Origin of the sequence: Arthrobacter sp. RT-1 (assembly GCF_003367205.1) — a bacterium.
Classification (GTDB): domain Bacteria; phylum Actinomycetota; class Actinomycetes; order Actinomycetales; family Micrococcaceae; genus Arthrobacter.
On the sequence record NZ_QRGQ01000012.1, the window covers coordinates 56,302 to 171,644 of the forward strand.

Consider the following 115,343-nt stretch of genomic DNA (forward strand, 5'->3'; position numbering starts at 1 on the left):
TAATCGCCGCCGCAACTAACGCCGGGTACGTGCGCACGTTTGAAAAAGCTCTTTCCGAAGCGAGCGGCGAGTACGTTTTCCTCTCGGACCAGGATGATATCTGGATTCCAGGCCGCGCCGAGCAGATGATTGCAGGCCTCCAGGACGCGGCCATGGTCGTCAGCAATTGCAAACATTTCGACGGCCCCCTCGGGCGGTTCCACCGAATCAGGCTTCGGCCCCAAGACTCCACGCACACTTTGCGTAACCTCATCGGCATCGTCGTGGGCTATCGGCTGCATTGGGGCTGCGCGATGGCATTCCGCCAGGAGATGCTGAGAAAAATCCTGCCCTTTCCCCCGCACATGAGGGAGTCCCACGACCAGTGGATTGCGATGGTGGGCATCGTCAACCGTTCGATCCGTTACTTGGAAGAGGACACCATCCTTCACCGGCTTCATGGGCAAAATCTGACCCCGCAAGGAATCCGCAGTGCGGGGAAGATCTTCGCCGCACGATGGGACTTTCTTCGAAACCTCGTCATCGCCCTGCGCAGGACCGTCTTCAACTAAGCCCATGTACAACTTTTTGGGGGCATTGGAATTAATCACTGCACCCAACCCGAGCAAAGGGACGGCATCGAAATTGCTCCTGACTCCTAACGGGCGGGATGTGGCGGCAGTTGTCTCCGCATACTCCCCCACCAAAGAACTTGTAGAGAACGTGGCTTCGCTCAAGAGGTATGTCGAACGCGTTATTGTTGTCGACGACGGGTCACCCACCGATGTGTCGGGAATTCTTTCGGATGTAGAGGCCACAGGCGCGAGAGTCCTCCGGCTGCCGGAAAATTGCGGTATCGCTGCCGCGCTTAATGCCGGAATGAAGCGCGCACGCGAACTATGGGAACCCGAGTGGTTAATCACCATGGATCAGGATTCCCGATTTACCGGAAACTACGTTGAGGACGCTCTCGAGGTTGCCAGGTCGTCGAGTAGCCCGCAGACGGTTGGGCTCGTTGCCCCCCAGTTCCACAACAACATCAGGATGCCGCTGCTTGGTACGGCAGACGAGCCGGAGGTCTTCGACCCAATGCAGTCAGGCACTCTCATCAAGACATCCGTGCTTGACAGGGTGGGGTATCTCGACGAGGACTTCTTTATCGACTGCGTGGATTCAGAATTCAATGCCCGCGTCAGGGAAGCCGGTTTCCGGGCTCTCGCCAGTGCAGGCAGCAACCTTGCGCATTCGTTGGGGGACGCCAGGCCGCTGAAGATCCTGGGCTGGCATGCACGCATCGGCGAGAAGAAACTGAGTGTGCATTACCACTCGCCATTCCGCGTGTACTACATCACCCGGAACTCTTTCGTATTGATGCGGCGGTATGCGCTTAGCCAACCGAAATGGATCCTCCGCCGCCTTTATATGGAGCTCCAAAGCCACGCGGTGCGATTCGTTTATGGTCCCAACCGAAGGAAGCACCTTATCGGTTTCCTTTACGGTTTGAGGGACGGACTTATAAACCGCATGGGAAAAATCGATCCGCGGCTGGCCGAACGGCTTAGGTAGCCTTCAACGGGGTGCGGGGTTCATCCCGGTCACCCATCCGGTACTTTTCAAGGTTGTTCAGCCTCCGAAGACCCGGCAAAACCAGTGCGACAAAGAGCAGCGCCTCGCTGCATGCCATGCCTAGGGCTATGCCCTCCGCCCAGTTGCCTGTCCCTGCTGCCACCATGGTTCCCACCCCAAGAACAGCAGAGACGGCTGTCCACACCAAAATCAGTCTTTCGCCACCGAATGGTATGAGCAGATTCCGTGTGAAGGGCGAGGCGGCGGAGATGAAGAAGAAGGCGAGTCCATAGAAAAGACAGGTCAATTGGGTGGCCCTTACAGGGGCGCCAAAAAGGATCTCGGTTGCCCACGGTCCCAGCAGCGCCAGCAACCCGCCACCAACAGTGCCCAGGGCAGCATGGGACCAGATCGCGAGCAGATGTCTCCGGCGTTCCGAAGAGTCTCCTAGTTCAAGGACCCAGCCCTGGAAGGTGTTTCCCAACGCCATTACCGAGAAGAGGCCAAAGCGGTAAACAGTATCAGCCGAGCCGAACTGTCCTGCGGTGGCCGGATCCACGGAAGCCTGCGCGATGGGGAGCGGCGTCGCGGCGTAGGTGTTTCCGGAAGCGCCGATGCCGGCGGAAGCCATCTGCGACTTCAGTATGCCGGTCGTCGCCCGCCAGTGTGTGAAAGTATTCCGGCCACGCGGAACGGCCCACCGCTGGAACACGAACATGCTTATTGCCACGGCCAGAACCAAAAGGACTCCGTAAAGCCAGATGAACCCGGTGGCCAGCACAACGGGTATGGCGATAAGCGTGGCAACAACCCGCGGGACCGTGTCGAACTTCGCCAGCAGGGACGGCTGACCCACCCCAATGCAGTACCAGGCTACGGACAGTCCCCCTAATGCAGTGGTCCATGACATCGCGACCGCTTCGAGTCTCAGCTCAGGGACAGCGAGGAATGCGGCGAGAAACGACACCACTGGTAAGACCACGAGGGTCAGCACCAAGCGAGTCCTGATGCTCTCGCGATAGAGCTCCGCGCGGAATGCCGGTGACGGGTTTTGCGCAATTTGAACGGGACCCTGGATGTTCCATCCCCAGCTGATCACTGTCGCTCCGAAAGTGCCGATGGTTTGGCCGGCCAGCAGGCTGGACCAGCCCACCTCACCGACCAGGCGCGCAAGAATGGGAAGCAACAAAAAGGGTGTCACTAGAGACAGCAGAGGCAGCCCTGTGAAGCCCAGCAGCCGGATAATCACGGTTTTCATAGTGGATGGACCTCAATGTTCATGAATTCGCCCCAAGGACTGCTGCAAACTCCGCTGTTCAGTTTCTTCTCCCCGCTTGTCCAAGAGCATGGCAAAATCAAATCCCGCAAGCCGTGATGCGGTAGAGTGTCGCTCCGTCCTGTGAATCCACAACCTCCGCAACACCGCTTTCTTTCAAATTATCGAGCCCTTGGTAGTCAATGGTTCGTCCTTCACCGTTGTTAACTTGGCGGTCGCCAAAATCCAAAACATATTCCGCCTCAAGATCACGAACGGCTGCACACACGGCTGTATCAACGGCAGCCATGTTGAGGTGCGCAAAGACGTACAGGGCCTCGTCCGAAACGGCGCCAAGAATGTGCGGCTGGAGGGTTTGGCGCTGGGAAAGGGCGTATGCCAGCGAACTGCCGGTCCAGGGATTACCGACCACCACAGCGTCCGGCGGCACTTCTTCCCGGACGCGCTCCAATATGGCCATCTCCCCTGAGTCCAAAAGGGGTGCATCCGAACCCATCGCATAGTTGCGCGCAGCTGACGTTTGAGCAGCGTCCAGGTTCTCCTGCTGCGTCACTGCTATAAGTGTCGAGACCGCCACGACTGCAGCAACAGAAGTCACCCCGATGGTCAGCGCGGGACTACCGTAGTCCTTGATCCGGATTCTTTTCCGGCGTGTTTTCACGAGCAGGCGCTTCAGGCCATCCCAACAGAACGCGGCACCCAGAACGGCTATGGGCAGAAGAACGATGGGGACTATCGCGGCAAGGCGTTGCGGGTCGTTGTACCAGACCCCGGTAAGGAACGTTCGGATCCGGCCAGGCCGGCCTGCTACGGCCATGAAAAACAGGATCGCGACAGCAGCATACGCGCCCAGAAGCCAATAGCGCTTGCTCCTGGCAGCCACGCCGAGCCCCACCATTGCCAGTGCCATAACTGCCCATGATTCCGGCCGGTCGATGCCTGAACTGCTGACGAAGTCCCAAATCGCGTCCGTCCATGTGGCGACCGGCGGCCATGTTGCCGCCGCTTCAGGTGGCCTGACGACCTTCCACAGCGCAACGCAAACCGCTCCCGCTGCAACGAGCAGCACCACCCTCGCGGCACCCCAGCGCCAAATTCCACTTCGGGGCGTGCAGCGGAAATTCCACTGCCACCAGCAGATGACCGCGGCAGCGGCAAGCAACGGCAAAAGTGTCAAGACGCCGCTGGGATGCGAAAGTGCCAGCCCCGGCAGCGTCGCCAGGAAGAGAAACCACATTGCGGAGGGCTGCGCGGGACCATCTGCCGAAAACCGGAACGCCTGGATGCCGAGGGCCCACACGAAGGGAAGCAGAGCCAGGGCGAGAAAGTTGGGGTAAAGGACTCCAAAGTCCACCATGAGAAGCGGATAGGCGCCGAACGCTGCGGAAAGCACGCCGGCAGCAATGACCGCAGCGGGACGGCTCCCCACAGTCACCTGCGCCAAGTAGACGCAACCGGCCGGCCAGACAACAGCCCCTACACAGACGTTAATGACATTCGCGGCCACAGGGATGCTTGCCCCAGTGAGCTGGCTCAGGAGCGAGACAAGATCGTGCCAAGCGGCGGGGTAAAAGCCTCCCCCCGTCATGTCGCCAACCGAAAAGGACGATCCCGAGCGGTGATCGAGGATGAATTGAACTGCATTCATGTGAAACACGTTGTCGAATGTCTGGGACAAGGCGTCCGGCTGGGCTATCGCGCCCATCATCCGGACGGCCACCAGTACCGCGGCGATAATCAAACCCAGGCTGACTGCCCTGCGGTAACCCACACCGGCCTTTTCCGACAGTGCGGGGATCTTCCACAACAAGGTCTTGCGTGCCGTCAGCACCACAACAAGCGCCGCTGCCGTTGCAGCCGCAAGAGCGAGAGCGGACCAATCAAGTCCGACAACTGGAGCGACTATTGCGGCGGAAGCCACAAGCGAGAGGCTCAGCGTGGGCGCTGACGCATACAAAAGGAAACCGCGGACTCCAGCCACCCAGGCCACAACAGCGCCGGGGACGAACAGCAGCGTCAAAGCAGCAAAGAACGCTGGCGCCTCCGACCACCAGGACATACAAAACCTTACTGTTGACGGCGGCTGTAGTAGGCTGCCTCGCAACTTGCCGCGGCAAGGAGGCTCCCTGACCTCAGCGATTCTACTTGACGAGCAAGGCTGAGGCCCAAAATAGCCGCAGTGCAGTGACTGGACCCGCCCGCCGTGTGGCTCTGCCGGAATAACGCCGTGCCCTCCTGGCCGCGTAGGCTAGGCACGTGAAACGTCGAGACAAGAAGATAACACAGCCAAGAATCACATCCCCGCTGGGCCTCTGCGGCATCGCCGTTTTGGCAACTGTCTTGACCACAACAGCATGCACGGCACCACCGCCCGCCGTCAGCGATGATGCGCTAAGGGGCAGCCTGGTGGGCGTCGGGAACGGCTCAATGAGTGCGCTCGTCGCTGCATGGCAGGAAGGCTGGAGGGGGCCGAACCCAGCAGTATCCGTGGCTTTCTCCCCCGACGGGGGCACAACCGGGATAGACGCCTTGGCACGGGAACAGACGCACTTCGCTACGTCGACGATGCCAGGATCTGTGGAGCTGCCAGCTTCCAGCGGACAACTCTGCGGCCCGTCCGGACCACTCATCCTTCCGGCGGCCGTGCTCCCGGTCGGCGTAGCTTACAACCTCCCCGGAATCCGGAACGTAAAACTCAACGCGGGCATCCTGTCCGGCATCCTGCTTAGGGAGATCACGCGTTGGAATGACCCGCGGATCGCCCAGGAGAATCCGGGGCTGGATCTGCCCGACATCGAAATTACACCTTTGCTGTCTGACGATGACCAGGACGTCACGGAGGCCGTGACCGAGTACCTGTCAAAAGAGGCAGGCAGCGAATGGGGCTTCGGGGTTTCTGCCGAGTGGCCTGAATCAGTGGATGTAAAAGTGGACACGAAGCCGATCGCAATCGCGTCAGACCTCGACGATACAGTCGGCGGGCTGGCAGTCTTTGAACGTGGCATCATCGGGTCGCGCTTTTCGACCGCCTCGTTGCAATTCGATGGAACGTACCAGTCATTCTCGCCGGACTCAGTCCTCGCCGCCATCGAAGCAGGAAATACGGCCAGTACGGCACCTGGCGCCCTCGAGCAGGAACTCGACGGCAAGGCTGGATACGCATTGGCTGTGAAGGAATACGTGGTGTTGTGCCGGGAGTACCCGCACGCGGAGATCGCGAAGCTTGTCAGCTCCTGGGGGGAAGCAATCTTCAGTGAGACTGGTCAGCGAAACGCCAACATTTTCGCCAGCGCTTTGCCACCAAACAGTAAAACGTCGGATCAAGCCAAAAAGCTGATTGCCGCAATCGTGGAGGGAACTGAGTGAGCGGATTGACGCACCCCTCGGGCAGTGCACAACGAACAAGTGAGACCACCACCCACCTTCATCAAATGGAAGTCGCCGGTTCGAAGGCACAACCTGCATTGAAAAGCGGCCGAAAGCTGTTCTTCCAGCTTTTCGGACTCTTTGCGCTCCTTATTTCCCTGTGGGCTTTGGCCACACCACTTATGGCATTCCCGGACGAGCCGGCCCACACGATAAAGGCCGCTGCAGTAGTAAGGGGTCAGATAACTGTCCAGGAGGGATCGTCCTTCGGACACGGGGTCCATGTGAAGGTGCCGGCGTACATCGCCAATCTCGATGCCCAGAGATGCTACAAATTCCGGCCGGACACGTCAGCGGGATGCGCACCGCCCATCCCCGCAAGCGATACGTACGAGACTATCGGCGTCACGACAGCTGGAACTTACAATCCCATGTACTACTGGATTGTTGGGCTGCCAAGCCTGTGGCTCAGTGGAGCTCCCGCCCTCTACACGATGCGCATCGTCAGCTCAGTCCTTACAGCAGTTTTCCTGGCGGCCGGGTTCACTGCCCTGTCAAGATTCCTCCGGCCACAGATACCCGTCGTCCTGGCCAGCGTCAGCATGACGCCCATGGTCCTGTTCCTGGGGTCTGGAATCAATCCGAACTCCCTCGAAGTTGCAGCCACAATGGCAGCCTTCTGTGGCTTCATTGTCCTTTTGGACAATGCCCACAGGCCACAGGCCATTAAGCCTGCGGTCATGACGGTTGTGGCAGCGTCAGCGATCCTCGCCAATACCCGTCAGGTGTCGCTGGTATGGCTGTTGTGCGCTCTCATTGTCGGACTGTCCTTCTACCAGCGCCGGTCGATCATCACGGCCTTCCAAAACAAGTACGTTCTCCTTGCGGTTGCGGCGACGGTTCCGGGGGTCCTGCTCGGCATCACATGGATTCTGCTGATGCTTAACGCCCCTGCTTCGGCTGGCGTTGCGCCTATTGGGATCATCAACCCACTTCCCGGCGTACGTGCCGACCAGGGCTTCGTTACGATGCTGGACAGATTCTTCGGCTTCTTCCCCCAATACGTTGGTGTTATGGGTTGGCTGGACAGCCGCCTGCCTGATGCTGTCCAGATGTTCTGGAGCTTCCTGATTGTGGTCGCGCTCCTGTTGCCGCTGGCCGTCCGTCCATGGCGCCGCACCGCAGGATATTGGATCGCCCTTGCACTCCTGCTGATCGTCCCCGCAGTCCTCCAGGCTCAAGTAGTGGAAACCATGGGATTCATTTGGCAGGGCCGCTACAACCTTCCCCTTTTCCTGGTGCTCCTGATCGCCGCCGGGATCGCTGTCAGGCATTTGCGGATCAGCCAAACGGAGCCGGCGAAGTCAGTCGGTCGCGTAGTTCTGTTGGCCGGGGTCTTCGCCCATGGGCTGGCATTTGCATATATTCTGCGGCGCTATGTAGTGGGTATTCGCGAGCTGGCCAACTGGCAGATCATGATTACCAATCCCGGGTGGCAGCCGCCCCTCGGGTGGCTGGCGCTGTGCGTGGCTTACGTCGCCTTGGTGGCATTTGCAGCGCACTGCCTCTACGGTTACGTCTTCCCGGGCTGCGCACTCTTGAAATGGCCGTCTCGCACGTCCTCCACGAAGCGCCGGCCGGTTGCCGTGCCTGCTGAACCATTGCCAGCCAAAACCGGAGCGGAGTCCCGCTCCAGGTCGTAAAAGTTTCCCGCTGGACCCAACTGCACGTCTCGCAGGAGGCGCTGCAGTTGGGGCATTAGGCCGTCGCGGTGCGCGCCCTGAGTTCCGAGACGACTTCGTGGACCTCGCCGTCCATAATGACTTCGCCGTGTTCAAGGAGGATTCCCCGCTCACAGACGGTGGAAACCAGGTCAAGGTCGTGGCTGACTACAAAGAGGGTCTTACCCTTGTCGGACAATTCCTTGATCTTGGCGATGCATTTCCGCTGGAATGGCTCATCGCCCACAGCCAGGATCTCATCTATGAGGAACACTTCCGGGTCAGTGTGTACCGCGATGGAGAATGCGAGCCGGAGATACATACCGGACGAGTAAAACTTGACTTCAGTGTCGATGAATTCACCAATCTCCGAGAATTCAACGATGGAATCGAACATCTCGTCGATCTGGCTCTCGCTCATGCCCAGGATCGCGCCATTGAGGTACACGTTGTCCCGGCCACTGAGGTCATGGTGGAAGCCCGCTCCCACCTCAATAAGTCCGGCGACTCGCCCGCGCGTGTGAACTGTCCCGCCGTCGGGCTGGAGAACGCCCGAGATGAGCTTGAGGAGCGTCGACTTTCCGCTGCCGTTGAGCCCTAGCAGAGCAACTGTTTCACCCTGCTGAACATCGAGGGACACGTCAGTCAGTGCCATGAATTTCTTGGACAGGTCACCCTTCCGTCCCTTGACCAGCCAGACGACAGCCTCTTTCATTGACCGGGTGTGCCGCAGGACGAACTGCTTCCGCAGTTTTTTGCAGCTGATGGCGACATCGCCTCGTGCAGTCACGTTAAAGCTCCTGTGCAAAATGGACGGCCGAGCGGCGGAAGGCCAGCTGGCCCACGAACAACACAGCGATGGAAATAAGGTAGGCGACCGGAAGCCATACGGTCATGAGGTCTGGCGGCATCGATGCAAGTCCCACCTGGTCCTCCTTCAAGGTGGGGAACCAGAATGCCCAGTGGAAAATTTCGACGGCCACAGTCATGGGGTTGAGCTGGTAAACCCAGTACCACGAGCCCATGACGTCCTGCACCATCGTCCAGACGTAGAGCACCGGGGACGCCCACGTAACCACCATGAGGATCATATCGACGATATTTTCCGAGTCCCGGAAGTACACATTGGCGGCGCTGAACAGAAGGCCAAGCCCTGTAGCAAGGACGGAAACCAATATGAAGGCCAGGATGGCGGCGGCGAGCTGGAGGAGGGACGGGGTCCATCCCGCAATGAGGCAAGCACCCATCAGCACTACCAGCTGAGGCAGGAAATGCGCCGCCGAAACCCACACTGTCGCAACCGGGAAGAGTTCGCGGGGCAAGTAAATTTTCCGGATAAGGTCGCGGTTGTCGACGATGGATCTTGTGGCGTTACCCAACGATTCCGTGAAAAAGTTCACCAGGACGATGCCCGCAAACAGATAGATAGCGTAGTTGGGAGTCCCCCGCTGAAGGTTTAGGAAGATCCCCAAGGCCACGAAATATATCAGGAACTGCATCAGTGGCTTGACGTAAGACCAGAGCAGTCCCAAGACCGAGCCGCGGTACCGCACCTTGATCTCTTTACGCACCAACAGCTTGAGCAGGAAGCGGTGGTCGTAAACGTCAAGCAGGCCGCGCCCCTGCCCAGGGCGGATCATATCGTTGGTGGTGCCGGCCATCTACTTCGGGTCCTCTGCGGCGTCAAAGGTCTTTTTCCACGACTCCATCGAGCTGACTTCGGACACCGCGTTGCGGTACTCTTCGGCGAGCCTGTCCCACTCCCGGAACAGCCGCACGTGCAGGCGGGTTGCCTCGGTCAGCATTGACTTGAGCTTTTTCGGGTCGCGCTGATACCAGGACGCACCTGTTCCTTCAGCATTGGACACTACTACGCTGTCGTAGTGGGCCACCCTGAACCAGCGGTTGTCCCGGTGGGCGAGATACCCTTGGGGCCGCTCAGCACTTTCCGGTCCGGGCGACTTGATGAGCTGCCGCGCAACTGTCTTGATGCCCCATGGTATGAGCTCCTTCTTGCTGGGCATACCTACGACGGTTCCTCCCATGGGCCCCCGTCCCAGCTTGGGAGCGGGAAAGTCGTCAACGTCGTCTTTCAACTGGGCGTCGGGATACGACGCCTTAAGCGCGTTGATTTCAGGCAGCTTTGAGCCAAGCACTTCATGGAGGACGTGGGGCCCCTTAAAGAGATCCTTTAACGCCTCGATACGACCGTGTTCCGTGAAGTACTGCATCGACACCAGGTGCTTAACGTCCGACTGGACGGATTCGCGCAAGACCCGCCCGCCCTTGGGATAGGGGCTGTGGATCAGGGTAGTGATCAGCCTGTTGCGTTCGTGAAAGTACGCCTGCCACCCGACGAGGTCGTCCTTGTCGAGCCAGGAGACGTGCCAAACGGCGGCGCCGGGAAGAGACACCGTTGCGAACCCGGCTTCCCGCGCGCGCAACCCGTATTCGGCATCGTCCCATTTGATAAACAGCGGCAGTGACAGGCCGATCTCGCGGATTACTTCTGTGGGGATGAGGCACATCCACCACCCGTTGTAATCCACGTCTACACGCCGGTGCAGCCAAGCCGTCTGGCGGAGGTTGGCGATACTGAAGTCGTGCCGCACATCCATGTCTGCGTGCGGCAGCGCCGGCACAATCCGGAAGGGGTCAACTACCTCGCCGAACGTATGGAGCACGCTGCGGTTGTAGAGGTCAAACATGTGGCCACCGACGATGGTCGGCTTTCGGCAGTGGTCGGCGAACGTCACCAGCCGGACGATGCTTTCCGGTTCCACCACAATGTCGTCATCCAACAGCAGGACATAGTCGCTGCCGTTCTCCACGGCTTCGTACATTCCCCTCGCGAAGCCACCTGATCCGCCAAGATTTGCCTGGTTGATGATCCTGAGCTTGTCGCCCAGCGCTTCCTTTACGGCTGCAAAACCATCTTCTGCTTCGACCTTTTGTGTTCCCTGGTCGACTATTAGGATCTCCTTGACGTTCTTGAGAACGTCTGGATTCTCCGCGAGGATTCGGGCGTTGTTGAGGCAAAAATCAGGTTTGTTCATTGTGGTGATCTGAAGGGTCACCTGGCCCTTGGCACTCTCGCCACCCTCAGCCTGCCATTCACCGTTTTCCAGCAGAAGTTCACCGGAACTTGCCGCCAGGTCGAACCAGTACCATCCGCCGTCGCCGAATGGCTTGAGGGTGAGGTCAAAGACCGACGTAGCGGCACCGTCGACGTGTTGTCCGGCGACGCGCTGTACTGACCCGCGTGCATTGGACTTGTAAACGGTGACCGTTCCCGTTCCTTTGGTGCTGACGACCAGGCGGATATCCCTGACGGACGTCCACCGGCGCCAATAGCTCGCCGGGAACGCGTTGAAGTATGTGCCGAAGGAAATTTGCTCCCCTGACCGGACCCGCATGGAGTGTCTGGAGAGCAGATCCTCAAAGTGGGCTTCACGGCCGCCCGAGCTGAACATCTGCAGCTTCTCTTCCGGCAGCTTCGGCGTACGGGCCAACTCATCGTTTTCCCTCAACCGGATGCCGCTGGCGGTGCCCGCGTCCGCGTACAAAGGAACAGTGTCCGGCTGGTCCGGCGAAGGGAGAATCACCCGCTGAAGGGTCGACCAGCCCTGCGCTTCGTTCATGCGTCCACGCCTCCGCTTTCCAGCTTTGCGCCGCTTACATAATGCGGCCGGATCTTGTTGTCGAACATGCTCAGTGCTGCGCCGATGGCCATGTGCATGTCCAGGTACTTGTACGTCCCCAGCCTGCCGCCGAACAGAACGTCCCTCTCAGCAGCCGCCAAATCGCGGTACTTGAGCAAGCGCTCCCTGTCCGCGGAAGTATTGACGGGGTAGTACGGCTCGTCGCCCTTCTCCGCAAAGCGTGAGAACTCGCGCATGATGACGGTCTTCTCCGTCTGGTAATCACGCTCGGGGTGGAAGTGGCGCGGTTCGATGACCCGGGTGTAGGGAACGTCGTCGTCGTTGTAGTTCACAACTGACGTGCCCTGGAAGTCCTCGATGTCGAGCACTTCTTCCTCGAAGTCAATAGTGCGCCAGGAGAGGTCGCCCTCGGCGTAATCGAAGTAGCGGTCAACGGGTCCGGTGTACACCACCGGGATGTTGCCTACAACCTTGTTCTTGCTGTACTCGTGCGACTCATCGAAGAAGTCCGTGTTGAGCCGTACTTCGATGTTCGGGTGTTCTGCCATCTTTTCGATCCACGCGGTGTAGCCGTTGGTGGGCAGGCCCTCGTACTTGTCATTGAAGTACCGGTTGTCGTAGTTGTAGCGGACGGGCAGCCGCGAGATGATTCCGGCGGGCAGGTCCTTGGGGTCCGTCTGCCACTGCTTGCCGGTGTAATGCTTGATGAAGGCTTCATAAAGCGGGCGGCCGATCAGCTGGATGCCCTTGTCATTCAGGTTCTGCGGATCGGTGCCAGCAAGCTCGCCCGCTTGCTCCTGGATAAGCTCCCGTGCCTGGCCCGGTGTCAGGTTGGCACGGAAAAACTGGTTAATAGTGGCCAGGTTGATGGGCAGGGAATAGACCTCACCCTTGTGCACGCCGTATACCTTGTGGACGTAGTTCGTGAACGTCGTGAACCGGTTCACGTACTCCCACACGCGTTCGTTGGACGTATGGAACAGGTGTGCTCCGTAGCGGTGCACCTCGATACCGGTCTGCTCTTCTTTTTCGCTGTAGGCATTGCCGCCAATGTGGTGGCGGCGGTCGATGACAACGACCTTCAAGCCCAGCTCGGTAGCGGCCTGTTCGGCGATTGTCAGGCCAAAAAAGCCAGACCCTACGATGACAAGGTCAGCGGTCACAAATTCTCCTGGTTTGAATGCGGGCAGCGCAATGACGCGCAATGTCTGCTGCTCTAGCCTACCCGAGGCACTGCAGCGCCCGTCGAATCAGGGTTTCGGGCTACAACCCCTGGAGCAAGGCCTGAGCCTCCTGGAGTGACCGGCCCCTCCGACGGCAGGAGAAGGCGGATCTACTTCTGGAAGTTGTCCACATAGCAGATGGCGCACCGGCCGGGACCCGCTACCGCTGTCTAGCGTGGGTTCAAAGGCACAAAGGATCTGCACCCATGACATTGCACTGCACCCTGCTCGGCGGTCCCGAGTCGCGCCTGGCCGGGCAGCGTCTTGAGTTGTCCATCGACGCCGCCGACGGTACGGCGGGCGCCCACATCCGCGACCAGCTGGCGCGGATGTTTGGCACAGGGACCGTAACGGTCGACGGCGACGACCTGCGATCCGTACGCGTCGGCACTTTGCCTCTGGTTAACGGCGCCGTCCTCATCGACGGCGGCGGAGCACCAGTCAGCAGGAAGGAACGGCGCCGGCCCGCCGGCGAGCCGGCTCCGCTCGCCCTTGCCGTTCACAGCGGCGCGGGCGCGGGAACAGTGGTACCCCTGCGGCGCGGGACCTACACCATCGGCAGGAGCAACACCCGGATAGTCATCGCGGACGCAGAGTTGTCCCGACAGCACGCCCGCCTTGTAGTCACCGAAACGGACATCATCCTCGAAGACCTGGACAGTGCGAATGGTACCTACGTGGATGGCGAAAGAACCCGGGCCGCCGCCCTCTCCACCGGTTCAACCGTCCGGTGTGGAAGCTCAACCATGTCCATCGTGTTTGCCGACATGCCGGACAAGGCGCTGAGCGACGCCGGGGCCTCCGTGCAGGAGCCTATTCCCGTCAGGGGCCGGGCGGAGTCCGGCAGCCGGGCGGTCCTCATTGCCACCGCAATTCTTCCACTGGTCGTCGGTGCAGGACTTGCGGTCTTCACGGGTATGTGGATGTTCCTGGCTTTTGCTGCCGCCTCCACCCTGGCCCTTGTGGTTCCTGTTGTATCCGGCAGGCGCCAGCGGCGGGAGCTGGGCGCTGCAATTAGAGCGGCTGTTGCCAAGGACACGGAACGGCGCCGGGCGGCCGGGCCCTCGCTCGCTACGTTGGTGCTGGCCACAGGTGGGATGCACAGCAACGCTTCAACCACTGGCGCAAGGGAAGCCGCAGCGTGGTTGCGCCTTGGCCAGGCGAAGCAGCCCGCCAATGTAAAGGTGGAGCCGGTCGCTTCCACCCGGGAGATTCGCTCCGCTGAAACCGTACCGGTGGTCTTTGACCTTTCACGCCCCAAATCGGTATTTCAGGGATCCAGGAGCCTGCTGGACGGGATGATCAGGGCTATCGTCATGCAGCTGGCCGGTTATCCGAGGTGCCGTACCACACGCGTCGTCATTCACGGGCAGGCAGAGGGCTTCCTGTTGCCCGCACGTTTCCTTCCGTCCGTAACCCTCACAGCATCGGCGGCCGCTTGCCGGCGCGTGCTGGCGGAGGGCTTCAACGCCACCGCCCCGCAGGGAGTCCTCCTGATTACTGACGCAGCAGACGGAGGCGTTTCAAGCAGCGCCCTCGCGGATGAAGCGCTGGCGCGCGGGTGGCATATCCTTGAATTCCTTCCCGACGGGACCAGGACACAAGGCATTGACGTGGAACTCCGCGAGCGCACATCGATCCTGCGGCAACCGGCCGGCGACGTCGTCTTTGTACCCGATCTCGCCCCCGAGGAGGTTTTCAGCAACTTCTGCCGCCGTCTGGCAACCTTGCCTCGGGTGAGGGACACCGGGGAACACGCTCTGCCATCCACCTGCACGCTGGATGACATACTGCCGCTCACGGCCGCCCATACGGCTGCCCGTTGGGCATTGAGCAAGAAGAACGCCGCGCTGTCGGCTCCCCTTGGACTCGGTGCGGGCGGGGCCAAAGTTGTGGATCTTCACACCGACGGCCCCCATTTGCTGATAGCAGGCACCACCGGCTCCGGAAAGTCGGAGTTGCTCCGCAGCCTTACCCTGGCGCTGGCTCTGAGCCATCCGCCCGACCGGATAAATTTCCTTTTCGTTGACTTCAAAGGCGGCTCGGGGCTTGGTCCCCTGGCCGGGCTGGTCCACTGCGTGGGGCTGCTGACCGACCTGGCCCGCTACGAACTGGAGCGAACACTCATCTCGCTCCGCGCTGAAATCAGGCGTCGTGAAGAAGCCTTGGCAGCGGCAGGAGTGCCTGACATCGGCGCGTATCGGTCCAATCCTGCCTCGGAGCCCGTCGCCATCCCCCACCTGATTATCGTCATCGACGAATTCCGGATGCTGGTTGATGACGCACCGGAAGTACTCCGTGAATTGATGCGCATTGCCTCCATCGGCCGCTCCCTTGGGATCCACCTCGTCATGGCTACCCAGCGGCCGCAGGGCGCATTGACTGCGGACATCAGGGCCAATGTCACCTCCAGCATTGCCCTGCGGGTGCAGTCCGACATGGAGTCTGTTGACATCATCAGGTCCAAGGACGCCTCAGCGATCCGCGTTGACACTCCTGGACGGGCTTACCTCGCCAAAGGCACGGAACCAGTCCAGGAATTCCAGGCAGCAACCACGGGACCGCTGCATGCCCGCACCAGGCAGGATAACTCCGTCACCGTGCGGCTTGCCACGGATTACCTTCTGTCCGACCCTCCTGCCGACGCGGTGGCAGAAGCCCCGACGCCCGCGCAAGCGGCAGCACCGTTGGTCAATTTGGTGCGTGAACTTTGGGACGGCATGGGAGGAGCACCGCCGCGGGTGCCCGTTGCGGCTCCCCTGCCAGAAGACATAGAGGAACCCGCGTGGAACAGCGCCAATGCTGCCGCGTCCATGACCTCTGGCGGGACCTGGTCGATCAGGCTTGGGCTGGTGGACCTTCCGGACAGCCAAAGGCTGCAGTCGCTTGCATGGGAACCGGCCAAGAGCAGCCACTTGGCCCTGATCGGCGCACCCGAGTGTGGCGCCAACGAAGCCTTGGACGCAGCCGTTCGCGGTCTGCTTCGCCATCCACAGGAGGCGCACTTGTACTTCCTGGACGGTGCTGGAAGTTTCCATTACCTGTCCTCCCACGCCAGAATCGGTGCCCACACCGGTGTGCAGGAGCTTCGGCGTGCGGTGCGGGTACTGGAACGCTTAACCGGTGAAGTTACCCGGCGGCTTAACCAGCCGGGCGGGCGCTCTGTGCCGCTGATTGTGGTGATCTCCGGGTGGGGCTCCTGGCTGTCGGCGTTCCGGTCGGGTCCATTGGCATGGGGCGAAGACCTCGTCCAGGACCTTGTCCGGGACGGCGCCCGGGCCGGGACAACACTCATCATTTCCGGAGACCGGGAGCTTGTCACCGCCAGGTTCAGCGGGGCGATCCCAAACCGGCTCTACTTCCCTGCCGGCTCCAACCCCGACAGCCGGGCAGCCTGGCCGCGGATGCCTTCCACAGCAGCTGTCAAAGGAAGGGCCGTGGCGTTCGGTCCCGTTGCCGAAGACGGTGCTGCAGTATGCCAGCTGTACAGCACAGCACCCGACAGTTCCTGGCACAGTGACCTTGCCGGCAGCCCGCAGCTGGTTACGCTTCCTCCCTTTCGGGTGGAAGCGCTGCCGTCGGTGGTGACGGCTGGCGAAATCCTTTCCATGCTGGCGGACCCGACTGTTTCCCATGGGCCCGGCTCCGTTCCTTCGGGGCCCCGGCTTCCGGGCATCCTCATCGGAGTTGGCGGTGACGAGTTGTCCCCCGCTTCTTTCCGGATTCCACCAAGCGGCGTGGTGGCCGTCCTTGGAGGTCCGGGCAGTGGCAAGACCAACGTCCTGAAGGCGTTGCAGGTTTTGAATCCGGCCCACCGCTGGCTTTACCCCGACGCCGGGGCCGACGCCCTTGCATATTGGAAGGGCCTGCTGCTGCAGGTGCAGGGCAGTCAGCTGCCCAGGGACACAGTGCTCCTGGCCGACGACGCGGACCTTATGTCCCCCGGCGCGATGCAATGCCTGTCCGAACTGCAGGCCCTGGGCCAGCCGATGGTCCTGACGGCGAACTACAGTCCGCTGATCCTTCAGCGCGTTCCGCTGATCATGCAGTCCCGCGCTGCCGGAACGGGTCTGCTGTTGTCCCCGCGGTCCATATCCGACGGGGACGTCTTCGGCGTCCGCTTCGAGGTCGAACCGAATCCATCCCCGGGCAGGGGCGTGCTCATTTCCGGCGGACGTGCCTGCCCAATCCAAGTGGGATGGGCTGCTGCAGACGACTACAGGGCGGGCGGTGCACTTCCCGTGCGCGAGGCATAACTGATCACCTTGCTGTGGAACAGGAGCACGATGGCGGCTACCGCGGGCAGCAGCATCGCCAACCCGGCCACCACCAGGCCACCGCTAAGTGTAGGAAATCCGATGGTCAGAACGAACAACTGCGCCACGAGGGCGGCGGCCCGGGTCCAGCGGTATCCCCGGTATAAGAAAACAGCCACCGCATACAGCCACGCAGCGAAGGCGAGCAGCAGCCCCAGCGTAAATACCGCTCCCCAGAACGACAGTACGGGGCTTCCGTTCAGCAGTTGGTAGCCGTACCAGCCGGCGGCCACAAGGAGCGCTGTAGCCTCCGCGGCGACGATCAGCGCTGTGACTACTGCTGCAGGCGGCGGTGCAACTGGCGCTGCCCCTGCGTTGCGGTCCGGCCCCGGACGCGGCTCTTCCGACGGTGAAGGGGACGCTGGGGGGTTTACCGGGGGTCTTGACACACTGGCACCCTACCGGACATAGTCGGACAGTGGTGAGGGCCAGTGCCGCCAGTGTGATGTATCGCTCAGCGTTACGGGGATATCAAGCGTTATTACCCCTTGTTTACACAGCGTTAACATGACAGGCTTGATTCAGATGACCAACGGGGCCCTGCCGGGCCCTTTTCCTTTGTAGCTCCTAGTGAATAATTTCACAAAGAGCACTTCCCAGAAATGGAGCAACTGATCAGCATGGATTGGCGTAACCGCGCAGCGTGCCTCGAGAAGGACCCGGAACTGTTCTTCCCCGTCGGGAATACAGGGCCCGCCCTCCTCCAGATCGAGGAAGCCAAAAGTGTATGCCGCCGGTGCCCGGTAGTGGACACCTGCCTGCAGTGGGCTCTCGAGTCGGGCCAGGATGCCGGCGTCTGGGGCGGCATGAGCGAAGATGAGCGCCGCGCCCTGAAGCGCCGGGCAGCCCGCGCCCGCCGCGCTTCCTGATCGCCCAAAACGCAGAAAGCTCCGGCCGCAACCTGAGAGGTTGCGACCGGGGCTTTTCCCTTTAACCCTTGGGCTCAGCCAGAAGTGTGGCAATGGCCGGGGAGCCGCCCGCTACTTGCCCGCCAGGCTGAGCCGGATCTGTACCGCCGTGCCGCCGCCGTCGCGGGGCTTCCACTGGATTGTCCCCCCAAGTTCACTCGTGACCAGGGTCCGCACGATCTGCAGGCCAAGCCCTTCAACGTGGGGGGTGTCGGGCAGCCCCACGCCGTCGTCGGCAATGGTCACTGTCAGTTCTTCACCCTCGTCTGCCTCCGACCGGTCAGCGATAAGCGACACGGTTCCGGCCCTGCCCTCAAGCCCGTGCTCCACGGCATTGGTGACCAGTTCATTGATGACGAGTGCCAGCGGCGTGGCCAGGTCACTGGGCAGCTCTCCAAAGGTCCCGGACCTTTCAGTCCTTACCTGCTGGGAGGGCGAGGCAACCTCGGCGGACAGCCTGAACTGGCGTCCGATCAGCTCGTCGAAATCAACGCTCTGCGTCAAGCCCTGCGACAGGGTCTCATGGACGAGGGCGATGGTGGCAACGCGTCGCATCGCCTGTTCCAGTCCCTGCTTGGCTTCTTCGCTCACCATGCGGCGGGACTGCATCCGGAGCAGCGCCGCAACGGTCTGGAGGTTGTTCTTCACCCGGTGGTGGATTTCCCGGATGGTGGCATCCTTGGTGACCAGCTCCATTTCACGCCGCCGCAGTTCAGAGACGTCGCGGCAAAGGACCAGCGCGCCAAAGCGCTGCTGCTCGTCACGAAGCGGGATAGCGCGCAGCGACAGGCTGACGCCCCTGGACTCAATTTCACTGCGCCACGGCATGCGGCCAGTAACCACTAAAGGCAGCGTCTCGTCCACCATGCGCCGGTCCTTCAGCAGGCTGGCAGTCACCTCAGCGAGCGACCGGCCCTCCAGTGACTCCCCATCCCCCAGGCGCCGGAATGCCGAGACACCGTTGGGGCTCGCGTATTGCACTATGCCTTCGGCATCGAGCCGTATCAGGCCGTCTCCCACACGCGGCGCACCCCGCCGCGACCCGGTGGGCGAGGCAAAGTCCGGCCACAGCCCAAGCGTCCCCATGCGCAGGAGGTCATAGGCACACTGGCGGTAGGTCAGCTCAAGGCGGGACGGCATGCGGGAACTGGACAGGTCCATATGCGTGGTGACCACGGCAAGCGTCCGGCCATTACGGACCATGGGTACGGCCTCAACACGGAGGGCCATGTCGCTGCTCCAGTTGGTTTCGCTGGAACGCTCAATGGAGCGGCTGTTCCATGCCTTGTCCACGAGCGGCTGCAGGTCCGACCGGATTCCCTCGCCCACGAAGTCGCCGTGGAAGACCGTGTGCGTGGTGGACGGCCTGACGTGTGCCAACGCAACGTACCCATGGTCCGGGTGGGGGAACCACAGCGCCAGGTCGGCGAACGCCAGGTCCGCAACCATCTGCCAGTCCCCCACCAAAAGGTGCAGCCATTCGGCATCACCAGGCCCGAAATCAGCGTGTTCCCTGATGGGGTCCGTAAAGATTGCCACTGCACCTCCAATTACGACGCCGTACTTGCTAGCGCCGGACGATTGACCTCAAGAGCCTCAATGCTACCGACAGGGATGCCATATCGTCGGTTTCAAGCGAATTGACCTCATCGAACATGCTCTTCGCCCGGCCCAGCTGCTCCGCATTCTGGGCCTCCCAATCCTTCAGCCGGGCTTCCGGCGAATCAGCCGCCGTGGTGGCGTCAAGCACCGCCGTCGTTATATCCGAAACCGTGGAGTACAGGTCATCGCGGAGGGCTGCCCGGGCCAAAGCCTGCCACCGGTCCTGCCGCGGCAGGCTGCTGATCCGCTCAAGGAGGGAATCGGCGTGGAAGCGGTTGAAGACCGTGTAGTAAACGGCCGCAATCTCCTCCACAGGGTCCTTCCGGACCCGGGCGATCTTGGCAATGTCCAACAGGACGAAACTCTCGAAAAGTTCTGCCCAGCGCAGGGCGAGTCCTTCCGGAAGTTCCCACTCACGCGCCGTTTCCAGCCAGCCTGCCACGCGAGCCCGGTCGTCGCCGCGCAGGTAGTCCAGAAGCCGTGCGCGCATCGGGTCCATCAGGGGCTTGAACTCGGACACCACATCCGCAATGGGCCGCGAAACAGTGCCCTGAGTCAGGAGCCACCGGACCGCGCGGTCAAGCAGCCTGCGGACATCGAGGTGCACAGTGCTCCAGTGCTCGGTCGGGAACGACGCCGGCAGGCTGTTGAGCTCCCCCACCATGGTGTCCAGCTCGTAAATCTCCCGCAGGGCCACGAATGCCTTGGCCACAGCCACCTCACTCGCCGACGTTTCCTCCATGACACGGAACGCGAAGGTGATACCGCCGAGGTTGATCATGTCGTTGGCCACCACGGTGGCGATGATCTCGCGGCGCAGCGGGTGGGTATCCAGTTCCGCGTCGAAGCGCTCGCGCAGCTGCTGGGGGAAGTAGTCCCGCAGGGTCTTCCTGAACCAGGGGTCATCAGCTAGGTCGCTGTCGCGCAGCGCGGACGTCAGTTCGATCTTGGCGTAGGCGGCCAGCACCGACAGCTCGGGCGAGGTCAAACCCTGCCCCTGCTGCAGCCGCTCCCGCAGCACTTCGGTTGAGGGCAGCGCTTCGAGCTCCCGGTTCAGGTCGGCTGACTTCTCCAGCCAGTCCATCAGCCGCTCATAGCTGGGGCTCCACTCGGCTACCTTGGTCCGGTCGTTGAGCAGCAGGATGTTCTGGTCGATGTTGTCTTCGAGCACCAGACGGCCCACCTCATCGGTCATCGATGCGAGGAAGCCGGCCCGTTCTTCCGCCGAAAGCTTTCCGGCGGCCACCATCCGGTCGACGAAGATCTTGATGTTGACCTCATGGTCGGAGCAGTCGACGCCGGCTGAGTTGTCAATGGCGTCGGTGTTCAGGATGACACCCTGAAGCGCCGCTTCAATACGGCCGCGTTGAGTCATGCCGAGGTTTCCGCCTTCACCCACCACCTTCACGCGCAGATCCCGGCCGTCAACGCGGATGGCGTCGTTGGCCTTATCCCCCACAGAGGCGTTCGATTCGGTGCTGGCCTTGACGTAGGTTCCGATGCCGCCGTTGTACAGGAGGTCGGCTGGGGCGAGGAGGATCGCCCGCAGCAGCTCAGGCGGGCTGAGTTCCGTCGTTTCTGCAGGAAGCCCCAGGGCGGTCCGCACCTGCGGTGAGACCGGGATTGACTTGGCCTGCCGGGCAAAGACCCCGCCGCCCTCGCTGATCAGGGACTTGTCGTAGTCATCCCAGGAAGACCTTGGCAGCTCAAACAACCGCTGCCGCTCCACGAACGAGGCCTCCTCATCGGGGTTGGGGTCGAGGAAGACGTGCCGGTGGTCGAAGGCCGCGACGAGGCGGATATGCCTGGAGAGGAGCATGCCGTTGCCGAATACATCGCCTGACATATCTCCGACGCCCACCACCGTGAACGGCTGGGTCTGCGTATCGAGGTCGAGTTCGCTGAAGTGCCGCTTTACTGATTCCCAGGCGCCCCGGGCCGTGATGCCCATCGCCTTGTGGTCATAACCTACGGATCCGCCGGAAGCGAAGGCGTCGCCCAGCCAGAAGCCGTATTCGGCGGACAGTCCGTTGGCGATGTCGGAGAAGGTCGCGGTTCCCTTGTCCGCGGCCACTACCAGGTAGGAATCGTCGTCGTCGTGCCTGACAAGGTTCGACGGCGGGACCAGCCGTTCGCTGTCGCCTTCCGTCACGAGGTTGTCGGTCAGGTCAAGCAGGCCGCGGATAAACGTCTTGTAGCTTTCGACGCCCTCAGCCATCCAGGCGGAGCGGTCGGCAGCGGGGTCCGGAAGGCGCTTGGCGAAGAAACCACCCTTCGCTCCGGTTGGCACGATGACCGCGTTCTTGACGGTCTGCGCCTTGACGAGGCCAAGGACTTCGGTGCGGAAGTCCTCCCGGCGGTCCGACCATCGCAGCCCGCCGCGGGCCACCTTGCCGAACCGAAGGTGGACACCTTCGACCCGGGGAGAGTAAACCCAGATCTCGAACATCGGACGAGGGAAGGGCAGGCCCTCGATCCTGGCCGGGTCGAGTTTGAAACTCAGGTGTGGCTTGTTCTGGTAGTAGTTGGTCCGGAGCGTCGCTTCGATCAGGTTAACGAACGTGCGCAGGACCCTGTCGGCGTCGAGCGTGGCGACCTTCTCAATCGAAGCCGCCAAGTCCTGCCGCACGGACTCCTGCGCGGCCAGCCGCTCGTCGTCGCTCAGGGCAGGATCAAAACGGGCCGCGAAGAGGGCGCTCAGGCCCCTGGTGACGTCCGCATTCGCAAGTAGGGTGTCGGCCATAAAACCGAAGGAGTTGCTGTTTCCCATCTGGCGCATGTAGCGCGCGTAGGCCCGGAGCACGGTAATTTGCCGCCACTGCAGGCCTTCCCGGAGGACGAGCCGGTCGAACGCGTCCGATTCAGCTGCGCCTGTCACCGCCGCACCGAATGAATCGGCAAGCAGCTCGCCGGTGGAAACCGGATCCACACCCGCGGGGTATTTCAGCCCGAGATCGTACAGGAAGAAGTCACGGCGGTCCGCTGTCTCAATTTCGAAAGGCCGCTCGTCCAGTACCTCCAGCCCCAGGTTATGGAAGAAGGGCAGAATCTGGCTGAGGCTTTTCGGCTCCAGCATGTACAGCTTCACGCGCGCATCTTCCTCGAGCGTTGCGCCTGCACCCTCCGGGAGGTAAACGTGGACGCCGGGCCGCTCCTGGCGTGCGCCTACCGCCCGTTCCGCCGCCGCCCCGTACTTCTCGAAGCGCGCAATGTCCTCCAGGGCGTCTTCCACCTCGTAGTCCACGCGGTAGCCCGCGGGGAATGCTTCGGCCCAGATAGCGGCCAGTTCCTTGGCTTCCACCGGGTCCCTGCCCTCGCGCAGGACCTCGGCGATGCCTTCGCTCCAGGAACGGGCGGCACGGACAAGCCGCTTCTCCAGTTCCTCGGTGTTGACATGGCTGAAGTCGGCATTCTTCGGCAGGCGGATGCGGAAGAACAGCCGGGCCAATGCCGACTCCGTCATGCGTGCCTCATAGTCGATGGACACCGCCTGGAACGTCTCGCGAAGTTCCTGCTCGATACGAAGCCGCACGTTGGTGGTGTAGCGGTCCCTGGGAAGGTAGACGACGGCTGACATAAAACGGCCGTAGATGTCCGGCCGGAGGAAGAGCCTGGTACGGCGCCGCTCCTGCAGTTTCTGGATGCCAAGGGCGGTGGCGGCCAGATCGGGGACTTCGATCTGGAACAACTCATCACGGGGGTATGTTTCCAAAATTCCCAGCAGGTCCTTGCCGGAGTGGGAATCCGGCGGGAAACCAGCGCTTCGGAGTACGGCGTCCACTTTTTCCCGGACAATCGGGATGTTTCGAACCGATCCGGTATAGGCGCTCGTGGCGAAGAGTCCGATGAAGCGGCGCTCACCGTTGACGTTGCCGGCAGCGTCAAAGCTCTTGACCCCGATGTAGTCGAGGTAGGCCGAGCGGTGGACGGTGGAACGCGAGTTCGCCTTGGTGATGACCAGTGCACGCTTTTCCCGCGCCTTTTTCCGGCCGGTGTCGGTCAGGTGCTGGATGTGCGGCGAGTCGGCGACCGCCCGCAGGAGGCCCAGCCCGCTGTCTTCGCGGAGCTCCAGGACATCTTCGCCATCCACGTTCACCAGGTCGTATTCCCGGTATCCAAGGAAGGTGAAGTTCCCGTCATCCAGCCAACGCAGGAGGTCCTTCGCCTGCCGCAGCTCCGCGATCTGTGCCGGGTTGGCTACCTGGTCAAGGCTCTCGGAGATCTGCCGTGCCTTCTGGCGCATTTTCGGCCAATCCTCGACGGCAGCGCGGACGTCGTTGAGGACGCGCTTAAGTCCCTCAAGCAGGGAATTCTTGGCGTCGTCAGAGATGCGGTTGATTTCGACGGCGATCCAGGACTCCATGTGCGAGGCATGCTCGCCCTGCGCAATGAGGTGGGACAGGCTGGGCATTGCCGCGGTGTCACCGCTGGAAATTCCAATGTGCGCGGGAACCCGGTTGACCTTGACCAGCTCGCCGCTTTCCCTGTCGCGGGTAGCGACGAAGAGCGGGTGAACCACAAGCTTGATGGCGGCGTGCTGACGGACGAGTTCTGCGTTGACTGAGTCAACCAGGAACGGCATGTCGTCCGTGACCACGAAGACCACGCTGCTGTCTTCCTCATCCACAACGCTGATTTTCGCCTGGCCGGGCTGCCGCACTGTTGCGACCTCACGGTGGTTGCCCGCCCGTGCCACCAGCACTTCCCGGGGGTAGCTCCTGGCATCCTCCTCGGCCAAATGCTGGTAGTAGTCCCCAATAAAGCCTTCCAGGCCTTCAATCGAAAGGGGCTGATCCTCCACGCTGGATCCAGACGACATCGACACACGCCTCCATCACAAGATATTTGCTGCACCATTGCAGCTCTTATGGCGAGCCTAGCCCTTTGACCTGCGCCCTGCTGTGGAAGAAAAGACAGAGGATTTCACTTTTTGCTGGTCAGGTGCACAAACGAGACTGCGAACTGCACGGCGCAACGCAGACTCGGGAGCAGTTTCCAACAGCAGCGACCCCGCAAGCAGGGCCGCATCCGCAGCTGCCGGGTCGTGCGGCAGGAAGGTTTCGATGCCGCAGGCAGGACCGTATCTTTCCCAGGCATCCTGCAACTGCCGCTCCGGACTCCGTCCCACCGACGAAGCACGAACCTTGTTCATGACCACCAACGGGGACGCCTGGGGAACGGCGGCTTCCAATTCAGCGAGGCCACGTACCAGGCGGGGAACTCCCACAGGGTCGGCGGCCCCGACCGCGTAGATGGTGTCGGCAAGCTCAAGCGGACGCAGCGCGGCGGCATTCCGGCGTGGCGCCATAGTGTCGAAGCTCAATTCTTCATCTGCTTCCAGGCAAAACCCGGTATCAACAACAATGACGTCGGCGATTTGCCGTGCCCGCTCCAGGACCAGGGCAAGGGCGGGCGCCCGGAGCTCGGTCCACCGGTCCGCGCGGGTAATGCCGGTGAGTACTGTGAACGTCCCCGACTTCGTGGCCACCGGGGTTGCAACTTTTTGAAGGGCGGAAGCATCCAGGGCGCCCTGGTCCGCCAGCCGGCATGCCTGCGCAAGGCCGGCTGATTCATCCAGCAGACCGAGAACGGCGGCTATGCTGGCGCCATAACTGTCCGCATCAACGAGGAGAACCTGTTTTCCGTCGGCCGCCATCTCGCCGGCGATGTTGGCCGCAACGGTTGTACGTCCCGGCGATCCAACCGGCCCCCAGACCGCAATGATTCTTCCCGCACCTGGCCCGTCCGGGACCACCGCCGGCTCCGCCTGGACCGTGCCCAGGGCAGCACCTGTGTCAGCAAGCGAACTCCAGGTCGCCGAACGACGACCTGCCCCCGTCAATTGCTCCACCGCATCTGCGATCCGGTCGGACAGTTCGGCGGACTCCACCCCGGTCAGCGCAGAGGCCACCCCAATTTTTCGCAGCCGTGCTGCTTCGTCGGCGTTGTCCGTCAACGCGATAATGGCCACTCCCACCGCTCCCAGCCTGTCAACCAGGGAGGCTGTCAGCCCCTCGGAGCCATCAGCCACGACGGCTGCCCGGGCAAGTCCGCTTTGGCACGCCGCTAAGAGCTCCGGCAGTTCCACGCACTTCCTGACGACAGTGACAGGACCATGCAGCCGTTCAAGTCCGCCCACCAGATCCTCCCGGCTCTGGCCAACGGTGACTACCGGAATGTTCATCGGGAGCCGCCGCCCGGATTCCAGACAACCGAAATCTTTGCTTCGTTGGCCTGGGCGCCGAGCAAGGCAGGCATTTGGCTGTCCTCCACGAGGACCATCAGGACGGTGGTCTTAGTGGATCCCAAAGCCGTGGAGCCAGCTGTCACTTCCGCGATTTCAGCGCTGGAAAGGAGAAGCTTGGGTTCACTGTAACCATTTTTGGCGTCGGGCTGTGCAACCCAGACGTCCACCCTGGCGCCCTCGACTGCCTGCGACGGAAGCGTTTCGTCAATGGTCAGCGCCACCGGTTTGCGGTCCAGCTGGTCCACTTCCCCAAGGCTCGCCCGGGGTACCAGCTGGTCCTTGGCGATCCGCTGTACGGCAACCACGCCCTCGGGCAGGCCGGACTCCACAGGAATGTAGTGTTGCTCGGTTTCGCCGAGGCGCACTTTAGCCCGGACCACGTTCTCGGCGGTCAAGGCCTCGCCCACGCCGATGCCGTCCCGCGCCGCGTAAACCTCCGTGGTCCAGTCGGCACTGTTGACCAGGAAGACGACGCCGGCAACGGAGACCAGGACCAGGAGAATGCCCATCAGCAGGCGCGGGTCCCGCCAGGATGGACGCTTAAGGCGTGCCGCCGTGACAGACGAATCAGGAACCATGCCGCTTCTCCCCCTAGTTGCGCCGGCGCACTGTGGCCGGACAATTTATTGTTGCGGCAAGGGCGCTGGAACGAAAGCCCACAAACCAAACAAGGCCAATCTGTGGATAACAGCAGCAAAACGGCTCATCTGATGGCAAAATGAATGCATGCCCAGGTTTCTCACGCTCGCGGATGTCGCAGAGCAGCTCCAGATCAATTCGCCTGCCGCTTATGCACTGGTGCGAAGCGGGGAGCTCAAGGCTATCCAGGTTGGTGGCCGGGGGCAGTGGCGGGTCGAAGAGAAAATGCTGGAGCAGTACATTGAGGAACGCTATGCCGAGGCCAGCAGGATGATCCAGGAGTCCAAATCCCGGTCGGTCTGACCATTCCACTTGCGCCCTAATTTCCGGGCAGCGCGGCTGAAAGTCCTCGCCGCTAGATGTCGTGGGTCCGCCGCGACCTTACAGCGGCCAATGCCGGAAACGGGATGGTAGAAACCTGGCTGACCTGGCCACTGCGGCGGGCCTCCCCGGCAGCAACAACCGCCAGGTCAATGAAGTCCTTCCCCACCCTGTCGATGACTCCCTCCATACGGACACTGCCGGCACCGTTTCCCAGTGTGACCGAAAGTTCGGTGCGGTCCCTGGCAAGGGCACGCAAGGAATGCGCGAGTCCTATCGCACGGCGCACCGGCGAAGCCTCGGGTTGGGACCACCTCCCCAAGCCCACGTAGCGGAGCGCCGCAGCGTAAGGAATGAGAACCTGGTGGTGGTCTTCGTCCAGCACCATTGCGTCCGCACCGGCATGGGACAGCGTGCCGTGAAATACCTCCCCACAGGCAAGATGGACACCCAGGCGGCAGCCGAGAGCTCCGCGGAGCCTGTCCGCGAATTCTACATTCACCATGTCGATTCTGGTGCGCTCGTTGATCTCAGCATCAAGAGACAGCCTGTCCGCTTCCGCGAACTGGCTTTCCATGTCGTTGAAGAGGGAATCCCAGCGCATCCGGTCAGCGTAGGACCCAACCGTGGCCTGGTCAACCCGCATTTTCATTCTCTCCACTGTCTAGACAAAAGCGGTGAGACGGGCGCAAACTGAAGCAGACATAAGCAAACAACATCAAACTGCATCAAAGAGGGTCGAATGTGCAAACGTGATGACACGGGGATCGGTGCTGACGCCACCGCGGCGGCGGGTCTGCTGGTGTTGGCCTTCGCACTGGTCTTTATCGGAGCAGGACTTCTTGGCCAGTGGCAGGACTCGGCCGCCCGCCACCAGCGCCCTGAGGTGGAGGACGTGCTGGGCGCCGCCGCGGCCGCTGCCGGGGCAGTCCTCCTGCTCTGGTGGTTTGTGTCCCTTGCATATGCTGCTGCCGGCCTGGTGCTGGAGAAACTCGGCAAGGCCAAGGCAGCCGCGGTGAGCCGCAAAATGTCGCCCGCTTTTATGCAGCGCTTGGTTGTTGCAGCGGTTTCCGTCCAGCTTTTGTCCGGCGGTGTTGCCGCACATGCCGCAGTTCCGGCACCGGGTCCACAGTGGGCTCCGACGCAAGGCCAGGAGTCCTCTGCGCCGGCGGCATCGGGACCGGACCGGGCCGCACCGGCAACGGGCGAACAGGAAGCAGCTCCGCCTCCAGACAACGCCAGCGAGCCGTCCGTGCCTGCAAGCCCAGGCAGTGGACCCGGTGCGGCCGCGCCCGTGACCGGTGGCTCCGGGCCGCAACCAACGTCCGACCCTTCGCCGGCCCCTCTCCCTCCCGCCGCAGACCAGTTCCCGGTAAACAACCAGGCCCCGGTACCCGGGCAAACTGAGCCCATACTTCCGGCTCCATCAACAATTCAACCGCGCTGGCAACCATCGGCTCCGATCGTTGAGCCCGGGTTGCTGACCGCACCTGACGTGCGCAGTGACGCCGGCATCCATCAGGGGATAGGCCGGTACAGCGGGCCGGTAGCCGTCCTTGCCGGAGACAGTCTGTGGGACATCGTGGCGGATCAGTTGGGGCCCGGTGCCTCGGACGTGGACATAGCTCTTGAGTGGCCGCGGTGGTACGAAGCCAACAAAACCCTCCTTGGCCAGAACCCGGATGTACTTCTTCCCGGGCAAATCCTGGTGCCTCCTACGTCCGCGTAGCCACCCGCAACACCACCGGCGGGCATCCGGCCTTCCGGGCACAACCATAAAAAGGGGAAACCAATGTCTGCAGTGACGCCAATCCGGGCAGCCCAGGAGGGCTCCGACAGAGAAACGGGAAGAGACCGGGAGGCCGCCGCACTTCGGAACCCGGCGCTGGACCAGGGGCGGGCAGGCTTTTATCGCCCCGGAACCCAGCCCGCGCTGCGGTCCGTCGACGAGACTGCAGAAGTGCGCGCGATCACCCGCGGCACCGTGCAGGCAGCGATGGAGGTATTGGCCGGAATCCGGCCCATCCACCAGCTGGCACGGCGGCTCGATCCACGATGCCTGGGGAATCTGCAGCACCGGGCGTCCCTGATCAGGCGGGAGCTCACCCGTACAGGGAATCCCGCCCTGGCCCGGCTCCACAGGAATTCCACCGTCCGCTCAGTCCGCGTCTGCGAGGTGGCGGATGGCATCTACGAAGCCAGCGCCGTTGTGGTGGACGACGTCCGTGCCCGTGCCGTCGCCATCCGGCTGGAGCGCAGCAAGCATGTCTGGAGGGTGACTGAACTTGTCATCGGCTGACCCACGCAAAGAGGCAGGGCCGGGAAAGTGCTTCCCGCCCTGCCTCTGCCTGCTTTCCGTGCGGCTGCCTGGTTTAAGGCGCGGCCGTCAGCGCCGCTTCTTCTTGGCCGAACGCCTGGCCGCATCCTGGGCTGCCGCCTTGGCCGGATTTCCCGAACGTCCCGACTGCCTGGTCTCCACGCGGGTCTGCGTCTCGCCGCTTTCGCTGGGAGCGGTGTACTGCAGCTGGGCAGGCCTTTCCGGCGCTTCCAGGCCGGCCGCGCGGACCTGGGGCTCCACGTGCTCCGTGTGCCCGCCGGCAGCATCCGGTACTACCACGTCCTGGGCAGGGGTGACTTCCACTTCCAGGTTGAACAGGAACCCTACGCTTTCCTCGCGGATGGCCTCCATCATGCTCTGGAACAGGACGAAGCCCTCACGCTGGTATTCCACGAGCGGATCACGCTGGGCCATGGCCCGCAGCCCGATTCCTTCCTTAAGGTAGTCCATCTCATAGAGGTGTTCCTGCCATTTGCGTCCAATGACGGACAGGACCACACGGCGCTCCAGCTCCCGCATGCTCTCCGAACCGATGGCTTCCTCCCGCGCCTGGTACACCAGGCGGGCGTCGGACAGCAGCTCTTCCTTGAGGAACTCAACGGTCAACCGTGATTTGCCGCCCGCCTCTTCAATGATGTCCTCGGCGGTGACGCTTACCGGGTAGAGCGTCTTCAGGTTGGTCCACAGCTGGTTGAAGTCCCAATCGTCGCCGTTACCTTCCGCGGTTGCGTCATCGATCAGCGCGGAAATGGTGTCCTCCACGAAGAACTGAACCTTTTCGTGCAGGTCGTCACCTTCCAGGATCCGCCGCCGGTCACTGTAGATGGCCTCGCGCTGGCGGTTCAGGACGTCGTCGTACTTCAGCACGTTCTTACGCTGCTCGGCGTTCCGGCCTTCCACCTGTCCCTGGGCGGAAGCGATAGCGCGCGAGACCAGCTTGGACTCCAGCGCAACGTCGTCCGGAACCGAGCTGTTCATCAGGCGTTCGGCGGCACCGGAGTTGAAAAGCCGCATGAGGTCATCAGTCAGCGACAGGTAGAAGCGGGACTCGCCGGGGTCGCCCTGGCGTCCGGAACGGCCGCGGAGCTGGTTGTCGATCCGGCGGGATTCGTGCCGTTCGGTTCCCAGGACGTAAAGGCCGCCCAGGTTCAGAACTTCCTCGTGTTCGTCCTTAACCGACTGCTTGGCTGCGTCGAGGGCTGCGGGCCAGGCGGACTCGTACTCCTCGGAGTTCTCCTCGGGATCCAGCCCCCGCTTTGCCAGTTCGGCGACGGCGGTGAATTCCGCGTTGCCGCCCAGCATGATGTCGGTACCGCGGCCGGCCATGTTGGTCGCCACGGTGACGGCGCCCTTCCGGCCGGCCTGGGCAACGATTGCAGCTTCCCGTGCGTGGTTCTTTGCGTTGAGCACCTCGTGGCGGATGCCTTCCTTCGCCAGGAGCCGCGAAAGGTATTCGCTTTTCTCGACGCTGGTGGTGCCCACCAGGACCGGCTGGCCCTTTTCGTGCCGCTCGGCAATGTCACGGACAACGGCGTCGAACTTTACGGTTTCGTTCTTGAACACGAGGTCCGGCTGATCGATGCGCTGCATGTCGCGGTTGGTGGGAATGGCCACGACGCCCAGCTTGTAGGTGCTCATGAACTCGGCTGCCTCGGTTTCGGCAGTTCCCGTCATGCCCGAGAGCTTGTGATACATGCGGAAGTAGTTCTGCAGCGTCACGGTGGCCAGCGTCTGGTTTTCGGCCTTGATCTCGACGCCTTCCTTGGCCTCGATCGCCTGGTGCATGCCCTCGTTGTAGCGGCGGCCGGCAAGGATGCGGCCGGTGTGCTCATCCACGATCAGGACTTCGCCGTCCAGGATGACGTAGTCCTTGTCCCGCTTGAACAGTTCCTTGGCCTTGATGGCGTTGTTGAGGAACCCGATGAGCGGGGTGTTCGCGGATTCGTACAGGTTCTGAATGCCAAGGTAGTCCTCGACCTTTTCGATCCCGCTTTCCAGCACGCCGACGGTCCGCTTCTTTTCGTCCACCTCGTAGTCCTTCTCGGGCTGCAGCCGGAGGACCACCTTGGCGAATTCGCTGTACCAGCGGTTCGTGTCCCCCTGTGCGGGACCGGAAATGATGAGCGGTGTGCGGGCCTCGTCGATGAGGATGGAGTCGACCTCATCCACAATGGCAAAGTTGTGTCCGCGCTGGACGAGTTCGTTCCTGTCCCACGCCATGTTGTCGCGGAGGTAGTCAAAACCGAACTCGTTGTTGGTTCCGTACGTGATGTCCGCGGCGTACTGCTGGCGCCGGACGGCAGGATCCTGGTTGGACAGGATGCATCCGCTGGTCAGGCCCAGGAACCGGTAGACGCGGCCCATCAGGTCAGACTGGTATTCGGCGAGGTAGTCGTTCACGGTGACCACGTGAACGCCCTTGCCGGTGAGGGCATTGAGGTAGGCAGGAGCGGTTGCCACCAGGGTCTTGCCTTCACCGGTCTTCATTTCTGCAATGTTGCCCAAGTGCAGTGCCGCGCCACCCATCAGCTGGACGTCGAAGTGCCGCATTCCGAGGGTTCGTGAGGACGCTTCCCGTACCGCGGCGAAAGCCTCCGGGAGCAGGTCATCCAGCTGTTCGCCGTCCTGGTGGCGTTCGCGGAGACGGTCTGTTTCCTCACGGAGTTCAGCGTTGGTGAAGGTCTTAAACGAGTCTTCTAGCGCATTGATGGAGTCGGCATAATTACGCAGTTGCCGCAGCGTTTTTTTGTCACCCGTGCGGAGTAGTTTTTCGATAAGTGATGCCACGTGAAGATGCTCCCAGTCTCATGCCGCCGAATTCTGGCGTTTTTAGTCTACGGGAGAGACAACCGGCAGGTGCCTGTTTCCCTGAGAGCGGATACCACCCTCTGTGTTGGCGACAGGCCGGGCAACGGCCGCCGCGAGGGCGGCCGCGAGGTCTCCGGCGGGGTAGACCTCCACCTCGTGCAGTCCCAGCCAGTCAGCCATCAGGAACAGTTCCGCGGCGAGTTCGACGGCGGTGTCCGGCGGCGCGTCCGGCTCACCGAACGCAGACCGGACGAGCAGTCTCCCGCCGGCGCGGTCAGCCTTCAGGTCCACCCTGGCGACGATCCGGTCTCGGAGGAGGAATGGAAGGACATAGTAGCCGTAGCGCCTTTTGTGTTCCGGTGTGTAGATCTCAATACGGTAGTGGAAGCCGAAGAGTTCCTCGAGCCGCCGGCGTTCAAAGACCAGGGAATCGAACGGGCTGAGCAAGGCACGTCCCGTCGCCCGCCGGGGCAGGACGGCGTCAACGTGCCGGTAGACGTCCCTGCCCCAGCCGGCCACCGTCACCGGCTCCAGCCTGCCCTTTCGGACAAGGTGCTCCACGGACTGCACCGTTGCCTTCACGGGTGTCCTGAAGTAGTCGGCAAAGCACCGGACGCTTCCTATGCCATGTGCCTGCGCTGCTGCCTCTGTCAGCCGGTTCAGCGCCGCTGCAGGATCGGGGTCATGGGCCCCAGCAGCGACATGCGGCAGCACTTTGGCAGTCAGCGTGTACTTGCGTTCAAACTGCTCGGTCCTGGAAGCAGCCGCGACCAGGCCCTCCTCGAAGAGATGCTCCAGGACGCGTTTCACCGCGTTCCAGTTCCAACCCCAGTTCACCCTTTGCCGGTCCTCAACGTGGCCGATTTTGGCCGTGATTTCCGAGGCCGTCATCGGGCGGCTGCGTGCGAGCGTATCCAGTATCTTCGCGGCGACGGCACTGCGCTGGTGGGGGTCCATGCGCGCGGCGCCGACCCAGGCGCGTTTCTGCCAGAGGAGCAGGTCCTGGTAATGCTCCGGGCGGATATAGCTTGCCTCGTGGGCCCAGTACTCCACCATGCGGCGGGGATGGACGCTGGACATCCGCCGCAGGATGGTGCGGTCGTAGTTGCCCAGGCGGGAGTAGAAGGGAAGGAAGTGGCTGCGCGAGAGGACGTTGACGGAGTCGATCTGGACCAGCTGGATCTGGGCAAAGGTACGGCCCACCGTCCGTGAAGTCACGGGACCGGCGGGCCGTCCTTTGTGGAGTCCCTGTGCTGCCAAAGCGATCCGCCGTGCCTGGTCCAGGCTCAGCGCTGCTGACACATCAGTCCTCTCGGTGGGTGGCTTGCACCCTTAGGCGTTGGCGGCGGCGTCATCCGAGCGGTAGGCCAGGATCTTTTCTTCCACCACAGTATCTCCGGGCTCGCACTCATGGTCCAGCGTAATAACGCCGTACGTCCAGCCGCGGCGCCGGTACACCACAGAAGGGGTGTTGGTGGCCTTGTCAACGAAAAGGTAGAAATCGTGGCCGACGAGTTCCATGTTGTCTACGGCGTCGTCGAGGGAAAGGGACGCAGCAGGAAAGACCTTGCGCCTGATCAGGACGGGGGAATTCCCGGCGGGAATGTCATTGTCGACGTCGTAGGGGGACTTGTCGGCGGGGGCGGCCACAGCCTCGTTCCGGTGGCTCGCCTCAAGGTACAGCGGCTCGTGGGCACTTGCCGGTTCGAGCGTGGCAGTCGCTTCACGGACCGCCTTGGGAGTGTGGCGCCCGTGGTGGACCTTTTTCCGGTCCTTCGCGCGGCGGAGACGCTCAAGCAGTTTGTTGTATGCAAGGTCAAATGCAGCGAACTTGTCGGCGGCGCTGGCTTCGGCACGGATCACGGGTCCACGGCCCAGTACTGTCACCTCAACGGTCAGCTGATCGCCGGTCTGCCGGGCATTGGTCTCCTTGGAGACTTTGGCGTCGACCCGCTGGACTTTGTCTCCAAGCGATTCGATCTTTGAGATCTTCTCCCCGGCATATTCGCGGAACCGGTCTGAAACTGTCAGATTTCGTCCGCTGATCATAAACTCCATGGTGCCCTCCAAATGACTTCGGTGACACGACGGCGGCGCTTCCCTGGGCCGAGCTGTCTGACAGTCGAGCCCCTCTCCGAGCCGCCATCGAAAGGTACATTCTGTTCTTGGTACCCACCACCGACGTTAGTTCATAGCCATGCGTTATTCATCCTTTCCTGGTTTATTTTTTTCTAAGTCATGGCTGCTTCCGCTGGTCCTCAGGGGAAGCAGCGCCGCCACCGCCGGCATCCGGCGGGCGTGTCGCGGCCAAGACTACGCCGCCCGCCACAATGGCACCTGCCTGGTGCAGTGCCCGTGCAGCTTCCGCCAATGTGGCACCCGTGGTGAGGACGTCATCAACGATGATGCAGCGGCGCCCTTCGACCCTTCCCTGGCCCCGGCGCCGGACCTCCATGGAGCCACGGACCCGCTTTGCGCGGGCACCGCGGTCCAGGCCTTTCTGGCCTCCCGTCAGGCGCAGGCCTTCTTTGCCGGTCTTCACCAGGACGTTCACCACGCCAATGCCCGGAAGTTGCCGCGAAGCCTCTGCCAGGAGCAGGTGGACGGGGCTGAATCCCCGGTTCATGTACGCCGCGGAACTGGTGGGAACTGGAACGAGCGCGATTGACGGCCCCTCCCCCGCTGCCGCCCGGACAGCTCCGGCCAAAGAGCGGCCAAGAGCGGTTTTGAGCTGATGCTGGCCGTGCCTTTTAAAGGAGAGGAGGGCCTGCGCCAATTCCTCCCGGTAGACGCCGGCTGCAACGACCGGAAGCAGGACCGTTCCCCGGATGTCCATCAGCGCAGGCGCTCCGCTTTCCGCCCTGAAGGGTTCCTTGGTCAGGCGCCTGATGTGGCGCTCACAGGCACTGCACAACGCCCGGTCTTCCGCGCCGCAGCACACGCAGTCCACGGGAACAGCGAGCGCAAGGAGATCGGCAGCGGCACCGGCCACCTGGTCGGCAAACCGCAGCAGCGTGCTCTGATGGTCAGAACGGTGCCGGGCAGGCCGGGGCGCAGGCGCCAGGAGGTCCGGATCGGCCCTGGACCGGCTCCTGCCGGGCAAGCCGGCTTTGCTGCTCACCCCTTAACACTGGGCGCGGTCCGGCATGAAGCGGAAGACGGCAGCAGGCGTATGTGGGTAAGTCGGGGTGCCTTGTTCAGCCCGGGAACGAGGGATCGATCGGACCCTTGATCTGCGGCGACCATCCGTTGCCCAGCCGTTGGAAGATGCCCTCCGAGGACTGCGCGTAAACTTCCTCGGCGCCATTTCCGGCGCTGAGGGCCACCAACCCCGGCCACGGAGCAAGTTGCTGCGGCTGCCCGGACGTGAGGGACAGCAGTTCCGGGGTGACGTTGGAGCCCGCGGATCCCTTCATGACGGCCACGGTGGTATCGCTGACCCATGCGCCCTGGTCCGGGTTGCTTTCGGTGGCCAGCGTGACGGGCGCTGTCAGCTCCCGGGGCGTTCCGTCGCCACCCCGGATGATGCCTGTCACCTGCACTCGCGTCCTGCCGTTTTGCTCCGAGATGACCAGCGCACGCACGCCTTCCCGCGAAATCCGGAATTCCTTGACCGTCCGTCCTGCAAGCCACGCCGGAGCCAGGGTGACTGAAGGGACCGGTGATCCTTCGGTGACGCCGGTGGGCCGGTAGGCAACCACCTCGGTGCCGCCGTCCGCTCCCGGGCCTGCGGTCCACACCCAGTCGCTGAGCCCGAAGGACGGGCGGCTCAACGTGCTTCGCGTGGTGAGCGCACGGGGCGGCTGCCCCGGGCTGATGCTGTACAGGGTTGTCCGGCTGTCATTGAGGAACGCGGCCGTCTGCGACACCGGGGATTCTGCCGGAAAGCGCGGATTAAGCGCAGAGACGGGCTGTATGTCCGGCAGCGGGGAAACCCTGTTGTTCTCGTACCTCACCAGCTCATTTCCGCTGATGGCGATTTGCCGCGAGGGGACGCTCTTGTCCTGTACCGGCGGCAATACGGATCCGTCGTCCTCCACGCGCACCAGGTCCTGGTTGGCGCGCAGCTCAACGTTGACGACGTCGGGCTGGCTGCGGAACGTCAGCGTCAGCTGCATTTGCATGCGGAGGCGGTCCTCCGGTGACGTTTCCATCAGTTCCTTCGCCGTCAGGTCCACCTGTGCGGCGCCTGAAACTACGGGGACCGATTCGCGGGCCAGCTTGATTCCGGATGGGAAGGCACTGGCTACGGCACCGCGGAGGTACGGGGCCGGCCCGGCGAGCAGGGCGCTGGTCATGGACTTCACCGTTTTGTTCCTGATGAACCAGCGGACGTCCGGGACGGCGAACGTGAAGGTGGGGTCGAAGAAGTAGATCGGATACGCCCCGTAGATCACCTTGAAGGTTTCCTCGGGGATGGCCGTGCCGTCTGGAATGGCCGAAATCCTCCACTCACCGTCAACCTGGGTGACGGTGACTGGAATCTTTTCGATGGTTCCTTCCGGCGACTGCGTGGCGATGCCGTCGGCGTCAACGGTATAGGCGACGTCCAGCTCGTAGTTGAAGACGTTTTCAGTATCCGTTGCAACGACGCGGGCGTCACGATAAACGAGGGCGCGCTGGTCCGGCTTCCAGGACACCGATGATGCCTGCGTCAGGTACTGGCGGGCCACGGCGTAGTCGTCCTCGTACCCGCTTCCTGCCCGGTAGAAGTAGTCAATGATGGTTTCCGGTGATGCACCGTCTTGCGGGGCGGCCGGCAGGAACACCGGTGCGCTGAGGTTTCCGGCGCTGCCTTCGCTGCTCTTCCCCACAGGTCCTGATGTGGGTATTCGCGCGCAGCCCGCCAGCAGGACCAGCAACAGGGCAAGCAGGAAGGCAGCGCATCGTGCCTGGCCGTGGCCGCGGCCCATCATGGGGTCTCCTTTGACGTCGGCACCGGAACCAGCCGCGAAGAACCGGTGTCGAGGACCAGCATGTTCCTGTTGTCGGTTTCCCGGGGGATGTTGCCGGGCTCCCCCGGAATCATGACGTCGTCCGGTTCGAGATGGATGGGGGATGTATCAATGTCCTCGCCTTGGCGCAGCGGCAGTGTGAGCAGGAAGTTGGCACCACTGCCCTTCCTGCCCCACGCCTGCAGCCAGCCGTTGTGCAGCTTGGTGTCCTCCATGGCGATGGACAGCCCCAATCCGCTGCCTCCCGTTGTACGGGCACGGGCCGGATCCGCACGCCAGAACCTGTCGAAGACGCGGGCGGCTTCCGCCGGCTCCATGCCGATGCCATGGTCTCGGACCGCAATTCCGACGGCGGTTTGGCTGGCTGCCACGGTGACCGTCACCGGTTTTCCTTCACCGTGTTCAACGGCGTTCAGGATCAGGTTCCGCAGGATCCGGTCGATCCGCCGGGCATCCATGTCCACGATGATGGCGCCGGCCGGGGCGCTAAGGACAATCCCGGAACCGTATTCGGCCGCTACCGGCGCCGCACCTTCAATGACGTGGGCAACAACCTGCAGGATGTCCTCGGCTTCCGCATCCAGCACGGCCACGCCGGCGTCGAACCGTGAGATCTCGAGGAGATCCGACAACAGCGATTGAAAGCGTTCCACCTGGTTATAGAGCAGTTCAGCGGACCGCTTGTTAATAGGGTCAAAGTCGTCGCGGGCGTCGTACAGGACCTCCGCCGCCATCCGGACCGTGGTCAACGGCGTCCTCAGCTCATGCGAGACATCGGATACGAAGCGCTGCTGCATTTGCGAAAGGGTGGCCAGCTGCGTGATCTGCTCCTGGAGGCTGGCAGCCATGTGGTTGAAGGAGGCGCCGAGGCGTGCCACCTCGTCCTCACCACGGACCACCATCCGCTCCTGCAGCTGTCCGGCGGCAAGTTTCTCCGAAACCATCGCGGCATGGCTGACCGGGCTGACGACGTTGCGGGTGACATACCAGGCCACTGCGCCGATCAGCAGCACCAGTACAGCGCCGCCTGCCCACAGCACGCTCTGGATCTCGTCCAGGGTCTGCTGTGCGGTGTTGAGGTCGTAAATCAGGTACAGCTCATAGACCGTGCCATTAAACGTCACCTTGTTGCCAACGGCGATGCCCGGCCGGTCTTCGGTGCCCACCGGAATGACCGTGGACGCCCAGTACTGGTCCTTTCCGGACTCCTGCACGGCTTTGCGCAATTCCGGTGGAATAACGCTGACCGTCAACTGGTCGGAGGCACGGGACTCAACCCAGCGGTTCCGCGGCTTGGTCTGCTCAGGCATGGCCTCGAACACGTAGCGGCGCTGGATTACCGAGCCGCGCCCTTCGACCGCATTCAGGGTGTCGTAGACCAGGGTGATAACGCTGGACTGATCGGTGACCTGGGCGCCGTCGAAAGTGTCCTGGACCTGCTTGACGTTGTAGCGCGTCTCTGACTCGGCCTGCGTCAGGCGCTCCTGGAAGAGGTTGTTGGCGATCTGGTTGGAAAGGTAGGCGCCAACAACCGCGAAGGAGGTGACGGCAAGCAGCAGCGTGGTGAGAACCGTCCGGAATTGCAGCGACCGCCGCCACCGGCGGTGCAGGGCACGGCCGATGTAGCGCAGGGCCGGCAGGAAGCGGCGGAAACCCATCCTGACGAGCCGTGCCACACGCAGGCTGACGATCAGTGCACGCCGCTGCCAGATCCGGGCTCGGAACGCCAGGCGCCGGAAGCCCGGGGTCAAGGCTTCCGTGTGTCCGGGGGCCGCATCGGGGTCAGATGTTCCGGGGCGCCCGGCGTTGCCTCCGGCAGCGGGGGTCGCGGGAGCGGGAACGCCCGGACCGCGTCCCCCATCAGGTGCAGCGGGATCAGGCCCCTGCTTTGTAGCCGACACCACGCACCGTCAATACGACTTCAGGAGCCTCAGGGTCCTGCTCGATCTTGGACCGCAGGCGCTGGACATGGACATTGACCAGGCGGGTGTCCGCTGCGTGCCGGTAACCCCAGACCTGTTCGAGCAACAGTTCGCGGGTGAAAACCTGCCACGGTTTGCGGGCGAGGGCCACCAGGAGATCAAACTCAAGGGGAGTCAGCGAGATGCGCTCATTTCCCCGGCTGACGGTGTGGCCGGCGACGTCGATGGTGATGTCGGCGATCCGGAGGGTTTCGGGGGCCTTCTGGTCCCCCGGGCGGAGGCGGGCACGGACGCGGGCCACGAGCTCGGCGGGCTTGAAGGGCTTCGGCACATAGTCGTCGGCACCGGATTCCAGTCCGCGGACGACGTCGGAGGTGTCCGACTTGGCAGTGAGCATGACGATAGGCACATCCGACTCGGACCGGATCTGCCGGCAGACCTCGATGCCGTCCACGCCGGGAAGCATGAGGTCCAGCAATACAAGGTCCGGCCTGGATGACCGGAAAACGTCAAGCGCCTTTGCGCCGTCAGCGCAGAAGACCGGCTCGAAGCCGTCATTGCGAAGAACAATTCCAATCATTTCGGCCAGCGCTTCATCATCATCAACCACCAGAATGCGTGCCTTCATAGTTATATATTCCCTTATCAGGCAGGCTTTGTCCTGTTCAGCGCCTTACGGCATGGCGGAACGCTAGGACGTCCGACGCCGGAACTATAGGCTGGGGATGATGCCGGACCTTCCCGGCGCCCTCCGGAAGTCGTACTGCGGGCGCGGGCAGCATTCGGACCAGTACGGGGGAAGGAACATGGTGTCATCACAGGATTCAGGCCAGCAGGAGCCCGGACGCCGGGACGGGCGCGCTGACGGGCGGGACCAGGACGGCCAGGGCCCGGGCGACGCCTCCACCCCGGCATCACCGGCCAGCCCGGATCCATGGGTTGAAGCGCCGCAGTGGAAATCCCCAGCCGGGCAGCAGGCACAACAGCCGTGGGGGCAAAATACCTGGCACCCGCCCGCCGGCCAGCAGCCCAGCCAACAGCAGCCAGGGCAGCCTTGGGGACCACCTTTCTGGCAGCAGCAGGCCCCCGGACAACAGCCTGTCTGGGGCGCAAGCGCCGGTGGCGCATTCCCCCAGGGCGCATACCCCCAAGGCACCTCACCGGGACCGCCGTATCCCGGGGCCCACTACGGTGGCCCCTACGGCCAGCCCCGCTACGTTGCCCCGCCCAAGCCGGGCATTGTTCCGCTCCGCCCCCTCATGTTCGGGGAAATCATGGACGGCTCCTTCCAGGCCATCCGCCGGAACGCGAAGGCCATGCTGGGCGCAGCCTTGCTGGCCCAGTCACTGGTGGCCATTCTCGCGGCGGGGATTACCGCGGTAACCGCAACCTCCATGGGTTCCATCGAAGCCTGGGCAGAGACTGCCAGCCCCGCCGACCTCGCCTCGCTGGGGTTGGGCTTCTTTGCCGCCGTCCTGGTGGTCGGCATCCTTACACTGTTTATCTCGGCGATCCTCCAGGGTGCCATGGTGGTTCCGGTGGCCCGGTCCATCCTCAACCGCCGCACGGGCTTCCGGCAGATGTGGACCCTGGCGCGGTCGAGGGCGGGCGCCCTGGTCCGCCTTGCGCTGGTGCTCATGGCGGCCGGCCTGCTGGCGTTCGCACTCCTCGCCGGGGTGGCCGTCGCGCTGGTATCCGGCATGGAAGGAACCGGGGCCCTCATCCTGGTACCGCTGGTCCTGGGCTTTATTGCGTTGTTCATCTGGATCACCATCAAAGTGATGGTGGCTCCCGCTGCGGTTGTCATTGAGGAACTCGGAGCCCTGGCCGGGTTACGCCGGTCCTGGGAGCTGACCCGCGCCAACTGGTGGCGGATCCTGGGAATCACGCTCGTGGTCAGCATCATGGTGGGAGTCATCAGCCAGGTGGTGATGATCCCGGTGAGCCTTCTGACAAGCCTCCTCACTACCTTCGCATCACCGCACGGCGGCAGCGGGCAGGAAGCTGCGGTGGCTGTGGCTGTTGGCGTTGTCACTGCGGTCCTTGGCGCCCTGATCGGGGCACTTGGTTATGCGTTCCAGACGTCCGTCATGGCCCTGCTCTATATGGACCTGCGGATGCGCAAGGATGGCCTGGACATCGTGCTGTTGCGGCTGATGGAATCAGGCGCTGATCCCGACGGCGTCCCGGGCCGCGGCGTCGCGGCAGGGGTCCCGGGACGGGAAGGTCACGGGCCTGCGGCGGGAGCCTGGCCGGATGTCCGCTGAGCCGCCTGTGCTCCCGGATGCGGAGGAAGCCCGGCGCTGGGCAGTGGAGGAACTGGGCAAGTCTGAGTACCGCGAGGCCACCCCGTCCTGGCTTCAAACGCTGTGGATGGACTTCCTGGACTGGCTCTCGTCCCTGGATGGGTCCGCCCAGTCGGCGGGGCCATTGCCAACACCGGTCATCGGGATCGTGGTCGCCCTAATCATTGCCGTCGCCGTCATCCTCGCCCGGCCACGCCTGAACGCCGCATCCAGGCAGCCCAAGGACGTTTTTGAGGCGGACTACTAGGTGACTGCGGCTGACTACCGGCGGCGCTCCGAAGCGTCTGCCGCGGCAGGGAACTGGGGGGACGCCGTCGTCGACCGCTTCCGCGCGCTCGTCCGCTCGGCCGAGGACCGCACCATCCTGGATCCCCAGCCCGGCCGGACGGCGGACGAAGTGGCGCGCGAGTTGTCCGTGCCGTTCGGCGCGGAAGGGCACCGCCTGGACCACGCGGCAAGCACTTTCGACGCCGTCCGCTACGGAAACATGGCGCCGGGCAGCTCCGATTATTCGGACATGGCCGCCCTGGACGCCGCCCTCGAAGCGGGCAAACCCGAACGTTCCCAGGCACCGGGCCGCGCGGAGGTCATGCCATGACGGGCATTGATACCGCCGGCATAAGGCAGCCGGAGACCAGAGTTGACGGCCCGGACACGCTCCCGGCGCCCGGTCGAGGCCCGCTTGGATGGCTGCGAAGGCACCGGTCCCTCGCCGTCCTCGCCACGGTTTGCGCCATCGCCCTGGGTATGGCCGTCTGGGGCCAGCTTGCCCCCAAAGGTGACGCCACTCCCCTGTCGGTCAGCAATGCGGGACCGGAAGGGGCACGGGCAGTCAGCGAAATCCTCGCCCGGCACGGGGTTGAGGTGCACAAGGCCCGAAACTTCGAAGCAGCCATGTCCGCGTTGGAAGCAGGCTCCTCCCCTACGCTCCTGCTGTACGACCGGAGCGGTATCCTCGACGAACCGCGGCTCCTTGATCTTGCGGCCGCAGCGGGGCGGTTGGTGCTTGTGACGCCCAGGCTGGAGACGCTGTCCGCCCTGGACAGTGACATCCGGCAGGCGGGTGTGGTGCCCGATGCCTCCCCCGCGCTCGTCCCTGGCTGCTCCCTTCCGGACGCGGAGGCTGCCGGGGATATCTCCGGTGAGTCGGGCTTCGTGTACGACGGCGGGGTGTCCTGTTACCGTCCTTCCGGTTCGGCCGCCGGGCTGCTTGCCGTCAGCGGGGACGGGCGGTTGTCCGTCCTGGGCAGCACTGAAGTGTTGAGCAACGACGGGCTGGATGAGCTGGGACACGCTGCACTGGCCCTTCGGACCCTCGGCGGTTCATCGGACCTGGTCTGGTACCTGCCGTCGCTGGAGGACCTGGATACCTTCGGCTCACCGCAAACCCTCGACGACTTGGCCCCGGACTGGGTCCGGTATCTGGGTCCCTGGCTCATCGTCGTGGCATTGACGGCGATCGCCTGGCGCGGCCGGCGCCTCGGTCCCCTGGTGTTTGAACCGCTGCCAGTGGTGGTCAAGGCAGTAGAGACGGCGGAGGGGCGCGCGCGGATGTACCACGACGCGCACGCCGTCGAGCAGGCCCGCGACAACCTCCGGGCCGGAACGCTGGCGAGGCTTGCCGGGAAGTTGCGTCTGGGGCCGGGGGCCACTGCCGAGAACACCATTGATGCGGCGGCACGGTTGCTGGGCAGGCCCGCAGCGGAAGTCCGGGACCTCATCAATCACCATCCCCGCACCGAGGCCCGGCTCGTGGCCTGGGCGCAGGAACTGAACAACCTAGAGAAAGAGGTCAGCAGCCGATGAGTGAACACGGCAGTGGCCAGCGGGTCCTTGATCCGATGGAGCACGATTCCGCCCGGCAAGCCCTTTTGGACGTGCGCCAGGAGGTGTCAAAGGCGGTAGTGGGGCAGGACGCCACCGTTACCGGAATGCTGATCGCCCTGCTGTCGCAGGGGCACGTGCTGCTGGAGGGTGTGCCGGGAGTCGCCAAGACCCTGCTGGTGCGTGCCCTGTCCGCCGCGCTGAGCCTGGATACGAAGCGCGTGCAGTTCACCCCCGACCTGATGCCGGGGGATGTCACAGGCTCCCTGGTGTACGACTCGCACACGTCCGAATTCACCTTCCGTGAGGGGCCCGTCTTCACCAACCTCCTCCTGGCGGACGAAATCAACAGGACGCCACCCAAGACCCAGGCGTCGCTGCTGGAGGCGATGGAGGAGCGGCAGGTTTCGGTGGATGGAGTGTCCCGGCCCCTGCCGTCACCGTTCCTCGTGGCCGCCACCCAGAACCCCGTGGAGTATGAAGGGACGTATCCACTTCCGGAAGCGCAGCTGGACCGGTTCCTGCTCAAGCTCACCATGCCGTTGCCTGATCGGCGGGATGAGATGGAGGTCATCCGCCGCCACGCCGCCGGCTTTGATCCGCGTGACCTGGCCGCCGCCGGCGTCCGGCCCGTTGCGGGTGCCGCTGACCTGGAGCGGGCACGGCACGCGGTAAGCGGTGTGGCCGTGGAGCAGGAAATCATCGGCTACATCGTGGACCTGGTGCGGGCCACCCGCACGGCGCCATCGTTCCTGCTGGGTGTTTCGCCCCGCGGCGCCACAGCACTCTTGAATACGTCCCGGTCCTGGGCCTGGCTTTCCGGCAGGGGCTTCGTGACCCCTGACGATGTCAAAGCGCTGGCACTGCCCTGCCTGCGGCACCGGGTTGCCCTGCAGCCGGAAGCCCAGATGGACGGGGTCCGCGTGGACGATGTGCTGGGCAGCATCCTGGCGTCCGTTCCCGTTCCACGCTGATGGCCATCTCCGGGCGTTACGTGCTGCTGGTGCTGGTGGGCCTGGTGCCGGTCCTGCTGCTGCCCGGGTGGGGAACGGTGCTGGCCGTACTGGGCGTGCTTGCCGCGCTGGCAGCAGCCGACCTGGTCCTTGCCGGTTCGCTGCCATCTGTCCAGGTCCAGCGTTCCGAGCCCGGCAATGTCGCCCTGAACGGGACCATCGATGCCAGGCTCACCGTCCGGAACGACGGGAACCGGCGCCTGCGCGGCACCCTCCGCGACGGCTGGCAGCCGTCGGCGGGGGCACGAAACCCTGTCCAGGATATTGACATCCCGGCCCACGAAAGCAGGCGGGTCACCGTCCGGCTGCAGCCGGTCCGCCGCGGAGACCTCAAGGCCCCGCACGTCACGCTGCGCTCCTTCGGACCCCTGCGGCTCGCCGCCCGCCAGCGGACCATCGAGTGTCCGGGCGCAGTACGTGTCCTGCCGCCTTTCCAGGCGCGGCGGCACCTGCCGTCCAAGCTGCGGAAGCTCCGCGAACTCGACGGAAAAGCTGCCGTGCAGATCCGCGGGGCGGGCACCGAGTTCGATTCCCTGCGAGACTACGTCCGGGGCGACGACGTACGTTCCATCGACTGGCGGGCCACCGCCCGCCGTTCCTCCGTCGTCGTCCGCACCTGGCGTCCGGAACGTGACCGGCGCGTAGTGATGGTCCTGGATACGTCCCGGACCTCGGCAGCGAGGATCGACGACGAGACCCGCCTCGATACCGGCATGGAAGCTGCGCTGCTGCTCGGCGTCCTGGCCGAGCGCGGCGGTGACCGGGTTGACTTCCTGGCCTTTGACCGCCGGACCCGTGCCCGCGCAGGATCTGCCGTACAGGGCAACCTGCTGGGACAGCTGGTCCAGGCCATGGCACCGCTGGACGCGGAGCTTATCGAGATGGACTGGCCGGCCGTGCCGGCGCAGGTCCGCGCCGTCACCGCACACCGGTCCCTGGTGGTGCTGCTGACCTCACTGGACGGCGGCGCGCCGGAGGAAGGACTCCTTCCAGCCGCCGCGCGGCTTGCCAACGACCATGTTGTGGTGGTGGCGGCTGTCCGCGACCCCCAGCTGGGCATCATGCTCCGGGACCGCGCCGACGCCACCGGGGTTTTTCGTGCCGCAGCTGCCGAACGGGCGCTCCTTCAGCGCGCCGCTGTCAGCGCGGAGCTCCGCCGCCTCGGGGTGGAAGTGGTGGACGCTGAACCGCACCAGCTGCCGCCGCGGCTGGCAGACATGTACATCAGGCTGAAAGCGGCCGGTAAATTGTGAAGCCGGCAGAGTTTTTTGAGCAGGAGGATCTTCATGAACGTACCGATCTACCAGCAGGTTCTCGGGGCGGAATTTACCAGGCTGCAGCCTGAACTGCAGGAGTACTTCTCCCTGGTGCCCGGCTCCGGCCGGTACGGCGTGGGGGAAGGCACGTTCGACGTCGTCGGCTGCCGGCAGGAGTGGCTGCGGCCGCTGTTGCGCCTGACCGGCGGAGAGGAAGCGTTCTTTCCGGAATACGGTGAGAACGTCCCGTTCCGGATCGAAAACCACGCCCACCAGGATCCGTTCGGCCGCTCCAGCCTAACCGCCCGGCGCGAGATCCGGTTCCCCGGCCGGACCCGCATCTTCCAGGACACCACCAGCGCCACCAGCCGTAACGGGAGCCCGCAGCTGGTGGACTACGTGGGCCGCTACCGGCGGTTGGTCACGGACCTGAACCTCAGCGTCACGGCAGGGGGAAGGCTGCGGGGCGTGTCGGAAGCATCCCGGCTTTTCCTCGGCCCGCTCCGCGTGCCACTTCCGGCACCGGTGGACGCCAAAGCCTACGCCGAGCAATGGTGGGACCCCGCAGAAGGTCCCAACGGCCGGCACCGCATCCAGGTCAAGGTCATCCAGCCGCAGATCGGCCTCGTCCTGGTGTATGCCGGCAGCTTCGACTACCGGCTGCGTCCCTACACCGGGGGCAACCCGGCGCGGAGCTTCCTGCCGCGCTACGCCCAGCCGGACCGCTGGGAAAACCGGGTCTGAGGGGTGGCCGGCGCCCCTGCCGGCCAGCCCCGGCAGGCTAGCCCAAGGCGACCTGGTTCAGGCCGTCCGCCATCTGGGTCAGCCTGCCCAGCACGGCGGTGGCCTGCGCCGGGCTGTGACCGGCAAGCCCCGCTGAGGGGGTGACCCGGAGGCTGGCCAGGGACGACGGTGGGAGGCCAAGCTGCCGCCACGGGCGCCATACCGACTCGACGCAGTCCGCCACTTTGGGAAGCTGACCTGCTGCAACGTCAAGGGCTCCGGCCCACACCCGTTTGCCGGCCTCTACCGCTCCCGCCAGCTGCTCCCACTGTCGGGATGTCAGGGCTTTGAGCGGCACCGCGATGCCGTCGGCTCCTGCATGCAGGATCTGGTCGAACGGGGCCTCAACTTCAGGCACCGACACCACCAGTTCCGCGGCACCGGCTGCGCGGAGTGCGTCCATCACCAGGCGCCAGGATTCCCGCGCTTCGGAGGCGGCGACGGCACGCAGGGTGCGGTAGCCGCTGGCAGTGGGAATGGTTCCGGCCAGCACGGCGGCAACATCGGGTTCGTCGAGCTGAACCACAAGCCGCGCACCGGGAACGGCAGCCGATACCCGGGCGAGGTAGCTTCCGACGCCGGCAGCGAGTGAAGCGGTGAGGTCCCGGCGCGCGCCGTAATCAAGCAAGGCCCGCTCCCCGTTGTGCAGATGCAGGCCCGCCGCCAGGGTGAGCGGGCCCACCAGCTGGAGCTTGATCTCCTCCGCGGATGCGTCCTCGGCCCCTGCTACGTCAGCCAGGACGTTGATGTCCGTGGAGAGCGCCGAGGCTGCGCGGCGGAAGTCCTTGCCGGGGCGGTCCACGAGGCGCCACCCGTACGGCTGGACGTCGACGGCCAGTTCCTCCAGGAGGGAGGCGGTGCGCCCCAGGGCATCGGAGCCCACCCCGCGGGCCGGCAGTTCGGCGAGGAACGGCAGGTGCGGGCTGCCGAGTTCACCCCGGATGATCCGGGCGGCTTCGAGTGGGTCCTCCCCGGGCCATGGTCCCAGTCCCGTTGCCGTGACTTCCGCAGGCGGAGCTTTATCCGGCAGCGCGGCGCCGCGGACGGGTTCGTGCCGTTCGCCCACGGTCACGCGAGTGCTGATGCCTGCGGGTGCTGGCCGGACGCAGCCTGGTGGTCCTCAGCAATCGCTTCGTGATGGCGGATGACTTCACCGATGATGAAGTTCAGGAATTTTTCCGCGAAGGCAGGATCGAGGTGGGCGTCTTCGGCAAGCCGGCGGAGCCTGGCAATCTGCGCGGTTTCGCGTCCTGGATCTCCCGCAGGGAGGCGGTGGGCGGCCTTCAGGAAGCCCACCTTCTGCGTGGCTTTGAAGCGCTCTGCCAGGAGGTACACGAGGGTCGCATCGATGTTGTCGATACTGGAGCGGATGGACAGCAGTTCAGCCATCACCGAATTGTCCACCTGGCCGGCCAACGAACTGGCGGAGGGGTCGTAATCGTCGGAGTCAGGAGAGGGAAGGTTGTGCTGCGTCATGATCCCAGTCTATGGGCAGCCGGCCCAATGATCCGGGTGTTAAGCGCCGGCGCCGGATGTCGCCCGGCCCCGGCGCTTGCCCACCATGCTGTGCCGCTCAGATGCCCAGCAGCGCCCGGTGCTGTTCCCGGCGTCGTGCCTGTTCCTCGGGGTCAGGGACCGGCAGCGATGCAATCAGCCGCTTGGTGTAGTCATGCTGTGGGTTGCCCATGATATGGCTCCCGATAGCCTGTTCCACCAGCCTGCCCTTGTAGAGCACGCCAACCCAGGAGGAGAGGATGTCCACCACTGCAAGGTCATGGCTGATGAAAAGGCAGGCGAACCCAAACTCCTGCTGGATGTCCTTGAACAGCTCCAAAACCTTGGCCTGCACCGAAACATCCAGGGCCGACGTCGGTTCATCCGCTATCAGCAACCGGGGGTTCAGGCTCAGGGCCCGTGCCAGCGAGGCCCGCTGGCGCTGCCCGCCGGACAGCTCGTGGGGGTAACGGCCCGCATACGACGCCGGCAGCTGGACTGATTCAAGCAGCTCGCCGACGCGTTTGCGCGCCTGGGCGGGGCTTGGCCGGGTGTGGATCACCATGGGCTCGGCGATGCACTCCCCGATGGTTAGCTGCGGGTTGAAGGACGCGGCCGGGTCCTGGAAGACGAAGCCGATGTCCTTGCGGAGCGGTTTGAAGGTGCGTTCGCGAAGGTTCAGCATTTCGTAGCCCAGGACTTTCAGGCTGCCTCCGGTGGTCCTGTTGAGCCCGGCGATGGCCCTGCCGATGGTGGTTTTTCCGGAACCCGACTCCCCGACGAGCCCGAAGACCTCACCCCTGGACAGCGTGAAGCTGACCCTGTCCACGGCCTTGAAGGCCGGCGTACCCAGCCTGCCCGGGTACTCGATGGTCAGATTGTTGGCTTCCACCAGGACGTCCTCATCCTGGTGGGCCCGGCTGGTCAGTCCTTCCGAGGCGGAATTGTGCCCCAGGTGCGGCACCGCGGCGAGCAGCTTCCGGGTGTAGTCCTGCCGCGGTTCGGCAAACAGGGTGCGGGCCGGAGCCTCCTCGACCACGTCCCCCTGGTACATCACCACCACGCGGTCGGCCAGGTCCGCCACCACCCCCATGTTGTGCGTGATGAGCACGATCGAGGTGCCGTACTTGTCCCGCAGGTCCCTCAGGAGTTCCAGAATCTCGGCCTGGACCGTGACATCCAGTGCGGTGGTAGGCTCGTCGGCAACAATCAGGCCGGGGTTGAGCGCCAGCGCCGCTGCGATGACAACCCGTTGCTTCTGCCCTCCGGAGAACTGGTGGGGGTAGTAGTTGACGCGGTGCTCAGGATCGGGAATGCCCACCTTGCGCAGGGCCTCAACGGCCCGGGACTTGGCTTCTTTGGCGGAAACCCGCTTGCCACTCTCACGGCCGGCGTGCGCCCTGATGCCTTCAGCAATCTGCCATCCGACGGTGAACACCGGGTTCAGCGCCGTGGACGGTTCCTGGAACACCATGGCCACATCCCGGCCCCGGATCTGGCGGAGGCGGGCGGCACTGACACTGATCACGTCAGCCCCGTTGATCACCACCGCGCCCGAGCTGCTGGCCGTTTCCGGGAGCAGGCCCAAAATGGTCTTGGCGGTGACCGTCTTGCCGGACCCGGACTCCCCCACAATCGCAAGCACTTCCCCCTTCCTGACTTCCAGGCTGACGTCCTTGACGGCATGCACGGGCCCGCCGTCGGTGGCGAAAGTGACCTGAAGGTGGTCGATGTCCAGGACCGGACGGCCGCCGTCGAGCTCTCCGTCGCCGGAATGCCCCGCGTCCAACGGGTCGATATTGACGGTCATGATGCCCTCACTTCTGTTGCGATGGCTGCGGTGTCCACCGGCGCCGGGGAACTGCCGCCTGTGCTCTTACGGCCTCGGAGGCGCGGATCGTTGAGGTCGTTGATGCTTTCGCCCACCAAGGTCAGGCCCAGTACGGTCAGCACGATGGCCATGCCCGGGAACAGGCCTGTCCACCAGATTCCGGAGGTGGTGTCGGCGAGCGCCTTGTTCAGGTCGAAGCCCCATTCGGCGGCCGAACTGGGCTCGATGCCGAAGCCAAGGAAACCCAGCCCCGCCAGGGTCAGGATTGCCTCGGACGCGTTGAGGGTGAAGATCAGGGGCAGGGTTCGGGTGGCGTTGCGGTAGATGTGGCGGCTCATGATACGGATGTTGGAGGCACCCACCACCTTGGCGGATTCGACAAAGGGTTCCGCTTTCAAGCGCACGGTCTCGGCCCGAATCACGCGGAAGTACTGCGGGATAAAAACGAGCGTGATAGCGGTTCCGGCCGCGAAGATGCCACCCACCAGGCTCGACTGGCCGCCACTGATCACGATGGCCATCACGATCGCCACCAGCAGTGAGGGGAATGCGTAGACGGCGTCGGCGATCACCACCAGGATCCGGTCGAGCCAGCCGCCGATGTATCCGCTCACCAGGCCCAGGACAACGCCGACCACGATCGACATGGCCACGGCGACGACAATTACCAGGATTGCTGTCTGCGCTCCCCAGATGACACGGGACAGGACATCGTATCCGCTCACCGTCGTTCCCAGCAGGTGCTTCCCGCCCGGGGCCTGCTGCGTGGGAAAGCTGCCGTCGTCGTCGGAAAGCTGGGAGAAGCCGTACGGCGCGAGCAGCGGCGCGAGCAGGGCGGTCAGGACGAAGGCGCCGGTCAGGACCAGTCCGGCCACCAGCATGCCGCGCTGGAGTCCTACGCTCTTGTTGAAGTGGGAGATGACCGGCAGGCGCCGGTACCACGGTGCCCGGGGGCTTTCCATCGGTACGGGCACGTCAGGAATGCTCATGTCAGTACCTCACGCGGGGGTCGATCAGCGCGGCAATGATGTCCACGATGAAATTGGTCATGGCCACAATGATTGCCAGCAGCACCACGATGCCCTGCACGGCGACGAAGTCGCGGGCTGTGAGGTAATTCGCAAGCTGGAATCCCAGCCCCTTCCACTCGAAGGTCTTCTCGGTGAGCACGGCGCCGCCAAGCATCACCGCGATCTGCAGGCCCATCACGGTGATGATCGGGATCAGGGCCGGTTTGTAGGCGTGCTTGGTCACCAGGCGGAACTCGCTGACTCCCCTGGAACGCCCGGCCTCCACGTAGTCCCTGCCCAGGGTTCCGATGACGTTGGTCCGGACGAGGCGGAGGAAAATGCCGGCGGTCAGCAGGCCGAGGGCCACCGCCGGCAGCACGGCGTGGGCCAGGACGTCGCTGAGCGCGGCCATGTTGCCGCTCCGCAGGGCGTCAAGCCAGTAGATGCCGGTGGGTGCTTCCAGCGACGTCAGCGCGAGCTCGCTTGAGGTCCTTGCCCTGCCCGCCACCGGGAGCCAGCCCAGCCAGACGGAGAAGGTCAGCTTCAGCAGCATGCCCGCAAAGAACACGGGTGTGGCGTAGCAGAGAATGGCGAACACGCGCAGGACAGCATCCGGTGCCTTGTCCCGGCGGTGGGCTGCAACCATGCCCAGGGGGATTCCCACCAGCAGGGCAACGAGCAGCGCGTTGATGCTCAGTTCCAGGGTGGCGGAGCCGTAGGTGGTCAGCATTTCGACGACGGCACGGTTGTCCGTAAGGGTACGGCCGAAGTTGCCGGTGGCCAGCTGGCCAAGGTATTCGAAGTACTGGACCAGGATGGGCCGGTCATAGCCGGCCGCCTGGATGCGTTCCTGGAGCTGGTCGGCAGGCAGTCGGCCGCCCATGGCCGCAGTAATGGGGTCACCGGTAATCCTCATCAGGAAGAAGACCATGGTGACGAGGATGAAGATCGTGGGGAAGATCAGCAGGAAACGGATCAGGATGTACTGGCCGAGTCCCCCGCCGGAAGATTTTTTTGTGGCCGGGAGGAGGCCGTCCGCGTCGCTGGGCGGCGCATCAATCAAAGTGGTCATGGTACCTCAGGGTTGTCTGGGCGCCGGCTGCTGCCCGCACCATTAACCAGCACGTTGGGGCGGGACGCCTGGCGGGCGTCCCGCCCCGTGTGCGGTCATCGTCGGATGGTCGGCAGGACCTACTTGGACATCACGCCAAGGCGGGTCTTGAACGACGGGTCGAGGGTTTTTTCAACGCCCTGGACATCCGTTCCTGCCACCATGACCTGGGCACCCTGCAGCAGCGGCAGCGTGGAGAGGTCCTTGGCAATGGCTTCCTGGGCCTGGCCCAGCAGCTCACTCCGTTCCGCCTTGTCGGTGGTGACCAGCTGCTTATTGACGACCTCTGTCACGGCCGGGTTTTCGTAGTGGTTGCCGAGGAAGTTCCCGGGGATGAAGAACGGCGTGAGGTAGTTGTCCGCATCAGAGTAATCAGGGAACCAGCCCAGCTGGTACACGGGGTAGGCATCTGCCCTGCGTTCCTTGGTGTAGGTGGTCCACTCCGTGGACTTGAGGTCAACCGTGAAAAGCCCCGACTTCTCGAGCTGTTCCTTCACCAGGGCGTACTCATCCGCAGCAGACGTACCGTACCTGTCGGTGTACTGCAGCTTCAGGTCCACCACGGACGTCACTCCGGCGTCGGTGAGGGCCTTCTTGGCCTTGTCCAGGCTGGGTTTGCCGCTGCCGTCGCCGTAAAGGCTCTTCAGCGGCTCGGTTGCGCCTTCGAATTCCTTGGGCACGTAGGAGTAGACCGGGGTGTACGTGTTCTTGAAGACCTGCGACGCGATGACGTCCCGGTCCACCAGGTGCGCAATGGCCTGCCGGACAGCCAGTGCCTTGGCGGGATCGGCGTCGGGCGTTTTGGCGCCGAACGGCATGGTGTCGAAGTTGAACACCATGTAGCGGAGTTCTCCGCCGGGACCCTTGTGGACCTTCACGTTGCTGTCCGACTCGAGGTCAGCAACGTCAGTTGCAGTCAGGATCCGGCCGGCAACGTCGATGTTGCCTTGCTGGACATCGAGCTTGAGGTTGTTCGGGTCGGCGTAGTGCTTGAGCGTAGCGCCGTCGTTGGCAGCCTTGCCCAGCAGACCCTGGTAGTCGGCGTTGGGCTTGAAGCTGACCAGTTCGTTCTTCTTGTAGCTGTCGATGGTGTACTGCCCGGCGAAGGGTTTGGCCGCGACGATGGCGTCGTCGTCCAGGATCTTGTCCGCGGGAAAGACTTCCTCATCCACGATGGGGCCCGGGTTGGAGGCCAACACTCCTGGAAAGACCTGGTCGTTGCCGGCTTTCAACGTGAAGACCACGGTGCTGGAGTCAGTGGCCTCGATCTTTTCCATGTTGGCCAGCAGCGACGCGGGGCCGTTGGGGTCGTCGATCTTCTTGACCCGGTTGAAGGAAAAGACAACGTCGGAGGAGTCCAGTGTGTGCCCGTTGGCAAACTTCAGGTCCGGCTTCAGCTTCACCGTGTATTCGGTGGGGCTGGTGAAGGAGGCCGACTCTGCAATGTCCGGGGTGGCGTCGGCTGTTCCCGGAGCGTAGTTGAGCAGGAAGGGGTAGATCTGGTTCATCACCATGAAGGATCCGCCGTCGTAGGAGCCGGCGGGGTCGAGCGTGACCACTTTGTCAGTCGTTCCATAGGTGATGGCGCCGCCGCCGGCGCCCTCGGTTGCCGTTCCGCCGCCGCCGGAGGGGCCCGTGCAGGCCGTCAGTGCGAGGGCGGAGATGCCTGCCAGCGCGATGGCGCCGTGCAGGGCTTTGTTGCTCTTCGTCATCTGTGAACTTTCTGTTCGATGAGTACGCGCCCGCCGAGGATGTGGGTGCCTCTGCTCAGGCGGGCAGCGCGTTACTGATGGGTAGATTCAATCAGAGAGTCAACCCCCGGGACGGCCCATTGTGTGAGTTGAGACACAAAATTTACCTGGCGCATCCGCAGCCCCGGTTTTAGGGGCAGTCCGCCGGCAGGAAGGCAGAAAAAGCGCCGCCCCGGGAAACCGGGGCGGCGCTTGGAAAAGTGTTCAGTTACAGCGCGGCGCGCTGCAGGGACCGGGCAACGTCGATGGTTGCCTGGCCGAGGACGCGGCTGCCTTGGTAGAGGACAACCGTCTGGCCGGGCGCCACGCCACGCAGGGGGTCGGTCAGCCTGATGACCAACTGGCCGGCGGCGCCGCCTTCTCCTGCTTCCATCCGGGCAGTGGCCGGCACGGGGTCGCCGTGCGCGCGAACCTGCGCGTAGCAGTCGAATTCCGCACCGGACTCCACCTCCGCGATCGGCAGGCCCGCCCAGGAGACCTTAATGCCCCGGATCTCGTCGATGGCCAGGAGCGCCTCCGGTCCCACCACCACCTTGTTTTCCTTCGGCCGGATCTCCAGGACGAAGCGCGGTTTTCCGTCGGCGGCCGGTGTGCCGAGCTTCAGGCCGCGGCGCTGGCCGACGGTGAACGCGTTGGCGCCGGGATGCTCACCTACTTTGGTGCCTGTTTCGTCCACGATGTCGCCGGTGGTCATATCAATCTTTTCCGCGAGCCACCCGGCGGTGTCGCCGTCGGGAATGAAGCAGATGTCGTGGCTGTCGGGCTTGTTGGCCACCGAGAGTCCGCGCCGCTCGGCTTCGGCCCGGACCTCGGCCTTGGACGGGGTGTCGGCGAGCGGGAACATGGAGTGCTTGAGCTGTTCGTGGGTCAGGACGCCGAGGACATAGCTTTGGTCCTTGGCCCAGTCCGCGGCGCGGTGCAGCTCACGGTTCCCGTCGGCGTCTTCGATCACCTTCGCATAGTGTCCGGTGCATACGGCGTCGAAGCCCAGGGCAATGGCCTTTTCCAGCAGGGCAGCGAACTTGATCCGCTCGTTGCAGCGCATGCAGGGGTTGGGCGTACGGCCGGCTGCGTACTCGTCGATGAAGTCCTGGACGACGTCTTCCTTGAAGCGCTCCGAGAAGTCCCACACGTAGTAGGGGATGCCCAGGACGTCACACGCGCGCCAGGCGTCGCGGGAATCCTCGATGGTGCAGCAGCCGCGGCTGCCGGTACGCAGGGTGCCTGGCATCCGCGACAGCGCCAGGTGGACCCCGACGACGTCATGCCCCGCCTCAACGGCGCGGGCGGCGGCTACGGCGGAGTCAACTCCGCCGCTCATGGCTGCTAGAACTCGCATGCTGGCTTTCTGTCGGGGAAGGCTGCGGCCCCATGGCCGGGACCGTGCGGACCGCCGGGCAGGGTCCCGGATACGATCGTCGCCTATCTATTCTACGGCCTCGTGTAAAGGAGCACGGCGCAGTGTCAAGGAGCACGGCGGCAGCGCGGTCAGCTGGCAGCCCGTCCCTGCCGGGCGATGGTGCCTGCAGTCTGAATGGAGGACTCGTGGCCGGCCATACCTGCCTGCCGGGCACGTGCATAGGCGTCCGGAAGGGCGTTCAGCAAGGCGTCGACGTCGGCGTCGGTGGAGGCATGGCCGAGAGTGAACCGCTGCGCGCCCCGCGCCGTTTCCTCGTCAAGTCCCATGGCCAGCAGGACGTGGGACGGGCGCGGCACACCGGCCGTGCACGCCGACCCGGTGGATGACTCCACTCCGGCAAGGTCCAAAAGGAAAAGGAGGGAATCCCCTTCGCAGCCCGGGAAGGTGAAATGCGCATTGCCCGGGAGCCGCCCGGTGCCTGGCGCTCCGCGCAGGACGGCCTCCGGCACCCGCTCGAGCACCCCTTTGATCAGTCGGTCGCGGAGAGCCGTGATCCGGGCGGCTTCACGGGGCAGCGCTGCAGCAGCAGCCTCTGCGGCCGCTGCGAAAGCTGCAATCGATGCCGTATCCAAGGTGCCGGAGCGGACGTCCCGTTCCTGCCCGCCTCCGTGCTGGACGGGGGTCAGCTTGACCGCCCGCCCCAGCAGGAGGGCCCCCACACCCACCGGTCCCCCGATCTTGTGCCCGGAGATGGACATGGCATCCAGGCCGGACGCCTTGAAATCCACGGGGAGCGAACCAAACGCCTGCACGGCATCCGAGTGCACGGGTACGCGGGCGGCCTGGGCCAGTTCCACGATCCGGTGGACCGGCTGGATGGTGCCCACCTCGTTGTTGGCCCACATGACGGTGACCAGCGCGATGGTGCCCGGATCCCGGGACAGCTCACCTTGAAGGAATTCGAGGTCCACCACGCCGTCGCCGTCCACCGGCAGCCACGTCACGTCGGCGCCCTCGTGCCGTTCCAGCCACTCCACGGTGTCCAGGACCGCGTGATGTTCGACGGCGGAACAGAGGATGCGCCGCCGCGCGGGGTTCTCTGCCACCCGGGCCCAATACAGGCCCTTGACAGCCAGGTTGTCCGATTCGGTGCCGCCGGACGTAAAGATCACCTCTGATGGATGGGCGCCGGCAGCAGCGGCGACGGCCTCCCGGGCATCCTCAACTGCCCTGCGCGCCCGCCGGCCGGAACCATGCAGCGAGGAGGGGTTTCCGGTGCGGGCAAGTTCACGCGTCAGGGCAGCCAGAGCCTCAGCTGAAAGCGGGGTGGTGGCAGCATGATCGAGGTAGACGGGCACCTTGCAATTCTAGCCCTTGGGCCGGTTGCCGCCCGGCGCCGGAGGCCCTGCCACCTGATCTGCCGGGAGAATCCGGGCACAGCAGTAATCCGGTATATCCGCTCCCGCCACGCGTTCCTCCGAGGTGCCGGAACCCACCGCCGCGCCCCGCAGGAACGCGCCGTTCATGGGGCACACCACGCCGGTGTGCGTCCGGGAAAGCCGGTGGAAGGGGCAGTTCGGCAGCAGGAACCCGCCCTCGCCGTCCGGTTCCGGCCGATATCCGGTTGCGGCGAGGAACCGCTCCAGGGATTCGGCTCCCTCGGCCAACTCCCGGCCTTTGTGGAAGGCGATGTCCCGGAGTACCTCTCCTGCCGGTTTGCCGGTCTCCTGGGACCTCTCGATGGCGGCGGCCAGGAGCTCGCCTGCAAGGTCGTAATTCCGGTCAGGCACCGAGGCGCCGATTTCGCCCGCTGTACTCCGGTACATCTTTGCAGGCCTGCCGGACCCGGGGCCGGTTTTTCCCGGCGGCTTGTGGAATTCAACGGCCAGCAGGCCGTCCTGGACCAGCCGGTCCAGGTGGAAGGACACGGTACTCCTCGGAATGCCCGCGGCCCGGGCGGCATCGTCGCGGCTCACGGCATGCGGCGCCGCCGCCACGAATTCGAAGAGCTGGAGCCGCTTTTCGTCTGCGAGGGAGGCGAGCGCAGCCATCCTGTCTGCCCAAGGGAGCCTGGTCATTCCACCCCAATCCAAAGTCAAGATCTCTTGATTATAGACCTGCCCGCTTCTAAAATAGTCATATCTACTTTTAGAAGGAGTTGCCATGAAAACTGCATCCGCAGTGCATGCCCATCACCTCCCGGCAGTTCAACCTGCACGGCAGGCTTTCCTGCTGCTGCGAACTGTGTTTACCGTTGCGCCGATCATCTTCGGCCTGGACAAGTTCACCAACATCCTGGCTGACTGGACGATCTATCTTGCTCCGCAGGCCACTGCGATCGTGCCGATCCCCGCCCAGACCTTCATGTACGTGGTGGGGGCAGTGGAGATTGCCGCCGGTATTATCGTGGCCATCCGCCCGCGGTTTGGTTCGCTCCTGGTGGCAGCCTGGCTGGCCGGCATCATCATCAACCTCCTCCTGCTGGGGAGTTTCTTCGACGTCGCACTGCGCGACTTCGGGCTTCTGGTGGCAGCGCTGGCTTTGAACCGCCTCTCCCGGCCTACCGGAGTGCGCACGGAGTAACTGTGCGCATTGACTACAGCAGAAAAGACCTGCCGGCAGCTGGATATCCAGCGGCCGGCTCTTCCTTTTAAGTGCCCAGGAAGCTGGATGCACAGGAAGCTAGTTCGACGGCGGCAGCACCGGCAGGAACGAGGCTACGTCTGCCCGCGCTGCGGCGAGCGATGCCGCATCGGGGCAGGACACGGAGACATAGATGGACGAGCCGGCGGTGGCGAAGAGCCGGGCCAGGACGACCGCTGCCTTCCCGCCCCGCGGTGCAGCCTGCTCCAGGGCCAGGACTTCCACCCGGCGCACCGGCGCGTCACGGTCATTTCCCCAGCGAAGGGTGTCTGCCTTCAGGGAGCCCGGCAGCAGGGTCGGATCAAGGTATTCGAAGAGCGCCGCCGTTGATTCACGGTCATCGCCCCGCGCAAGGGCGCCTTGGTTGCTGCGGACTTTGGCAGCCACGAGGCACCCGTCGGCTTTTGCGTACTGGCTCTCGCCGGCGACCTTGTCCTTAACCTGCTTCCAGCCAGGCGCATCCTTCAACCCATCCGATATCCCCACGGGGACGTCGCGGGCAAGGGTCCCGCCGGCTGCTAACGGAAGATCCTGCCCGGCCACGGCGTCAGCGTCATGGCCGGGGGTAATGGTGGGAGTAGCCAGGACCGGAGTGCTTTCCACCACGTCCGGCGCCGCCGGATCCCGCACCTCCACGCTGCATCCGCTCAATAGGACGGCGACCAGGGTGCCTGCCAGCGCCGCCCCCAGCCACTTCCCGCCAGCCGCCCGTACCGTCGTCGGCATTGTCATGTCCCCCGCTGCTTCATGCCACGGCCCCGCCGGCCGCGCATGCACGAGTCTAGACTGCAGCTCCCGCCGGGAACCTGCACAGCCCAAGCACTCGTTGTCAGGACAGAGCGGGCCGCCGTGCTGGCTAGACTGGGCTGGCTTGGCTCCCCCGCGGGCCGGCCATACAGAAAAGGATGAGTGTTTGACCGAGAGCAGCAGCTCCCACTACCAGGTCCTTCAGGTAGCCGTTACGGCCACTGAGAAGGAAATCAAGGTGGCTTACCGCCGTGCTGCCCGCACCGCCCATCCCGACCATGGCGGTGACGCTGCCGCGTTCCGCCGGGTGACGGCCGCATATGAGACCCTCATTGATCCTCAGCGCCGTAAAGCCTACGACCGTTCGTATGCGGCGGGCCCTGTCCGGGGCAATGCTGCCGACGATGAGCCGCACTTTGATGCTCCTCCCGCCGGCAGCCGGGCGTCGGCCACAGTTCACCGGCCTGGCAGCACCCGCAATACCGCGGGGGATCCGCCTGTCTACGTGCCGCCGTTCACGCCCGGCACTGTTCCGCTGATTCCACCGGCTCAGGCCAGCCAGCAGGTGCACGGGATGCCCCGGAAACGCGGCATCTTTGGAGCCGAAGCACGGATCCAGCGGGAGATGCGCACTGTCCAGCTCCTGACCCGCCAGGTGTTGCCCGCCATCCCCGCCGCCCGACTCATCAACGGCCTGCAGTCGCCGGCGGACAACAGCCACATCGACCATGCCGTGCTGTCGGGCTACCGGCTCGCCCTGATTAACTCCATGCTCCTGCCCAAGGGGGCGTACGCCTGGGACGGCAGGACCCTGAACCATGGGACGCGCACCATCGCGCCGCCGCAGCTGGCCCACCTTGTTCGGGCGATGCAGGACATCTTCCCGGAACTGAACGTCACCGGCTGGACAGTGGTTTTGAGCCCCAGCGGGAACCTGCACGAGCCGGTCATCGACCATCACCGCCGCCCCGCAGGTGCACTCCAAACAGTACAGATCGTCAACGGTGCCGGCATGGTGCGCGGGCTCAAGGAGTTCCTTGCCTCCGGGCCGGCGCCCAATACCGTGAACGTGCCCGTCCTGGCCCGGCTGCTGCGCGGCATGCACTGACAGCGGTCGCTAGGATGGGAATGTGTTCCGCATCCTCTTCCACGCCCCTGAAATTCCCGGCAATACAGGTAACGCCATAAGGCTTGCCGCCATCACCGGGGCTGAACTGCATCTCGTGGAACCACTGGGTTTCGATTTTTCAGACGCCAAGCTGCGCCGCGCCGGGCTCGATTACCACGACCTCGCCGTGGTCACGGTGCATAAGAACATCGAGGACGCCTGGCAGCACCTTCAACCCGAACGCGTCTATGCGTTTACTTCCGATGGAGCGGCCAGCTACACGGACATCGCGTACCAGCCGGGCGACGTCCTGATGTTCGGGCGGGAGTCCGTGGGCCTCCCGGAGGAACTGAAAACGGACTCCCACGTCACCGCCACGGTGCGGCTGCCCATGCTGCCTGCCCTGCGTTCCCTGAACCTGGCCAACGCCGCTTCCATTGCCGTCTACGAGGCGTGGCGGCAGCAGGGGTTTGCCGGCGCGCGGATCTGAGGCCTTCCCTATGGCGGCCGGGGGAAAAATCTTCCGGCGCCGCCCATCCACCCATGCAGCAGCCCCGAATCACTCCTGAGAACATTTCACGGGATCGAGGAGCGGCAGGTGACACTTCTGGAAGCAGGGTCCAGGACCAAAAGCCGCAGCCGCACAGGCACTGCTGAGGATTCACCGCCGGGAGACTTATGCTTGGAAGTAATGGAAACTCCCAACGCGCCACATTCCGAGGCTCCTGCCGCGGTAACCGATCCGCCGGCTGACCTCAGCCAACGCCTTGTAATCCTTTTGGAAGGCATAGCCCGTGGGGACCAGGCGGCCTTTGCGGAGTTCTACCGGCTCACGTCCCGGAGGGTGTTCGGCATGGCCCGCCGGGTTCTGATTGATCCTGAGCTTAGCGAGGACACCACCCAGGAGGTCTTCCTGCAGGTGTGGCAGAACGCGGCAAAGTTCGACCGCCAGGCAGGAAGCCCGCTGTCCTGGTTGATGACCATTTCGCACCGGCGCGCGGTGGACAAAGTCAGGTCCTCGCAGTCCTCAACGGACCGGGAAGCGAAGTACGGTGCCAGCACGCAGGACATCGATCATGACAGCGTTTCTGACGAAGTGGGAAGCAGGCTGGAAGCTGAAGCCGTGGCCCGCTGCCTCGGAACATTGACCGAAACACAACAGGAGTCCGTACGCCTCGCATACTATGGCGGCCTCACCTACCGGGAGGTCGCAGAACGGCTGAACGCGGCAGTACCCACCATAAAGTCCCGCATCCGCGATGGACTGATCCGATTGAAGACCTGTCTGGGGGTGAGTTGAGATGACAGAAATGAACCATGGGCGCAACGGCCGCTCCGGCTCGTTCGGCGATACCGTTGCCATGGACCTCGCGTCCGGCAGGGCCGTTGACCTGGCAGAGCTGTATGCCCTGGACGCCGTGACGGATCACGAACGGCAAGCCATTGAGGATTACATCTCCACCGCCCCGGAAGCAGAACGGCTCGCATTCCAGGAGCGGGTGCGGCAGGCGCGCGAGACACTGGCCAGGACTTTCCACGTTGAAGAGGAACCTCCGGCCGATCTGTTCAACCGGATTGTGGCCCAATTGCCGCCCCAGGACGGCGTGCGCCGGGACGACTTGCTGCCGGACGCCCAAACCGGCGCCACCGCTGCCGTGCCCGTAGCCGGCGACGAGCTCGCCAAGGCCCGCCAGCGCAGGGAAGAACGGCGCCGGCCCGGTGCCCGCCGTTGGCTTGCCGGAGTGGCAGCAGCTGCGGCGATCGCATTGGGCGGCGTCGGAGTGGGGTCGTACCTCGCGGACCAGAACGACCCCCTGAACCAGGTGGTCCGTGCGGGCGACCTTCGCGAGGCATCGGTGGATGTGTCCGGGGGCGGCACCGCCACCCTCCTCATCTCCTCCTCCGAGGACGCTGCCGTGGTGAAGATGAATGGCGTCCCCGCTCCGCCTGAGGGCAAGGTCTACCAGATGTGGCTGATTCCCAAGGACGGCTCTGCGCCCGTGTCACAGGGGTTGATGGACGAGGAAGCCCTGTCCAAGCCTGCTGTTGTGCAGGGCATTTCCTCCGCGGCTGCGTTGGGGATAACCGTCGAACCCGTGGGCGGATCCCAGTCACCCACCCTGCCCACGGTCGCCGCCGCACCCTTGGGAGCGTAGCCGGAAAGCGGCAACACGCTGAAGAACGCCCCGTTTCCGGCCAGGAAACGGGGCGTTCCTGTACGTAGAAACAGATTTTAGAAGCCGGCGATGGTTCCGGGACCGTTGACGGCAACAACGTGGAACGCCTCCGCGCTGCGGCCCTCCGGAAGTCCCGCCCGGGCCGCGTTTGTCCGCATCCCCTGCCGGACAGTTGCCTCCATGGCTTCCACATCGGGGTGCTGGCTGACGTGGACATGGATCGCCTTCAGCTTGGCTTCCACCTGGCCGGTGACATCCACGAAGTGGTTCTCCCGCTCCTCCGGCCCCGCGTACAGCCAGAGCCACGGCAGCTTGTAGGCTTCAAGCCCTGATTCGGCGAGTTCAGGGTAGGCGAAGGGGTTTTCCAGCGCAGGGTACACCGCCCGGGTGACGGCCTCGCCCACCGCCAGGTGGTCGGGGTGGCTCTTCTGGATGCGCCGCCAGTTCCGTTCCGGATGCATGGACAGCACGACGTCGGGACGGATTTCCCGGATCAGCTTCACCACGCCCCGCATCACCTCGTGCGAGGGTTCGAGGTATCCGTCCCGTTGGTGAAGGTAGTGGATGTCGGTGACGCCCACCAGCCCGGCGGCGCGGCGCTGTTCGGCGTCCCGCATGGCGATGATGTTGGCACGGTGTGCGGGGTCGAAGCCCCCGGCGTCGCCGTCGGTCATGATGCAGTAGCTGACCTGCACCCCCGCGGCCGTCCAGGCGGCGATGGTGCCTGCGGCACCAAAGTCGATGTCGTCCGGGTGGGCCGCAAAACAGAGCACCCGCCCAACCCGGTCCGTGGCCGGGTTGAACGGGCTCTGTGCCTGCTCGTTGGAGGCAGTCAAGGAATCAGCCTTTTCGCTTCTTGATCTCTTCCGTAGCCTGCGGCAGCACATCGAAGACGTCCCCGATGATGCCGAAATCGGCAATCTCGAAGACCGGCGACTCCGCGTCCTTGTTGACGGCAACGATGACCTTGGAGGTCTGCATCCCGGCCTTCTGCTGGATGGCCCCGGAGATGCCGGCTGAGATGTAGAGCTGGGGGGACACGGTCTTGCCGGTCTGGCCCACCTGTGCGTCATGGCTGATCCAGCCTGCGTCCGTGGCTGCGCGTGACGCTCCCACGGCTGCACCCAGTGCGTCGGCGAGCTCTTCGACGGGTCCGAAGTCGCCGTCCAGGCCGCGTCCGCCGGCCACCACGATCCTGGCGTCGGTGAGGTCCGGCCGTCCGCTGGCCACCTTCTGCTCGCGGGCGGTGATCCGGGCAGCTGCGGCCGCGGCCGGCACCTCTACGGTGACGGTTTCCGGCGTGGAGGGGGCAGTGGCAGGCTCGGCCGTGATGTTGTTGGCCTTAACGGTCACTACTGACACGGAAGTGGTGGCCTTGCAGGAGGTGTTGTAGGAGCCGGCCAGGACGGACTTGTGCGCGGTTCCATCCGCGTCCACAGCTATGGCGTCGGTGATAACGCCGGCGTTCAGCCGGATCGCCACACGGGCAGCAATCTCCTTGCCCTCGGGCGAGTTGTCCAGCAGGACGATGCCCGCGCCGGTGGTTTCCGCGGCCGCGGCGACGTAGGCGGCCTTCGGGGCGACCAGGAAGTCGTCGAGGTCCTGGGCAGAGGGGCGCACCACCGTGCTGACGCCGTATTCGGCGAAGGCAGCCGCGACGCCGTCGGAAAGCTCCCCGTTGAGGGCCACAGCGCTCTCCCCCAGTGAACGTGCCAGTGTCAGCAGCTCGAGGTAGCTCTTTTTGACGGCAGCGCCCGGGTTGTCAATGAATACAAGTACTTTTGCCATGTCTGTGATCCCTCTTAGAGCAGCTTCTGGGCGGCCAGGAAGTCAACCAGCTTGATGCCGGCATCGCCTTCGTCGGTGATGATGGTGCCCGCGGTCCGGGGCGGGCGTTCCTCTGCATTGATGATGCTGGTCCAGGACCCGGCGAAGCCCACCTGTGCCGGGTCAACGCCAATGTCCGCGAGCGACAGTGTGGTGATGCTCTTGCGCTTGGCGGCGATGATGCCCTTGAAGTTGGGGTACCGGGGCTCATTGATCTGGTCCGTCACGGACACAACGGCGGGCAGGGATGCTTCCACCGTTTCGGAGAACGTATCGGCATCGCGCCGCGCCGTCAGCCTGCCGCCGCTGACCTCCAGCGACGAGGCAAAGGTGACCTGCGGCAGGCCAAGCCGTTCCGCCAGCTGCGCCGGAACCAGGGAGGTTTCGCCGTCGGTGGAAGCCATGCCGGTGATCACCAGGTCCACCGGTGCGGACTGGCCCAGGTACCGGACAGTGGCCGCCAACGCGAGGGATGTAGCGGCGGCGTCGGAACCGGCCAGCGCATCATCGGTGAGGTGGACCCCCTCGGTGGCCCCGATCTGGAGTGCCTTCTTGATGGCGTTGACTGCCCCGGCAGGACCCATGCTCAGGGCGATGACCTGGTTGCCCGCCTTGCTGCCGCCACGTGCCTCGGCGAGCTGCAGTGCCGCCTCGAGTGCGTATTCGTCGAGCTCGGACAGGATGCTCTCATCGCGGTCCGTCGTGTACCCCTCCCCGTTGAGGTGACGGTCGAACTGGGCGTCCGGTACATGCTTGACCAGGACGATGATCTTCAATGTATCTTCCACTGTATTGACAGCAGCCTTCCATGCTTGTGGACAGCCAGCCGGGTGAGGTCGTGGCCGCGGAATGCCCGGCATACGGGTAGCTCCTAGCTAACCATATAGGCCCTCCCCTGCGCCCTCTTCCGTTAACGCCTGTGTCAGCACTCCCTTGACGCGGGTGCCCGCCTGCCCCATGAGGTGGAAACAACGACGGCGACGCCCCCGCCCGAAGGTGGGACGCCGCCGTCGTACTGCTGCTGCGGTTGGCGCCGTACGGCACTTAGCCCGCTGCGGTGCCCAGCGTGACGTCGAACGTCTGTTCCTGGCCGTTGCGCAGTACGGTGATCTTCACTTTGGAACCGCCGGGCTGCTCACGCACAGCCGCGGTCAGTTGCTCAGGTTCACCGACTGCAAGGTCGTTGAACCTCGTGATCACGTCACCCACCCTGATACCTGCCTTGGCGGCTGCCGAGTCCGGTTCCACGGTGGCGACGTCCGCGCCTACAGAGAACTCTGAGGACGCGCTCGTGCCCTTCGGCTTGACGCTGACACCCAGCTGCCCGTGGGAAGCCTTGCCGGTCTCGATGATTTCCCGGGCAACCCGCTTGGCGTGGTTGATGGGGATGCTGAAGCCGACGCCGATGTTTCCGCTCGTGGAGGATGCGCTTGAGCCCGCCGACGCGATGGCCACGTTGACGCCGATAATCTCACCGTTGCTGTTGACCAGGGCGCCGCCTGAGTTGCCCGGGTTGATGGCTGCGTCCGTCTGGATGACGTTGATGGATATTTGGCCCTGTTCTGCAGTCTGCTGGCTCTGTCCACCGCCCGGAGGCGCGAACTGGAAGCCGCCCTCGTCGTCGCCCTCCGCGTTGTCCCCCTCTTCAGGGGCAGCTGCCGACGCAACACTGATGGTCCTGTTGAGGGTGGAGACGATTCCGTCGGTGACGGTTCCGGTGAGACCCAGCGGAGAGCCGATGGCGATGGCAGTGTCTCCCACGTTCAGCTTCCCGGAATCGCCAAGGGTGGCCGGGGTGAGGCCCGAGCCTGCGTCCACCTTGATCACGGCGAGGTCCGACAACGGATCCGTACCCACCAGCTTCGCGGGGATGACCCGGCCGTCACTTGAGCGGACCTCAAGGTTCGCATTCGCCGTCTGGCCATCGAGGGTGACCACGTGGGTGTTGGTGAGGATGTGTCCCTGGTCGTCCAGCACGATGCCCGAACCGGTGCCGCCCGCACTGCCGGTGGAAGCACTGATGGTTACCACGCTGGGTGAAGCCTTCACTGCTGCTGCGGTGATCTCGTTGACCGAGTCCTGGTTGTTGACGATGACGGTGCCGGGCTGGGCGTTGCTGCTGGTGCTGGCCGGGGTTCCGGAGGTACCGAACCATTCAGCGGAGCCCACCGTGGCCACGCCGCCGCCCACCAGGCCGGCGGCGAGGATGCTGGCCACCAGCGTGCCGACGCCGAAGCTGGCTTTCCGCCGCGGGGCATCCTTGGGATTCGGCGCGAGGCCCACCGCTCCGCCCTGGAATTCATGCGCACCCTGGGCCTGGTGGCCGCTGTGTTGGCCGATGTCCTGATGGCCGTTGTGCAGCTGGCCCTGGGGACTGTGCTGGGGGTACTGCTGCGTATGCTGCTGACCCTGCCCGTAGTACCCGGACTGGCCGTAGAAAGGCTGGCGCTGGGGATAGTCGGGGCGGGGAGCTCCGGGGAGTTCCTGCGTGGGGTTCGCCCGCTGCGGCTGGTCCAGCCTTTCCGTGGGGTACTGCTGAGGAGCCGGGACGTGTCCGCCGTCGGGCTGGTCACCTGCTGCCAGGCGTTGGCTTGCCGCGTCCTCCGCACCGCGGGCTTCCGCATGCTGAGCCTCCGCGGAACCCTCCCCCGGCTGCGGGTGCTGCTGCCACGGATTCCGGTTGCCCGGACGGTTATCCTCGGCGCCCTGTCCGGGAGTGTGGTTCTCAGTCATGGGACTTCCTTTCATCCTGGTCTGCATTAACTATGAACTCATTGGCTGGAACAAGCTCGGATGTTTGCTGAGAGCTTCCTGATGGCCCTTTTTCCCCTGTGCGCCGCCCCCGCATGCGTTTCGCTGGTGGCATATTCCCGCCGATGGACGGGCTGTGGGGTGCACCATAGAATCAAGATGAATTGCCACAGCGACCTGCGGCTTCACACCAAGCGTGGGGGCGCTGCTGGATTCTGAGACGACTGATTCGTCCCGAATCGGTGTCAGGCGTGCTGAAGGGTTGCACATGCGGTCAAAGTTCAAACGTATACTCGCCGTCATCGGCCTCACCGGCCTGCTGGCGGTACCCGCCGGCGCGGCCTGGGCAGAGGACCCGGTGACACTGGATCCAGCGACAAAGATCGTCGACTCCGCAGGCGTCCTTGGCGGTGACAAGTCCGAGGTCGAGGCCGCCATCAAAAAGCTGGGCACCGATCACGCCACCGTGCTCCACGTGGTCACCGTCAAAAAGTTCGAAAATCCAACTGACCGTGAAGCGTGGACGGACGAGGTAGCCAAGAAGGCCGGCCTGGGACCCAACGCATTGATCCTTGCCGTTGCTACCGACACCAGGCAGTACATCCTGAATAAGGGTGGAAGCAAGATCACCGCGGCCCAGATCGAAAACATCAAGAGCAGCGCTATTGGCCCTCAGCTGGCTAACGGCGACTACGCCCAGGCAGCCGTGAATGCCGCTGAGGCAATTGGCGACGCAGCCGGGGGTGGAAGCGGCAACCTCCCCTCCGGTAATGGGGCCGGCACTGCCGTCCTCGTTGGCACCGGCGTTGTGGCGGCCGGTGGCGCAGGCGCTTACCTGTACTTCCGCAACAAGCGCAAGAAAGCCGCCGGCCAGGCAGCGACCGGCAGCTATGGGCCGCAGGGCGCCGAGCTCGATCCGCTGGCCTCGCTCAGCGTTGAGGAACTGCGCCGCAAGAGCGGCTCCCTGCTGATCGAAGCTGACGACGCCATCAAGTCCAGCGAGCAGGAACTGATGTTCGCGCAGGCACAGTACGGTGATTCCGCCGTTGGCAACTTCACCAAGGCGCTGGACGAAGCCAAGGGCCACATGACGGAATCGTTCAAGCTGCAGCAGCAGTTGGACGACCACATTCCCGACACTGAAGAGCAGCAGCGCACATGGCTTGGCGAGATCATCCGCCGTTCGGAAGCCGCCCTGGCATCCCTGCAGGAACAGAAGGCCGATTTCGATTCCCTGCGGGAGCTCGAGAAGAACGCCCCGCAGGCACTCGCAGCCGTCAATGCAGGAGCCCGTGAAGCAGATGCAAAAATTGCAAGTGCGGAGCAGTCCCTCGGCACCCTGCGCGCCAAGTACGCCGAGAGCGCCCTGACCCAGGTCTCCGACAACATCCTGCAGGCCAAGGAACGCTTGGCCTTCGTCCAGAACGCCACCGCCACCGCACAGCAAAAGCTGGGCGAGGGTGAAGGCAGCCTGGCAGCCGTGGCCGTCCGGGCAGCAGAGGAAAGCCTGCACCAGACCAACGTCCTCCTGGACGCCATCTCCAAGGTCTCGTCCAATCTGGACGAAGCGAGGAACAGCCTCGAGGCAGCAGTGGCTGACACCTCGCAGGACCTTGCCCAGGCAAGGGCAATAATCCAGTCCGGCGCCCACCCCGAGCTGGCCGGTCCGGTGGCAGGTGTGGAAGCGGCACTGGGGCAGGTGAAAGCGGAGATGCAGGGCGGAAAGATCGATCCGATCGCCACCCTCCAGCGCGTTGAGACCGCCCATCAGTCCCTCGACCAGGCGCTGACCGGCATCCGGGACCAGCAGGAGCAGGCGCGCCGTGCGCAGGCATCGCTCCAGCAGACCATCATGTCTGCCCAGGCCCAGATCAGTGCAACGTCCGATTACATCACCGCCCGGCGCGGCGGCGTGGGCACCGAGGCGCGCACCCGGCTGGCAGAGTCGCAGCGGAACCTCGACTATGCGCTGTCCATTGCCCGGACCGATCCGGTCACTGCATTGACCTACGCCCAACAGGCTCACGCGCTCGCTGCGCAGGCGGCCCAGCTGGCACAGGCTGACGTGGACCACTTCGACGGCTACGCCAACCAGGGCTACGGCCGGGGCGGCATGTTCGGCGGCGGTGGAGGTGGCGGCCTCGGCGGCGCCATCCTGGGCGGCATCCTCATTAACTCCATCCTTAACGGAGGCGGCGGCGGGGGCTGGGGCGGCGGCCACAGCGACGGCGGAGGCTGGGGCGGTGACTCGGGAGGCTTCGGCGGCGACATGGGCGGCTGGGGCGGAGACTCCGGAGGCGGCGGCGACTTCTAGTACCAGTAGGACCAAGGCGCCCGCGTGAACCGCCGGGCGCCACGGGCGCAGTACACCCACTGTTCACGGATTTCAGTGGTCATCACAGAGCAGGACGAAAGGTAACACCATGGTTAAGCAGTCCATTTTCGGCCGTGTCGCACAGCTGGCAAAGGCAAACATCAACTCCTTGCTGGACAACGCTGAGGACCCGCAGAAGATGCTGGACCAGATGGTCCGGGACTACACCAACAACATCGCCGAAGCGGAGTCCGCCGTCGCGCAGACCATCGGCAACCTCCGCATGCTCGAGGACGACTACAACGAGGATGTCAAGAACTCGCGCGACTGGGGAAACAAGGCACTTGCCGCTTCCCGTAAAGCCGATGAATACCGTGCCAACGGCAATGTGACCGACGCCGAAAAGTTCGACAATCTCGCCAAGGTTGCCCTGCAGCGGCAAATGGCCGCCGAAAATGAGGCCAAGGGCGCCGAGCCGAGCATCGCCTCCCAGCGGGAAGTAGTGGACAAGCTGAAGACCGGCCTGGACCAGATGAAGGGCAAGCTCAACCAGCTGACCAGCAAGCGCAACGAACTGGTGGCCCGCTCCAAGACCGCGGCTGCGCAGTCGCAGGTCCACGACGCCATCAAGAGCATTGACATCATGGACCCCACCAGCGAGGTGGGCCGCTTCGAGGAGAAGATCCGCCGCGAAGAGGCGAAGGTCCGTGGGCAGCAGGAACTGGCGGCGTCAAGCCTCGATGCGCAGTTCAACCAGCTCGAGGACCTTGGTGAGCAGGTGGAGATTGAAGCCCGCCTGGCAGCGTTGAAGTCGGGCGGCGCCTCAAAGCCTGCCATCGGCGCAGCCGGCTCTGCCAACTCCGATGAATCCACCACGACTGAAATCGACTACGACAAGCTCTGACGGATAGTAGAAGCAGCCCTCGTGAAGGGCGTTGGGTAAGGGCCGGGGCCGGAAGCTCCGGCCCTTACCCATGCCGCAGGTGTGTAGCGTGGTGGCATGGCTTCTTCCGATGTGACGTCCCTGGTGTGGCTGCGTGACGATCTTCGTTTGGACGACAACCCTGCGTTGTCTGAGGCTGCCGCACTCGGGCTCCCCCTGACGGTGGTGTACATCCTGGACGAGGAGTCCGAGGGAATCCGTGCTCTGGGAGGGGCGGCACGCTGGTGGCTGCACCATTCCCTGGCGGCGCTGTCCGGATCGCTTGAAGCCAAGGGCTCGCGCCTGCTTCTCCGCCGCGGGCCCGCGGCAGACACGATCAGGGAACTGGCGTCTGAAACCGGCGCTGGCCATTTTTTCTGGAACCGGCGCTACGGCCTTCCGGAGCGCACCGTAGACGCCGCCGTAAAGGCCTGGGCAGCGGACAACGGGCTGGAAGCATCGAGCTACCAAGCAAACCTGCTGTTCGAGCCATGGACGGTGCGCACAGGTGCCGGTGGACCGTACAAGGTGTTTACGCCGTTCTGGCGTACCTGCCTGGCGGGCCATGAAGTCCGCGACCCCCTGGAGCCTCCCCGCAGCCTGCCGTCACCTGCCGCTCCGAAGGGCCGCCTGCCGCAGGGCGACGACCTGGACAGCTGGCAGCTGCTGCCCTCCTCCCCCGATTGGAGCGGCGGCCTGGCTGCCACTTGGGAGCCCGGTGAAGACGGCGCGCTGCACCGGCTGGAGGACTTCCTTGCCGGACCAGCCGAAGACTACGGCACGGGGCGGAACATTCCCGGTGCCGAAGGGACCAGCCGGCTCTCGCCGCACCTGAGGTTCGGCGAAGTGAGTCCCTTCCGGGTGTGGCGGGAAATACGCCGGCGGTTCCCGCACAAGGTGCCGGCCGACGTCGGGATTTTCCGTTCGGAACTTGGCTGGCGGGAGTTCTGCTGGCACCTGCTGTATGCGAACCCGCACCTTGCCACCCGCAACTACCGGGCCGAGTTCGACCGGTTTGAGTGGCAGTCCCTCGGCAAGGAGGAACTGCAGGCGTGGCAGCAGGGGCGCACGGGCTATCCGCTCGTGGACGCCGGCATGCGCCAGCTCTGGCAGACCGGCTGGATGCACAACCGCGTCCGGATGGCCGCTGCCTCGTTCCTGGTCAAGAACCTGCTGGCTGACTGGCGCATCGGGGAGGAATGGTTCTGGGACACCCTGGTGGACGCAGATGCCGCCAGCAACCCTGCCAACTGGCAATGGGTGGCAGGGTCGGGCGCCGATGCCTCGCCCTACTACCGGATCTTCAACCCGGTAACGCAAAGCAGGAAATTCGACGCCGCCGGGGCTTACCTCCGTGAGTTCGTCCCTGAGCTCGCCGGCCTTGACGCCAAGGCCATTCATGAACCATGGAAGGCCGGTGTGCCGGAGTACCCGGCCCCCCTCGTTGAATTGCCCGAATCGAGGGAGCGCGCCCTGGAGGCTTACCAGAGGCTTAAGGATTCCCAGGCGGGTTAGCGGCTGACCTTGCCCATCAGGGAAGCAATGGGCCGCAGGAAGATCGGACGGGCAAGGAACCAGGCCGCCACCATGACCACGACCGAGGCGACGAAGACCCAGAAGCCGAACCAGCCGTCGTCGTCACGCACGCCGTACATGTGGTTGAGGTTGCGCAGCGCGCCGGTGGCCAGCACCAGGAAGACGTGCACCACGATGAAGGCCACGAAGTAGATCATTACCGGGAAGTGGACGGCGCGGGCCCATTCGATGGGGAACGCCTTGTTGAGGCCGGCGGCCTTTTTGGGCCAGGCCGAGGACATGCGGAGGCCGGTGATGAACGCAAGCGGCGCGGCGATGAAAACCGTGACGAAGTAGGCCAGCAGCTGCAGCGCGTTGTAGTTGATCCAGCCGTTCTCCGTTGGCCAGTTGAGCGACGCATACTGCAGGGCCGCCGAGAGCGCGTTCGGGAACACGTCCCAGCTCGTGGGGACGATGCGCATCCACTGTCCGGTGGCGAAGAGCAGGACCGCGAACACGAGCCCGTTGAGGATCCACAGCGCGTCCAGGGTCAGGTGGAACCACAGTTCCAGGCTGATCTTGGTGGGCGCGTTTTTGGTCCGGATCAGGCCCTTGTTGTTGCGGGTCCAGTGCCCGCTGGGACGGGTGGTGGTGCGCACCTGCCAGCCGGTGCGGATGATCAGCAGCAGGAAGAACGCATTCAGGAAGTGCTGCCAGGCCAGCCAGGCCGGAAAACCCACCGGAGCATTGTCGGGAAGCTCCGAGTGGCCCGGGTAGTCCGTCACGAAGGAGGCAACAGCCGGCAGCCCCATCAGCCACTTGGCAAGCAGTACCACCAGGACCAGCGCCACGAGGACGGCGGGCACCCCCCAGTAGAGTCGGGACCGCTTACCCGCGGCGGTGCCGGGCTTCTTCGTGGGTGTGGACATCGAACAACATTCCTCTCGAGAATGACTGGCCAGTACTCACTGCGCGTGAGGCTCTGCGAAAGAGAATACTAGGAACTACCCGTATCCAAGGAAAAAGAAGACCCCGTCCGGCATATCTGCCGGACGGGGTCTTCACATAGTTGCGGGGACAGGATTTGAACCTGTGACCTCTGGGTTATGAGCCCAGCGAGCTACCGAACTGCTCCACCCCGCGTCGCTGAAACAACACTACCCTATTTTCGCGGCAGGTTTTTCCACCCTGCATTCCGGCGCCGAAACGGGTCCGCGGAGGAACCCCTTCCGGCCGCTGACCCCTACCCCTGATCCGGCATCGGCATTGGGGTTGGGACGTTCGTTTTGGGTTAAGCAGAAAGGCCCGGACACTGTTTCCAGTGTCCGGGCCTTTCGCCAGTTGCGGGGACAGGATTTGAACCTGTGACCTCTGGGTTATGAGCCCAGCGAGCTACCGAACTGCTCCACCCCGCGTCGCAAGAACTACTTTACCGGCCGGTGAACATCCGGCCAAATCGAAGCGGCGTGATCTCCGTTACGCCGGCCCGGCACCCGCCCGCAAAGGGGCAGGTGCCGGGCCGCCGTCGTCGGATCTAGCTGCTCGCTGAAGGCGACGGCGTAGCTTCAGGCGTGGCAGTAGCTGCCGGCGCCGGGGTGGCCTCCGGGGCTGCTACCGGGATCTTGGCCTCGGCGTCCACAGCCCTTTGCAGCGCAGCCTGGATCCGCTTCTGGGCCTCGCCGTAGGCGGCGAAGTCACCGGCGGCCAGTGCTGCCTGCCCTGCCTGGATCGCCGCGTTGGCTTCCTCCAGTGCCGCCTTCAGGTCCGCCTTGGCGTCCGCTCCCCCGGGAGGAGCAGCCGGGGCCCCGGGATCAGCCGGGGTCTGACCGTTGTTGTCCGAGTCGCCGGCGGCAGCACCGGAGTCACCGCCGAAGAGTTGCTTCAGCGCCTCATCCAGCGTGGGCGCGAAGCCCACCTTGTCACCGAAGGCCACCAGGACGCGCTGCAGGGTGGGGTACGACGTCTCACCGGTGGACTTGAGGTAGACCGGCTGGACGTACAGGATGCCGCCGCCCACAGGCAGGGTCAGCAGGTTGCCGTTCAATACGTCCGAGGCACCCTGGCGCAGCAGGTTGAGGGCCTGCGACACCGTGGGATCGGAGTTGAACTTGTTCTGCGCCTGGCCCGGGCCGGGAACCTGGATCTCCGGCGGGATTTGCAGCAGCCGGAGCTTGCCGTAGCTTTCGGCCTTGACGCCTGCCTGGTTGCCGGCATCCGAGTCCGCTGCCAGGAAGCCGTAGAGGACGTTGCGTGCGTTGCCGTTGACGATCTGCGGAATGAAGGAGGACGTCAGCTGGAACGCGGGTTTGTCCTGGTCCGGCATCTGCAGCGACATGTAGAACGGCGGCTGCTTGACGTCCGTGTCCACGGTGGGATCCGCGGGAACGCTCCAGGCGTCGTTGGTCTTGTAGAAGCTGGAGGGATCGGTGACGTGGTACTCACCCAGAAGCTGGCGCTGGACCTTGAACAGGTCCTCCGGGTAGCGGACGTGACTCATGACGTCGCCCGACATCTCCGAATACGGCTTCAGTGAAGTGGGGAACACCTTCTGCCAGGCCTTCAGCAGCGGGTCCTGGTCATCCCAGGCGTACAGGGTGACGGACCCGTCATAGGCGTCCACCGTGGCCTTAACCGAGTTCCGGATGTAGTTGACCGTGCTGTTGGGCAGGGCAACCGCCCGGCCTGACGTGGTCTGGGAGTCCGCGGTGGCATCCGAAAGCTGTTCCTGCTGCGAGTACGGGTAGTACTGGCTGGTGGTGTAGCCGTCCACGATCCACTTGACGCGACCGTCCACCACTGCCGGGTAGGCGTTGCCGTCAACCGTCAGGTAGGGCGCAACCTTCTCGACGCGATCGCGGGGGTTGCGGTCGTACAGGATCTGCGACTCGGGGTTCACGCCGTCCGAGAGCAGCAGGTCCGACGACTGGAACTTGATGGAGTACAGGACCTTGTTGAAGAAGCTGCCCACGTTGGGACCGCCGTTGCCTTCGAACGTGTACTGGGTTTCCCCTTCGCCCTCTCGGCCGGACGGCCTGTCCTGCTCACGGGCGGGGGCACCGTCCGGCGCACCTACGATCGAGTAGTCCGGGGACGATTCGCCGAAGTAGATCCGGGGCTCGTAGCTTGAATCATCGCCGAGCACACCCGTGGAGGGGATGCCGGACTGGAGGAACTCGGGCTTGCCGTCCACGGTGAACTTGTTGCCCTTTGCCGCCACGACGCCGTAGCCGTGCGTGTACACCACGTGCTGGTTGAGCCAGCCCTGCTGGTTTGTGGCAACGTTCGTGGGGTTCAGCTCGCGGACCGCGATCACGGTGTCCTGGATCTTGCCGTCCACTTCGTAGCGGTCAACGTTCAGGGCTTCGGGGAACTGGTAGTACGGGCGGTACTGCTCGAGTTGGGAGAACGCGTCGGAGATCAGGTTCGGGTCCAGCAGGCGGATGTTCGCGGTGGTCTGGGCGTCCGGCGCGAGGGCGCCGGTGCTTGCGGTGTTGGTGGCGTCGTAGCGGCTCACCTGGATGGTGTCCAGGCCGTAGGCGCTGCGGGTGTTGTCGATGTTGCGCTGGATGAATTCCTTTTCCAGCGTTTCCTCGGAGGGCCGCACCTGGAACTGCTGGATGACCCAGGGGTAGACGCCGCCGGCGAGAATGGAGGTGATCACCAGCATGGCGGTGCCGATGACCGGCAGGCGCCAGCGTCCGATGACGGCCGCGACGACGAACAGGATGGCAACGAGCACGGCGGCCACGGCCAGGATGGCCTTGGTGGGGATGACGGCGTTGACGTCCGTGTAAAGGGCACCGGCCCAGCGGCCATTGTTGCTCTGCACGGCGGAGAAACGGTCCAGCCAGAAGTTCACGCCCAGCAGCACCAGGAAGGCGGCACCGGTGACGGCGATGTGGATCTGGGCTGCGCGGCTCGTGAACACGCCGCGTTCCATCAAGCGGATGCTGCCGTAGAGGTAGTGCGTGAGGATGCCCGCGATGCCCGCGATGACCACAACGCTGATCAGGAAGCCGGTGACGAACCCAAGGAACGGCAGGACCATCAGGTAGAAGCTGATGTCCATGTCGAATTCGGGGTCTCTCTTGCCAAAGCCCTCCTGGTTGAAGAACAGCAGGACTTTTTGCCACTGGCTTGCGGCTGCGCTGCCTGCGAAGAGCCCGAAGAGGACCGGCAGGCCCACCATGACCACCCGGCGGACGGGTTCCAGCTGGGCCTGGTACCGGTTGAGGTTGTCGCGGATGTCGGAGTCCGGAGCGTACACGGGCCGGGCCTGGTAGGCGATGCGGATCGCGAAGAACACGGCAGCGAACATCAAGGCGAATCCGGCCGCGAAGATGCCGATCCTGGCCAGGTTCTCGGTGACGAAGACTTCAATGAAGCCCAGCTGCCGGTACCAGAGGACATCGGTCCAGACATTGGCGAAGAAGATGAAGCCCACAACCACGAGGGCAACGACGATCAGGGTGGGCGTCAGTGCGCCGCGCCGTGATGGGGGTCTGCCTGTGGACATGGTGCTGGCGGGACGGGACAAACTGGGTACCTCATAGCTGGTCGTCAGATATTCGAAGCGTGCGTGCGAGCGACGAACTCCACCGGTCAAACGGCTGGTTTTGCCCGTCATAATTGCCACGAGTGGCGGTAAAGCTTAGTTCCTGTCGAGTCTAGTTGCGCCCAGTCTAGTTGTTTGTGCAGCCCGGCAGGCCGGATGTGTCCTGGCCGCTGCCGGCGCGTTCGACGGCGGCCCTTGCCTCTGCCAGGTTCTCGACCCGTACCACCTGCAGGCCGTCGGGGATGTGCCCTGCCACCTGCTCGCAGTTGGCGGCGGCCGCCAGGAACAGGGTGGCTCCCCCGGCGCGGGCAGCCTGCATCTTCTGCCCGATCCCGCCGATGGGCCCTACCGCCCCGTCCGGGGTAATGGTGCCGGTCCCTGCGATGTGCTTGCCGCCGGTCAGGTCGCCGGGGGTGACGGTGTCGATAATGCCGAGCGAGAACATCAGGCCGGCGGACGGACCGCCAACCTTCTCCAGGGAGATCTCCACGTCAAAGGGGAAAGTGAACAGATACTTGAGCATGACACCGAGGATGAACCGGCCTTGGCCGTTGTCCTTCGGGGTGATGGTTTCGGTGACCGGCTGCCCTTCGCGCTCCAGGACGACGGTGGCGGCGGCACCGTTGCCCGCGGCCAGTTCCTCCTGGATGACGGACAGCGCGGTGATGTCCTTACCGTTGATGGATTTCAGGATGTCCCCGGGCTGGATCTTGCCCGCCGACGCCGATCCTTCGGAAAGGTCCGCTGCCTGAAGCTGCTGGCCGAAAGGGATGTCCAGCTCGTTGAGTGCCGAGGCCACGGCGTTCTCCTGCGAGGTGGTCATGGCCACGGCGCTTTGCTCCTCGGCTTCCTGCCGGGTGGTCCCGGTGGGATAGAGGAGCTCCACCGGGTGGACGGCCTTGGTTCGGTCCAGCCAGGCTGAAAAGGCACCGATAATGCTGACTGGCCCGTTGGGGCCGCCGGCGACGTACACGGTGGTCAGGTCGAGGTTCCCCGCAGCGGGGTACGATTCCCTGCCGGTGACTTTGATGACCGGGGTTCCCTGGCTTTGCCCCAGCGTGTTGTACGTGGGGCCGGGTGATTCCACAACATACGGGACGGGAATCGTGGCGACGCCGATTCCAAGGCCCAGCGCGGCCATGCCTGCCAGCATCATCGTGGACACCCGCGGGTCCCGCGGCGGTGTGCCGGCCTCTTCAGGTGCGGTCCCGCCGTCGGCCGTTATGCCGGCGTCTTTTTCCCAGGAAAAGCCATCGTGGGGAAGCTCAGGCGCGTGGTCCTCGGAGGGGTAGCCGCCACGGGTTGTAGTCACCCCACCAACACTACGCGGTGGCAGACAGGGACAGCTCTTTGCCTACAGCGAACGACAACGCAGTGCGGCAGACAGCCGACCATGGCCGGGGTACCGTGAAGGTTGATCAACAGTCACACCGACGATCGGCGGGATCATGACCTCCAATCCACTTAATCCGTCCAACGGCGACGATACCCCCAAGGATCCGTTGACCGAGATGCTGCAGAACCTGATGGGCGGCAAGGGGATGGAAAATTTCGACCCCGCCGAACTCGCCAAGGCCGCCGGACTGCCGAACGACCCCAACCTGCTGGCCCAGATGTTCTCCCAGGTGCAGGCCATGATGAGTGCCCCGTCCGAGGGGCCCGTCAACTGGACGCTGGCGCACGACAATGCACGGCGCGTGGCAGCAAGCAGCTCGGACCCATCGGTAACCTCCCAGCAGTCGCGTGACGTGGACGAGGCCCTCCGTCTGGCGGAACTGTGGCTGGACCCAGTCACTGATCTGCCGGCCACCGGCCTGATCGGCCGGGCCTGGTCCCGCGCGGAATGGGTCGAGGCCACCCTGGGCACCTGGAAAAGGCTGACGGAACCCGTGGCCAACAGCATCGCCAACGCGCTTTCATCCGCCATGACGGAGCAGATGCCCGAGGAGATGAAGTCCATGATGGGCGGCGCTTCCTCCATGCTCCAGAACATGGGCGGAGCCATCTTCGGCATGCAGCTGGGCCAGGCCATCGGTGCCCTCTCCGCCGACGTGGTCAGTTCCACGGATATCGGCGTGCCCCTTGCCGACCTTGAAATGGCGCTGCTGCCGGCGAACGTTGCCGCGTTCGGCGAGGGCCTGTCCCTGCCTGAAAACGACATCCGGCTCTTCCTCGCCGTTCGCGAAGCGGCCCATGCCCGCCTTTTCGTCCAGGTTCCCTGGCTGCGGGGGCACCTGCTCGGCGCTATCGAAGCCTATGCGCGCGGCATCCACATCGACACCTCGCGCATCGAGGAATTGGCCCGGGACCTGGACCCGAGCAACCCCGAAGGGATCCAGGAGGCCCTGTCCCAGGGCGTCTTTATGCCCCAGCGGACCCCTGCCCAGGAACAGGCCCTGGAGAAGCTGGAAACAGCACTCGCCCTCGTGGAGGGCTGGGTGGATGAACTGACGGCCTCGGCTACCGAAAAGATGCTGCCCTCGGCCGGTGCGCTGCGCGAAACCGTGCGGCGCCGCCGCGCCACGGGAGGCCCGGCCGAACACGCCTTCGCTTCACTGGTGGGCCTGGAACTGCGTCCCCGGCGGCTGCGTGATGCCGCCACGCTGTGGGCCACCCTGAAGGAAGAGCGCGGCATCGAGGGACGCGACGCCATCTGGCACCACCCGGACCTGCTGCCCACCGCGGAGGACCTGGACGATCCCAAGGGCTTCAGCGGGCGCCGCAAACTGGCCGAAGCCAGCGACAGCGAAGTGGATGATGCCCTGCAGAAACTGCTCAGCGGCGGTTTCGACGAGGCGCCGGGCACGGATGCCGGGAAAGATGCGGGGACGGACAAGGACGTAGATTCACAGGACGACGACGGCGGGGACAACCAGCCGAAGGGCTGAGTCCTGCGGCGGCCGCCGGGGCGGGGTTTAGTCGGCGTCGTCCGGCCAGGGTTCCTGCTCCGGCACGCCGCCTCCCCCTCCGTTGTCCGTGAGGCCGCGTGCGGTGGCGAAGGAGACGCCTTCAAGAAACGCCTTGGCGCGTTGGGTCTCCGGGTAGGCCTCCAGCAGCTTCCAGAAAGCGGCGTTGTGTGCGGCCACCAAGAGGTGGGCGAGTTCGTGGAGCAGCACGTAGTCGATGACCCATTGCGGCATGGGACGGAGCTTGTCCGAGAGGCGGATGGTCCCGTCCGCCGGGGTGGCTGATCCCCACCGCGAGTTTTGGTTGCTGACCCAGCGCACTGACGTGGGGACAGCCCGTCCGCCCAGGTAGTGCGCCGAGAGGTGCGCGGCGTGCGCGGCGAGGGCTGCGTCCGAGGCGGGACGTTTCCTGCCTGATGCGGCGCGCCGCTCCCCCTGGCGCTGCAGCTTTGCCAGCATGCGGTGCACCCACTCGCTTTCCTGTGCGGCCGTGAAGCGGGCCGGGATGGCAACAACGGCGGTCCCGTTTTCCCAGAAGGCTGCCACGGTGCGCGTGCGGCGGGCGGAACGCCTGACCTCCACGGGAGCACCGTCAGCCGTGGTGAGGCTGGCACGAGGGGCCCCGTCACGCCGGTCCCGCGGCCCCGGAGACCGGGTCACAGGGACGTGCTTTCCGTCAGGACCCGAAGGACGTCTTCCCCGTACTTTTCCAGCTTGGAGGGGCCCACCCCGGCAAGTCCGGCGAGTTCTTCCAAGGACGCAGGCCGGGCCTCGGCGATGGCTGTGAGCGTTGCATCTGTGAAAACCACGAAGGCCGGGACCTCGGCGGACAGTGCCACTTCCCGGCGCCAGCTCCTTAGCGCGTCAAAGGTCTGTTCCTCGTATGTAGGCGGGCAGGCATTGCAGCGTCCCACCTTGCGTTCCGCCCCGGTTGCGAGCATGCTTCCGCAGACCCTGCACATGGCGGGGGCCGCTGCTTTCCGGCGGGGTGCCGCGCCTTTGCCGCGCGTGTGTGAGCTCACCACGGAGTCCGGCCGCAGGCCGTCGAGGAACCGGGACGGCTTACGGTTGGCGCGGCCGCCGGGCGTGCGGGCCGTGCTCCAGGACAGCGACAGGTGCTCGCGCGCCCGGGTGATCCCGACGTACAGGAGCCGGCGTTCCTCGTCGACGGACTCGGGCGAGTCGGCGAAGGAGATAGGCATCAGGCCTTCACTGAGCCCCACCAGGAAAACCGCATCCCACTCCAGGCCCTTGGCGGCGTGCAGGGATGCCAGCGTCACCCCCTGGACAGTTGGCGCATGCTGGGCCAGTGAACGTTCCTGGAGTTCATTGACGAAATCCGCCAGTCCGAACTGTGCGCCCCGGACCTGCACGAGTTCATCGGCAAGGGCCACGAGTGCCGCCAGGGATTCCCAGCGCTCCCGCAGCGCCCCGCCGCTGTGGGGCGCGGAATCCGTGTAGCCGAGGGAGGAGACGATATCGCGGACAAGCTGGCCAAGGGGCTCCGGCGAATCGGTCTCCGTGACTGCCCTGGTTGCCGCCCTCAGCTGGAGGATGGCGTCCCGGACCTCTTTACGCGCGAAGAAGCGTTCCCCTCCACGCAGCTGGTACCCGATCCCCGCTGCGGCAAGGGCCTGCTCGTAGGCCTCGGACTGGCCGTTGGTGCGGAACAGGATCGCCACCTCGCTGGCGGGAGTGCCGGCGTCGAGAAGGACCTTGATCTTCTGCGCGACGGTAGCGGCCTCCGCTTCGTCATCTGAGCACTCCGTGAAGTGGGGTGCCGGCCCCGCAGGCCGCTGTGCCACAAGCTGCAGGGGTGTTGCCCAGGCGGCGTCGGCGGCCGGTCCGCCGCTCCGCCGGCCTGCCAGCAGATCGTTCGCCAGCTTCACCACCTGCGGTGTGGAGCGGTAGTCCCTGATCAGCTTGACCACGTTGGCCTGAGGATAGCGGGCCTTGAAGTCGAGGAGATGCCGGGGCGACGCGCCGGTGAAGGAGTAGATGGTCTGGCTGGCGTCGCCCACGACGCACAGTTCGTCACGGCCGCCCAGCCACAGTTCCAGGAGCCGCTGCTGCAGCGGGGACACGTCCTGGTACTCATCAACCACAAAGTGCCGGTACTGCTCGCGGACGGTGGCAGCCACCTTCTCATCCTCCTGGAGGATCCCGACGGTGATCAGCAGCACGTCCTCGAAGTCGATGACGTTGCGGTCCGTCTTGACGTCCTCGTAGGCCTGGAACACCCGGGCCACCGCGGTGAGGTCGAAACCGCCCGGGGTTCCCCTTCCCTGCGCGTTTTCCAGGTAGTTGGCCGGGGTCAGCATGGAGACCTTTGCCCACTCAATCTCGGACGCCAGGTCCCGGATGGACGCCCGGTCCGTACTGAGCCGCAAGCGCCTGGCCGCCTCGGCGAGCATCTGCGCCTTGTGGTCCAAAAGGTTGGGCAATGTGCCGCCAACAGCCTGCGGCCAAAAGAACTGGAGCTGGCGGAGGGCGGCAGCGTGGAAGGTGCGGGCCTGGACGTTGCCGGCCCCGAGGTCCCGCAGCCGGCTGCGCATCTCAGCCGCGGCCCGCGCCGTAAACGTCACGGCCAGCAGCCGTTGCGGGGAGTAGACGCCGGAATGCACGCCGTAGGCGATACGGTGGGTGATGGCGCGGGTCTTCCCCGTCCCGGCGCCGGCGAGAACGCACAGCGGGCCATTCAGGGTGCTGGCCACCTCGCGCTGTTCGGCGTCCAATCCGCCAAGGATGCGGTCCTCGAGCGAGGCTGCTCCGTCAATATGTTCTGTAGTCACTTCTGCTGCTTTTGTGTCTCGACTACCGAATGCTTGGAGTCTGGTGGATATGGGTGTCAGGCGGCGGGGCGGTCCTCGATCCGCCCGCCGAACCAGTGCTCAATGAGCGCCCGCGCGATGGAGAGCCTGCTGGAAATGGTGATCTCACCGCTGAGCACGGCCTCCTGGAGTTCCTCCCGGCTGAACCAGCGCGCCCTGGTGACCTCCACGCCGTCGGGCGTTGCCTTGGCATCTTCGGTGACGGCGGTAAATCCAAGCATAAGGGAGGCGGGGAAGGGCCAGGACTGCGAACCGAGGTATTGGCAGGCGGTGACACGCACCCCCACTTCCTCAAGGACTTCCCTCACCACTGCCTGCTCCAGTGATTCTCCGGGCTCAACGAACCCAGCCAGGGTTGAGTAGTTCTTTGCGTCGGGAGCACCGCCGCCGCCCAGCAGCACCCGGCCATCCGGGCCCACCACCGTGACAATGATGGCAGGATCCGTACGCGGATAATGTTCCGACGAATCCGCAGGGCACCGGCGTACCCAACCTCCTGCTTCAACCAGCGTGGGCGTCCCGCAGCGCGGGCAGTGGGTGTGGCCGGCGTGCCAGTTGGTGATGGCACTTGCCTCCACGAACAACGCAGTGTCCGTTGTGCTCAGGCCGGCCGCCACATCACGGAACCCGGCCCATGCCGCGTCGGCGGGGATGCCCGCGGTGCCCGGCTTAACAGCCTCCGGAAGGACAAACAGCAGCAGCTCGGTGCCGGCAGGAAGGTCCGCGCCCGGCAGGGCTGAGCCCAGGTAGACCACAAGCTCCGGAGTCACCGCGGCCGCTGACAGGCCCTCCAGCATCGCCTTGGCGCCGGCAGTGAAAAGGCCGCTGCCCTGCACCAGTCCCTGCCGGCCGGAAAGGACAATGGCCAGGGTTTCAGTCCGTGCCAGGAGCTCCTCCACCATGCCGGGCCTGGCCCGCACGGCCGATCCCCGGTCTACCAAGGCTGGCGGGACGGGAAGCAAGGTGTCCCGGAGGTGGTTCGCCGGCAACAGTGCCGGCACCCCCTGATGGACCGGTGTGGCAAACTCCGCATGGCTCATGAGTCCACCGTACTGACTGGGACCGACAATGCCCATTTTCGGGCGGGCCGCGGACCTCCTCCGGGGTACCCGGATTTGGATGTATCTGAAGACTCGCCGCCGTCAGACCGGTGTCTTGGACGGCGGGCAATCTACCGTGGAACGGTGAGAAGAAAACCGATTGAACTGGCAGCCGTCGCAACCGCGGCAGTCCCCGGACTGACCCCAACGGCCGTTAGCTCTGCCCCGGATGATCCCGCGGACTTCGACTCAGCCCTGCTCCTGGATTCCGAGGGCAAGCGCTGGCGGGTTAGGTCGCCGCGGCATGCGGAGGCCAGTGCCAGGCTGGAAACCGAGTTCCTGGTGCTGCGGGCTTTCGCCCCCGGTATCCGTGCCGAACTTCCCTTCCTGATGCCCACGGTGGCCGGCAGCGTCCGGCTGGGAACCCTGAGCACGTTTGTCTACTCGCACCTTGCCGGCAGCACCCGCAGTGTTGAGGAACTCACCGCGGGCCCGGAGACCCTGGCCCGGGAAGTCGGGGTGGCCCTGGCCGCTATCCATGATCTGCCCCGGGCTTTGGTCAGCAACGCCGACCTGCCCAGCTACACCCCCAACGAGTTCCGTCAGCGCCGGCTGAATGAACTGGACCAGGCAGCCACTACCGGGAAGATTCCGCCGGCCCTGCTGCTGCGCTGGGAACACGCCCTTGAGGACGTGTCCCTGTGGCGCTTCAATCCCTGTGTGGTCCACGGCGACCTGCACGAGGACAACCTTCTGGTGGAGGGCCAGCGCGTCACGGCCGTCACCGGGTGGACCGATCTTCGCATCGGTGACCCCGCGGACGACTTTGCCTGGTTGGTGGCGTCAAACGAGCAGGACTTCGTGGACGCGGTCCTGGCTGGCTACACAGCCAGCCGCCGGGACACTCCGGACAACCATCTGCTGCGCAGGGCGGCACTTTCTGCGGAATTCGCCCTGGCCCAGTACCTGGTGAAGGGGATCGCCGCCGGAGATCCCGGCATGGTTGCCGAGGCTGAAGGCATGCTCGAAACCCTGGCCAGCGATATCGCAGAGCACGGCGGGCAGCCCATCAGCGTGGAGCCCCTGCCCTCCCCCGCGGTTGCCGCGGGGACCGCAACGCCGCCGGCGGGATCCTCCGCAGTGGCTGGTTCCACCGAGGGCGCTTCCGGGGTCGGCCCATCCGACGGCGGTCCCTTGGCCGGGGTGCCGGCCGTTACGGTTTTTCCCGTGCCGGCCGAGCCCGCCGTTAGCGTCCTTCCCGTGCCGGTGCAGCCTGCCGTGCACGTAACCCCCATTCCGGTTGAGCCGGAGCCCGGCGCCGGCAACGACGCCGATGCCAAGGGCTCGGACGACACCTCCACCGCTGCCATCTCCATCGTCAACGCCAAGCAGACATAGCGGGACGCAGGCTTTTCGGCCCAAGCCTCCGGGCTGACCGTCACGGCGAGCGAAGCGCGGCCGCGACTATTTCCTCCAGCTGCGCCGCCGTCCCGAGGTCATGGGGCCGCACAACCTCGTTGTCGGCAACGTAGAAGAAGGCGGCCCGCACGTCGTCCAGGGGAACGTTCTTCAGCCGTGCCCAGGCCAGCCGGTACACGGCGAGCTGCACCGACCGTGCCCTCAGCTGGGCACCGGAGGGCCGCCGCCCGGTCTTCCAGTCCACCAGGTCCCAGCGGCCGTCAGCGTCCTGGAAGACAGCATCGATGCGTCCGCGGACCACCACTTCCCCAACCCGGGTCTCCACCGGCACCTCCACGAAGGCCGGTGACCGCTCAGCCCATGGTGATGCCCGGAAAGTGGCAACCATGGAATCGAGGTCGTAGGCGGCGTCGATGTGGTCGTCCGAGCCGGGGGCTTCCCCGAGGTCGAGCATGCCGGCTGTACCGAAGTATTCCTCCACCCAGGCGTGGAATGCGGTTCCCTTCCGCGCTGACATTCCGGGTTCCCGCGGGACGGGCCGGCGGAGCCGGGCAAGGACGTCTGCCGGGTCCTGGCCCAGGTCCACCAGGGTTGAAGCGGAAATGTGGCTGGGCAGGTGGACGTCCTGGCCGTTGGACCTCCGGGCCCGCCGTTCCAGCAGCAGGGCCGCTTCCCGGGCCCATCCGGCCGCGGTTCCCGTCAACCCCGTGGCGTCGCCAGGCACAGGTTTGCGTCCTGCTGCCGGGAACGCGGGCTGCAGATCACCGGTAGCGGACTCGAGGGCGGCAAGCACGCGGGCAGCGGCCATTTCCATGGTGTTCCTGCGCCCGCGGGCAAGGCGGAGCCGTTCCCCTGTCCGGGGGTCCACCGGACCCTCCAGAGGATCATATGGCCAGCCGGCGACCTCCGTTTCGGCGGTGAGCGGGCTGTTCTCCGGCAACTGGGCTTCTTCCAGTGACCGGGGATGGATTGTGGCCCGGGCAGGCGATACGCCATCGGTGCTGAGAAGCGCTTCCAGTTCGGTAAGGAACGGCGACATCTCCGCGCGTCCCGCCCGGGAACCGACCCACGCCGCGCTGGACACCCACAGGACATGTTTTGCCCTGGTGTAGGCAACGTAGGCGAGCCGGCGCTCCTCGGATTCCGCGTGGGTCTGGACGGCTGCTTTGAAGTCTTTCTCGGCGTCCAGCCAGCCTTTTTGGTCAGGTTGGTCCAGATCCCACTGCGGCAGGTCCGCACGGTCTCCGCGCAGTGGCCACGGCAATGCCGCCGCCCCGCTGCTCCAGCGGGAGTCCTTGTCCGTGGGAAACGCGCCGGCGTTCAATCCCGGGACAAAGACGACATCCCATTCCAGGCCCTTGGACGCATGGACGGTAAGGAGTTGGACCGCTTCCCGGTTCACGTCGCTGGGAGGCGCCTCAAGGCCGTTCTCTTCCGTCGCGGCGGCTTCCAGCCACGCCAGGAAGGCGAGGATGTCCACTCGTTGTGACGACCGAAGGAACCCCGCCGCGGCGTCCTGGAAGGCGTCAAGGTTGCGGCGGGCCTGGTGGATGCTGACGCCGGGACGGGCTGCGACCTCGATATCCAGGAGCATGGCCCTTTCCACTTCCCCCAGGAGGGTTGTGAGGTTATCCCCTAGGTAGCCACGCAAGTGCTGCAACTCTGCCGAAAGCCGGAGCAGCCGGCTGCGGGCTTCGGCGCTGAGGGACCTGCCGCTGGAGGATGTCCATTCCTCCCGGGGCAGCCAGTCCAACGCCTCCACCAGGCTCGCGCCGTCAGTGAGGTCTCCCTCGAGGACCGTCGCATCCGCTTCCGCCGGCTCGGCGGCGGTCTCCCCGTCACCGGATCTGTCCGGGGCATGTCCGCGCCTGCGTGCCAGCTGGCTGGACCAGTCCCGCAACGCCATCAGGTCAGCGGGTCCTATCCGCCACCTGGCCCCCGCCAGCAGCCGCATGAGCGCGTCCGAGCGCCCGGGGTCGGCCAGGACACGGAGGGTGGCAACGAGGTCAACCACTTCCGGGGTATCCAGGAGGCCGCCCAGGCCCACGATCTCGTAGGCGATGCCGCGTGCCTCAAACTGGCGACGTATGGTTTCCATCTGTGCCCGCCGGCGGCACAGGACGGCGATGGCCGGCGGCACCGGAGAGCCGTCGGGCTTCAGCTCGAAGTCCGTCACCTGATACTTCAGGACATCGTCCGCGAGAGCGGAGGCTTCCTCGGCATCGCTGCCGAAGCGGCCGAGGACAACGGCGCCCTGGACGGCATGCGGGCTGGGTTGCAGCGGCGGCACCTCCGCGCGGGCAGCTCCCCCGCCACCTGCCGGTCCCCGGTGGGCCTCGGCCTTACTGAGAGAATCCGACATGACGTTGGCCGCCGCCAGGATTGACCGTCCGTTCCGCCAGGCGGTGGTCAGGTAGGACGTGGGTGCAGGTGCCCAGCTTCCGGGCTCTGCCGCCGGCCCGTTGCGGACCGGGAATTCGCGGACGAAGTGGAACAGCTGACCAGCTGAGGCCCCGCGGAAGCCGTAGATGGACTGATTGGGGTCGCCGACGGCCGTGACTGCATGTCCGCCGCCGAACAGGCGCGAGAACAGGACCAGCTGGGCGTGGGACGTGTCCTGGAACTCATCGAGCAGCACCACCTTGTAGCGCTGCCTCTCCATCTGGGCAGCCAGTGGAACGTCCCGGGAGACTTTGGCTGCAAGTGCCACCAGATCACCAAAATCAAGCGCGCCGCGGGCCCGCTTGGCCCCCGCATACCTGCCGACCATGTCCGCCACGCTGGCCCTGGTCCGGAGCATGCCGGCGAGCTCGGCCGCTGCCTGCGGAGGGTTCTTTTTCTTGTCGGCCAGGTAGGGCAGCGCTTCAAAGTCCGAGAGCCGTGCCATCAGCCAGGCTTCGACGTCCTCCGGCTCCTGGAGGTGCTCGGCACATTCGCCGGCAAGCTGGATGACTGCCTTCACCAGGGTGGACTTGGCGGCACGGAAGTGCGCGTACTCGCCGTCGTATGCTTCCACGACCTCGCTGGCGAGCTGCCACGCCTGCGCGCCGCCGAGGAGGACAACATCGCGTTCCACCCCCAGGCGCAGCCCGTAGTCTGACACGATGCCGCTGGCGAATGAGTGGTATGTGGACACCTTCGGTTCCAGTGCGTCGTTGCTGAGCAGGCCCTTCGGGAAAACCTTGTTTGCGGTGTCCGCGGAAACCAGCCGCTGCAGGGCCACCAGCTTTGCCCGGATCCTGGACGCCAGTTCGCCGGCCGCCTTCCGCGTGAAGGTCACCCCGAGGACTTCTTCGGGCCGGACCCAGCCGTTGGCGACGAGCCAGACCACCCGGTCCGCCATGGTGGCGGTCTTTCCCGACCCGGCCCCGGCAATGACCAGCCGCGGAGACAGCGGTGAGGAGATGATGGCGGACTGTTCGGGGGTGGGCACGTTCTTTTCGCCGAGCAGCCCGGACAGCCCCTCGGGGCTGAACCGTACCTCCGGCGGCTGTAAGGGCCCGCCGGGAAGCGCCGCAACGGGCGGCAATTCGAGGTCTTGAAGCACGTGGAGGTCCTGGCTCATTCAGTCACTTGCCTTCCGCGCGCGCACAACGGGCACACTTCGGGAAGTTTGCAGCCATGGCCGCCATGGCTTCCCTTAGCCGGATCATGCCGTGCTTCAAACCCACTGCCACCCATCACTTGTGCTGCGTCCTTCACCATGTCCAGGGCCCAGTTTTCCTGCGGATCAAGCGCGTCCTGCTGCTGGATTGCCGGGCTTTTCGCGCCTGTTCCGAGCTGGGCCAGCACTGCTCCGCCGGGAAGGCCGGCATCCTGGCTGTTTCCGCTGCCCGTGAAGCCACCCGCCAGGACTGCCGCCTGGTACGCGCCAAGCTGGGGGTGCCTGGACAGCTCACTTTTGCCCGGCTGCCGTTTTCCTGTCTTGAGGTCCACGATGACCAGCCTGCCTTCGCCGTCGATCTCCAGGCGGTCCACCTGGCCGCGGAGGATGGCTTCCCGCGGCAGGCCATCCTCCACCGTCACTTCGCCGAGGGGCACCTCGAAATCCTGTTCCACTCCCACGAGGCTGCGACCCTCGCTCCTCATCACCACAAGGTACTGCGCGAGCTTGCGCACCATCGATTCGGCGCGCTGGAAATCAAGCCTGCCCTCCCAGTTGTCCTTCATGCCCAAGGTGGGCCAGCGGCGGACCAGTTCCGCAACGTACTCCGTGCCGGACGCATCCGGCATCTCCTGGGCGATGGCATGGACCAGTGTTCCCAAACTGCGGGCAAAGTCCGTCGCCGCTTCGCCGCCTGCTGCCTGCACAAACCAGTCCAGCGGCGACTTTTGTACGGTTTCGACCTTCGACGGCGACACGGACACACTTCCGCCGGGCGGCACCACGGGTGCGTCGGACGTGAGCGGAGCGAGCCCCCACCAGCTGGCAGGGTGGGCACCGGGAACCGGCGGCTCGGCGGCCGCGAGATGGGCAAGCACCCTCGCCGCCTCATGGGCCTGTGCCGCCCCGCTTCCGTCCAATTGTGCATGTTGGCGGAGTTCGGCAACGAGGGCCCGCAGCGTCATGGGGCGTTCCACCGTAGTAAAAGCCCTGCTTTCCTGGTCCCGCTCCAAGGGGGCGATGTAATCAAGGAACGACGAGGGCTGGTCGTCCTCGGATGAGACGGCGGTGCAGATCAGCAGCTCCCGGGACCGTGACACCGCGGTGGAAAAGCTCCGGAGTTCGTCGTAGCGGATGTCGCGGAGCCGGCTCAGGGGATCGCGTTGGAGCGCGTACTGGACACCATGCTCCACGGCGTCGGCGTAGAGGGTGCTGCCCAGGAGCTCACCGCGAAGCCGGGTGTTGGGCCATACTCCCTCCTGGAGGCCGGCGACAATGACCACAGGCCACTCCCGTCCGGCTGCGCTGGCGGGGGTCATCAGCTCCACGGCATCGTCAACCTGGGCCCGCGCGGCAAGGGTATCCATGGGCAGTTCCTGGTTCAACAGGTACTCCAGGAACTGCTCAGGCCCGGCGCCTGGCATTTGGTCCACGTAACGCTCCGCGGTGTGGAACAGTGCCATCATCGCGTCGAGGTCATGGTCGGCCCTGGCACCGTGCGGGCCGCCGGTCAGTGCGGTTTCCGTCCAGGCGTCGGCGAGACCGGTGGCGCTCCACAGCGCCCAGAGCACAGACTCGGCGTTGGCGCCTGGCTGGCTCGCTGCTTCCCGGCCGGCCTGGATCATCCGGGCGGTGCGGCGGGCGGCGCGCCCCTCGATGCCGAGGGTGGCGAGGGCACCGGGCTGCAGAAGCGCTTCGACGAGGAGCGAATCGCTGGCGCGCCCGCCGCCGCCCAAAAGCTCTTCCCGGCGCAGCGACTGCCTGAGGCGGCGCAGTTCAATCGAGGTGGCACCACCGATGCGTGACGTGAGGAGGGATACCGCGGCCTCTGGAGTCAAGAGCGTGGAGTCAAGGGCGACCGCAAATGCGTCCAGGAGCGGGCGAACGGCAACCTCGTCCCGGACGGCGGATTCCGCCACCGGCACCCTTACCGGGATCCCCTGCCCGGAAAGGTAGCGCTGCAGTTCGCTGACCTGCCCGCCGTTGCGCACAATCACCGCCATATCCGTCAAATTACGGCCGTGGTTGATGTGCTGGTCGAGGATCCGCTGGGCCACGTAGCGCAGCTCGTGCACGGCCGACGGAACCAGGTGCGCCTCAACCGACCCTTGCGGCACGTTTCCCTCCGGATGGTGGAGCCGCCGCGCCAGCTGGCCGCCGGCCCGCTGCGAGATCCGCCCGGCAACGTCGAGCCATGCACCGGCCAAGGCGGGAGCCAGCCGGTGGGAATGCGACAGCGGGCGCTCCAGGACCAGAGCCTCCGGTGACAGCAGCCGGGGCAGCTCAGCCACCAGGTCCGGCCGTGCCCCGCGAAAGCCCTGAACCACGGTGTCAGGTGAGAACGCCACGAAGCAGTCCCGCCCCCCGGCGATATCTGCCAGCAGCTCGAATACTGCCGGGTTTGCCTCCTGGATGTCATCCACCAGGATCAGTTGCAGCCGTGCGCGTTCTGCAGCCAGGAATTCAGGAACATCCTGGAAGATCTGGCGAGCCGCGGTGATGATGCCGGCGGGATCGAACGCCTCCGGCATCCGCAGGTCCAGGACGTCCCGGTACTCGCTGTAGAGGGCAGCGGCGGCAACCCAGTCAGGCCTGCCGCACTCCCGGCCGAGCTGCTCCAGGTCCCCCGCAGTCCGCCCGGACTCGATGATCCGGTCGAAAAGTTGCCGCACCTCGTGGCGGAACCCCCGGGTTTCCAGCGCGCCGTCCAGGTCGCGGGGCCAGGGCAGTTCGAGTCCGGGCAGGCGGTGGCCTTCCAGGAGTTCCTTAATGATGAGGTCCTGCTCGGGGCCGGACAGGAGGCGCGGCGGCCTGGACAGCGGGATGACGCCCTCGGCCTTGGCGCGCCGAATCACGTCAAAGGCGTACGAGGCCCAGGTCCGCGCCGGCGTGGTGCTGAGGCTCCTGTCCAGCCGGGCTGTGAAACGGTCCCGCAGGAAATCCGCCGCCAGACGGCTCGGCGCCAGAATCAGCATCCGTTCGGGATCGACGCCGTCCCGCAGGACGCGCTTGACGGCAGCCTCGATCAGGACCGTGGTCTTGCCCGTCCCCGGCGCCCCGGGGACCAGCACGGGCCCGGCCCCCTGGGGAACATCAACTGCCGCCTGCTGATCGGACGTCAGTGACGGCGCCGCGGCGTGCAGGTGGCGCGGCGGCAGCAGGCGCAGGGAGGCCGCCGAAGGGGCCCGGTCCTGGACGGCGTTGGCGGTGCCCGAAGCCACGGCGTGGCCGGACTCCAGGCTTTGCCGTTGCTCGTCGCGTGGTTCCGTGAAGGGAAGAGTTACTGTCACACCGACATTCCATCATCAGCCACTGACAATCGATGAAGCCGCCGCTCCAGTTGTTCAGCAATGGCGTCCATTCGGTCAAACTCCGGGTCGGTTGGCGTCCACCGGGCGGCCGGAAGATCCACCCGCCAGCGGCCTTCCCCGGTACGCAGGAACGATTCGTGGGCACCGGCTAGCGGGGTTCCTTCTTCAAGGTAATGCCGCAGGGCTTCGGACTCGTGCCCTTCGGGGGCATGTCCGCTCGCTTTGAGGACCCGCCACCAGGGAACGCCGCTTCCGTAATGGCTCATGACCGAGCCCACCTGGCGGGGTCCACCCGAGCCGAGCAGTTCGGAGACATCCCCGTACGAGACAGCGGACCCCGGCGGTACCAGCTCCACTACCGCCAGCACCGCCTCCACGTACTCAATCCGCATTGATCCAATCTAGCCGCAGTGGCGCTCCCGGGAATTGTCGGAGGTGCCCGTTAGCGTTGAAACATGAGCACCTGGAACACCCTCCCCCGAGCAGCTTTCGACCTCGAAACCACCGGACGCAATTCGCGTGCCGCGCGGATTGTCACGGCCTCGGTGACCGTTGTGGACCACAAGGGAGACGTCATCGACGAGCATGAGTGGCTGGCGGACCCGGGCGTCGAGATACCCACCGAGGCCAGCGATGTGCACGGGATCACCACCGAACAGGCCCGGCGGGACGGGCGGCCTGCCCACGAGGTCACCAGGGAACTGGCAGCTGTCCTGCAGGATCTTTTCGACGCCGGCGTCCCGGTCATCGCCTTCAACGCCAGCTACGACTTCACGGTGCTGGCCGCGGAGTCCGCCCGGTATGGCGTGCCCCAGCTCACCCGGTTCCCCGTCCTGGACCCGTACATCATGAACAAGCAGGTTGACCGCTACCGCAAGGGCAAGCGGACCCTGACGGCGCTGTGCGAGGAGTACGGGGTAGTCCTGGACAACGCGCACACCTCGGCGGCTGATGCCCTGGCCACGCTGAAGGTCCTGGACGCCATGGCGGGCAAGTTTCCCAAGCTGATGATGCCCGCCAGCCAGCTTCACCAACTGCAGGTGGACTGGGCCGTCAGCCAGGCAGCAGACTTCCAGGGCTACCTCCGCAAGACCAAGCCGGCCGCTGTGATCGAAGGTGACTGGCCGGTCCTTCCTCCCCAGGACGCCAGCATCGGCGGCTTCTAGGCGGCCCACCGCCCATGGTGCGAGGCAAGTCACATGTCCCGCACCGCCCCGCCGGTACACGCTCGTGACGTCGGCTATTCGCTCCCTGCGCCTGAATCCGGTGCTCCGGACGCCGCCAATGTGCCACAGCGGAATATTCTTCGGCCTTGGCGGAGAACAGCTCTTCCTTATTCAGCCCGCCGCACTGAAGCGTGGAAGTGAGAGAATAAAGTTTTGCGGTCACCCCTGCCCTGGACGTGCTTGACCAGCACCGGGCAGGTGCCAGGCGCCACCAGCGCAGCCTTGCGGCCCGGTTGACTTATGACTCAATGAAAGTGACAACCTGATGAAAATCAAAGCGATGAAGTGGCTCACTACCGCGCCCGTTGCACTCGCCCTCGCTGTTTCCCTGGCAGCCTGCGGCTCAGGATCCTCGCAGCCCAGCGGTACCCCGACTGACGCCCTCGCCGGCAGCGACCAGCAGACGCTGGACAAGTACACCACTGACGACGTCACCCCGATCGACCAGATCGACAAGACCAAGCTCGGCCTGAACACCGAAGGCAAGCTCGAGGTGGGCACCCTCTCGGATGCACCCCCGAACATCTTCATTGATCCCTCCGGCAAGTTCACGGGCTACGACAACGAACTGCTGCGCGCTATTGCCGGCAAGCTCGGCCTCGAGGTCGAATTCGTTGCCACCGACTTCTCCGCCCTGCTCTCCCAGGTTTCCACCCGGCAGTTTGACGTCGGGTCCTCCTCCATCTCCACCACCGAAGCCCGCCGCCAGAATGTCGGCTTCACCAACGGCTACGACTTCGGCTTCATGGCCGTTGTGGCCAAGACCGACGGCGACGTCAAGAGTTTTGACGACCTGACGGAGGATCTGCGCATCGGCGTTGTCCAGGGCACGGTCCAGGACGACTACGTCACCAACACGCTGAACATGGAACCGATCCGCTTCCCGGATTACGCCACCGTGTACGCCAACGTCCGCAACGGCCAGGTGGATGCCTGGGTGGCACCTTCCCAGCAGGCTGAGGGCCAGGTCAAGGAAGGCGACGGCACCGCCATCGTCGAGTCCAAGATCAATACCGAGAACTTCACTGCCTACGCTGTGGCCAAGGACAACCAGCCCCTGATTGATGCGCTGAATTCGGGCCTTGACGCCGTTGTTGAAGACGGGACCTGGTCCAAGCTGACCAAGGAGTGGTACCCGGACCGCGAAATGCCGACTGACTGGAAGCCGGGCAGCAAGGCCGCCACGGTTCCCCAGAGCTGATTGAGCCGGGACGTTCATGGATCTCCTGGACCAGCTTGCTGACACCTTCTTCAACTGGGAGGAAATGGCGAAAGTCATTCCCGCCCTGCTCATGGTGGGTCTGCCCAACACCCTGATTCTGGCTGTGGCCTCCGGCGTTCTCGGTTCCCTGCTGGGGCTGCTGCTGGCCATGATGGGGATCTCCCGCAACGCGGGAGCCCGGTGGGTGGCACGTATCTACACCGATATTTTCCGCGGCCTCCCGGCCATCCTCGTCATCCTGGTGATCGGCATCGGACTGAGCCCGATCGCCCGTGAGATCACGGGTTCGCGGAACCCTTATCCGCTGGGCATCCTGGCCCTGACCCTGATCGCAGCCGCCTACATCGGCGAGATCTTCCGGTCCGGCATCCAGAGTGTTGAAAAGGGACAGTTGGAGGCCTCCAGGGCGCTCGGATTCAGCTACGGCAGCTCCATGCGGCTGGTGGTGGTGCCGCAGGGCATCCGCCGGGTCCTTCCGGCCCTGGTGAATCAGTTCATCTCGCTGCTGAAGGATTCCTCGCTGGTGTTTATGCTGGGCCTGGCCGCCTCCGACCGGGAAATCTTCCGGATCGGAAATGACGCCATGGCTAACACGGGAAACCTTTCACCGCTGGTTGCGGCCGGTGTGCTGTACCTGATCCTGACCGTCCCGCTCACCCACTTCGTGAACTTCATCGACCACCGGCTGCGGACCGGCAAGCCGGAGAAGAAGGAACCGGATGAGCTGGCAGCACCTATCGGCAAGGGGGCACAGGCATGACGGAGTTCGCTTCCGGAACCCTGACCGGCAAGAACCTGCACCTCTCATTCGGCCACAACCATGTTCTCCGCGGCATTGACCTGCACGTGGAGAAGGGCACCACGGCATCGGTGATCGGCCCCTCCGGGTCAGGTAAATCCACGCTGCTGCGGGTCATGAACCGGCTGATCGAGCCGGACCAGGGCGACATCCTGCTGGATGGCCGTTCGGTCCTAAAGGACAACCCGGACGAGCTCCGGCAGCGGATCGGCATGGTGTTCCAGCAGTTCAACCTGTTCCCGCACAAGACCGTGGTGGAGAACGTTTCGCTGGCGCTCCGCAAGCTCCGGAAGCTGCCCGCGGACCAGGCGCGCGCCGAAGCCCTTGAGCAGCTGGACCTGGTGGGCCTGAAGCACAAGGCTGACGCCCGCCCGGCCAACCTCTCCGGCGGCCAGCAGCAGCGCGTCGCGATTGCCCGCGCGCTGGCCATGAAGCCGGAAGTCATGTTCTTCGACGAGGCCACCTCGGCCCTGGACCCTGAGCTGGTGAAGGGTGTCCTGGCGCTGATGACGGACCTTGCGAAGGGCGGCATGACCATGGTGGTGGTCACCCACGAGATGGGCTTCTCCCGCAACGTGTCGGACATCGTGACGTTCATGGATGCAGGTGTTGTGGTGGAGTCCGGGCCTCCGGAACAGCTCTTCACCGCGCCCCGCACGGACCGGCTCAAGGGCTTCCTCTCGGACGTCCTGTAACGCCTGCAGCATAAAAGAAATCCCCGGTTGCGCCGCAACCGGGGATTTCTTTGTCGGCGGCGAGATTGCACTTAACGGCAGTTCCGCGCGCCGGGATTGCCGTTAACTGCCATCTCGCGGGGAGTTAACCGTCGACGGCGGGACTAGCCCTGGGCGGCCGCCGCGGCCTTTGCTGCTGCCGGTAGGGCGTCGTAGATCCGGTTCATGGCGGCGTCGTCGTGCGCTGCCGAGAGGAACCAGGCTTCGAAGACCGACGGCGGCAGGTAGACGCCCGATTCCAGCATCGAGTGGAAGAACGGTGCGTAGCGGAAGGTCTCCTGCGCCTGGGCGTCGGCGTAATTGTGGACGCCGTGGGCCGACGTACCGAAGGCCACGGAGAACAGGTTCCCGGCGAACTGGATGGAGTGGTCCACCCCTGCTGCGTCAAGGGCGGTGGACACGGCTGAGGAGAGCTCCAGGGAGCGGACGTCGATGAACGAGTACACGTCCCGGGTGGCGTGGGTCAGGGTGGCCACGCCCGCCGCCATCGCCACAGGGTTACCCGACAGGGTGCCGGCCTGATAGACCGGACCGGTGGGCGCCAGGTGGTCCATAACGTCGGCACGCCCGCCGAGGGCCGCCGTCGGCATTCCGCCGCCGATGACCTTGCCGAAGGTGAGCAGGTCCGGGGTCCAGGGTTCGGCGGCGTCCGGCGCTCCGCCGGTGAGGCCCCAATACCCGGAGTAGCCGGTGCGGAAGCCGGTCAGGACCTCGTCCACGATGAGCAGCGCGCCGTGCTCGCGGGTGATGCGCGACAGCCCCAGATTGAAGCCTTCCTCAGGAGTGACCACGCCCATGTTGGCCGGGGCGGCCTCGGTGATGACGGCCGCGATGTTCTGCCCGTGGGTGGCAAAGGCTTCCTTGACCGCCGCGAGGTCGTTGTACGGCAGCACCAGGGTCTCGGCCGTGGTGGCTTCGGTGACACCGGCCGAGCCGGGAAGGGCGAGCGTTGCCACGCCCGAGCCCGCCGATGCCAGGAGGCTGTCAAGGTGCCCGTGGTAGCAGCCGGCGAACTTGACGATCAGGTTGCGGCCGGTGACGCCGCGGGCCAGGCGGACGGCGGTCATGGTGGCTTCGGTGCCGGTGGACACCATGCGGAGACGTTCGACGGCGGGCACGCGTTCCTGGACAATGGCGGCCAGGTTGGCCTCATCCGGGGTGGATGCGCCGAAGGACAGCCCGCGGTCCACGGCGGCGTGAACGGCATCCAGCACGGCCGGGTGCGCGTGGCCCAGCAGGGCGGGGCCCCAGGAGCACACCAGGTCCACGTATTCCTTGCCGTCGGCGTCCGTCAGGTACGGCCCTTTGGCGGCGACCATGAAGCGCGGGGTCCCGCCCACGGATCCGAAGGCGCGGACCGGTGAGTTGACGCCGCCCGGCATCAGCTGGCGGGCGCGGTCGAAGAGTGCCTCGTTGCGAGGATTGCTGGAAGTCATGGTTCCTATTCTCTCAGTTAGCCGGCGCGTCAGCTGCCGAGCAGTTCAGCCACCCTGGGCGCCACTGCCGTGCCCAGGAGCTCAATGGACCGCATCATCGCCCCGTGCGGCAACGGCCCGCTGCTGTACTTCAGGTCGAAGCGGTCCACCCCAAGGTTCTGCTTCAGCAGGACGATTTTCCGGGCCACAGTCTCCGGTGACCCGACGTAAAGGGCACCCTCGGGAGCGCACATCGCGTCGAACTCGGACCGTCCGGCGGGACCCCAGCCACGTTCGGCTCCGATCCTGTTCCGCAGCGTCAGCCAGTGCGGAAAGAATTCCTCCCTGGCCTCTTCGTCGGTGGGGGCAACGTGCCCCGGCGAATGCGTGGCCATCTGCTGCATCGGGTGCCCGTACTTGGACATGGCTTCGCGGTAGAGGTCAGCCAGCGGCCGGAAGGCCCGCGGCTGGCCGCCGATGATGGCGAAGATGATCGGATAGCCGTACTGCGCGCAGCGAAGAACCGATTCGGGTGTTCCACCAACCCCGATCCAGGTGGGCAGCAGATGGTGTTCCAGGGGCGGGTAGACGCTGAGGCCGTGCAGGGCCGGCCGGGTGCGGCCTTCCCAGTGCACAGGCTTCTGCGACCGCACCTTGCTGAACAGTTCCAGCTTCTCCTCGAACAGGAGTTCGTAGTCGGCCAGTTCCAATCCAAAGAGCGGGAAGGATTCAACGAAGGACCCGCGGCCCAGCATCACCTCCGCCCGGCCATTCGAGATGGCGTCCACCGTGGAGAACCGCTGGAACACGCGGATGGGATCATCCGAGCTGAGGACCGTGACCGCGGAGCCGAGCCGGATCTGCTGCGTGCGGGCGGCTGCCGCCGCCAGGAAGACTTCCGGGGCGGACACCGCGAAGTCCTTGCGGTGGTGCTCCCCCACGCCAAATGCGTGGAGTCCGACGGCGTCTGCCAGCTCTGCCTGTTCCAGCAGCTGCCGCAGGACTTGCGCATGCGGCAGCGGGCTGCCGTCGGGCTTCTCGCCGACGTCGCCGAACGTGTTGAGGCCGAGCAGGATCCGGTCATCGCCCACGGGCGCGGTCGGGTTCTGCCCATCGGGTCCGAGCGAAGTGGTGAATCCGGAGGAAACGGCCTCGCTCACCGGGATTCCTTGAGCCAGCCGGCCAGTTCGGCCGCCCAGTACGTCAGCACCATGCGGGCACCGGCCCGGCGGATTCCCAGCACGGACTCGGTGATGGCCGCCCGCCGGTCGATCCAGCCGTTGGCCGCGGCCGCTTCGATCATGGCGTACTCGCCGGAGATCTGATACGCGGCTACCGGCACGGGGCTCATCGCGGCGACGTCGGCCACGATGTCCAGGTAGCTCATGGCCGGCTTCACCATCACGATGTCGGCGCCCTCCGCCAGGTCGAGTTCCACCTCACGCAGGGCCTCGGTGCGGTTGCCGGCGTCCATCTGGTACGTCCGGCGGTCACCTTTCAGCTGCGAATCCACCGCCTCCCGGAACGGGCCGTAGAAAGCGGACGCGTACTTCGCGGCATAGGCAATGACTGAGGTGTTGATGTGGCCGGCTTCGTCAAGGGCGGCACGGATCGCGGCGATCTGTCCGTCCATCATTCCGGAAGGGCCCAGCATGTGGGCTCCGGCATCGGCCTGCGCCACGGCCATCCGGGCGTAGATTTCCACGGTCCGGTCGTTGTCCACGTACCCGTCGTCGTCGAGCACGCCGCAGTGGCCATGGTCCGTGAACTCGTCCAGGCACACGTCGCTCATGATCACCAGATCATCACCCACCTCGACCCGGACGTCCCGGATGGCCTTGTTCAGCACACCCTCCGGGTCCAGGGAGGCCGAGCCCTCGGCATCGCGGGTTTCGGGGATGCCGAAGAGCATGATCCCGCCGAGTCCCAGCTCAACAGCCTCGGCGGCGGCACGCTTGAGGGTGTCTGTGGTGTGCTGGACAACGCCCGGCATGGACGTGATGGGATTGGGTTCGGTCAGCCCCTCCCTGATGAAGGCCGGAAGGATGAGCTCGGCCGGCGCCAGGCGTGTTTCAGTGGTCAGCCGGCGCATGGCAGGCGTGGTGCGGAGGCGGCGGGGGCGTTGGCTGGGAAATGTCATGTCCTGTCCTTCACGTTGTTTCAGGTTGGTGCCCAAGGGCGGCTTCGACGGCGGCAACAAGGCCTTCCGGCGTGGGCTCAGCCGCCACCGCGGCCACCGGCAGGCCAAGCGCGGCCGCCTGCTCCGCCGTCGAACGCCCAATCACCACAAGGCGGCAGCGGTGCAGCGGTGTGAGGTCAGCGATGCGCCGCACCGCGCTGGGCGAGGCTGCGACGACCGCATGGATGCTTCCGTCCGCGATCCCGGCAGCGGCAGCGGCCGGTGACAGCAGCGAGTACGACGGCGGCGCCTGGCCCGGTCCCCCGTCTTCCACCGGGAGGGCGAGCCTGCGCTCCGCTGACGCCGGGTATTCGACGGTCCGGTAGGCGGTGACCACAGTAACGTTGCTGCCCGCCGCGAGCAGGCCTTCGGCCAGCCGGGGTGCAGCGATGTCGGCCTGCGGCAGCAGGACCCTGCCTCCGCCCGGCCACACCTCGAGCAACCCGGCGGCGGACTGCTCGCCCGAAGGCGCCAGGTGGACAACTAACCCGTTCGCTTCCAGCAGCCCGCGCGTCGCCGGACCGATGGCAGCGATACGGGTGCCGGCAGGGATCCACTGGTTGAGCACCACGCCGCGGTCCTGCGCCTTGGCCAGCAGCACATGGACTGTGGTGGCACTCGTGACCACCAGCCAGTCGAAGGCGCCGGCGCCCAGGGCATCGCAGGCTACGTCAAGGGAATGCTGGTCTGCCGCCCGTTCGAAGTCGATGAGCGGCAGGAGGACGGCGCTGGCTCCGGCCTCCTCCAGTGCAGCCACGAGCGAGAGCGAGCGTTCGGGGCTGCGCGTGACCAGGACCCGGGCTCCGCTGAGCGGTTGGTCCGGACCGGATGCACGGGAAGGCGATCCCATGGCCAGGTCAGGAAGCCTGCAGGTCTGCGATGTCGGCGGCCCCGCCGGCAAGGAGGACTTCGGCCAGTTCGATGCCCAGCAGGGTGGCCCCCACTTCGGTCAGCCCGTCAGTCGCGCGCGTGTCCCGGACCGAAGCTGTGCCGTCCACGGCACACACCACGGCTTCCAGGTGAAGCATGCTGCCCTTGCGGTAGGCGTAGGCGCCCACCGGAGCCGCGCACCCGGCCTCAAGCCGGGCCAGCAGGGCCCGCTCCGCGGTGACGGCGAGCCGGGTGTCCGGGTCATCGAGTGCCGCCAGCGCCTGGGCCAGCACCCGCCGGGATCCTTCGGTTGAACCGGGCCTAGGAGGTGCATCGGCGGTGCGGCATTCGATCGCCAGGGAACCCTGTCCGGCGGCGGGGAGCATAACGTCCGTCTCCAGGTATTCGCTGACGGCGTCCAGCCTGTTGATGCGCTCCAGGCCGGCTGCCGCCAGCACAACGGCGTCAAGGTCGCAGGACTTTCCCGGAACAACCTGGTCCGTGGTGTTGCCGGGGAGCCCGGGGACCCTGCCGAGGCGGGTATCAACATTGCCGCGGATGTCCAGGATTTCCAGATCGGGCCGGGCCGCGCGGAGCTGGGCGGCGCGGCGGGGCGAACCCGTCCCCACCGTGGCACCGGCGGGTAGATCGGCGAGCTTCAGCCCGTCCCGTGCGCAGAGGACGTCACGGACATCCACGCGCCGCGGCGTCGCCGCAAGGCTAAGACCCACTGCCGCCCCGGTGGGCAGGTCCTTCAGGGAATGGACGGCGACGTCACACTCGTTCCGGAGCAGCGCGTCGCGCAGGGCGGCCACGAAAACGCCGGTGCCGCCCATTTGCGACAGCGATCCTGTAAGGACGTCGCCGTCGGTCCTGATGTGGACGAGCTCCACGGGGAAGCCTCCGACGGCGGCGAGCTGGTCCGCGGTCTGCTGCGTCTGGGTCAGGGCCAGCTTGCTGGCGCGGGTTCCGATCCGGACGGTCACTGCTGTGCTGCTCCCTGGGTTGCGTCCCGGCCTGCTGCCGCGGGATAGGGGTCATGGCCCGTGCCGACCGTCGTATCCGCCCCGGCGATGGTGGGCTTTTCGCCGCGGAAGTTCGCGCAGCACCCGGGCCGGCATACGTCGTACCAGGGGCCCAGGTCCGTCACCGCGGGGCGGTCGCTGATGTTGTTGGCCGCAGTGCGTTCGGAGATCAGGTCCACCAGGCCGTTGACGAATTTGCGGTGCGTTCCGGGCGTTGGGACGCGGGTGGCGGCCAGGCCCAGGTTGGCGCAGGTTTCCAGGGCCTCCGTATCCAGGTCCCAGACAACTTCCATGTGGTCGCTGACGAAGCCCAGCGGCACGATGACGATGCCCTTGGTGCCCTGGCCGGCCAGCTCCTCGATGGCGTCGTTGATGTCAGGCTCAAGCCACGGCACGTGCGGGGCGCCGGAGCGGGACTGGTACACCAGGGACCAGGGTGCGGTCAGGCCGGATTCCTCCTGGACCCGCCCGATGACGGCCGCGGCGGTAGCCAGGTGCTGGGCCACGTAGGCCGAGCCTTCCTCGAATTCGCGTGGTTCGCCCTCGGACCTGCCCGCTGCGTCGGCGTCCCGGGTGGGGATGGAGTGCGTGGCGAAGAGGATCTGGATGGGCGCGTCCGGGGTTCCGGCTTCTGCCAGCTTGGCACGGACGTCGGCGAGGCCGGCGGCAGTGCCTTCCACGAACGGCTCCACGAAGCCGGGGTGGTCGAAGTACTGGCGGACCTTGTCCACCTCCAGGCGTCCGTCCAGGCCGGTTTCGGTCAGGGCCATGCCGATGTCCTCGCGGTACTGGCGGCAGCTGGAGTAACAGGAGTAGGCACTGGTGGTGATCATCAGCACCCGGCGGTGGCCGGCGTCGTACGCGTCCTGCAGGGTCTGCGGGATGTAGGGCGCCCAGTTGCGGTTGCCCCACAGCACCGGAAGTTCGATGCCCCGGGCGGCCAGTTCGGCTTCGAGTGCCGCCTTGAGCTCGCGGTTCTGCTGGTTGATGGGGCTGATACCGCCGTTGGCACGGTAGTGGTGCGAGACTTCCTCGAGCCGCTCGTCCGGGATCCCGCGCCCGCGGGTGACGTTGCGGAGGAACGGGATGACGTCCTCCTGCCCTTCGGGGCCGCCGAAGGAGGCGAGGAGGACGGCGTCGTAATCCTTCGGGGCCATCCGGCCGGCCTCGGTGACAGGGTTAACGGCGGTGGTTCCCTGCGGATCAAGGGGACTCATGCGAGGACCTCGGCTACCTCTTCGGCGGAGATCCGGCGTCCTGTGTAGAACGGGATTTCCTCGCGGACGTGGTTGCGTGCTTCCGTGGCGCGCAGGTGGCGCATCAGGTCCACCAGGTCCACAAGCTCGGGAGCTTCCAGGCCGAGGATCCACTCCCAGTCGCCCAGGGCGAAGGAGGAGACCGTGTTGGAGATGACCTGCGGGAAGTCGCGGCCCAGCAGGCCGTGGTCGCGAAGCATCTTTCCGCGCTCGGCCTCGGGAAGGATGTACCACTCGTAGGAGCGGACGAACGGGTAGACGCACAGCCATTCAGCCGGTGCCACCCCACGGGAGTATGCGGGCGTGTGGTTCTTCGCGAACTCAGCCTCGCGGTGGACACCCATGGCAGACCAGACGATCTCGGTTCCGGTGAAAAGGGTGCTGCGGCGGATGTCGCGGATGGCCTGCTGCAGGGCTTCCGGCTTGGGGCCGTGGAGCCACACCATAATGTCGGCGTCGGCGCGCATGGCCGAGACGTCGTAGCTGCCGCGGTGGGTCACGCCCGCTTCGGCAAGCCGTTCCAGCAGGGCCTCGAAGTCAGCGGCGGCATTGGCGCTGCGGACCACTGCCTCGGACCGCTTGAAGACCGTCCAAAGAGTGAAGAACTGCTCGGCTGATTCTTCGGTTTTAGTGACAGATTCGGCAGAAGTGTGGCTCATGGTTACAAGTTTGCCCTGTAGTACGCGTCAAGTCGAAACCAACGAGTTCTACAGATCATAGAAGTGCGCAAGGTCACAACCGTGCACGCAGGCCGGCACCGACCGGGTGCCGGCCTAGGGGTTGCGCAGGCGGAAAAGGACCAGCCCGGCGGCACCAGCCACGCCAACCAGCCCTGAGCCCAGCCAGACCATGGCGCTGCGCGGTTCCGGCTGTGCAGCAAGCCGGGCATTGCTGCGCGGCGTGCTGCCCGGCGTGCCCGTGGAGTACGGCGTCCAACCGGTGGCCTGCGGCGCGGCGTAGGGCGAGGAATACAAGGGTGAAGCAGCGGCCTGGCGGTCCGTAGCAGCCGTCCCGGCAAAGGGTGCTTGTCCTGCCGTGGCGTCGATTCCGGTTTGCTCCTCCGCCGCCGCCGCAAGTTTGCCCGGCTCTGATGCAGGGGATGCAGGGGATGCCGGGTTTGCTGCCGGTGCGCCTGCGGGGGCCGCGGAGGTTTCCGGGCTGTCCGAAACCCCTGCGTCCGGAGCCGGCGCTGAAGCAGGGGCCGGAGTGGCGGCGGAGGCGGCCGGCGCAGTTCGCGACGGCGCCGGAGCCGATGTTGCAGAGGGCGTGGTGGGAGTCTTGCCGGCACCCGGCGCGCTGGCCGTGGGCGCGCCAGACGGCTCCGTGCTGGGCGTGGGTGCGGCGGTTGCTGAGGGACTCAGGGTGGCCGTTACCGCCGGGAGAAGCGCCGGCGGCACTGCAATCGCGGAGGCACTTGCGGATGGGCTGGGGCTGGGAGCCTTGCCGGGATCGGCTTGCTTTCCCTTTCCGTTTCCGTTGCCGCCGGATTCCTTGCCCTTGGCATCTTTCCCGTCGCGGTTCTGGCCGGGGGCATCCTGCCGGGCGGCCTCGGACTGGCCCTGCAGGGAGGCTTCCAGGGGGAGGATCTTGTTCTGCTGCGTGACGGGTGCGGCCGGGTCACCAGGGTCGGGCGTCACCTCCGCTGCTTGGGACGCAGAAACGCCGGTGGCTAGAACCAGTACCGCTCCGATTGCCGCAGCTGCTGAGCCGCGCCGGATTCCCCCATGGATACCGGTCCGGGACATGGAAAGCTCGGACCTGTTGTCAACCATAGTCACCGACCCTAACCAGATCGGCGGGGGAACTTAAAACCGGCAAAAGGGCAAACCGCCGCCCGGGAGAGGCAGGCTTAGAGCTGATGGCGCGCTGACCAGCGACAACGTTCAGCCCGTCAGACTCCGAACTTGTGTCCGAGTGTCGGACACCACGGCTGCCAGCCCGTTGCCCGCCACCCAACCACCCACCAGGGCCAGGCTTCCGGCCGCTGTGCAGGCTTCCCGGATCGCCGTGACTCGTGCGCGGTGGCCGACGGCGGCAAACGGCAGGGACCCACGCCAGCGGACAACGTCCCAATCAACCAGGCTTTCCCTGGTAATGCCGACGCCCAGCAGCGCCGCCGCATCGCGCAGGGAGGCGGCCAGGAGGCTGTCATCGGTCTCCGGCCCGGCGGATGGTTCCCCTGCCCCGTCCGCCCTGCCATAGGAGAGACGCAGGACATGTCTTCCGGGGCCAGCTGCATCTGCCAGCCACTGCCATTTGCCGGTGGCATGGGTCAGCGCCTTTGCTTCGATCCCGGGGGTCTGCGGTGCCACCAGCACACCCGTGCCGCGGGGGCGGCTGTCCAGGCCGGGGTTGTCCAGCACCAGGGTGACAAGCTTTATGTCCGGTCCTGATGCCGGCTTCTTGCCTGCAATCGCGGGGACCGGCCCTTCCAGCAGGTCGACGGCGGTGGGGCCGTCCACCGCCACCACCAGCACGCCGGCGTCGAACGTTCCGCCGACGGACTGGACGCGCCATCCCTCTGGTGAGCGGGCGACCGAAACGGCCGGCGTGTCGGCCAAGAGCGTGACACCCCGCCCGCGGAGATCCTTAACCAGCGCATCCACCAGGGTATGCATGCCGCCTGCCAGGCCGGCGACGGCGGACCCGGCTTTGGCGGGTTGGCCGGAGGTGGAGGCGCCCGGCACTCCTGCCGCCTTGTGCCCGCCGCGCCGCTGGGCGGCTACGGCCGCGGCGAGGGAGCCGTGCTGCCGGAGCCTGGCGCGGAGCCCGGGAGCCACCATGTCGACGTCGAGCAGTGCAGGATCGGCAGAATGGACACCGCCCACCACCGGGGCTACGAGCCGTTCCAGCACCCGGGCGCCCATCCTGGCCTTGACGAGGGCGGCGACGCTGACTATGTCACGCCCGCTTCCTACCGAAGCGGGCAGGAACCAGTCCAGGGAAGCACGCAGGGAACCCGGGAGGCCAAGGGTCCGGCGGACCTCCGGGTCCCAGGGGTTGGCCGGGATGCCGAGTATCCCGGTCTTGGGAAGTTCACGGGGGCCTTCGGGGAGCTGCACCCATGCCCCGCCGGGCCTTGGAGCCACAATGCTGTCCGCCAGGCCCAGTTCAGCGGCAAGTCCGGAGACGGCATTGGACCGCGTGGCAAAGGACTCGGCACCGCTGTCCAGGGTCAGGCCGGCCACCACATGGCTGCCCACGCAGCCGCCCCACCCGCTGCCGGCCTCCAGGAGGGTGACCCGGTACCCGGCGGCAGCCAGCTCCCGCGCGGAGAGCAGCCCGGAGATGCCGCCGCCCAGCACCAGCGCGGTTCCGGGGTCCAGCGGCGCACTGCCCACCGGTTACTCCGGGGAGATGGAGTGGATGAGTTCAACCACCCGGGTCAGGACTGCCGGGTCCGTCTCGGGCGGCACGCCGTGGCCAAGGTTGAGGACGTGCCCGGGGGCGGCGGAGCCGGCGGCGATGACCTCGCGGACGTGCGCTTCAAGAACGTCCCAGGGCGCCGACAGCAGGGCAGGATCGATGTTTCCCTGCAACGGAACGGTGCCGCCCAGCCGACGGTTCGCTTCATCCAGCGGCAGCCGGTAGTCCACGCCCACCACGTCGACGCCCACGTCGCGCATGGCAACGAGGAGCTCGGAAGTTCCCGTGCCGAAGTGGATGAGCGGCGCGCCGAGGTGCCGCACATGGTCCAGGGCGCGGGACGACGCCGGGGCAACAAACCGGGTGTAATCGGCCAGTCCCAGCGAACCTGCCCAGGAGTCGAACAGCTGCGCGGCGGACGCGCCGGCTTCCAGCTGCGCCTGGAGGAACATGCCGGAGGCGTCGGCGGCCCAGTTGGCCAGGGCGTTCCAGGTTTCCGGGTCGGCGTGCATCATGGTGCGCGGCCCGAGGTGGTCGCGGGAAGGCTTGCCTTCAACCATGTAGGCCGCAAGCGTGAAGGGGGCGCCGGCGAACCCGATCAGCGGCGTCTTGCCCAGTTCGGCCACCGTCAGCCGGACCGCTTCCCGGATGGGTTCCAGGGCTTCCCATGTCAGCTGGGGAAGCGCCGCGACGTCCGCGGCCGTACGGACGGGCTTGTCGAGGACAGGGCCCACGCCCGGGACGATGTCCACGCCCACACCGGCAAGCTTGAGCGGAATGACGATGTCCGAGAAGAAGATCCCCGCATCGACGTCGTGGCGGCGGACCGGCTGCAGCGTGATCTCGGATGCCAGTTCAGGCCGGAGGCAGGAGTCGAGCATGGCGATGCCCTCGCGCACCTTGAGGTATTCGGGCAGTGAACGACCTGCCTGCCGCATGAACCAGACGGGACGGCGGGACGGCTTGCCGCCGCGGTAGGCCGTTATCAGCGGGGAGTCCGCGGTGCGGCCGTCCAGCAGTGGATGGTCAGCGGCAAGTACGCCGGCAGCGGAGACGGCAGGGCTAGGAGTCATGCCATCGATTGTGCCGAAAATCAGCGCCAAAAGATAACGACAGACTGTCTCCCGTTGGGGCCCCGCGGCCGCCGTGGCGGGAATCACAAGCCCCTCCGGCCCTTGACGGGGCAGGTAGTTGTTCTACCGAGGAACGAAAAAGCTATGATTGATCCGTTGTGGTTCTTTTTTCATTGGTGGCTACACACGCCGACATCGATCTTGAGACCGTTGCCCAGTTGAGCAACGGTTCCTCTGGTATTGCCACATCCGCTCTCTCCGGATCACCGGCAGTGAAGGGTGCGGTTGTCCTTGCCACCTGCAACCGCTACGAAATCTACGGCGAAGCGCCGCACCCGGACGACGTCGAGGCCGCCCGCGCGGCCCTTGTAGCCCAGATCAGCGATGTCAGCGGACTCAGCGAATCGCTTGTGTCCCGTTCCTTCAGCACCCGCACCGGCCCTGAAGTAAGCCAGCACCTCTTCGCCGTCAGCGCCGGACTGGACTCCGCCGTCGTCGGTGAACGGGAAATCGCGGGCCAGGTCAGGCGGGCACTGATCACCGCCCAGCACGAAGGCACCGCCAGCTCCGGACTGGTGCGGCTGTTCCAGGCCGCCTCCAAGACCGCCAAGGACGTCGGCGCCCAAACAGCGCTAGGTTCGCGTGGCCTGTCCATCGTGTCGGTGGCATTGGACCTGGCAACAGACCTTTCCGAGAACCAGGACTGGACCACCAAAAAAGTGGTGGTGTTCGGGACCGGTGCCTACGCCGGCGCAACCATGGCGCTGCTGCGTGAACGGGGCTGCACGGACATCTCGGTCTTTTCGTCCTCCGGCCGTGCCGAGGGATTCGTCGCCACCCGTGGCGGTACCGCCCTCGACGCCGAAACACTGTATCCCGCGGTTGCTGCCGCGGACGTCATGATCGGGTGCAGCGGTTCCGATACCCGGGTGGAGGCCGATGAACTGGCCCAGGTGCGCGCCAATTCCCCGCAGCCGCTGATCGCCATTGACCTGGCACTGACACATGATTTCGATCCCGCCGTGGGTGAGCTCGACGGCGTCGAACTCCTCACCCTGGAATCGGTGCGCCTCGCCGCGCCACAGGAGCAGGCCGAATCGCTGACGCAGGCAAGTGGCATCGTCAACGGCGCCGCGAAGGCCTTTGAGCAGGAACGTGAGGCCCGCTCCGTGGATTCGGCGATTGTTGCCCTCCGTCGGCACACTATGAACGTCCTGGACGCAGAAATGGAAAAAGTCCGGGCACGGCACGGCTGCACCGCCGCTGCCGAGGAAGTGGAATTCGCGCTTCGCCGCATGGTCAAGCAGCTGCTCCACGTGCCCACGGTCCGCGCCCGCGAGCTGGCGGCCAACGGCCAGCAGGACGAATACGTGGCGGCCCTGGAAGCCCTCTACGGCATCACCGTGGAGCAGCCCGCTAGCCCCACAGCCCAGGCGGAATGCCCGGTGGACCACCGGGGCCTCGAAAGCGCCTGACCCTCACCGACGCTCTCTCACTTAACGTTGCTTAAACGACGACGCTCTCTCACTTCCTTTTAGAAAGTGAGAGAGCGTCGCAAATTTAAGGGCAATAAGTGAGAGAGCGTCGCTGAGGCGGTTTGTCAGTAGACGGGCTTCTGGGGTTCCACGTCACGCACCCAGGCGAGAATGCCGCCGTCGAGATGGCTGATCCGCTCGTACCCCGCCTTCCGGGCCGCCGCCAGGACATTCGCCGAGCGCGCTCCGGACTTGCAGTGGAAGACAATGTCCTTGTCCTGTGGGATCTCCGCCCAGGCGTCGCCGGCCATGATCCTGCCCTGCGGGATGAGGACCGCCCCGTCGATCCGCACGATGTCGTACTCGCCCGGCTCCCGGACGTCCACGAGCTCAAAGTCCTTGAGCCCCGCTTTCCGCGATGCGAGCATGGTGGCCAGCTGCGTGGCAGTGACGGTGTGTTCCGTGCCCGACTGGGCTGCCGGCGTGATGCCGCAGAACGCCTCGTAATCCGTCAGTTCAGTGATGGGCTCCGCTGCGGGGTCCTTGGACACCCGGATTTCCCGCCAGCTGCCGCCCAGGGCGTCGAAGAGCGCCACACGGCCCAGCAGGGAACGTCCGACGCCGGTGATCAGCTTGACTGCCTCCGTCACCATCAGCGATCCCACGGCTGCGCACAGCATGCCAAAGACGCCGCCCTCGCCGCAGGAGGGCACAGAGCCCGCTGGCGGGGCCTCAGGGTAGAGGTCGCGGTAAGTGGGCCCGTGCTTCTCCCAGAAGACGCTGACCTGGCCGTCGAACCGGAAGATTGAACCCCACACGTAGGGTTTGCCGAGGATGGCGGCTGCGTCGTTCACCAGGTAGCGCGTGGCAAAGTTGTCCGCCCCGTCAAGGATCAGGTCGTACCCGGCGAACAGCTCCAGGGCGTTGGCGGCGTCCAGGCGCACGTCGTGGAGCCGGACATCCACCAACGGGTTCAGCGCGGCAATCGCATCCCGGGCCGACTCGATCTTCGGCCTGCCGACGTCGGCCACGCCGTGGATGACCTGGCGCTGCAGGTTGCTGAGGTCCACCGTGTCGTCATCGATGATCCCGATTGTTCCGACGCCCGCTGCGGCGAGGTACAGCAGGGCCGGCGATCCGAGCCCGCCGGCGCCGATTACCAGGACCCTGGCGTTCTTGAGCCGCCGCTGCCCCAGGGTACCGATCTCGGGAATAATGAGGTGCCGCGAGTAGCGTTCCACCTCGGCAGGGGTGAGCTCACCTGCCGGTTCCACCAACGGATCCAGCGAAACAGTTGAAATATTTGCGGTGAAAGTCGAAGCCATACTTCAATGTAGGCCCCGGGATACCGCCCGGTCATATTACCCCGCAGTAAAGTGGAGGTAACTGCAATGGAAAGAAGGACAACCGTGGTCCCTGAAGCACGGGCTGAACGCCCGCCCGCCGCCGAACCGCAAACCTCCCCGCGTCCAGCAGGCCAGCGCTCCGCCCGGCTTCCCCGCGATGAGCGGCGCGCCCAGCTCCTTTCCGCCGCGCAGGAAGTCTTCGTAGCCAATGGCTACCACGGCGCCGCGATGGACGAGATCGCCGAAACGGCCCATGTCAGCAAACCGGTCCTGTACCAGCACTTTCCCTCCAAACGCGAGCTTTACCTTGCACTGCTGGAAAGCCACCTTGCGTCCCTGACCGAGCTGATGCTGGGCGCATTGGACTCCACCACGGACAACAAGGAGCGCGTGAAGGCCGTCATGCGCGCCTACTTCCGCTTTATTGCCAACGATGACCAGGCCCACCGGCTCGTGTTCGAGTCGGACCTCATCAACGATCCGGATGTCAGCTCACGCCTGGAGACCTTCAACCGGACCTTCGCGGACGCCATTGCCCGCGTCATTGCCGGCGACACCAAACTCCCCCACCTCGAGGCGGAGCTTTTGGGGCGCGGACTCGCCGGGATGGCGCAGGTCAGTGCCCGCTACTGGCTCGAAACCGACGGTAACCTTGACCTCGACGTGGCCAGTGACCTCATCTACCGTTTAGCTTGGCGCGGAATCTCTCGCTTCCCCAAAGAGTCCTAGACTACAAATAAGACATCACCAATGAACTTTGACTGGCTGGGAGGCCCCCTGTGGAAATTAAGATCGGCGTTCAGAATGTTGGCCGCGAGATTGTGCTCGAATCGGCGCAGGACGCAGACACGGTGGCCAAGGTTGTGGGCGAAGCCATCAACGCCGGCAGCGAGCTGCGCCTGACGGATGACAAGGGACGCCTGATCATTGTTCCCGGAAATGCCCTGGCTTATGTGGAGATCGGCGCCGAAGAGGTCCGCCGCGTAGGGTTCGGCCAGTTCTAGCCCAGGCCCGCGCTGCCGCGAATCCCGAGGAGATCCGTTGCTTTCCCTGACCATCGTTGTGCTCGCCACCGTCGCCGCCGGCTTTATTGTCTGGGCGAATGACAGGCGGCATGCCAAGTACGGCGCCGGCCTGCCCGCCGGCGTCGCCGTGGGTGTAGGGGCCCTCACCTGGATCATCCTCATGGCCGCCGGCTTCGGCTACCGGCCGGGGCTGACCTGGCTTCCGTGGGTCCTGCCCATCGTGCTGGGCGCTGCGGCCGCCGTCGCGGCTGTTCTTTACCTGGGCCGCAGCCGCGCCCGGCAGGACACCCACCGGCTTACCGCGATCCTTCGGCGCTGAGCGCCGGTTTCTGTTGCACCTCACGCATGTGGCCGCCGTCCCGTTGGGACGGCGGCCACATGCTTAACGGCACAGCTGCTTGATGACGCGGCTGCCTAATGGTCCGGCACGTATTTCGAAGGCTCGGCCACAGCCCCGGCCGCTGCCGCGGCGTCGCTTGCCCCGGCGGCCGCGGTGAGGTCCCGCCCGGTCACCTGCCCTCTGGCGTCGTGCGAGGTGTACCGGATGAAGACGCGGTTGTAGCGCCAGTCGAGGTCCGGATGGTGGTTTTGTTCCTCGGCAAGGCGTCCGACGGCGGCAATCACCTCGAGTGCGGCAGCCGCCGTCGGCGTCTTGAAGACGGTGACCAGGCCGCCGTCGCTGAAGCGCCAGTCCGGCAGTCCGGTGAGTGCTTCGTCGATGCGTTCCCGGGGAAGGGCGTCTTTGGCGGCCACTGCTGCTCCTTGCCTCAGGGCGCCGGCCGGTCTGATGGAGCAGGCCCTACAGGAACTCGGCCCGGCCCTCCATCGCCGACGACGCCAGCGCGTGCTCGCGGCGCGGTATCCGACCGGCCGCTTTCGCCAGCCTACCGGCGATGACAGCGTGTTTGAAGGCCTCCCCCATCAGCGCCGGGTTCTGCGCCCGGGTCACCGCGGTGGCCAGCAGCACGGCGTCACAGCCAAGCTCCATGGCAAGGGCGGCATCCGACGCCGTTCCGATGCCTGCATCGAGCACCACCGGGACGGAGGCGCGGGACACGATGAGCTCGATGTTGTGCGGATTTAGGATCCCCAGGCCCGTGCCGATGGGTGATCCCAGGGGCATGACCGCGGTGGCTCCCAGGTTTTCCAGGCGAAGCGCCAGGACCGGATCATCGTTGGTGTACGCAAACACCTTGAACCCGCGGTTGACCAGCTGTTCGGTGGCGTCCACCAGTTCCACGGCGTCCGGGAGGAGGGTGTGCTCATCGGCGATGACCTCAAGCTTCACCCAGTCGGTTTCCAGTGCCTCGCGGGCCAGTTCGGCGGTGAGGACCGCATCACGGGCCGTGAAACAGCCGGCGGTGTTGGGGAGGACCCGGATGCCGTGGTCCACGAGCAGCTGGAAAAGCGAGCCCGTTTCCGCCGTCGAATAGCGGCGCAACGCCACGGTGGTCAGCGCTGTCCCGGATGCCAGGAGCGCAGCTCCGAGGCCGTCCAGGCTTGGGGCGCCGCCGGTGCCCATGATCAGCCGAGATGCCAGGGGTACGCCGTCGATGACCAGCGTGTCGTCCATGCCGGAGGCGCCGGCCGGCGTGATGGTGGTGGTGGTTTCGGTCATGGTCTCAGCCTCCCTGCACTGCCGTGACGAGCTCGACGTCGTCACCGTCGGCGAGCGCTGTTGCGAACCATTGGCTCCGGGGTACTACCTGCGCGTTGTGCGCCACCGCCACGCCGAGTTTGCCGCCGTCGCGGGCCTGGCCGTCAGCGGCGAGGGGGCGGCCGGTGACCTGGCTGACGAGCATGGTGATGGAGGCCCCGTCAGCCACCGTATGTTGTTGTCCGTTCAGGGTGATGTTCATGCTGTCTCCTTGATGTTGAAGATGGTGGCGGCCGGTTCGCGGCCGGAAAACCGGCCCGGGTTGAAAGGTTGCCAGCGGACGTCCGCCGTGCCGTCCAGAAGGTCCCGGCAGATGGCCGCCGCTGCGGGGGCCAGGAGGACGCCGTGCCGGAAGAATCCGGTGGCAATGATCAGTCCCGCAACGTGTGCGGATTCCCCGGTTGCCGGATCGCCGGCCAGCGGCACCCGGCCCAGCAGCGGGGCGTTGTCCGGGGTGCCGGGCCGCGCCCGTGCCGTGCATTCCAGCAGCTCGAGTTCGGCGACGGCGGGCACCAGGACCTGGGCGTCGCGGAGGAGCTGGTAGACCCCGCCTGCCGATACGGCGCCCGCTGTAGCGCGGGCACCGGCCGCCGGTGCGTTATGTGTCGCGGCAAGGGCGTCCTCACGCTGGGTGGCTCCGATCACTACCGTCCCGTCCTGCCGCGGGACGATATACACGGGGACGCCGTGGACCAGCCCGCGGACGGTTGAGGTTACGAGCGGCTGGAGCTGCCGGGGCACTGCCAGGCGCAGGATATCCCCATACACCGGCCGCAGCGCGAGCTGCAGGCCGTCGGGCAGGCCCGCCAGGGCTGCGGCATCCAGGCCGTTGGCAACGATCGTTTCGCGGGCCAGGACCGTGCCGCCGCCTGCGAGCAGGGCCCCGGCCACTGCCCCGTCCGCCCAGACCAGCCCGGCGGCCCGGTCCGGCACGGCGTAGCCGTCGATGGCCCCCGCCACGTCTGTTCCATTACTTTCGACGGCGGAGCCATGCGCGGCGAGCGCGCGCCGCAGGCAGGACACCAGGCGCCGGGGATCCACCTGGTGGTCCGCGGGAGTGTCCAGTGCGCAGGCGATGGCAGGGCTGAGCAGCGGTTCCCGGCGTCGGGCCTCCCTGACAGTCAACGGCTCCACGGACAGGCCGCTGGCCTGCTGCACCCCGCGCAAATCCATCAGGGCGCGGCGGTCGGCAGCATCGGCACCCACGGCGAGCGTCGGCGTCGTGAGGTACCCGGGACTTTCGCCGGAAGCGGCGGCCAGTTCCGCGGCAAAGCCCGGCCACCGGGCGGAGGAGGCAAGCATGAGCTCCAGGAGGTCCTCCTCCTGATAGTGCAGCTCGCTCACCGGGGCCAGCATTCCGGCGGCCGCCCAGCTGGCCCCGGCTCCGGGCGCGTCATCGATCAGCACGACAGACCGGCCGGAACGCCTCGCCTCCCAGGCGATGGCATGCCCAACCACTCCGCCGCCGATAACGGCCACGTCGGCACGGATGGTGCCGGAGGGAGCCCCGGGCGGGACAACGTTTGGGGTGCTCATGTGTCTCCTTCCCTACGCCGGCATTAACCGGATCAGGTCAAGCGGTCGGCTCTGACGCCCTCTCAGCCCGGCGCTTTATGACAGCTGCCGCGGGCTCCCGCAGTACGAGGCCAGTGTAGAGGAACTAGGCTTGCAGCCATGAATGTGTCCCAGTCCCCTGCCCCCGCTGCCGCAGTCCCCGCCGCCGATGCCTTTACCCATGCCGAAGGTACTGCCGGCCTGAACAGCGCCCGCCTTTACCTCTGCACGGATGCCCGCCGGGACCGCGGGGACTTCGGGCAGTTCGTGGATGCTGCCTTTGCCGGCGGCGTGGACATCATCCAGTTGCGGGACAAGGCCATCGAGGCGGCCGAGGAGCTGGAGCTGCTGGCGGTTTTGAAGGAAGCGGCGCAGCGCCATGGCCGGCTGTGGGCTGTGAATGACCGGGCGGACATCGCCGTGTTGTCCGGTGCGCCGGTGTTCCACATCGGTCAGAAGGACCTTCCGTTGGATGCAGCCCGCACCCTGCTCAACGGCAACGCCGCCATCGGGCTCTCCAGCCATGCCCCGGGGCAGGTGGACGCCGCCCTCGCTGCCGCAGCCGGACCGTCCGCGCTTGACTACTTCTGCGTCGGACCGGTCTGGGCCACGCCCACCAAACCCGGCAGGGCCGCCGTCGGGCTGGACCTGGTGAAGTACGCCGCCGAAGCCTCAGCCGAGGCCGGGAGCGGGGTGCCCTGGTTTGCCATCGGCGGCATCGACCACTCCAATGTGGACCAGGTTGTGGAAGCAGGAGCGAGCCGGATCGTTGTGGTGCGTGCCATCACGGAAGCCGATGACCCTGCCGCCGCTGCCGCCGCCCTTCTCGCTGCCTTGGACGGGGCCACACCCTAAAGCCGCCGCAACACGGCGCAGCCCCGTGCGGCGTCAGTGCCATGCAAAATCGGGGTTCTTCGGGCTAGGCTGATTTTCGTGTCACATCATCGGCTGGCTCCCAACGTCCACGAACACAACAATGCCCTCGAGGAAGCCCTGGGTGCCCTGCGGACCGAACTGGAACTGCCCGGCCCATACCCCCTACACGCAGTCAGGGATGCCGAAGCGGCCGTCGCGGCCTTGCAGCTGCCGGCCTATGACCTCACCGGGGTCGGGTTCATCACCATCGATCCGGCATCGTCCACGGATTTGGACCAGGCCCTGTTCATCGAGGCCGACGGCGATGGGTACCACGTGCTGTACGCCATCGCCGATGTTCCCTCCTTCGTGACGCCCGGCGGGCCCCTGGACGCCGAAACACGGCGCCGCGGCCAGACCTTTTATGCCCCTGACGGCCGGATTCCGCTGCATCCGGAGGTCATCAGCGAGGGAGCCGGGAGCCTGCTGCCGGGGCAGGACTGTTCCGCCTTCGTCTGGGATTTCCGGCTGGACAGCGCCGCCGAAGTCACCTCCGTCGCCGTGAAGCGGGCCCGCATGCGCAGCCGGGCAAAGCTCAGCTACAAGGGGGCGCAGGCTGAACTGGATTCGGGCAGCGCATCCCCTGTCCTCCAGCTGCTCAAAGAGGTCGGCCTCAAGCGCGTAGAGCTGGAACGCGCCCGCGAAGGTGCCAGCCTGAACATGCCGGAACAGGAGATCGTCCAGCTTCCCGACGGCGGCTACCGCATCGCCGCCGCCCCGCAGCTTCCCGTGGAGGACTGGAACGCGCAGATTTCGCTGATGACGGGCATGGCCGCCGCGCAGCTCATGCTGGCGGGCAGGGTGGGTATCCTGCGCACCATGCCCGCGCCTGACGAGCGCTCCCTCAATCACTTCCGCCTGCAGACCGAAGTGCTGGGCAAACCATGGGACGGGGAGGTCAGCTACGGCGAATACCTGCGCACCCTGGATCCCACCGATCCCCGGCAGCTGGCCATCATGCATTCGGCGGGAATGCTGTTCAGGGGCGCCTCCTACACCGCCTTTGACGGTGTGGTCCCGGAAGACGCGGTGCAGTCCGCCATCGGTGCCGCCTACGCCCACACCACCGCCCCGCTGCGCCGGCTGGTGGACCGCTTCGTGCTGGTGATCTGCGAGGCCCTGAGCAACGGCGGCAACGTTCCGGCGTGGGCGAGGGAGGCGCTGCCGTCACTGCCGGAAATCATGGCAGGCTCCGACCAGCTGGCGTCCCGGATGGAGCGCATGGCCCTGGACACCGTGGAGGCGGCGCTGCTGGTCAACCACATCGGCCAGGAATTCGACGCAATCGTCATCTCCGGGTCCAAGCCGCAAAACGGCAACGGAAAAAACGGGAACGGCAGGAACGGGAACGGCAGGAACGGGAACGGCAACGGCGGTTCCGGAATCATCCAGGTGTCCGAGCCCGCGGTGACCGCCCGCTGCGCCGGCGAACTGGAGTCCGGCACCAAGGTCCGTGTGCGCCTGGTTTCCTCCGATATTGCCACCCGCGAGGTCCACTTCGAACTGGTGCAGTAGTCCTCTGCGGACACCACGCTTCAGGGCGCGGCAGGGCCGAAACCGGGATTTAGGCCGTGTACGGCTAGACTGGAGAAGTAGATATGGATGCCCGGTCGTTGATTTCCTTGATTTGAAACCAACAAGCCCGCCCCTACGCGATCTTGAGATTTGCCCGCTGGTCACCAGTGCCAGCATTTAGATAGCCCGCGATCGGCTTCCACTGGAATTGCTTGCGCGCCCGAGCGTGCTCCGGATCAGCCTCCCCGGCCGGCCCGTTGAGCAGGCAGCGCCATTGCCCAAATGAATAAGGAAACTCCCTGTGAGTGAATTGCATACCCATCAGATTCTGACGGACGACACCGGCACTGAGACCATCGAGCCCGAAGAAACCATCATCTCCGATGAGAAGCCGCACGAAATCGCGGAAAAGTCCTTCGCCGACTACAACGTC

94 protein-coding genes, 2 tRNA genes and 1 riboswitch (2 of these 97 only partly in view) are annotated in these 115,343 nt (G+C 65.2%); of the genes, 37 read left to right on the plus strand and 59 right to left on the minus strand.

Features of this window, described 5'->3' with window-relative positions; translation table 11 throughout:
• Nucleotides 1–551, plus strand: partial view of a glycosyltransferase gene (locus DXK94_RS11425; protein WP_115525280.1) — the 3' portion only. 196 nt of this gene lie to the left of the window's left edge; the window shows 551 of its 747 coding nt (coding positions 197–747); its start codon lies beyond the left edge, outside the window; the stop codon is at nucleotides 549–551.
• A 4-nt stretch (nucleotides 552–555) separates the two neighbouring features.
• Nucleotides 556–1,545, plus strand: a complete 990-nt coding sequence (locus tag DXK94_RS11430) for a glycosyltransferase (protein ID WP_115525078.1) — start codon at nucleotides 556–558, stop codon at nucleotides 1,543–1,545.
• Here DXK94_RS11430 and DXK94_RS11435 read toward each other — a convergent pair.
• Nucleotides 1,538–2,803 (minus strand): polysaccharide biosynthesis protein, encoded by a 1,266-nt coding sequence (locus tag DXK94_RS11435; RefSeq protein WP_176156848.1) that lies wholly within the window; start codon nucleotides 2,801–2,803, stop codon nucleotides 1,538–1,540. The two genes, DXK94_RS11430 and DXK94_RS11435, sit on opposite strands and share 8 nt — an antisense overlap.
• Nucleotides 2,804–2,900: 97 nt before the next feature.
• Nucleotides 2,901–4,880 (minus strand): DUF6541 family protein, encoded by a 1,980-nt coding sequence (locus DXK94_RS11440; protein ID WP_115525079.1) that lies wholly within the window; start codon nucleotides 4,878–4,880, stop codon nucleotides 2,901–2,903.
• A gap of 197 nt (nucleotides 4,881–5,077) precedes the next feature.
• On the opposite strand from DXK94_RS11440, the gene DXK94_RS11445 reads away from it, so the two are divergent.
• Both DXK94_RS11445 and DXK94_RS11450 read left to right on the plus strand, forming a co-directional pair.
• Entirely contained in the window at nucleotides 5,078–6,187 is a 1,110-nt protein-coding gene (locus tag DXK94_RS11445; protein WP_115525080.1) for a substrate-binding domain-containing protein, read from the plus strand.
• Nucleotides 6,184–7,890 (plus strand): DUF2142 domain-containing protein, encoded by a 1,707-nt coding sequence (locus tag DXK94_RS11450; protein ID WP_147294371.1) that lies wholly within the window; start codon nucleotides 6,184–6,186, stop codon nucleotides 7,888–7,890. Before DXK94_RS11445 ends, DXK94_RS11450 begins: the two co-directional genes overlap by 4 nt.
• A 55-nt stretch (nucleotides 7,891–7,945) precedes the next feature.
• Here DXK94_RS11450 and DXK94_RS11455 read toward each other — a convergent pair whose 3' ends face one another.
• The 4 genes from DXK94_RS11455 to glf form a co-directional block, all read right to left on the minus strand.
• Nucleotides 7,946–8,623, minus strand: a complete 678-nt coding sequence (locus DXK94_RS11455) for an ABC transporter ATP-binding protein (protein ID WP_079597416.1) — start codon at nucleotides 8,621–8,623, stop codon at nucleotides 7,946–7,948.
• 76 nt (nucleotides 8,624–8,699) lie between these two features.
• Nucleotides 8,700–9,569, minus strand: a complete 870-nt coding sequence (locus DXK94_RS11460; RefSeq protein WP_104443479.1) for an ABC transporter permease — start codon at nucleotides 9,567–9,569, stop codon at nucleotides 8,700–8,702.
• Nucleotides 9,570–11,549: a glycosyltransferase gene (locus tag DXK94_RS11465; RefSeq protein ID WP_115525082.1), complete on the minus strand. Its 1,980-nt coding sequence runs from the start codon at nucleotides 11,547–11,549 to the stop codon at nucleotides 9,570–9,572.
• A complete protein-coding gene (gene glf / locus DXK94_RS11470; RefSeq protein WP_079597245.1) occupies nucleotides 11,546–12,733 on the minus strand; it encodes a UDP-galactopyranose mutase in 1,188 nt (395 codons plus the stop codon). Before glf ends, DXK94_RS11465 begins: the two co-directional genes overlap by 4 nt.
• Nucleotides 12,734–12,999: 266 nt before the next feature.
• Here glf and DXK94_RS11475 point away from each other — a divergent pair, with 266 nt between their 5' ends.
• The gene (locus DXK94_RS11475; protein WP_115525083.1) at nucleotides 13,000–17,049 is read left to right on the plus strand and encodes an FtsK/SpoIIIE domain-containing protein; all 4,050 of its coding nucleotides are present in this window, start codon (nucleotides 13,000–13,002) and stop codon (nucleotides 17,047–17,049) included.
• Here DXK94_RS11475 and DXK94_RS11480 read toward each other — a convergent pair.
• A complete protein-coding gene (locus DXK94_RS11480) occupies nucleotides 17,010–17,498 on the minus strand; it encodes a hypothetical protein (RefSeq protein WP_395929046.1) in 489 nt (162 codons plus the stop codon). The genes DXK94_RS11475 and DXK94_RS11480 overlap by 40 nt on opposite strands.
• 231 nt (nucleotides 17,499–17,729) lie before the next feature.
• Here DXK94_RS11480 and DXK94_RS11485 point away from each other — a divergent pair, with 231 nt between their 5' ends.
• Nucleotides 17,730–17,978: a WhiB family transcriptional regulator gene (locus DXK94_RS11485; RefSeq protein WP_015937605.1), complete on the plus strand. Its 249-nt coding sequence runs from the start codon at nucleotides 17,730–17,732 to the stop codon at nucleotides 17,976–17,978.
• Nucleotides 17,979–18,089: 111 nt separating this feature from the next.
• Here DXK94_RS11485 and DXK94_RS11490 read toward each other — a convergent pair whose 3' ends face one another.
• From DXK94_RS11490 to DXK94_RS11505, 4 genes are read right to left on the minus strand one after another with little or no spacing between them, the layout of a single operon-like run.
• Nucleotides 18,090–19,556, minus strand: a complete 1,467-nt coding sequence (locus DXK94_RS11490) for a sensor histidine kinase (protein WP_079597248.1) — start codon at nucleotides 19,554–19,556, stop codon at nucleotides 18,090–18,092.
• A gap of 28 nt (nucleotides 19,557–19,584) precedes the next feature.
• Nucleotides 19,585–24,438, minus strand: coding sequence for an NAD-glutamate dehydrogenase (locus DXK94_RS11495; protein WP_115525084.1), 4,854 nt, complete (start codon nucleotides 24,436–24,438; stop codon nucleotides 19,585–19,587).
• A 57-nt stretch (nucleotides 24,439–24,495) separates the two neighbouring features.
• Complete coding sequence (locus tag DXK94_RS11500; RefSeq protein WP_115525085.1) at nucleotides 24,496–25,803, minus strand: P-loop NTPase; 1,308 nt, start codon at nucleotides 25,801–25,803, stop codon at nucleotides 24,496–24,498.
• Nucleotides 25,800–26,444, minus strand: a complete 645-nt coding sequence (locus tag DXK94_RS11505) for a hypothetical protein (protein ID WP_115525086.1) — start codon at nucleotides 26,442–26,444, stop codon at nucleotides 25,800–25,802. The genes DXK94_RS11500 and DXK94_RS11505 overlap by 4 nt, the downstream gene beginning before the upstream one ends.
• A 148-nt stretch (nucleotides 26,445–26,592) precedes the next feature.
• Here DXK94_RS11505 and DXK94_RS11510 point away from each other — a divergent pair, with 148 nt between their 5' ends.
• Entirely contained in the window at nucleotides 26,593–26,808 is a 216-nt protein-coding gene (locus tag DXK94_RS11510; RefSeq protein WP_009356834.1) for a helix-turn-helix domain-containing protein, read from the plus strand.
• 52 nt (nucleotides 26,809–26,860) lie between these two features.
• Here the strand turns inward: DXK94_RS11510 and DXK94_RS11515 are convergent, their stop codons facing one another.
• Nucleotides 26,861–27,478: a hypothetical protein gene (locus tag DXK94_RS11515; RefSeq protein WP_309544319.1), complete on the minus strand. Its 618-nt coding sequence runs from the start codon at nucleotides 27,476–27,478 to the stop codon at nucleotides 26,861–26,863.
• A 90-nt stretch (nucleotides 27,479–27,568) separates the two neighbouring features.
• Between DXK94_RS11515 and DXK94_RS11520 the strand changes: the two genes are divergently transcribed.
• Both DXK94_RS11520 and DXK94_RS21410 read left to right on the plus strand, forming a co-directional pair.
• Nucleotides 27,569–28,555 carry a LysM peptidoglycan-binding domain-containing protein gene (locus tag DXK94_RS11520; protein ID WP_115525087.1) on the plus strand — a complete coding sequence of 329 codons (987 nt, stop codon included), beginning with the start codon at nucleotides 27,569–27,571 and terminating at the stop codon, nucleotides 28,553–28,555.
• A 63-nt stretch (nucleotides 28,556–28,618) separates the two neighbouring features.
• The gene (locus DXK94_RS21410; protein ID WP_176156849.1) at nucleotides 28,619–29,125 is read left to right on the plus strand and encodes an Rv3235 family protein; all 507 of its coding nucleotides are present in this window, start codon (nucleotides 28,619–28,621) and stop codon (nucleotides 29,123–29,125) included.
• Between the two features lie 87 nt (nucleotides 29,126–29,212).
• On the opposite strand, the gene secA is transcribed toward DXK94_RS21410, so the two are convergent.
• The 7 genes from secA to mtrA all read right to left on the minus strand — a co-directional run bounded on the left by secA (nucleotide 29,213) and on the right by mtrA (nucleotide 39,477).
• The gene (gene secA, locus DXK94_RS11530) at nucleotides 29,213–31,951 is read right to left on the minus strand and encodes a preprotein translocase subunit SecA (RefSeq protein ID WP_115525088.1); all 2,739 of its coding nucleotides are present in this window, start codon (nucleotides 31,949–31,951) and stop codon (nucleotides 29,213–29,215) included.
• 42 nt (nucleotides 31,952–31,993) lie between these two features.
• Complete coding sequence (locus DXK94_RS11535) at nucleotides 31,994–33,274, minus strand: winged helix-turn-helix domain-containing protein (RefSeq protein ID WP_115525089.1); 1,281 nt, start codon at nucleotides 33,272–33,274, stop codon at nucleotides 31,994–31,996.
• Between the two features lie 30 nt (nucleotides 33,275–33,304).
• On the minus strand, nucleotides 33,305–34,030 hold the full coding sequence (hpf, locus tag DXK94_RS11540; protein ID WP_079597255.1) for a ribosome hibernation-promoting factor, HPF/YfiA family: 726 nt from the start codon (nucleotides 34,028–34,030) through the stop codon (nucleotides 33,305–33,307).
• 178 nt (nucleotides 34,031–34,208) lie between these two features.
• On the minus strand, nucleotides 34,209–35,093 hold the full coding sequence (locus DXK94_RS11545) for a phosphoribosyltransferase family protein (protein WP_309544320.1): 885 nt from the start codon (nucleotides 35,091–35,093) through the stop codon (nucleotides 34,209–34,211).
• Between the two features lie 76 nt (nucleotides 35,094–35,169).
• On the minus strand, nucleotides 35,170–36,888 hold the full coding sequence (locus tag DXK94_RS11550; RefSeq protein ID WP_115525090.1) for an LpqB family beta-propeller domain-containing protein: 1,719 nt from the start codon (nucleotides 36,886–36,888) through the stop codon (nucleotides 35,170–35,172).
• Nucleotides 36,885–38,831 (minus strand): MtrAB system histidine kinase MtrB, encoded by a 1,947-nt coding sequence (mtrB, locus tag DXK94_RS11555; protein ID WP_258868530.1) that lies wholly within the window; start codon nucleotides 38,829–38,831, stop codon nucleotides 36,885–36,887. Before mtrB ends, DXK94_RS11550 begins: the two co-directional genes overlap by 4 nt.
• A complete protein-coding gene (gene mtrA, locus DXK94_RS11560; RefSeq protein WP_079597257.1) occupies nucleotides 38,803–39,477 on the minus strand; it encodes an MtrAB system response regulator MtrA in 675 nt (224 codons plus the stop codon). The genes mtrB and mtrA overlap by 29 nt, the downstream gene beginning before the upstream one ends.
• Nucleotides 39,478–39,655: 178 nt before the next feature.
• On the opposite strand from mtrA, the gene DXK94_RS11565 reads away from it, so the two are divergent.
• The 7 genes from DXK94_RS11565 to DXK94_RS11590 are packed head-to-tail and all read left to right on the plus strand — an operon-like array spanning nucleotide 39,656 to nucleotide 45,992.
• On the plus strand, nucleotides 39,656–41,116 hold the full coding sequence (locus DXK94_RS11565; protein WP_258868531.1) for a hypothetical protein: 1,461 nt from the start codon (nucleotides 39,656–39,658) through the stop codon (nucleotides 41,114–41,116).
• Nucleotides 41,106–41,402, plus strand: coding sequence for a hypothetical protein (locus tag DXK94_RS21825; protein ID WP_309544321.1), 297 nt, complete (start codon nucleotides 41,106–41,108; stop codon nucleotides 41,400–41,402). Before DXK94_RS11565 ends, DXK94_RS21825 begins: the two co-directional genes overlap by 11 nt.
• Nucleotides 41,403–41,753 carry a DUF4129 domain-containing protein gene (locus DXK94_RS21830; RefSeq protein WP_309544322.1) on the plus strand — a complete coding sequence of 117 codons (351 nt, stop codon included), beginning with the start codon at nucleotides 41,403–41,405 and terminating at the stop codon, nucleotides 41,751–41,753.
• Entirely contained in the window at nucleotides 41,750–42,961 is a 1,212-nt protein-coding gene (locus tag DXK94_RS11575; protein WP_258868532.1) for a DUF4350 domain-containing protein, read from the plus strand. The genes DXK94_RS21830 and DXK94_RS11575 overlap by 4 nt, the downstream gene beginning before the upstream one ends.
• Nucleotides 42,958–43,953, plus strand: coding sequence for a MoxR family ATPase (locus DXK94_RS11580; RefSeq protein WP_115525093.1), 996 nt, complete (start codon nucleotides 42,958–42,960; stop codon nucleotides 43,951–43,953). The genes DXK94_RS11575 and DXK94_RS11580 overlap by 4 nt, the downstream gene beginning before the upstream one ends.
• Complete coding sequence (locus DXK94_RS11585; protein WP_115525094.1) at nucleotides 43,953–45,245, plus strand: DUF58 domain-containing protein; 1,293 nt, start codon at nucleotides 43,953–43,955, stop codon at nucleotides 45,243–45,245. Before DXK94_RS11580 ends, DXK94_RS11585 begins: the two co-directional genes overlap by 1 nt.
• A 33-nt stretch (nucleotides 45,246–45,278) precedes the next feature.
• Nucleotides 45,279–45,992: a DUF4166 domain-containing protein gene (locus DXK94_RS11590; RefSeq protein WP_115525095.1), complete on the plus strand. Its 714-nt coding sequence runs from the start codon at nucleotides 45,279–45,281 to the stop codon at nucleotides 45,990–45,992.
• A gap of 37 nt (nucleotides 45,993–46,029) precedes the next feature.
• On the opposite strand, the gene DXK94_RS11595 is transcribed toward DXK94_RS11590, so the two are convergent.
• From DXK94_RS11595 to DXK94_RS11635, 9 genes are all read right to left on the minus strand, one after another.
• The gene (locus DXK94_RS11595) at nucleotides 46,030–47,061 is read right to left on the minus strand and encodes a hypothetical protein (protein ID WP_115525284.1); all 1,032 of its coding nucleotides are present in this window, start codon (nucleotides 47,059–47,061) and stop codon (nucleotides 46,030–46,032) included.
• Nucleotides 47,062–47,099: 38 nt separating this feature from the next.
• The gene (locus DXK94_RS11600; protein ID WP_079597262.1) at nucleotides 47,100–47,507 is read right to left on the minus strand and encodes a chorismate mutase; all 408 of its coding nucleotides are present in this window, start codon (nucleotides 47,505–47,507) and stop codon (nucleotides 47,100–47,102) included.
• A 97-nt stretch (nucleotides 47,508–47,604) separates the two neighbouring features.
• Complete coding sequence (locus tag DXK94_RS11605; protein ID WP_258868533.1) at nucleotides 47,605–49,335, minus strand: ABC transporter ATP-binding protein; 1,731 nt, start codon at nucleotides 49,333–49,335, stop codon at nucleotides 47,605–47,607.
• Nucleotides 49,332–50,345 carry an ABC transporter permease gene (locus DXK94_RS11610; RefSeq protein WP_181884813.1) on the minus strand — a complete coding sequence of 338 codons (1,014 nt, stop codon included), beginning with the start codon at nucleotides 50,343–50,345 and terminating at the stop codon, nucleotides 49,332–49,334. Before DXK94_RS11610 ends, DXK94_RS11605 begins: the two co-directional genes overlap by 4 nt.
• Before the next feature lies 1 nt (nucleotide 50,346).
• Entirely contained in the window at nucleotides 50,347–51,438 is a 1,092-nt protein-coding gene (locus tag DXK94_RS11615; protein ID WP_115525096.1) for an ABC transporter permease, read from the minus strand.
• 119 nt (nucleotides 51,439–51,557) lie between these two features.
• On the minus strand, nucleotides 51,558–53,189 hold the full coding sequence (locus DXK94_RS11620) for an ABC transporter substrate-binding protein (RefSeq protein WP_115525097.1): 1,632 nt from the start codon (nucleotides 53,187–53,189) through the stop codon (nucleotides 51,558–51,560).
• A gap of 247 nt (nucleotides 53,190–53,436) precedes the next feature.
• Nucleotides 53,437–54,567: a tRNA 2-thiouridine(34) synthase MnmA gene (gene mnmA, locus DXK94_RS11625; protein ID WP_079597266.1), complete on the minus strand. Its 1,131-nt coding sequence runs from the start codon at nucleotides 54,565–54,567 to the stop codon at nucleotides 53,437–53,439.
• 149 nt (nucleotides 54,568–54,716) lie between these two features.
• Nucleotides 54,717–55,946, minus strand: a complete 1,230-nt coding sequence (locus tag DXK94_RS11630) for a cysteine desulfurase family protein (protein WP_115525098.1) — start codon at nucleotides 55,944–55,946, stop codon at nucleotides 54,717–54,719.
• A 9-nt stretch (nucleotides 55,947–55,955) separates the two neighbouring features.
• The gene (locus DXK94_RS11635; protein ID WP_115525099.1) at nucleotides 55,956–56,666 is read right to left on the minus strand and encodes a metalloregulator ArsR/SmtB family transcription factor; all 711 of its coding nucleotides are present in this window, start codon (nucleotides 56,664–56,666) and stop codon (nucleotides 55,956–55,958) included.
• 85 nt (nucleotides 56,667–56,751) lie between these two features.
• On the opposite strand from DXK94_RS11635, the gene DXK94_RS11640 reads away from it, so the two are divergent.
• A complete protein-coding gene (locus DXK94_RS11640) occupies nucleotides 56,752–57,171 on the plus strand; it encodes a hypothetical protein (RefSeq protein WP_115525100.1) in 420 nt (139 codons plus the stop codon).
• A 99-nt stretch (nucleotides 57,172–57,270) separates the two neighbouring features.
• On the opposite strand, the gene DXK94_RS11645 is transcribed toward DXK94_RS11640, so the two are convergent.
• A complete protein-coding gene (locus DXK94_RS11645; protein WP_181884814.1) occupies nucleotides 57,271–57,963 on the minus strand; it encodes a hypothetical protein in 693 nt (230 codons plus the stop codon).
• 181 nt (nucleotides 57,964–58,144) lie between these two features.
• Between DXK94_RS11645 and DXK94_RS11650 the strand changes: the two genes are divergently transcribed.
• From DXK94_RS11650 to DXK94_RS11665, 4 genes are all read left to right on the plus strand, one after another.
• Nucleotides 58,145–59,086, plus strand: coding sequence for a J domain-containing protein (locus DXK94_RS11650; RefSeq protein ID WP_115525101.1), 942 nt, complete (start codon nucleotides 58,145–58,147; stop codon nucleotides 59,084–59,086).
• A 22-nt stretch (nucleotides 59,087–59,108) separates the two neighbouring features.
• A complete protein-coding gene (locus tag DXK94_RS11655) occupies nucleotides 59,109–59,576 on the plus strand; it encodes a tRNA (cytidine(34)-2'-O)-methyltransferase (RefSeq protein ID WP_079597271.1) in 468 nt (155 codons plus the stop codon).
• Between the two features lie 201 nt (nucleotides 59,577–59,777).
• Nucleotides 59,778–60,386, plus strand: a complete 609-nt coding sequence (gene sigK, locus DXK94_RS11660) for an ECF RNA polymerase sigma factor SigK (RefSeq protein ID WP_079597272.1) — start codon at nucleotides 59,778–59,780, stop codon at nucleotides 60,384–60,386.
• 10 nt (nucleotides 60,387–60,396) lie between these two features.
• Entirely contained in the window at nucleotides 60,397–61,242 is an 846-nt protein-coding gene (locus DXK94_RS11665; RefSeq protein ID WP_115525287.1) for an anti-sigma factor domain-containing protein, read from the plus strand.
• A 77-nt stretch (nucleotides 61,243–61,319) separates the two neighbouring features.
• Here the strand turns inward: DXK94_RS11665 and DXK94_RS11670 are convergent, their stop codons facing one another.
• From DXK94_RS11670 to DXK94_RS11685, 4 genes are all read right to left on the minus strand, one after another.
• Nucleotides 61,320–62,099 (minus strand): PIG-L deacetylase family protein, encoded by a 780-nt coding sequence (locus tag DXK94_RS11670; RefSeq protein WP_079597274.1) that lies wholly within the window; start codon nucleotides 62,097–62,099, stop codon nucleotides 61,320–61,322.
• Nucleotides 62,100–62,103: 4 nt separating this feature from the next.
• On the minus strand, nucleotides 62,104–63,051 hold the full coding sequence (locus DXK94_RS11675; RefSeq protein ID WP_079597275.1) for an electron transfer flavoprotein subunit alpha/FixB family protein: 948 nt from the start codon (nucleotides 63,049–63,051) through the stop codon (nucleotides 62,104–62,106).
• 14 nt (nucleotides 63,052–63,065) lie between these two features.
• Nucleotides 63,066–63,866: an electron transfer flavoprotein subunit beta/FixA family protein gene (locus DXK94_RS11680; RefSeq protein WP_115525102.1), complete on the minus strand. Its 801-nt coding sequence runs from the start codon at nucleotides 63,864–63,866 to the stop codon at nucleotides 63,066–63,068.
• Nucleotides 63,867–64,134: 268 nt separating this feature from the next.
• Complete coding sequence (locus DXK94_RS11685) at nucleotides 64,135–65,823, minus strand: S1C family serine protease (RefSeq protein ID WP_115525103.1); 1,689 nt, start codon at nucleotides 65,821–65,823, stop codon at nucleotides 64,135–64,137.
• Nucleotides 65,824–66,109: 286 nt separating this feature from the next.
• Here DXK94_RS11685 and DXK94_RS11690 point away from each other — a divergent pair, with 286 nt between their 5' ends.
• The 3 genes from DXK94_RS11690 (at nucleotide 66,110) to DXK94_RS11700 (ending at nucleotide 70,592) form a co-directional block, all read left to right on the plus strand.
• The gene (locus DXK94_RS11690) at nucleotides 66,110–68,155 is read left to right on the plus strand and encodes a TPM domain-containing protein (protein WP_115525104.1); all 2,046 of its coding nucleotides are present in this window, start codon (nucleotides 66,110–66,112) and stop codon (nucleotides 68,153–68,155) included.
• A gap of 109 nt (nucleotides 68,156–68,264) precedes the next feature.
• Nucleotides 68,265–69,059, plus strand: coding sequence for a PspA/IM30 family protein (locus DXK94_RS11695; protein ID WP_079597279.1), 795 nt, complete (start codon nucleotides 68,265–68,267; stop codon nucleotides 69,057–69,059).
• 96 nt (nucleotides 69,060–69,155) lie between these two features.
• On the plus strand, nucleotides 69,156–70,592 hold the full coding sequence (locus DXK94_RS11700) for a deoxyribodipyrimidine photo-lyase (RefSeq protein WP_115525105.1): 1,437 nt from the start codon (nucleotides 69,156–69,158) through the stop codon (nucleotides 70,590–70,592).
• Here the strand turns inward: DXK94_RS11700 and DXK94_RS11705 are convergent.
• The 5 genes from DXK94_RS11705 to DXK94_RS11725 all read right to left on the minus strand — a co-directional run bounded on the left by DXK94_RS11705 (nucleotide 70,589) and on the right by DXK94_RS11725 (nucleotide 76,459).
• Entirely contained in the window at nucleotides 70,589–71,521 is a 933-nt protein-coding gene (locus DXK94_RS11705) for a cytochrome b/b6 domain-containing protein (protein ID WP_079597281.1), read from the minus strand. The two genes, DXK94_RS11700 and DXK94_RS11705, sit on opposite strands and share 4 nt — an antisense overlap.
• Nucleotides 71,522–71,661: 140 nt before the next feature.
• Nucleotides 71,662–71,735 (minus strand) — tRNA-Met (locus DXK94_RS11710).
• A gap of 198 nt (nucleotides 71,736–71,933) precedes the next feature.
• Nucleotides 71,934–72,007 (minus strand) — tRNA-Met (locus DXK94_RS11715).
• A 119-nt stretch (nucleotides 72,008–72,126) separates the two neighbouring features.
• The gene (locus DXK94_RS11720) at nucleotides 72,127–75,108 is read right to left on the minus strand and encodes a UPF0182 family protein (protein WP_181884815.1); all 2,982 of its coding nucleotides are present in this window, start codon (nucleotides 75,106–75,108) and stop codon (nucleotides 72,127–72,129) included.
• Nucleotides 75,109–75,274: 166 nt separating this feature from the next.
• A complete protein-coding gene (locus tag DXK94_RS11725) occupies nucleotides 75,275–76,459 on the minus strand; it encodes a PDZ domain-containing protein (protein ID WP_395929079.1) in 1,185 nt (394 codons plus the stop codon).
• A 136-nt stretch (nucleotides 76,460–76,595) separates the two neighbouring features.
• On the opposite strand from DXK94_RS11725, the gene DXK94_RS11730 reads away from it, so the two are divergent.
• Nucleotides 76,596–78,035 (plus strand): zinc-dependent metalloprotease, encoded by a 1,440-nt coding sequence (locus DXK94_RS11730; RefSeq protein ID WP_115525106.1) that lies wholly within the window; start codon nucleotides 76,596–76,598, stop codon nucleotides 78,033–78,035.
• Between the two features lie 27 nt (nucleotides 78,036–78,062).
• On the opposite strand, the gene DXK94_RS11735 is transcribed toward DXK94_RS11730, so the two are convergent.
• From DXK94_RS11735 to nudC, 3 genes are read right to left on the minus strand one after another with little or no spacing between them, the layout of a single operon-like run.
• Nucleotides 78,063–78,713, minus strand: coding sequence for a M48 family metallopeptidase (locus tag DXK94_RS11735; RefSeq protein ID WP_115525107.1), 651 nt, complete (start codon nucleotides 78,711–78,713; stop codon nucleotides 78,063–78,065).
• On the minus strand, nucleotides 78,710–80,845 hold the full coding sequence (locus tag DXK94_RS11740) for an ATP-dependent DNA helicase UvrD2 (RefSeq protein WP_115525108.1): 2,136 nt from the start codon (nucleotides 80,843–80,845) through the stop codon (nucleotides 78,710–78,712). Before DXK94_RS11740 ends, DXK94_RS11735 begins: the two co-directional genes overlap by 4 nt.
• 56 nt (nucleotides 80,846–80,901) lie before the next feature.
• Nucleotides 80,902–81,924 (minus strand): NAD(+) diphosphatase, encoded by a 1,023-nt coding sequence (nudC, locus tag DXK94_RS11745; RefSeq protein ID WP_115525290.1) that lies wholly within the window; start codon nucleotides 81,922–81,924, stop codon nucleotides 80,902–80,904.
• Between the two features lie 144 nt (nucleotides 81,925–82,068).
• Here nudC and DXK94_RS11750 point away from each other — a divergent pair, with 144 nt between their 5' ends.
• Entirely contained in the window at nucleotides 82,069–83,322 is a 1,254-nt protein-coding gene (locus tag DXK94_RS11750) for a macrolide 2'-phosphotransferase (protein ID WP_115525109.1), read from the plus strand.
• Nucleotides 83,323–83,362: 40 nt separating this feature from the next.
• Here DXK94_RS11750 and DXK94_RS11755 read toward each other — a convergent pair whose 3' ends face one another.
• From DXK94_RS11755 to DXK94_RS11765, 3 genes are all read right to left on the minus strand, one after another.
• Entirely contained in the window at nucleotides 83,363–86,908 is a 3,546-nt protein-coding gene (locus DXK94_RS11755; RefSeq protein ID WP_115525110.1) for an ATP-dependent DNA helicase, read from the minus strand.
• The gene (locus DXK94_RS11760) at nucleotides 86,905–90,168 is read right to left on the minus strand and encodes an ATP-dependent helicase (RefSeq protein WP_395929253.1); all 3,264 of its coding nucleotides are present in this window, start codon (nucleotides 90,166–90,168) and stop codon (nucleotides 86,905–86,907) included. Before DXK94_RS11760 ends, DXK94_RS11755 begins: the two co-directional genes overlap by 4 nt.
• A 65-nt stretch (nucleotides 90,169–90,233) precedes the next feature.
• A complete protein-coding gene (locus DXK94_RS11765) occupies nucleotides 90,234–90,650 on the minus strand; it encodes an MGMT family protein (protein WP_079597289.1) in 417 nt (138 codons plus the stop codon).
• Nucleotides 90,651–90,713: 63 nt separating this feature from the next.
• Here DXK94_RS11765 and DXK94_RS11770 point away from each other — a divergent pair, with 63 nt between their 5' ends.
• The 4 genes from DXK94_RS11770 to DXK94_RS11785 all read left to right on the plus strand — a co-directional run bounded on the left by DXK94_RS11770 (nucleotide 90,714) and on the right by DXK94_RS11785 (nucleotide 94,200).
• Nucleotides 90,714–91,424 (plus strand): 3'-5' exonuclease, encoded by a 711-nt coding sequence (locus DXK94_RS11770; RefSeq protein WP_079597290.1) that lies wholly within the window; start codon nucleotides 90,714–90,716, stop codon nucleotides 91,422–91,424.
• A gap of 325 nt (nucleotides 91,425–91,749) precedes the next feature.
• Nucleotides 91,750–92,685 carry an ABC transporter substrate-binding protein gene (locus DXK94_RS11775; RefSeq protein ID WP_050054486.1) on the plus strand — a complete coding sequence of 312 codons (936 nt, stop codon included), beginning with the start codon at nucleotides 91,750–91,752 and terminating at the stop codon, nucleotides 92,683–92,685.
• A gap of 16 nt (nucleotides 92,686–92,701) precedes the next feature.
• A complete protein-coding gene (locus tag DXK94_RS11780; protein ID WP_050054485.1) occupies nucleotides 92,702–93,466 on the plus strand; it encodes an amino acid ABC transporter permease in 765 nt (254 codons plus the stop codon).
• Nucleotides 93,463–94,200 carry an amino acid ABC transporter ATP-binding protein gene (locus tag DXK94_RS11785; protein ID WP_079597292.1) on the plus strand — a complete coding sequence of 246 codons (738 nt, stop codon included), beginning with the start codon at nucleotides 93,463–93,465 and terminating at the stop codon, nucleotides 94,198–94,200. Before DXK94_RS11780 ends, DXK94_RS11785 begins: the two co-directional genes overlap by 4 nt.
• A 143-nt stretch (nucleotides 94,201–94,343) precedes the next feature.
• On the opposite strand, the gene hemL is transcribed toward DXK94_RS11785, so the two are convergent.
• From hemL to hemE, 10 genes are all read right to left on the minus strand, one after another.
• Nucleotides 94,344–95,675, minus strand: a complete 1,332-nt coding sequence (gene hemL, locus DXK94_RS11790) for a glutamate-1-semialdehyde 2,1-aminomutase (RefSeq protein ID WP_079597293.1) — start codon at nucleotides 95,673–95,675, stop codon at nucleotides 94,344–94,346.
• A gap of 29 nt (nucleotides 95,676–95,704) precedes the next feature.
• Nucleotides 95,705–96,814, minus strand: a complete 1,110-nt coding sequence (locus tag DXK94_RS11795) for an LLM class flavin-dependent oxidoreductase (RefSeq protein ID WP_115525112.1) — start codon at nucleotides 96,812–96,814, stop codon at nucleotides 95,705–95,707.
• Nucleotides 96,811–97,794, minus strand: a complete 984-nt coding sequence (hemB, locus tag DXK94_RS11800) for a porphobilinogen synthase (protein WP_115525113.1) — start codon at nucleotides 97,792–97,794, stop codon at nucleotides 96,811–96,813. Before hemB ends, DXK94_RS11795 begins: the two co-directional genes overlap by 4 nt.
• 10 nt (nucleotides 97,795–97,804) lie before the next feature.
• Complete coding sequence (locus DXK94_RS11805) at nucleotides 97,805–98,683, minus strand: uroporphyrinogen-III synthase (protein ID WP_115525114.1); 879 nt, start codon at nucleotides 98,681–98,683, stop codon at nucleotides 97,805–97,807.
• Between the two features lie 7 nt (nucleotides 98,684–98,690).
• A complete protein-coding gene (hemC, locus tag DXK94_RS11810) occupies nucleotides 98,691–99,689 on the minus strand; it encodes a hydroxymethylbilane synthase (protein ID WP_115525115.1) in 999 nt (332 codons plus the stop codon).
• Nucleotides 99,686–100,945: a ferrochelatase gene (locus tag DXK94_RS11815; RefSeq protein WP_115525116.1), complete on the minus strand. Its 1,260-nt coding sequence runs from the start codon at nucleotides 100,943–100,945 to the stop codon at nucleotides 99,686–99,688. Before DXK94_RS11815 ends, hemC begins: the two co-directional genes overlap by 4 nt.
• The gene (hemQ, locus tag DXK94_RS11820) at nucleotides 100,942–101,643 is read right to left on the minus strand and encodes a hydrogen peroxide-dependent heme synthase (protein ID WP_079597298.1); all 702 of its coding nucleotides are present in this window, start codon (nucleotides 101,641–101,643) and stop codon (nucleotides 100,942–100,944) included. Before hemQ ends, DXK94_RS11815 begins: the two co-directional genes overlap by 4 nt.
• Before the next feature lie 114 nt (nucleotides 101,644–101,757).
• Entirely contained in the window at nucleotides 101,758–102,756 is a 999-nt protein-coding gene (locus tag DXK94_RS11825) for a hypothetical protein (RefSeq protein WP_115525117.1), read from the minus strand.
• Between the two features lie 111 nt (nucleotides 102,757–102,867).
• Nucleotides 102,868–104,325 (minus strand): protoporphyrinogen oxidase, encoded by a 1,458-nt coding sequence (gene hemG / locus DXK94_RS11830; protein ID WP_115525118.1) that lies wholly within the window; start codon nucleotides 104,323–104,325, stop codon nucleotides 102,868–102,870.
• 3 nt (nucleotides 104,326–104,328) lie between these two features.
• Complete coding sequence (gene hemE, locus DXK94_RS11835) at nucleotides 104,329–105,423, minus strand: uroporphyrinogen decarboxylase (RefSeq protein WP_115525291.1); 1,095 nt, start codon at nucleotides 105,421–105,423, stop codon at nucleotides 104,329–104,331.
• Between the two features lie 158 nt (nucleotides 105,424–105,581).
• Here hemE and DXK94_RS11840 point away from each other — a divergent pair, with 158 nt between their 5' ends.
• The gene (locus tag DXK94_RS11840) at nucleotides 105,582–106,898 is read left to right on the plus strand and encodes a glutamyl-tRNA reductase (RefSeq protein WP_079597301.1); all 1,317 of its coding nucleotides are present in this window, start codon (nucleotides 105,582–105,584) and stop codon (nucleotides 106,896–106,898) included.
• Between the two features lie 125 nt (nucleotides 106,899–107,023).
• On the opposite strand, the gene moeB is transcribed toward DXK94_RS11840, so the two are convergent.
• Complete coding sequence (gene moeB / locus DXK94_RS11845; protein ID WP_115525119.1) at nucleotides 107,024–108,223, minus strand: molybdopterin-synthase adenylyltransferase MoeB; 1,200 nt, start codon at nucleotides 108,221–108,223, stop codon at nucleotides 107,024–107,026.
• Nucleotides 108,224–108,307: 84 nt separating this feature from the next.
• Between moeB and DXK94_RS11850 the strand changes: the two genes are divergently transcribed.
• The 3 genes from DXK94_RS11850 to DXK94_RS11860 are packed head-to-tail and all read left to right on the plus strand — an operon-like array spanning nucleotide 108,308 to nucleotide 109,588.
• A complete protein-coding gene (locus tag DXK94_RS11850; protein WP_079597303.1) occupies nucleotides 108,308–108,973 on the plus strand; it encodes a TetR/AcrR family transcriptional regulator in 666 nt (221 codons plus the stop codon).
• A 50-nt stretch (nucleotides 108,974–109,023) separates the two neighbouring features.
• Nucleotides 109,024–109,248 carry a DUF3107 domain-containing protein gene (locus DXK94_RS11855; protein WP_079597304.1) on the plus strand — a complete coding sequence of 75 codons (225 nt, stop codon included), beginning with the start codon at nucleotides 109,024–109,026 and terminating at the stop codon, nucleotides 109,246–109,248.
• 37 nt (nucleotides 109,249–109,285) lie between these two features.
• Nucleotides 109,286–109,588 carry a hypothetical protein gene (locus DXK94_RS11860; protein WP_115525120.1) on the plus strand — a complete coding sequence of 101 codons (303 nt, stop codon included), beginning with the start codon at nucleotides 109,286–109,288 and terminating at the stop codon, nucleotides 109,586–109,588.
• Between the two features lie 95 nt (nucleotides 109,589–109,683).
• Here DXK94_RS11860 and DXK94_RS11865 read toward each other — a convergent pair whose 3' ends face one another.
• From DXK94_RS11865 to thiO, 4 genes are all read right to left on the minus strand, one after another.
• A complete protein-coding gene (locus DXK94_RS11865) occupies nucleotides 109,684–110,022 on the minus strand; it encodes a 4a-hydroxytetrahydrobiopterin dehydratase (protein ID WP_115525121.1) in 339 nt (112 codons plus the stop codon).
• Between the two features lie 46 nt (nucleotides 110,023–110,068).
• Nucleotides 110,069–110,887, minus strand: a complete 819-nt coding sequence (locus DXK94_RS11870; RefSeq protein ID WP_309544323.1) for a thiazole synthase — start codon at nucleotides 110,885–110,887, stop codon at nucleotides 110,069–110,071.
• A 4-nt stretch (nucleotides 110,888–110,891) separates the two neighbouring features.
• Nucleotides 110,892–111,128, minus strand: a complete 237-nt coding sequence (gene thiS / locus DXK94_RS11875; protein ID WP_079597308.1) for a sulfur carrier protein ThiS — start codon at nucleotides 111,126–111,128, stop codon at nucleotides 110,892–110,894.
• Nucleotides 111,125–112,462: a glycine oxidase ThiO gene (gene thiO, locus DXK94_RS11880; RefSeq protein WP_115525122.1), complete on the minus strand. Its 1,338-nt coding sequence runs from the start codon at nucleotides 112,460–112,462 to the stop codon at nucleotides 111,125–111,127. Before thiO ends, thiS begins: the two co-directional genes overlap by 4 nt.
• Nucleotides 112,455–112,573: riboswitch (TPP riboswitch) on the minus strand. (Overlaps the previous gene by 8 nt.)
• A 27-nt stretch (nucleotides 112,574–112,600) precedes the next feature.
• Here thiO and thiE point away from each other — a divergent pair.
• The 3 genes from thiE to DXK94_RS11895 all read left to right on the plus strand — a co-directional run.
• The gene (thiE, locus tag DXK94_RS11885; RefSeq protein WP_115525123.1) at nucleotides 112,601–113,335 is read left to right on the plus strand and encodes a thiamine phosphate synthase; all 735 of its coding nucleotides are present in this window, start codon (nucleotides 112,601–112,603) and stop codon (nucleotides 113,333–113,335) included.
• 78 nt (nucleotides 113,336–113,413) lie between these two features.
• Nucleotides 113,414–114,910, plus strand: coding sequence for an RNB domain-containing ribonuclease (locus DXK94_RS11890; RefSeq protein WP_115525124.1), 1,497 nt, complete (start codon nucleotides 113,414–113,416; stop codon nucleotides 114,908–114,910).
• A 301-nt stretch (nucleotides 114,911–115,211) separates the two neighbouring features.
• Nucleotides 115,212–115,343: the beginning of a DEAD/DEAH box helicase gene (locus tag DXK94_RS11895; protein WP_115525125.1), read on the plus strand. It continues 1,551 nt past the right edge of the window; the window shows 132 of its 1,683 coding nt (coding positions 1–132); the start codon lies at nucleotides 115,212–115,214; its stop codon lies beyond the right edge, outside the window.

What these genes read in the sequence shown, in the direction of transcription:
- DXK94_RS21410 (WP_176156849.1), top strand. Translation starts at nt 28,619, where the DNA reads ATGTCTGCAGTGACGCCAATCCGGGCAGCCCAGGAGGGCTCCGACAGA.
- hemL (WP_079597293.1), bottom strand. Translation starts at nt 95,675, where the DNA reads ATGACTTCCAGCAATCCTCGCAACGAGGCACTCTTCGACCGCGCCCGC.
- DXK94_RS11610 (WP_181884813.1), bottom strand. Translation starts at nt 50,345, where the DNA reads ATGAGCATTCCTGACGTGCCCGTACCGATGGAAAGCCCCCGGGCACCG.
- DXK94_RS11460 (WP_104443479.1), bottom strand. Translation starts at nt 9,569, where the DNA reads ATGGCCGGCACCACCAACGATATGATCCGCCCTGGGCAGGGGCGCGGC.
- DXK94_RS11520 (WP_115525087.1), top strand. Translation starts at nt 27,569, where the DNA reads ATGTGCAAACGTGATGACACGGGGATCGGTGCTGACGCCACCGCGGCG.
- DXK94_RS11700 (WP_115525105.1), top strand. Translation starts at nt 69,156, where the DNA reads ATGGCTTCTTCCGATGTGACGTCCCTGGTGTGGCTGCGTGACGATCTT.
- DXK94_RS11805 (WP_115525114.1), bottom strand. Translation starts at nt 98,683, where the DNA reads ATGGGATCGCCTTCCCGTGCATCCGGTCCGGACCAACCGCTCAGCGGA.
- DXK94_RS11430 (WP_115525078.1), top strand. Translation starts at nt 556, where the DNA reads ATGTACAACTTTTTGGGGGCATTGGAATTAATCACTGCACCCAACCCG.
- DXK94_RS11475 (WP_115525083.1), top strand. Translation starts at nt 13,000, where the DNA reads ATGACATTGCACTGCACCCTGCTCGGCGGTCCCGAGTCGCGCCTGGCC.
- DXK94_RS11580 (WP_115525093.1), top strand. Translation starts at nt 42,958, where the DNA reads ATGAGTGAACACGGCAGTGGCCAGCGGGTCCTTGATCCGATGGAGCAC.
- DXK94_RS11500 (WP_115525085.1), bottom strand. Translation starts at nt 25,803, where the DNA reads ATGAACATTCCGGTAGTCACCGTTGGCCAGAGCCGGGAGGATCTGGTG.
- DXK94_RS11585 (WP_115525094.1), top strand. Translation starts at nt 43,953, where the DNA reads ATGGCCATCTCCGGGCGTTACGTGCTGCTGGTGCTGGTGGGCCTGGTG.
- thiS (WP_079597308.1), bottom strand. Translation starts at nt 111,128, where the DNA reads ATGAACATCACCCTGAACGGACAACAACATACGGTGGCTGACGGGGCC.
- nudC (WP_115525290.1), bottom strand. Translation starts at nt 81,924, where the DNA reads ATGAGCCATGCGGAGTTTGCCACACCGGTCCATCAGGGGGTGCCGGCA.
- DXK94_RS11435 (WP_176156848.1), bottom strand. Translation starts at nt 2,803, where the DNA reads ATGAAAACCGTGATTATCCGGCTGCTGGGCTTCACAGGGCTGCCTCTG.
- hemB (WP_115525113.1), bottom strand. Translation starts at nt 97,794, where the DNA reads ATGACATTTCCCAGCCAACGCCCCCGCCGCCTCCGCACCACGCCTGCC.
- thiE (WP_115525123.1), top strand. Translation starts at nt 112,601, where the DNA reads ATGAATGTGTCCCAGTCCCCTGCCCCCGCTGCCGCAGTCCCCGCCGCC.
- DXK94_RS11815 (WP_115525116.1), bottom strand. Translation starts at nt 100,945, where the DNA reads ATGAGTCCCCTTGATCCGCAGGGAACCACCGCCGTTAACCCTGTCACC.
- hemQ (WP_079597298.1), bottom strand. Translation starts at nt 101,643, where the DNA reads ATGAGCCACACTTCTGCCGAATCTGTCACTAAAACCGAAGAATCAGCC.
- hpf (WP_079597255.1), bottom strand. Translation starts at nt 34,030, where the DNA reads ATGGAGTTTATGATCAGCGGACGAAATCTGACAGTTTCAGACCGGTTC.
- DXK94_RS11465 (WP_115525082.1), bottom strand. Translation starts at nt 11,549, where the DNA reads ATGAACGAAGCGCAGGGCTGGTCGACCCTTCAGCGGGTGATTCTCCCT.
- DXK94_RS11495 (WP_115525084.1), bottom strand. Translation starts at nt 24,438, where the DNA reads ATGTCGTCTGGATCCAGCGTGGAGGATCAGCCCCTTTCGATTGAAGGC.
- DXK94_RS11690 (WP_115525104.1), top strand. Translation starts at nt 66,110, where the DNA reads ATGCGGTCAAAGTTCAAACGTATACTCGCCGTCATCGGCCTCACCGGC.
- DXK94_RS11515 (WP_309544319.1), bottom strand. Translation starts at nt 27,478, where the DNA reads ATGAAAATGCGGGTTGACCAGGCCACGGTTGGGTCCTACGCTGACCGG.
- DXK94_RS11575 (WP_258868532.1), top strand. Translation starts at nt 41,750, where the DNA reads ATGACGGGCATTGATACCGCCGGCATAAGGCAGCCGGAGACCAGAGTT.
- thiO (WP_115525122.1), bottom strand. Translation starts at nt 112,462, where the DNA reads ATGAGCACCCCAAACGTTGTCCCGCCCGGGGCTCCCTCCGGCACCATC.
- hemE (WP_115525291.1), bottom strand. Translation starts at nt 105,423, where the DNA reads ATGACTCCTAGCCCTGCCGTCTCCGCTGCCGGCGTACTTGCCGCTGAC.
- DXK94_RS21825 (WP_309544321.1), top strand. Translation starts at nt 41,106, where the DNA reads ATGTCCGCTGAGCCGCCTGTGCTCCCGGATGCGGAGGAAGCCCGGCGC.
- DXK94_RS11600 (WP_079597262.1), bottom strand. Translation starts at nt 47,507, where the DNA reads ATGACGCAGCACAACCTTCCCTCTCCTGACTCCGACGATTACGACCCC.
- mnmA (WP_079597266.1), bottom strand. Translation starts at nt 54,567, where the DNA reads ATGCGAGTTCTAGCAGCCATGAGCGGCGGAGTTGACTCCGCCGTAGCC.
- DXK94_RS11590 (WP_115525095.1), top strand. Translation starts at nt 45,279, where the DNA reads ATGAACGTACCGATCTACCAGCAGGTTCTCGGGGCGGAATTTACCAGG.
- DXK94_RS11775 (WP_050054486.1), top strand. Translation starts at nt 91,750, where the DNA reads ATGAAAATCAAAGCGATGAAGTGGCTCACTACCGCGCCCGTTGCACTC.
- DXK94_RS11635 (WP_115525099.1), bottom strand. Translation starts at nt 56,666, where the DNA reads ATGACCAGGCTCCCTTGGGCAGACAGGATGGCTGCGCTCGCCTCCCTC.
- DXK94_RS11675 (WP_079597275.1), bottom strand. Translation starts at nt 63,051, where the DNA reads ATGGCAAAAGTACTTGTATTCATTGACAACCCGGGCGCTGCCGTCAAA.
- DXK94_RS11685 (WP_115525103.1), bottom strand. Translation starts at nt 65,823, where the DNA reads ATGACTGAGAACCACACTCCCGGACAGGGCGCCGAGGATAACCGTCCG.
- DXK94_RS11645 (WP_181884814.1), bottom strand. Translation starts at nt 57,963, where the DNA reads ATGACAATGCCGACGACGGTACGGGCGGCTGGCGGGAAGTGGCTGGGG.
- DXK94_RS11485 (WP_015937605.1), top strand. Translation starts at nt 17,730, where the DNA reads ATGGATTGGCGTAACCGCGCAGCGTGCCTCGAGAAGGACCCGGAACTG.
- DXK94_RS11780 (WP_050054485.1), top strand. Translation starts at nt 92,702, where the DNA reads ATGGATCTCCTGGACCAGCTTGCTGACACCTTCTTCAACTGGGAGGAA.
- DXK94_RS11565 (WP_258868531.1), top strand. Translation starts at nt 39,656, where the DNA reads ATGGTGTCATCACAGGATTCAGGCCAGCAGGAGCCCGGACGCCGGGAC.
- DXK94_RS11765 (WP_079597289.1), bottom strand. Translation starts at nt 90,650, where the DNA reads ATGCGGATTGAGTACGTGGAGGCGGTGCTGGCGGTAGTGGAGCTGGTA.
- DXK94_RS11870 (WP_309544323.1), bottom strand. Translation starts at nt 110,887, where the DNA reads ATGACCGAAACCACCACCACCATCACGCCGGCCGGCGCCTCCGGCATG.
- sigK (WP_079597272.1), top strand. Translation starts at nt 59,778, where the DNA reads ATGGAAACTCCCAACGCGCCACATTCCGAGGCTCCTGCCGCGGTAACC.
- DXK94_RS11755 (WP_115525110.1), bottom strand. Translation starts at nt 86,908, where the DNA reads ATGAGCCAGGACCTCCACGTGCTTCAAGACCTCGAATTGCCGCCCGTT.
- DXK94_RS11705 (WP_079597281.1), bottom strand. Translation starts at nt 71,521, where the DNA reads ATGTCCACACCCACGAAGAAGCCCGGCACCGCCGCGGGTAAGCGGTCC.
- DXK94_RS11550 (WP_115525090.1), bottom strand. Translation starts at nt 36,888, where the DNA reads ATGATGGGCCGCGGCCACGGCCAGGCACGATGCGCTGCCTTCCTGCTT.
- DXK94_RS11640 (WP_115525100.1), top strand. Translation starts at nt 56,752, where the DNA reads ATGAAAACTGCATCCGCAGTGCATGCCCATCACCTCCCGGCAGTTCAA.
- DXK94_RS11605 (WP_258868533.1), bottom strand. Translation starts at nt 49,335, where the DNA reads ATGACCGTCAATATCGACCCGTTGGACGCGGGGCATTCCGGCGACGGA.
- mtrA (WP_079597257.1), bottom strand. Translation starts at nt 39,477, where the DNA reads ATGAAGGCACGCATTCTGGTGGTTGATGATGATGAAGCGCTGGCCGAA.
- DXK94_RS11440 (WP_115525079.1), bottom strand. Translation starts at nt 4,880, where the DNA reads ATGTCCTGGTGGTCGGAGGCGCCAGCGTTCTTTGCTGCTTTGACGCTG.
- DXK94_RS11720 (WP_181884815.1), bottom strand. Translation starts at nt 75,108, where the DNA reads ATGTCCACAGGCAGACCCCCATCACGGCGCGGCGCACTGACGCCCACC.
- DXK94_RS11785 (WP_079597292.1), top strand. Translation starts at nt 93,463, where the DNA reads ATGACGGAGTTCGCTTCCGGAACCCTGACCGGCAAGAACCTGCACCTC.
- DXK94_RS11730 (WP_115525106.1), top strand. Translation starts at nt 76,596, where the DNA reads ATGACCTCCAATCCACTTAATCCGTCCAACGGCGACGATACCCCCAAG.
- DXK94_RS11455 (WP_079597416.1), bottom strand. Translation starts at nt 8,623, where the DNA reads ATGAAAGAGGCTGTCGTCTGGCTGGTCAAGGGACGGAAGGGTGACCTG.
- DXK94_RS11510 (WP_009356834.1), top strand. Translation starts at nt 26,593, where the DNA reads ATGCCCAGGTTTCTCACGCTCGCGGATGTCGCAGAGCAGCTCCAGATC.
- DXK94_RS11505 (WP_115525086.1), bottom strand. Translation starts at nt 26,444, where the DNA reads ATGGTTCCTGATTCGTCTGTCACGGCGGCACGCCTTAAGCGTCCATCC.
- DXK94_RS11620 (WP_115525097.1), bottom strand. Translation starts at nt 53,189, where the DNA reads ATGACGAAGAGCAACAAAGCCCTGCACGGCGCCATCGCGCTGGCAGGC.
- DXK94_RS11770 (WP_079597290.1), top strand. Translation starts at nt 90,714, where the DNA reads ATGAGCACCTGGAACACCCTCCCCCGAGCAGCTTTCGACCTCGAAACC.
- DXK94_RS11825 (WP_115525117.1), bottom strand. Translation starts at nt 102,756, where the DNA reads ATGGTTGACAACAGGTCCGAGCTTTCCATGTCCCGGACCGGTATCCAT.
- DXK94_RS11665 (WP_115525287.1), top strand. Translation starts at nt 60,397, where the DNA reads ATGAACCATGGGCGCAACGGCCGCTCCGGCTCGTTCGGCGATACCGTT.
- DXK94_RS11615 (WP_115525096.1), bottom strand. Translation starts at nt 51,438, where the DNA reads ATGACCACTTTGATTGATGCGCCGCCCAGCGACGCGGACGGCCTCCTC.
- moeB (WP_115525119.1), bottom strand. Translation starts at nt 108,223, where the DNA reads ATGGCTTCGACTTTCACCGCAAATATTTCAACTGTTTCGCTGGATCCG.
- DXK94_RS11695 (WP_079597279.1), top strand. Translation starts at nt 68,265, where the DNA reads ATGGTTAAGCAGTCCATTTTCGGCCGTGTCGCACAGCTGGCAAAGGCA.